96 protein-coding genes (2 of these 96 only partly in view) are annotated in these 115343 nt (G+C 72.9%); 39 read left to right on the top strand and 57 right to left on the bottom strand.

Annotated elements, in window-relative coordinates; translation table 11 throughout:
• A protein-coding gene (locus tag FLX08_RS02820) for a biotin--[acetyl-CoA-carboxylase] ligase (RefSeq protein ID WP_142616583.1) crosses the window boundary here: on the bottom strand, window positions 1–238 show its start. The gene continues 602 nt to the left of window position 1, outside the view; the window shows 238 of its 840 coding nt (coding positions 1–238); its start codon is at window positions 236–238; its stop codon lies off the left edge, out of view.
• 143 nt (window positions 239–381) lie between these two features.
• Between FLX08_RS02820 and fdhD the strand changes: the two genes are divergently transcribed.
• Window positions 382–1281, top strand: coding sequence for a formate dehydrogenase accessory sulfurtransferase FdhD (fdhD, locus tag FLX08_RS02815; protein ID WP_142616582.1), 900 nt, complete (start codon window positions 382–384; stop codon window positions 1279–1281).
• 63 nt (window positions 1282–1344) lie between these two features.
• Here fdhD and FLX08_RS02810 read toward each other — a convergent pair whose 3' ends face one another.
• From FLX08_RS02810 to FLX08_RS02795, 4 genes are all read right to left on the bottom strand, one after another.
• Window positions 1345–3981, bottom strand: a complete 2637-nt coding sequence (locus FLX08_RS02810; RefSeq protein WP_142616581.1) for a phosphoenolpyruvate carboxylase — start codon at window positions 3979–3981, stop codon at window positions 1345–1347.
• Between the two features lie 78 nt (window positions 3982–4059).
• Window positions 4060–4533, bottom strand: a complete 474-nt coding sequence (locus FLX08_RS02805; RefSeq protein ID WP_142616580.1) for a hypothetical protein — start codon at window positions 4531–4533, stop codon at window positions 4060–4062.
• A gap of 91 nt (window positions 4534–4624) precedes the next feature.
• Window positions 4625–6208 (bottom strand): hypothetical protein, encoded by a 1584-nt coding sequence (locus FLX08_RS02800; protein WP_208761230.1) that lies wholly within the window; start codon window positions 6206–6208, stop codon window positions 4625–4627.
• The gene (locus tag FLX08_RS02795; protein ID WP_142616579.1) at window positions 6187–6948 is read right to left on the bottom strand and encodes an ABC transporter ATP-binding protein; all 762 of its coding nucleotides are present in this window, start codon (window positions 6946–6948) and stop codon (window positions 6187–6189) included. Before FLX08_RS02795 ends, FLX08_RS02800 begins: the two co-directional genes overlap by 22 nt.
• A 222-nt stretch (window positions 6949–7170) precedes the next feature.
• On the opposite strand from FLX08_RS02795, the gene FLX08_RS02790 reads away from it, so the two are divergent.
• The 5 genes from FLX08_RS02790 to FLX08_RS02770 all read left to right on the top strand — a co-directional run bounded on the left by FLX08_RS02790 (window position 7171) and on the right by FLX08_RS02770 (window position 12240).
• A complete protein-coding gene (locus tag FLX08_RS02790) occupies window positions 7171–8760 on the top strand; it encodes an acyl-CoA carboxylase subunit beta (protein WP_142616578.1) in 1590 nt (529 codons plus the stop codon).
• Window positions 8757–8993 (top strand): acyl-CoA carboxylase epsilon subunit, encoded by a 237-nt coding sequence (locus FLX08_RS02785; protein ID WP_142616577.1) that lies wholly within the window; start codon window positions 8757–8759, stop codon window positions 8991–8993. Before FLX08_RS02790 ends, FLX08_RS02785 begins: the two co-directional genes overlap by 4 nt.
• Before the next feature lie 143 nt (window positions 8994–9136).
• Window positions 9137–10075, top strand: a complete 939-nt coding sequence (locus FLX08_RS02780) for an NYN domain-containing protein (protein WP_142616576.1) — start codon at window positions 9137–9139, stop codon at window positions 10073–10075.
• Window positions 10076–10246: 171 nt separating this feature from the next.
• Window positions 10247–11734 (top strand): DNA-3-methyladenine glycosylase 2 family protein, encoded by a 1488-nt coding sequence (locus tag FLX08_RS02775; protein ID WP_142616575.1) that lies wholly within the window; start codon window positions 10247–10249, stop codon window positions 11732–11734.
• Between the two features lie 11 nt (window positions 11735–11745).
• Complete coding sequence (locus FLX08_RS02770) at window positions 11746–12240, top strand: methylated-DNA--[protein]-cysteine S-methyltransferase (protein ID WP_142616574.1); 495 nt, start codon at window positions 11746–11748, stop codon at window positions 12238–12240.
• 162 nt (window positions 12241–12402) lie between these two features.
• On the opposite strand, the gene FLX08_RS02765 is transcribed toward FLX08_RS02770, so the two are convergent.
• From FLX08_RS02765 to FLX08_RS02690, 12 genes are all read right to left on the bottom strand, one after another.
• Window positions 12403–13368 (bottom strand): hypothetical protein, encoded by a 966-nt coding sequence (locus FLX08_RS02765; protein ID WP_142616573.1) that lies wholly within the window; start codon window positions 13366–13368, stop codon window positions 12403–12405.
• Window positions 13365–14147 (bottom strand): hypothetical protein, encoded by a 783-nt coding sequence (locus FLX08_RS02760; RefSeq protein ID WP_142616572.1) that lies wholly within the window; start codon window positions 14145–14147, stop codon window positions 13365–13367. Before FLX08_RS02760 ends, FLX08_RS02765 begins: the two co-directional genes overlap by 4 nt.
• Before the next feature lie 144 nt (window positions 14148–14291).
• Entirely contained in the window at window positions 14292–17870 is a 3579-nt protein-coding gene (locus tag FLX08_RS41185; RefSeq protein WP_208761229.1) for a hypothetical protein, read from the bottom strand.
• Window positions 17867–18268 (bottom strand): pilus assembly protein TadG-related protein, encoded by a 402-nt coding sequence (locus tag FLX08_RS02735; RefSeq protein ID WP_142616571.1) that lies wholly within the window; start codon window positions 18266–18268, stop codon window positions 17867–17869. The genes FLX08_RS41185 and FLX08_RS02735 overlap by 4 nt, the downstream gene beginning before the upstream one ends.
• An 83-nt stretch (window positions 18269–18351) precedes the next feature.
• A complete protein-coding gene (locus tag FLX08_RS02730; protein WP_167530251.1) occupies window positions 18352–18717 on the bottom strand; it encodes a TadE/TadG family type IV pilus assembly protein in 366 nt (121 codons plus the stop codon).
• A gap of 20 nt (window positions 18718–18737) precedes the next feature.
• Complete coding sequence (locus FLX08_RS02725) at window positions 18738–19325, bottom strand: TadE/TadG family type IV pilus assembly protein (protein WP_244312273.1); 588 nt, start codon at window positions 19323–19325, stop codon at window positions 18738–18740.
• Between the two features lie 11 nt (window positions 19326–19336).
• Entirely contained in the window at window positions 19337–19567 is a 231-nt protein-coding gene (locus tag FLX08_RS02720) for a hypothetical protein (RefSeq protein ID WP_142616569.1), read from the bottom strand.
• Window positions 19567–20625: a type II secretion system protein gene (locus FLX08_RS41865; protein WP_244312271.1), complete on the bottom strand. Its 1059-nt coding sequence runs from the start codon at window positions 20623–20625 to the stop codon at window positions 19567–19569. The genes FLX08_RS02720 and FLX08_RS41865 overlap by 1 nt, the downstream gene beginning before the upstream one ends.
• Window positions 20622–21554 (bottom strand): type II secretion system F family protein, encoded by a 933-nt coding sequence (locus tag FLX08_RS02705; RefSeq protein ID WP_142616568.1) that lies wholly within the window; start codon window positions 21552–21554, stop codon window positions 20622–20624. The genes FLX08_RS41865 and FLX08_RS02705 overlap by 4 nt, the downstream gene beginning before the upstream one ends.
• Window positions 21551–22870: a TadA family conjugal transfer-associated ATPase gene (locus FLX08_RS02700; protein ID WP_142616567.1), complete on the bottom strand. Its 1320-nt coding sequence runs from the start codon at window positions 22868–22870 to the stop codon at window positions 21551–21553. The genes FLX08_RS02705 and FLX08_RS02700 overlap by 4 nt, the downstream gene beginning before the upstream one ends.
• Entirely contained in the window at window positions 22867–23667 is an 801-nt protein-coding gene (locus FLX08_RS02695; protein ID WP_244312269.1) for a MinD/ParA family ATP-binding protein, read from the bottom strand. The genes FLX08_RS02700 and FLX08_RS02695 overlap by 4 nt, the downstream gene beginning before the upstream one ends.
• 1 nt (window position 23668) lies before the next feature.
• Entirely contained in the window at window positions 23669–24352 is a 684-nt protein-coding gene (locus FLX08_RS02690; RefSeq protein WP_142616566.1) for a hypothetical protein, read from the bottom strand.
• Between the two features lie 476 nt (window positions 24353–24828).
• Here FLX08_RS02690 and FLX08_RS02685 point away from each other — a divergent pair, with 476 nt between their 5' ends.
• A complete protein-coding gene (locus FLX08_RS02685) occupies window positions 24829–29649 on the top strand; it encodes an FtsK/SpoIIIE domain-containing protein (RefSeq protein WP_142616565.1) in 4821 nt (1606 codons plus the stop codon).
• A 74-nt stretch (window positions 29650–29723) separates the two neighbouring features.
• Complete coding sequence (locus tag FLX08_RS02680) at window positions 29724–30344, top strand: GNAT family N-acetyltransferase (RefSeq protein WP_142616564.1); 621 nt, start codon at window positions 29724–29726, stop codon at window positions 30342–30344.
• Window positions 30345–30436: 92 nt separating this feature from the next.
• Here FLX08_RS02680 and FLX08_RS02675 read toward each other — a convergent pair whose 3' ends face one another.
• The gene (locus tag FLX08_RS02675) at window positions 30437–30709 is read right to left on the bottom strand and encodes a WXG100 family type VII secretion target (RefSeq protein ID WP_030508536.1); all 273 of its coding nucleotides are present in this window, start codon (window positions 30707–30709) and stop codon (window positions 30437–30439) included.
• Window positions 30710–31136: 427 nt separating this feature from the next.
• Here FLX08_RS02675 and eccB point away from each other — a divergent pair, with 427 nt between their 5' ends.
• Window positions 31137–32552 carry a type VII secretion protein EccB gene (gene eccB, locus FLX08_RS02670; RefSeq protein WP_142616563.1) on the top strand — a complete coding sequence of 472 codons (1416 nt, stop codon included), beginning with the start codon at window positions 31137–31139 and terminating at the stop codon, window positions 32550–32552.
• Window position 32553: 1 nt separating this feature from the next.
• Here eccB and FLX08_RS02665 read toward each other — a convergent pair whose 3' ends face one another.
• From FLX08_RS02665 to FLX08_RS02640, 6 genes are all read right to left on the bottom strand, one after another.
• Entirely contained in the window at window positions 32554–33093 is a 540-nt protein-coding gene (locus tag FLX08_RS02665) for a hypothetical protein (RefSeq protein ID WP_142616562.1), read from the bottom strand.
• 10 nt (window positions 33094–33103) lie between these two features.
• Window positions 33104–33616: a hypothetical protein gene (locus tag FLX08_RS02660; protein ID WP_142616561.1), complete on the bottom strand. Its 513-nt coding sequence runs from the start codon at window positions 33614–33616 to the stop codon at window positions 33104–33106.
• Window positions 33616–43842, bottom strand: a complete 10227-nt coding sequence (locus FLX08_RS02655) for a WXG100-like domain-containing protein (protein WP_142616560.1) — start codon at window positions 43840–43842, stop codon at window positions 33616–33618. The genes FLX08_RS02660 and FLX08_RS02655 overlap by 1 nt, the downstream gene beginning before the upstream one ends.
• 2 nt (window positions 43843–43844) lie before the next feature.
• A complete protein-coding gene (locus FLX08_RS02650) occupies window positions 43845–44195 on the bottom strand; it encodes a hypothetical protein (protein ID WP_142616559.1) in 351 nt (116 codons plus the stop codon).
• Window positions 44192–44614 (bottom strand): YbaB/EbfC family nucleoid-associated protein, encoded by a 423-nt coding sequence (locus FLX08_RS02645; RefSeq protein WP_142616558.1) that lies wholly within the window; start codon window positions 44612–44614, stop codon window positions 44192–44194. Before FLX08_RS02645 ends, FLX08_RS02650 begins: the two co-directional genes overlap by 4 nt.
• A 79-nt stretch (window positions 44615–44693) precedes the next feature.
• Window positions 44694–45548: a helix-turn-helix transcriptional regulator gene (locus FLX08_RS02640; RefSeq protein WP_142616557.1), complete on the bottom strand. Its 855-nt coding sequence runs from the start codon at window positions 45546–45548 to the stop codon at window positions 44694–44696.
• 101 nt (window positions 45549–45649) lie between these two features.
• Between FLX08_RS02640 and FLX08_RS02635 the strand changes: the two genes are divergently transcribed.
• Window positions 45650–46030 carry a cupin domain-containing protein gene (locus FLX08_RS02635; protein ID WP_142616556.1) on the top strand — a complete coding sequence of 127 codons (381 nt, stop codon included), beginning with the start codon at window positions 45650–45652 and terminating at the stop codon, window positions 46028–46030.
• Window positions 46031–46130: 100 nt separating this feature from the next.
• Here FLX08_RS02635 and FLX08_RS02630 read toward each other — a convergent pair whose 3' ends face one another.
• Genes FLX08_RS02630 through FLX08_RS02610 form a run of 4 tightly spaced genes read right to left on the bottom strand, consistent with a single transcriptional unit; the run spans window position 46131 to window position 49796 of the window.
• The gene (locus FLX08_RS02630) at window positions 46131–46493 is read right to left on the bottom strand and encodes a hypothetical protein (protein ID WP_244312267.1); all 363 of its coding nucleotides are present in this window, start codon (window positions 46491–46493) and stop codon (window positions 46131–46133) included.
• 22 nt (window positions 46494–46515) lie between these two features.
• Window positions 46516–47880, bottom strand: coding sequence for an SseB family protein (locus FLX08_RS41860; protein WP_244312265.1), 1365 nt, complete (start codon window positions 47878–47880; stop codon window positions 46516–46518).
• Window positions 47880–48662 carry a WXG100 family type VII secretion target gene (locus FLX08_RS02615; protein WP_142616555.1) on the bottom strand — a complete coding sequence of 261 codons (783 nt, stop codon included), beginning with the start codon at window positions 48660–48662 and terminating at the stop codon, window positions 47880–47882. The genes FLX08_RS41860 and FLX08_RS02615 overlap by 1 nt, the downstream gene beginning before the upstream one ends.
• Window positions 48663–48665: 3 nt before the next feature.
• A complete protein-coding gene (locus tag FLX08_RS02610; protein ID WP_142616554.1) occupies window positions 48666–49796 on the bottom strand; it encodes a hypothetical protein in 1131 nt (376 codons plus the stop codon).
• 269 nt (window positions 49797–50065) lie between these two features.
• Here FLX08_RS02610 and FLX08_RS02605 point away from each other — a divergent pair, with 269 nt between their 5' ends.
• The 6 genes from FLX08_RS02605 (at window position 50066) to FLX08_RS42845 (ending at window position 54518) form a co-directional block, all read left to right on the top strand.
• Window positions 50066–50386, top strand: coding sequence for a WXG100 family type VII secretion target (locus FLX08_RS02605; protein WP_167530250.1), 321 nt, complete (start codon window positions 50066–50068; stop codon window positions 50384–50386).
• A 40-nt stretch (window positions 50387–50426) separates the two neighbouring features.
• The gene (locus FLX08_RS02600; protein WP_079320191.1) at window positions 50427–50726 is read left to right on the top strand and encodes a WXG100 family type VII secretion target; all 300 of its coding nucleotides are present in this window, start codon (window positions 50427–50429) and stop codon (window positions 50724–50726) included.
• Between the two features lie 92 nt (window positions 50727–50818).
• Window positions 50819–51175 carry a hypothetical protein gene (locus FLX08_RS02595; protein ID WP_142616552.1) on the top strand — a complete coding sequence of 119 codons (357 nt, stop codon included), beginning with the start codon at window positions 50819–50821 and terminating at the stop codon, window positions 51173–51175.
• Between the two features lie 30 nt (window positions 51176–51205).
• A complete protein-coding gene (locus FLX08_RS02590) occupies window positions 51206–52642 on the top strand; it encodes a WXG100 family type VII secretion target (protein ID WP_142616551.1) in 1437 nt (478 codons plus the stop codon).
• Window positions 52643–52657: 15 nt separating this feature from the next.
• Window positions 52658–53071 (top strand): hypothetical protein, encoded by a 414-nt coding sequence (locus tag FLX08_RS02585; protein ID WP_142616550.1) that lies wholly within the window; start codon window positions 52658–52660, stop codon window positions 53069–53071.
• A 28-nt stretch (window positions 53072–53099) separates the two neighbouring features.
• Window positions 53100–54518, top strand: a complete 1419-nt coding sequence (locus FLX08_RS42845) for a WXG100 family type VII secretion target (protein ID WP_142616549.1) — start codon at window positions 53100–53102, stop codon at window positions 54516–54518.
• Between the two features lie 63 nt (window positions 54519–54581).
• Here the strand turns inward: FLX08_RS42845 and FLX08_RS02575 are convergent, their stop codons facing one another.
• Window positions 54582–55022, bottom strand: coding sequence for a YbaB/EbfC family nucleoid-associated protein (locus tag FLX08_RS02575; RefSeq protein WP_142616548.1), 441 nt, complete (start codon window positions 55020–55022; stop codon window positions 54582–54584).
• Between the two features lie 303 nt (window positions 55023–55325).
• Here FLX08_RS02575 and FLX08_RS02570 point away from each other — a divergent pair, with 303 nt between their 5' ends.
• Genes FLX08_RS02570 through FLX08_RS02545 form a run of 6 tightly spaced genes read left to right on the top strand, consistent with a single transcriptional unit; the run spans window position 55326 to window position 59054 of the window.
• Entirely contained in the window at window positions 55326–55835 is a 510-nt protein-coding gene (locus FLX08_RS02570; RefSeq protein ID WP_142616547.1) for a hypothetical protein, read from the top strand.
• Window positions 55836–55845: 10 nt separating this feature from the next.
• Window positions 55846–56727 carry a hypothetical protein gene (locus FLX08_RS02565; protein ID WP_142616546.1) on the top strand — a complete coding sequence of 294 codons (882 nt, stop codon included), beginning with the start codon at window positions 55846–55848 and terminating at the stop codon, window positions 56725–56727.
• Window positions 56724–57137 carry a YbaB/EbfC family nucleoid-associated protein gene (locus tag FLX08_RS02560; RefSeq protein WP_142616545.1) on the top strand — a complete coding sequence of 138 codons (414 nt, stop codon included), beginning with the start codon at window positions 56724–56726 and terminating at the stop codon, window positions 57135–57137. Before FLX08_RS02565 ends, FLX08_RS02560 begins: the two co-directional genes overlap by 4 nt.
• 11 nt (window positions 57138–57148) lie before the next feature.
• Window positions 57149–57568, top strand: a complete 420-nt coding sequence (locus FLX08_RS02555) for a YbaB/EbfC family nucleoid-associated protein (RefSeq protein ID WP_244312288.1) — start codon at window positions 57149–57151, stop codon at window positions 57566–57568.
• A 57-nt stretch (window positions 57569–57625) separates the two neighbouring features.
• On the top strand, window positions 57626–58288 hold the full coding sequence (locus tag FLX08_RS02550; RefSeq protein ID WP_142616543.1) for a PadR family transcriptional regulator: 663 nt from the start codon (window positions 57626–57628) through the stop codon (window positions 58286–58288).
• Window positions 58275–59054, top strand: coding sequence for an SGNH/GDSL hydrolase family protein (locus tag FLX08_RS02545; RefSeq protein ID WP_142616542.1), 780 nt, complete (start codon window positions 58275–58277; stop codon window positions 59052–59054). Before FLX08_RS02550 ends, FLX08_RS02545 begins: the two co-directional genes overlap by 14 nt.
• 38 nt (window positions 59055–59092) lie before the next feature.
• On the opposite strand, the gene eccD is transcribed toward FLX08_RS02545, so the two are convergent.
• Window positions 59093–60586, bottom strand: a complete 1494-nt coding sequence (gene eccD / locus FLX08_RS02540; protein WP_244312255.1) for a type VII secretion integral membrane protein EccD — start codon at window positions 60584–60586, stop codon at window positions 59093–59095.
• Window positions 60587–60659: 73 nt separating this feature from the next.
• On the opposite strand from eccD, the gene eccCa reads away from it, so the two are divergent.
• The 3 genes from eccCa to FLX08_RS02525 are packed head-to-tail and all read left to right on the top strand — an operon-like array spanning window position 60660 to window position 66084.
• Window positions 60660–64640, top strand: coding sequence for a type VII secretion protein EccCa (gene eccCa, locus FLX08_RS02535; RefSeq protein WP_142616541.1), 3981 nt, complete (start codon window positions 60660–60662; stop codon window positions 64638–64640).
• Between the two features lie 20 nt (window positions 64641–64660).
• The gene (locus tag FLX08_RS02530) at window positions 64661–64966 is read left to right on the top strand and encodes a hypothetical protein (RefSeq protein ID WP_142616540.1); all 306 of its coding nucleotides are present in this window, start codon (window positions 64661–64663) and stop codon (window positions 64964–64966) included.
• Window positions 64963–66084: a WXG100 family type VII secretion target gene (locus FLX08_RS02525; RefSeq protein WP_142616539.1), complete on the top strand. Its 1122-nt coding sequence runs from the start codon at window positions 64963–64965 to the stop codon at window positions 66082–66084. Before FLX08_RS02530 ends, FLX08_RS02525 begins: the two co-directional genes overlap by 4 nt.
• 4 nt (window positions 66085–66088) lie before the next feature.
• Here the strand turns inward: FLX08_RS02525 and FLX08_RS02520 are convergent, their stop codons facing one another.
• Complete coding sequence (locus FLX08_RS02520; RefSeq protein WP_142616538.1) at window positions 66089–66949, bottom strand: SDR family NAD(P)-dependent oxidoreductase; 861 nt, start codon at window positions 66947–66949, stop codon at window positions 66089–66091.
• 204 nt (window positions 66950–67153) lie between these two features.
• Between FLX08_RS02520 and FLX08_RS02515 the strand changes: the two genes are divergently transcribed.
• Window positions 67154–68059: a helix-turn-helix transcriptional regulator gene (locus FLX08_RS02515; RefSeq protein ID WP_142616537.1), complete on the top strand. Its 906-nt coding sequence runs from the start codon at window positions 67154–67156 to the stop codon at window positions 68057–68059.
• 2 nt (window positions 68060–68061) lie between these two features.
• Here the strand turns inward: FLX08_RS02515 and FLX08_RS02510 are convergent, their stop codons facing one another.
• Window positions 68062–68655 carry an MFS transporter gene (locus FLX08_RS02510; RefSeq protein WP_167530249.1) on the bottom strand — a complete coding sequence of 198 codons (594 nt, stop codon included), beginning with the start codon at window positions 68653–68655 and terminating at the stop codon, window positions 68062–68064.
• Between FLX08_RS02510 and FLX08_RS40350 the strand changes: the two genes are divergently transcribed.
• Window positions 68632–68826: a hypothetical protein gene (locus FLX08_RS40350; RefSeq protein WP_167530248.1), complete on the top strand. Its 195-nt coding sequence runs from the start codon at window positions 68632–68634 to the stop codon at window positions 68824–68826. The genes FLX08_RS02510 and FLX08_RS40350 overlap by 24 nt on opposite strands.
• 330 nt (window positions 68827–69156) lie before the next feature.
• On the opposite strand, the gene FLX08_RS02505 is transcribed toward FLX08_RS40350, so the two are convergent.
• Both FLX08_RS02505 and mycP read right to left on the bottom strand, forming a co-directional pair.
• Window positions 69157–71502 (bottom strand): serine/threonine protein kinase, encoded by a 2346-nt coding sequence (locus FLX08_RS02505; RefSeq protein WP_167530247.1) that lies wholly within the window; start codon window positions 71500–71502, stop codon window positions 69157–69159.
• A 116-nt stretch (window positions 71503–71618) separates the two neighbouring features.
• The gene (mycP, locus tag FLX08_RS02500; protein WP_142616534.1) at window positions 71619–72773 is read right to left on the bottom strand and encodes a type VII secretion-associated serine protease mycosin; all 1155 of its coding nucleotides are present in this window, start codon (window positions 72771–72773) and stop codon (window positions 71619–71621) included.
• A gap of 210 nt (window positions 72774–72983) precedes the next feature.
• Between mycP and FLX08_RS02495 the strand changes: the two genes are divergently transcribed.
• From FLX08_RS02495 to FLX08_RS02480, 3 genes are all read left to right on the top strand, one after another.
• Entirely contained in the window at window positions 72984–74768 is a 1785-nt protein-coding gene (locus FLX08_RS02495) for an acetyl/propionyl/methylcrotonyl-CoA carboxylase subunit alpha (RefSeq protein ID WP_142616533.1), read from the top strand.
• Between the two features lie 186 nt (window positions 74769–74954).
• Window positions 74955–76367: a hypothetical protein gene (locus FLX08_RS40345; protein WP_244312286.1), complete on the top strand. Its 1413-nt coding sequence runs from the start codon at window positions 74955–74957 to the stop codon at window positions 76365–76367.
• Window positions 76368–76620: 253 nt separating this feature from the next.
• Entirely contained in the window at window positions 76621–77847 is a 1227-nt protein-coding gene (locus FLX08_RS02480; protein ID WP_208761228.1) for a pentapeptide repeat-containing protein, read from the top strand.
• Between the two features lie 75 nt (window positions 77848–77922).
• On the opposite strand, the gene FLX08_RS02475 is transcribed toward FLX08_RS02480, so the two are convergent.
• Window positions 77923–78951, bottom strand: a complete 1029-nt coding sequence (locus tag FLX08_RS02475; RefSeq protein WP_142616530.1) for an ROK family transcriptional regulator — start codon at window positions 78949–78951, stop codon at window positions 77923–77925.
• Window positions 78952–78997: 46 nt separating this feature from the next.
• Here FLX08_RS02475 and FLX08_RS02470 point away from each other — a divergent pair, with 46 nt between their 5' ends.
• A complete protein-coding gene (locus FLX08_RS02470; RefSeq protein ID WP_142616529.1) occupies window positions 78998–80167 on the top strand; it encodes an MFS transporter in 1170 nt (389 codons plus the stop codon).
• 52 nt (window positions 80168–80219) lie between these two features.
• Here the strand turns inward: FLX08_RS02470 and FLX08_RS02465 are convergent, their stop codons facing one another.
• Complete coding sequence (locus FLX08_RS02465) at window positions 80220–81611, bottom strand: NAD(P)H-quinone dehydrogenase (protein ID WP_142616528.1); 1392 nt, start codon at window positions 81609–81611, stop codon at window positions 80220–80222.
• A 138-nt stretch (window positions 81612–81749) separates the two neighbouring features.
• Between FLX08_RS02465 and FLX08_RS02460 the strand changes: the two genes are divergently transcribed.
• The 3 genes from FLX08_RS02460 to FLX08_RS02450 are packed head-to-tail and all read left to right on the top strand — an operon-like array spanning window position 81750 to window position 84698.
• A complete protein-coding gene (locus FLX08_RS02460; protein ID WP_142616527.1) occupies window positions 81750–82202 on the top strand; it encodes a gamma-glutamylcyclotransferase family protein in 453 nt (150 codons plus the stop codon).
• Window positions 82203–82255: 53 nt separating this feature from the next.
• A complete protein-coding gene (locus tag FLX08_RS02455; protein ID WP_425280607.1) occupies window positions 82256–83053 on the top strand; it encodes a purine-nucleoside phosphorylase in 798 nt (265 codons plus the stop codon).
• 10 nt (window positions 83054–83063) lie between these two features.
• A complete protein-coding gene (locus FLX08_RS02450; protein ID WP_142616525.1) occupies window positions 83064–84698 on the top strand; it encodes a phospho-sugar mutase in 1635 nt (544 codons plus the stop codon).
• A 6-nt stretch (window positions 84699–84704) separates the two neighbouring features.
• On the opposite strand, the gene FLX08_RS02445 is transcribed toward FLX08_RS02450, so the two are convergent.
• Genes FLX08_RS02445 through FLX08_RS02435 form a run of 3 tightly spaced genes read right to left on the bottom strand, consistent with a single transcriptional unit; the run spans window position 84705 to window position 89338 of the window.
• The gene (locus FLX08_RS02445; RefSeq protein ID WP_142616524.1) at window positions 84705–86165 is read right to left on the bottom strand and encodes an alpha/beta hydrolase; all 1461 of its coding nucleotides are present in this window, start codon (window positions 86163–86165) and stop codon (window positions 84705–84707) included.
• A 42-nt stretch (window positions 86166–86207) separates the two neighbouring features.
• Complete coding sequence (locus FLX08_RS02440; protein WP_142616523.1) at window positions 86208–88607, bottom strand: ABC transporter permease; 2400 nt, start codon at window positions 88605–88607, stop codon at window positions 86208–86210.
• The gene (locus FLX08_RS02435; RefSeq protein WP_142616522.1) at window positions 88604–89338 is read right to left on the bottom strand and encodes an ABC transporter ATP-binding protein; all 735 of its coding nucleotides are present in this window, start codon (window positions 89336–89338) and stop codon (window positions 88604–88606) included. The genes FLX08_RS02440 and FLX08_RS02435 overlap by 4 nt, the downstream gene beginning before the upstream one ends.
• Before the next feature lie 98 nt (window positions 89339–89436).
• Between FLX08_RS02435 and FLX08_RS02430 the strand changes: the two genes are divergently transcribed.
• Entirely contained in the window at window positions 89437–90045 is a 609-nt protein-coding gene (locus FLX08_RS02430; RefSeq protein WP_142616521.1) for a response regulator transcription factor, read from the top strand.
• 71 nt (window positions 90046–90116) lie between these two features.
• Here FLX08_RS02430 and FLX08_RS02425 read toward each other — a convergent pair whose 3' ends face one another.
• The 4 genes from FLX08_RS02425 to FLX08_RS02410 form a co-directional block, all read right to left on the bottom strand.
• Window positions 90117–92318 (bottom strand): sensor histidine kinase, encoded by a 2202-nt coding sequence (locus FLX08_RS02425; protein ID WP_208761227.1) that lies wholly within the window; start codon window positions 92316–92318, stop codon window positions 90117–90119.
• A gap of 74 nt (window positions 92319–92392) precedes the next feature.
• Entirely contained in the window at window positions 92393–92974 is a 582-nt protein-coding gene (locus FLX08_RS02420) for a PH domain-containing protein (RefSeq protein ID WP_142616520.1), read from the bottom strand.
• Complete coding sequence (locus tag FLX08_RS02415; protein WP_142616519.1) at window positions 92971–94059, bottom strand: adenosine deaminase; 1089 nt, start codon at window positions 94057–94059, stop codon at window positions 92971–92973. The genes FLX08_RS02420 and FLX08_RS02415 overlap by 4 nt, the downstream gene beginning before the upstream one ends.
• A 124-nt stretch (window positions 94060–94183) precedes the next feature.
• On the bottom strand, window positions 94184–94537 hold the full coding sequence (locus FLX08_RS02410) for a cupin domain-containing protein (protein ID WP_142616518.1): 354 nt from the start codon (window positions 94535–94537) through the stop codon (window positions 94184–94186).
• Between the two features lie 133 nt (window positions 94538–94670).
• Here FLX08_RS02410 and FLX08_RS02405 point away from each other — a divergent pair, with 133 nt between their 5' ends.
• Complete coding sequence (locus tag FLX08_RS02405) at window positions 94671–96794, top strand: SigE family RNA polymerase sigma factor (RefSeq protein WP_142616517.1); 2124 nt, start codon at window positions 94671–94673, stop codon at window positions 96792–96794.
• Between the two features lie 101 nt (window positions 96795–96895).
• Here the strand turns inward: FLX08_RS02405 and FLX08_RS02400 are convergent, their stop codons facing one another.
• Window positions 96896–98314: an MFS transporter gene (locus FLX08_RS02400; protein WP_244312250.1), complete on the bottom strand. Its 1419-nt coding sequence runs from the start codon at window positions 98312–98314 to the stop codon at window positions 96896–96898.
• Between the two features lie 103 nt (window positions 98315–98417).
• Between FLX08_RS02400 and FLX08_RS02395 the strand changes: the two genes are divergently transcribed.
• Entirely contained in the window at window positions 98418–98882 is a 465-nt protein-coding gene (locus tag FLX08_RS02395) for a MarR family winged helix-turn-helix transcriptional regulator (RefSeq protein WP_142616515.1), read from the top strand.
• 65 nt (window positions 98883–98947) lie between these two features.
• Here the strand turns inward: FLX08_RS02395 and FLX08_RS02390 are convergent, their stop codons facing one another.
• Window positions 98948–99766: a VOC family protein gene (locus tag FLX08_RS02390; RefSeq protein WP_142616514.1), complete on the bottom strand. Its 819-nt coding sequence runs from the start codon at window positions 99764–99766 to the stop codon at window positions 98948–98950.
• 11 nt (window positions 99767–99777) lie between these two features.
• A complete protein-coding gene (locus tag FLX08_RS02385; protein ID WP_208761226.1) occupies window positions 99778–101022 on the bottom strand; it encodes an MFS transporter in 1245 nt (414 codons plus the stop codon).
• Window positions 101023–101080: 58 nt separating this feature from the next.
• Here FLX08_RS02385 and FLX08_RS02380 point away from each other — a divergent pair, with 58 nt between their 5' ends.
• A complete protein-coding gene (locus FLX08_RS02380) occupies window positions 101081–102094 on the top strand; it encodes an ArsR/SmtB family transcription factor (protein ID WP_142616513.1) in 1014 nt (337 codons plus the stop codon).
• Window positions 102095–102097: 3 nt separating this feature from the next.
• Here the strand turns inward: FLX08_RS02380 and FLX08_RS02375 are convergent, their stop codons facing one another.
• From FLX08_RS02375 to FLX08_RS02325, 11 genes are all read right to left on the bottom strand, one after another.
• Window positions 102098–103384, bottom strand: coding sequence for a thymidine phosphorylase (locus FLX08_RS02375; RefSeq protein WP_142616512.1), 1287 nt, complete (start codon window positions 103382–103384; stop codon window positions 102098–102100).
• Between the two features lie 9 nt (window positions 103385–103393).
• Window positions 103394–103783, bottom strand: coding sequence for a cytidine deaminase (locus tag FLX08_RS02370; RefSeq protein WP_142616511.1), 390 nt, complete (start codon window positions 103781–103783; stop codon window positions 103394–103396).
• On the bottom strand, window positions 103780–105051 hold the full coding sequence (locus FLX08_RS02365) for an ABC transporter permease (protein ID WP_142616510.1): 1272 nt from the start codon (window positions 105049–105051) through the stop codon (window positions 103780–103782). Before FLX08_RS02365 ends, FLX08_RS02370 begins: the two co-directional genes overlap by 4 nt.
• Before the next feature lie 31 nt (window positions 105052–105082).
• Window positions 105083–106213, bottom strand: coding sequence for an ABC transporter permease (locus FLX08_RS02360; RefSeq protein ID WP_142616509.1), 1131 nt, complete (start codon window positions 106211–106213; stop codon window positions 105083–105085).
• Window positions 106210–107748, bottom strand: coding sequence for an ABC transporter ATP-binding protein (locus FLX08_RS02355; RefSeq protein WP_142616508.1), 1539 nt, complete (start codon window positions 107746–107748; stop codon window positions 106210–106212). Before FLX08_RS02355 ends, FLX08_RS02360 begins: the two co-directional genes overlap by 4 nt.
• A 101-nt stretch (window positions 107749–107849) precedes the next feature.
• Window positions 107850–108878, bottom strand: a complete 1029-nt coding sequence (locus FLX08_RS02350) for a BMP family lipoprotein (protein WP_341874305.1) — start codon at window positions 108876–108878, stop codon at window positions 107850–107852.
• A 206-nt stretch (window positions 108879–109084) separates the two neighbouring features.
• Window positions 109085–110125, bottom strand: coding sequence for a BMP family lipoprotein (locus FLX08_RS02345; RefSeq protein ID WP_142616507.1), 1041 nt, complete (start codon window positions 110123–110125; stop codon window positions 109085–109087).
• Window positions 110126–110213: 88 nt separating this feature from the next.
• A complete protein-coding gene (locus FLX08_RS02340; protein ID WP_142616506.1) occupies window positions 110214–111767 on the bottom strand; it encodes a serine/threonine-protein kinase in 1554 nt (517 codons plus the stop codon).
• 45 nt (window positions 111768–111812) lie between these two features.
• Window positions 111813–113054: an amidohydrolase gene (locus FLX08_RS02335; RefSeq protein ID WP_208761224.1), complete on the bottom strand. Its 1242-nt coding sequence runs from the start codon at window positions 113052–113054 to the stop codon at window positions 111813–111815.
• A 239-nt stretch (window positions 113055–113293) separates the two neighbouring features.
• A complete protein-coding gene (locus tag FLX08_RS02330; RefSeq protein WP_142616505.1) occupies window positions 113294–114466 on the bottom strand; it encodes a glutamate--cysteine ligase in 1173 nt (390 codons plus the stop codon).
• A gap of 71 nt (window positions 114467–114537) precedes the next feature.
• Entirely contained in the window at window positions 114538–114738 is a 201-nt protein-coding gene (locus tag FLX08_RS02325) for an SCO4848 family membrane protein (RefSeq protein WP_244312248.1), read from the bottom strand.
• Window positions 114739–114832: 94 nt separating this feature from the next.
• Between FLX08_RS02325 and FLX08_RS02320 the strand changes: the two genes are divergently transcribed.
• Window positions 114833–115343, top strand: the 5' end (the start) of a protein-coding gene (locus FLX08_RS02320) for a D-alanyl-D-alanine carboxypeptidase family protein (protein WP_244312246.1). It continues 830 nt past the right edge of the window; only the first 511 of its 1341 coding nucleotides appear in the window; it begins with the start codon at window positions 114833–114835; its stop codon lies beyond the right edge, outside the window.

Raw genomic sequence — 115343 nt, 5'->3', positions numbered from 1 at the left:
GCGGCGCGGTCCACGGGCGGCCGAGCCTGCCCCGGCCGGCGGACTGTACTTCCGCGACCAGCACGGCGCCTTCGACCGGGTTGTCGCGCACGGTCCTGGCCAGATCGGCGTTGGTGGAGCCGGTCCGCTCGACGACGCGTATGGACGACCACAGCGAGCCCGGGCGCACCAGCGCCCTGGTCAGCGCGGTCTCGGACAGCGGAGGCCGGTCGAGATCGGCGTACGGCGAGTCGGGCACGCCCCCAGGCTATCGGCCTGCGGACCCGCCCCCGCCGCGCCGTTCACGAGAACCGGGCGCCACCCGGCGGGCGACGACCGACCGGCGGCGTGGCAGGCTGCGTACGGAATGGATCGGCAGCCATGCCGGCAAGGAGGAGACAGATGGAATCGGACGGCGCGGCGCGGCCGACTGCTCGTCTGGGGCCCGTCACGCGGTCACGCGTCCGGAGGGTGTCCGGATCGGCCGTACGCGACCGGCGTGACGACCTCGCCACGGAGGAACCGCTGGAGATCCGGCTCCTGGCCGGAGGCGAGAGCCGTACGGTGGCGATCACGATGCGGACGCCGGGCGCGGACTTCGAGCTCGCGGCGGGTTTCCTGCACGGCGAGGGCATCGCCGGCCCCGGCGACATCGCCGCCATCGGCTACTGCACCGACGAGGACCTGGACCCCGAGGCGCGCTACAACACGGTGACGGTGCGGCTCGCCGCCTCCCGGCTCCCCGACCTCGGCGCGGCGGCGCGGAACTTCCTGACGTCGAGCGCGTGCGGCGTCTGCGGCACGGCGAGCCTCGACGCCCTGCGCGACCGCTGCGCCGTGCCGGCCGCGCGCGCGCCGGTCGCCGTGTCCGCCACGACCCTGTACGGCCTGCCCGACCGGCTGCGGGAGGCCCAGGGGGTGTTCGGCAGGACGGGCGGGCTGCACGCCGCCGGGCTGTTCACGCCCGACGGCACGCCGCTGGCCGTGCGGGAGGACGTGGGACGGCACAACGCCGTCGACAAGCTGGTCGGCTGGGCGCTGCTCGGCGGCCGGACCCCCCTCGACCGGCACGTCCTGCTGGTCAGCGGCCGGGTCGGCTACGAGATCATGCAGAAGGCGGCGAGCGCGGGGATCCAGATCGTGTGCGCCGTGTCCGCGCCGTCCTCGCTCGCCGTCGACCTGGCGCGCGAGTTCGGCGTCACGCTCGTGGGGTTCCTGCGCGAGGAGCGCTTCAACATCTACGCCTGCCCGGATCGGATTGAGGTCGGGCGGATCGAGGTCGAGCAGGCCGAGACCGCCTGAGCCGCGTGAGCCGCGTGAGCCGGTGGTGCGGGCGTCGCCGCACCACCGGCTCGGGCGGGCCGGTCAGCCGGTGTTCTGCAGACCGGCCGCGACACCGTTCACGCTGAGCAGCAGCAGCGTGGACAGGCGCTCGCGCTCCTCGTCCGACAGGTCGCCCGGCGCCCGCAGCGCCGACAGCGCACGGAGCTGGAGGTGGCTGAGCGCGTCCACGTAGGGGTCGCGGAGCTGCACGGCCCGCGACAGCACGCGCCGGTTCTCCAGGAGGCGGGCGTGGCCGGTCACCTCCAGCACCAGCCGCCTCGTCAGGTCGTACTCCTCCAGGACCTGCCCGGCGAAGTCGCTCCGGCCGCCCAGGGCCAGGTAGCGGGACGCGATCGAGCGGTCGGTCTTGGCCAGCGACATCTCCGCGTTGTCCAGCATCGCGGCGAACAGCGGCCACTCCTTGTAGGCCGAGCGCAGTTCGGCCATGCCGCCGTCGGTGACCACGGCGGCCAGGCCGCTGCCCAGGCCGTACCAGCCGGGGAGGTTGACCCGCGTCTGGGCCCAGGCGAACACCCACGGGATGGCCCGCAGGTCGTCCAGCGAGCGGGGCGCGCCGAGGCCGCGCCGCGCGGGACGGGAGCCGAGCCGCAGCGAGCCGATCTCCTCAAGCGGGCTGACCAGCGCGAACCACTCGGGGAAGCCCGGCGCCTCGGTCAGCGCCCGGTAGGCCCGCTCGGAGGCGCCGGCCACAGTGTCGGCCATCCGGCGGAACTTCGCCGCCGCGGCGGCCGTGCTCGACTCCACCGCGGAGGTGGACGCGAGCAGCACGGCGTTGGTGACCTGCTCGATGTGCCGCTTGGCGATCGCCGAGTGGCCGTAGCGCGCGAAGATGACCTCGCCCTGCTCGGTGACCTTGAACCGGCCGGCGACCGATCCCGGAGCCTGGGCGAGCACCGCCCGGTTGGCCGGGCCGCCGCCCCGGCCGAGCGCGCCGCCCCGGCCGTGGAAGAGCGTGAGCCTGACGTCGTTGGCCGCGGCCCAGGCGGTCAGCGCCGCCTGCGCGTCGTACAGGCGCAGGGTGGCCGCGGCCGGGCCGAGCTCCTTGGCCGAGTCGGAGTAGCCGAGCATGACCTCCATGCGCCGCCCGTTCTCGGCGAGCCGCCGGCGTACGGGCTCCAGCTTGACCATGCCCTCCAGCACGGCGGTGGAGTTGTCGAGGTCCTCGCCCGACTCGAACAGGGGGACCACGTCGAGCACCGGGGCGCGGTCGCCCAGGGCGTGCCGGGCCAGCTCGTAGACGGCCGCGACGTCGTCGGCGGAGCGGGTGAACGAGACGACGTAGCGGGAGCAGGCGGCCACGCCGAAGCGCTCCTGGATCCACCCGATCACCCGGATCGTGGCCAGAACCTCCTCGGTGCGCTCCGACAGCGTGCCCGAGGCGATCTCCTTGAGCGCCGCCGCGTGCACCGCCGAGTGCTGGCGCACCTCCAGCTCGGCCAGGTGGAAGCCGAACGTCTCGACCTGCCAGATCAGGTGCTGCAGCTCGCCGTACGCCTGCCGCACGGCGCCGGCGCCGCGCAGGGAGTCCTGCGCGATCCGCAGGTCGGCCAGCAGCTCGGCCGGCGCGCGATAGGCGAGGTCGAGGTCGCGGCGGCGGGTCGCGGCGATCCTGGCCGCCACGAACATGAGCCACTGGCGGTGCGGCTCGCGCGGCGACCGGGTGGCCATCTCCGACACCAGGTCGGGGTGGTCGTCCTCGGCCTGCGCGAGCGCGGCCCGCAGCTCGGCGGACGGCGGTGTGAAGACGCCGGCGAGGGTGAGCGACCTGCCGATCCTGGTAGTGGCGTTCTCCAGCGCGATCAGCACGTGCTCGGCCTGGATCTGGATGGCCTCCCTGGTCACCTTGGCGGTGACGTTGGGGTTGCCGTCGCGGTCGCCGCCGATCCAGCTTCCGTAGCGGATGTACGCCTTGGCCAGCGGCTCCCGCGTCCCGGTGCCGGGGCCGAGCGCCGCGTCGAGCGAGCGGTAGATCTGCGGCACGGTGCGGAACAGCGTCTCGTCGAACGCCGCCATCGCCGTACGGACCTCGTCGAGCGGGTCGAGCTTGGTGTGGCGGAGCTGGGCGGTCCTCCACAGGATGTCGATCTCCTCGAGCAGCCGCCGGTGGGCCTCCTCCCGCTCGGCGGCGCCCCGTCCGGGGGCGTTGTAGGCGTCGAGCTGGGCGCTGATCCGCTGGATGGCGGTGACGATCGCCCGCCGCCGCGCCTCCGTGGGGTGGGCCGTCAGCACGGGCCGGAACTCCAGCCCGTCGATCAGGTCCTGCAGCCGGTCGTCCCCGCGCAGCCGCTGCACGGCCTCCGCGAGGGACTCGCGCAGCGGCACGTCGTCCCTGTCGCGCTGCCGCAGGATGCGGATGCGGTAGTGCTCCTCGGCGAGGTTGGCGAGATGGAAGTAGCAGGTGAAGGCGCGGGCGATCTGCACGGCGCGGTCGACGGGCCATTCGGCCACCATGGCCGCGACCTCGTCCGCCGTCGTCTCCCGGCGGCGGGCCGCGATCACGGCCTTCCTGAGCCGTTCCACGTCGGCGAGGAGCTCCGGACCGCCGTGTTCGGCGATCACCTGCCCCAATAATCCACCCAATAGGCGCACGTCAGCGCGGAGTTCGTCCGGCATCTCCGCTACGGCGTTGTGTCGTTCGGCAGGAGCGATGGCGGCCATGCTTCGAAGGCTAGCGAATCGCGCTCGGCAGCCCGAGGGCGGTCTCACCAATTGGACTAGACCACCTGAACGCGCAGGTCAGACCGGGCGCGCGTCCGGGGCGCCGAGCGCCTCGGACGGGGCCTGCGAGAGCGCCCTGAAACGGCGGGTGAGGTGCTGGGCGAGCCGCCCGTGCGCCACGACGATCGCGGCGAACGCGACGACCAGCATCGTGATCGGCGTCAGCTGATCGTCGTCGGCCAGGACGATGATCTTGGCGTCGGCGAGCCCCGTCCTCGCGGCCATCAGTCCCGTGAGCGCCGCGGTCACCCAGCGACCGGCATGCATGATCGCCGGACGCGCGGCCGCGGTCACCGCGGCAGGCAGGGCCAGCACGGCGAACGCGACGAGGATCGCGGCCGTGCCCGCCAGGGACATGCCGGTCAGCCCGCCGACGGCCAGCGCGATGCCCCGCATCAGGAGGCGCGCCAGCCCCCCGATCACCAGCCCGCTCAGTGCCGCCGCGGCCACCGGCGCCCAGATCACACGGCCCAGCGGACTGCCATCGCGCATTGCTTTCCCCCTTAGAACGGTCCAAACGGTTATAGAGGCGGGCCGTATCGCACGCAAGACCGCAAGGACTTCGCGATCGCTCCGTTATTTCTCAGGTGGGGCGGGAGACGGCGGCGAGGAGTTCGGGGAGGCGGGCGAAGCCGACGCCGGCGGCGATCCTGCGGCCCGCCCAGGAGGCCGCCACGCCGTACGGCACGGCGAGCACGGCCCACCAGGTCAGGCCGAACACGACCGGCAGCACGATCGGCAGTATGAGCACGCCGGTGACGACCATCGTGGCGAAGGAGGCCGCGAACGCCTGCCCGCCCTGCCCCGGAGCGGCGCCGGTGAAGGCGTTCAGACGGTCGGGGTAGGTGTAGGGCGCGGTCACGCTGGTGATCGCGCCGACGCCCATGGCGACGCCGAGCACGCCCCAGGCGACAGGAGCGGCGGCGAGGGCCAAGGCGGCGTGGCCCGTCACCAGGCCGGCGAACAGCGACACCACGACCAGCAGCGGCACCCCGATGACCGCCATGGCCAGGTGCCGCCCGGCCAGGTCGGTACGCAGGTCGCGCGGTGTGGAGAACGCCACGGCGTTCATCCACAGCGACCTGCCGTCGATGCCGAAGGAGTTGCCCGCCTGCAACCCGATCATGACGGCCGCCAGGCAGGCGGGCCCGATCACCGAACCCGGGCCGGCCGCGCCGTCCCCTCCGCGCAGGGAGAGCGTGATGATCACGGTGATGAACAGCGCCATGATCCAGTTCACCCGGCCGCGGGGCTCCCTCGCGGCGTACTTCAGCTCCTTCGCGACGACGGCGCCGAGCATGCCGCCGGGCAGGAACCGGCCGATCGAGATCCGGCCCGACCGCCGGACGGAGCCGCCGCCCTGGCTGGAGGCGTCGGGCCGCACCAGCGCGTGCCGCAGCGCGGCGATCCACAGCCATCCCAGCACGACGACCGACATCGCGACGACGATCAGCTCGGCGACGCCGATGAGGCCGCCGTCCGCGATCGCGTGCGCGGCCAGCCCCGGCGGCGTCCAGCGCAGGACCTCGCCCACCGACGCCAGCATCCGCGTGGGGTCGCCCGGCAGGCCGCGGTTGACCAGCAGGTTCGGCACCTGGGCGAGGAGCACCACGAAGATGGCCGCGACCGCCAGCAGGTCGCGTCCCCTGCGGGTGCGCAGCAGGCCGGACAGCCCGGTGGTCACCAGGCGGGACGCGGTGAGGCAGAAGGCGAACACGAGGACGACCGCGGGCACCCCGAGCAGCACCCCGCCCGGCCCGTGGGCGAGCGCGACCACGCCGCCGGACAGCGCGACCAGCGAGGCGATCGGCCACGGCCCGGTCGCCGAAGCGGCCAGCATGCCGGTCGCGAGCTGCCGGGTGGTCAGCGGGAACAGGGCCAGCCTGGCCGGGTCGAGCGTCTCGTCCAGGCCGAAGGCCGTCAGCGGCACGACGACCCACCCGACGGCGAAGATCGCGAATGCCACCGCGACGAGGTCGAGGGCGATGTCGGGGGGCGCGAACCGGATGAGGGACACCAGCGCGAACCCCGCGAGGCCGGCGAGAAGGGCGGCGACCATCGAGAAGGCGAAGCCGGCCTGCCTGCCGGCGTCGCCGCGCAGGCCCCCGCGCACCAGGCTGAGCTTGAGCCGGACGAACAGCCAGGTCATGCCGGCGAGCCCAGCCACGACAGGCCCTCCTCCCCGTTGCCGCGCACGCCGACGAGGTCGAGGAACGCCTCGTTGAGCGTGCGGCCCTGCCGTACGTCGTCGAGCGGGCCCTGGGCGACGACGAACCCGCGGTTCATCACCGACACCCAGTCGCACAGCCGCTCGACCAGGTCCATCACGTGGCTGGAGAAGACGACGGTGGAGCCCGAGGCGACATATCTGCGCAGCACCTCGGTCAGTGTGTTGGCGGAGACGGGATCGACGCCCTCGAACGGCTCGTCGAGGAACAGCACGCCCGGGTTGTGCAGCAGCGCCGCCGCGAGGCCGATCTTCTTGCGCATTCCGGTGGAGTAGTCGACCACCAGCTTGTCCTGCGCCTCGGCCAGGTCCATGACCTTGAGCAGCTCGTCGGCGCGGCGGCCGACCTCGTCTATGGGGATGCCGCGCAACTGGCCGCAGTATGTCAGCAGTTCGCGGCCGGACAGCCGTTCGAACAGCCGCAGGCCCTCGGGCAGCACGCCGATGCGCGCCTTGACGCTGACCGGGTCGGCCCACACGTCGCGGCCGTCGATCTCGATCCGCCCGCCGTCCGGACGCAGCAGCCCGGTGACCATGCCCAGGGTGGTCGTCTTGCCCGCGCCGTTGGGACCGACCAGCCCGGCGAAGCTGCCCCTCGGCACGACCAGATCGACGCCGCCGACCGCGACCTGCTGCCCGAAGCGCTTGAACAATCCCTGCGTCCGTACGGCATCCGCCATGGCGCCCCCAGTCGTATAAAGCCGTCGTAAAGCCGAACGAACGGCGCACGGGTCACGTTCCTGCGGGAGCGCCCGGCGGGCCGGCCGCGATCCCGGCGGGCGCGACCCGGAGCGACCGCGCGATGCCGTTCTGGTTAACCTGTCGGCCATGGATTCGATGCGACCCGGAGCGGCGTTCTGGACCCGAGGGCCGCTGAGCACACGAGGAACGGTGAGCGGGCGATGAGCGCCGAACGCGCCCCCGAGATCGACATCCACACCACCGCCGGCAAGATCGCCGACCTGGAGCGCCGCCGGAGCGAGGCGGCCCACGCGGGCTCCGAGCGGGCGGTGGAGAAACAGCACGCCAAGGGCAAGATGACGGCCCGCGAGCGGCTGACGGCCTTCCTCGACGAGGGCTCCTTCGTGGAGTTCGACGAGCTGGCCAGGCACCGGGCGACCGCGTTCGGCCTCGACCGCGAGCGCCCGTACGGCGACGGGGTCGTGACCGGCTACGGCACGGTGGACGGCCGGCCGGTCGCGGTGTTCGCGCAGGACTTCACCGTGTTCGGCGGCTCGCTGGGCGAGGTCTTCGGCGAGAAGATCGTCAAGGTCATGGACCACGCGCTCAAGACGGGCTGCCCGGTGATCGGCATCAACGACTCGGGCGGGGCGCGCATCCAGGAGGGCGTGGTCTCCCTCGGCCTCTACGCCGAGATCTTCAAGCGCAACGTGCACGCCTCCGGCGTGGTCCCGCAGATCTCGCTGATCATGGGCCCGTGCGCGGGCGGCGCCGTGTATTCCCCCGCGCTGACCGACTTCGTCCTGATGGTGCAGGAGAAGTCGCACATGTTCATCACCGGGCCCGACGTCATCAAGACCGTCACCGGCGAGGAGGTGACGTTCGAGGAGCTGGGCGGCGCGCACACGCACAACTCGCGCTCCGGCGTCGCCCACTACGAGGCGTCCGACGAGCAGGACTGCCTCGACTTCGCCAAAGCGCTGCTGTCCTATCTGCCGTCCAACAACATGGACGACCCGCCCGCCTTCGACGTCGAGGCGGACCTGGAGACGACCGACGAGGACCGCGAGCTCGACACGCTGATCCCCGACTCGGCCAACCAGCCGTACGACATGCACACGGTCATCGAGCACGTGCTCGACGACGGCGAGTTCCTGGAGATCCACGCGGGCTTCGCGCCGAACATCGTCGTCGGCTTCGGCCGGGTCGAGGGGCGGTCGGTGGGCGTCGTCGCCAACCAGCCGATGAGCTTCGCCGGCACGCTCGACATCGCCGCCTCCGAGAAGGCCGCCCGGTTCGTGCGCACCTGCGACGCCTTCAACATCCCGGTGCTGACCTTCGTCGACGTGCCGGGCTTCCTGCCCGGCACCGACCAGGAGTGGAACGGCATCATCCGGCGCGGCGCCAAGCTGCTCTACGCCTACGCCGAGGCGACCGTCCCGCTGGTCACCGTCATCACCCGCAAGGCGTACGGCGGGGCGTACGACGTCATGGGGTCCAAGCACCTCGGCGCGGACATCAACCTGGCCTGGCCCACCGCCCAGATCGCCGTGATGGGAGCGCAGGGCGCGGTCAACATCCTCTATCGGCGCGAGCTGGCCGCCGCCGACGACCCGGACGCGGCGCGGGCCCGTTTCATCAGCGAATATGAGGACACGCTGGCCAATCCGTATCTCGCGGCCGAGCGCGGCTATGTGGACGCGGTCATCCGGCCTTCGGAAACCCGGGTCCACGTCGTCCGCGCACTGCCCGCCCTCCGCAACAAGCGGGCCTCGCTGCCCCCGAAGAAGCACGGGAACATTCCGCTGTGAGCAGCCGCGAGCCCTACCTGAGCATCGTCCGGGGGGATGCCACCCCCGAGGAGATCGCCGCTCTCGTCGCCGCGCTGGCGGCCCAGACCGCTGCACGGGCGGCGGCGGACGCCGCCCGGTCGGCGACACCGCGAACAAGCCTGCGAAACTGGAGGAATCCGGCGCATCGGCTGCGGGTGGGACTCCCGCGCGGGCCGGGAGCCTGGCGCCGGGCCTTCTTCCCCGGCGGGTGAGACGTCGGCCTGCGCGATCGGCGACGACTACGGACCGATTACATCGCCGGAACAGGGTGTCAACTGCCTCAAGACTTGGGACTATCTAGAAAGCGGGGGAATATAGTCAGCCGATCAACTAGTGACGAGTCCAGGAGGACACCATGGCCATCCCGGACTTCAGCGCACACGGCATTGCCGCAAAGTATGCCGTTCTCGTGGACGTCGGTTACCTTTACGCGGCCGCCGGTGAAGTTCTCTTAGGCGCCAAGGAGCGTAAGGAGTACCGCGTCGCCGCGGACGAGCTGATCCAGGCGCTCCAGAAGCATGCGCTCGAACGCATCCCGGGTGAGCTGCTGCGTGTCTACTGGTACGACGCCGCCCGTGACCGCGTGCCCACGGTGGACCAGCGTGTGATCGCCCAGCTGCCCTGGGTCAAGGTCAGATTGGGCAACCTGAACGCCCGTGGCCAGCAGAAAGGGGTGGACGCCCAGATCCGCAGCGATCTGGAGGCTCTCGCCCGTCACCATGCCGTGAGCGACACGGTGCTGATCGCCGGGGACGAGGACATGGTGCCCGCCGTGGAGGCCGCGCAGGCGTACGGCGTGCGCATCCACCTGTGGGGGGTCGAGCCGCCGTTCGGGACGAACCAGGCCGAGCGGCTCGTCTGGGAGTCGGACACTGTCGAGATATTGAGCGCCGATTTCCTGCGTCCGTTCTTCACCCGCGCGCCGGTGCCCGTGCCCGTGCCGCCCACGCCGTCGCCCGCCCAGGTCTTCGCGGGCCGTACGGTCAAGCCGATGCCGCCGAAGACGCCCGTCGGCCAGGTCGCCAAGCTGGGCCCGGGCCGGCCCCGCGTGGAGGAGGTCGGCGAACATGTGGCGCAGAAATGGATACTGACCCGCGGCCGGGACAACATACGCGATCTGCTGCCGGGTCCGTTGCTGCCCACGGTGATCGACACCGAGCTGCTCATCGAGGCCGAGAAGGAGCTCGGCCACTCCCTGCGGCCCTATCCGGAGGCGCGCGTGTGGCTGCGCGACGGTTTCTGGGCCCGGGTCTACCGCGAGTTCGACCTCGGGGTCGGCATCTCCAGCAAGTGACGTCGGGCGTACCGGCCCGGCGTCCGAGCTCGCGCGGGAGCACTCCCGGCACAGGATGATCTTTCGTGCCCGGTCTCGCGCGAGTGCCCCCTCCGCACTGCCGCGCTGTTCGGACGGTCGCGTCCGATTTCCGCCAGCCCGCATCGGTGGCCAGCGCATAACGTCGTCTTCGTGACCACACGACGGCTCGACTTCGACGCGTGCTACCTCGCCGTCTCCGCGCGGGACTCCCGCTTCGACGGGCGTTTCTACACGGCTGTCACCACCACCGGCATCTACTGCCGCCCGATCTGCCCCGCCCGCACCCCCGCCCGGGGCAACGTCCGCTTCTATCGCCACGCCGCCGCGGCCGAGGCCGCCGGTTTCCGGCCCTGCCGCCGCTGCCGCCCGGAGCTCAGCCCCGGCGACCCCGGCTGGGACGTCCGCGCCGATCTGGTCGGACGCGCGCTGCGGCTGATCGACGACGGGGTGGCCGACGAGAACGGCGTCGCCGGGCTGGCCCGCCGCCTGCACGTTACCGAACGGCACCTGCACCGCCTGTTCGCCGCCGCGCTCGGCACCGGGCCGCTCGCCGTCGCCCGCACCCGGCGGCTGCTGCTCGCCAAGCAACTGCTCACCGAGACCACCCTGCCGATGGCCGATGTCGCGTTCGCCGCCGGGTTCGGCAGCGTGCGCCAGTTCAACGCGGCCATGAAGGAGTCGTACGGCTTCGCGCCGGGAGAGCTGCGCAAGACCAACGGACCGATGCACGAGAAGGGGAGCCCGGTCGCCCTCACGACCGGGCTGACCCTGCGGCTCGGCCACCGGGAGCCCTACCACGCGCAGTCGGTGCTGCGGTTCCTGGCCGCCCGCGCGATTCCCTCGGTGGAGGCGGTCTGCCGGTCGGGCGACGACGTGACGGCCTACACGAGGGCCGTGCCGGGCGGCTCGATCACGCTGCGGCCCGCCGCCGGTCACGTCCGGCTGACCGTGCGGACCACCGAGACACACCGGCTCTCCCGGCTGGTGGCCCGCTGCCGCCGCCTGCTCGACCTCGACGCCGACCCCGGCGCGGTGCGGGAGATCCTCGGCGGGACGTCGCTCGGGCCGCTGGTGGCGGCCCGTCCCGGGCTGCGCGTTCCGGGCGCGTACGACGGGTTCGAGGTGGCGGTGCGGGCGGTCGTCGGGCAGCAGATCTCGGTGGCCGGGGCCCGCACCCTGCTGGGCCGCATCGCCGCCCGGGCCGGGCTGCCCGCCGTTCCCGATGAGGACCCCGACCCCGCGACCGGTCAGGTGCCGTTGCTCTTCCCCACGGCCGACCGGCTCGCCGCCGCCGACCTGGACGGCCTCGGGCTCACCACCCGCAGGGTCGCCACGATCAGGGCGCTCGCCGAGGCGGTGGCCTCCGGCGTGATCGACCTCGACGGCGCGGACGACCCCGCCGACACCGTCGCCAGGCTGCTGGAGATCCCGGGCATCGGCCCGTGGACGGCCTCGTACATCGCGCTGCGCGCGCTGCGTGACCCGGACGCGTGGCCCGAGGGCGACCTCGTGCTGCGCAAGACGATGGAACGGCTCGGCATCGCCGCGGACGAGGCCGAGCGATGGCGGCCCTGGCGCGCGTACGCCGCGCTCCACCTGTGGAGCCATGCCTCCGACATTTCCGACACCAGATCATGAGGACGCGAGAGATGATCATCACGCAGACCGTGCCCACCCCGGTGGGCCCCCTCGCTCTGCTCGCCCACGACGGCGTGCTCGTCGCGGCCGGTTTCACCGCCGACCCACAGGAGATGTTCACCCGGCTCTCGCCGTCCCTGCGGGCACTGTCGTTGCGGGAGGGCGATCTCGGCGACGCGGCCGAGGCCGTGCGGGAATACCTCGCCGGGCGGATCGACGCGCTCGACCGGATCCCGGTCGAGCAGCCCGGCACCCCCAGGAGGCAGCGCCTGTATGAGGCGCTGCGGGCCGTGCCCGCGGGGACCACCGTGTCGTACGCGCAGCTCGCGGAGAAGGCGGGGCTGCCCAGGACGGCCGCGCGGGCCGCGGGGTCGGCCTGCGCGCAGAACCTGATCGCGCCGTTCGTGCCGTGCCACCGCGTGCTGCCCTCGACGGGTGGTTATGGCGGCTACTACTACGGCACGCCCGTCAAGGAGTGGCTCCTCGCCCATGAGTCCCGCGCCTGAGCTGTGCCGATCTGTGCCGATCTGTGCTGAGCTGTGCTGTGCTGATATGGCCTGGCCTGGGGTGAGCACGACGGGCGTGCACGACGGCGCCGGTTTCCGCCTCGCCCCGGCGGTGGGGCGGGGCGGCTGCTCGCCGGCCTGCCGGGGGGCGGGCCGGGCGGCTCACTCCTTGACGATGCTCTGGACCTCGCCGACGGGCACGTCCCTGGTCGCCGAGACCTCGATCGGGTCGTACGCGAACGGGACGGCCTGGCCGCCCTGGTTGCCGTTGCCCTGCACGTTCCAGACGCTCGTCACGGTGAATGTGTAGACCTTGTTCGGCAGGTCGACGGAGGAGTGCCGGTAAATCACGCCGCACTCCGGTTTCTTCGTCCCGTCCTCGTCGGCGCCCTTCACGTACGGCTTGCCGGTGGCGCCGCATCCCGCGGTGATCACCTCGGCGCGCTTGTCGTCCTTGGTGCCGGCGTCGATTTCGAGGCGGCCCGGCGTCGCCGTGACGGTGGCGGACATGACCCCGGGCAGCGTGGCGGTGACGGACCGGGGCTCGGTCTCGGCTCCGTCCAGCCACACCCAGGTGCCCAGGTTGACGTAGCTCTTGGCGTCCGGGCTCAGCTTGATCTTCGGCTCCGGCACGGTCAGCGCGGCCCGGGCGATCTGCATGAGCTGCTCCAGCGTGATCCCTCCGGCGGGCACGGTCCCCTCGGGCACCCAGACGTACGGCTCACGCTGGGCGGCGCACGCCTGTCCCGCCGGATCGCCCGCGTTGTAGGCGACGCCCCACCACTGCCCCTTCTCGCCGATCTTGTCGCCGAACTCGTCCATCTCCACGTCGTAGTCGATCCCCGCGTCCACCGCCTGCTTCTTCTGCTGCGCCTGGAGATTGCGCATGTCGTCGGCCGACGCGTTCGGCTCATACCAGCAGGGCTGGGGGATGCGATAGCCGTCGCTCTTGCCGCCGAGCCCGTTGCCGGACAGGCCGATTCTGGAGTTGGTCAGCTTGACGCCGGCCGTGTTGCCCTTCTGGAACGCCTCGCCGCGCGGCCCGTCGTCCGGGCCCGCGGCGGCGGGCTGCGCACACATCGCGATCAGGGCCCCCGCCAGCAGGGGCGCCGCGGCAATGGCCCTCATCTGACGCACTCCTTCGCACGCTCGTCCGGATAGGCCGCGTGACGGTAGAGCCGGATCCGCCAGGCGCCGTCGTCGCCCTGCCCCAGACCGGCGGTCTGCAGGAAGACCGCCCGCGGACGTTTGAGCCAGGCGGGCTGCCGGGCCAGCGGGGTGCCCTCCTGGTCGGTCAGCCGCACGCCGGTCAGGTCGACGCAGCCGTCGGCCTCCGCCCCGCGTCCCATCACGGCGGGCACCCGCAGGGCGTAGAGCTTGGCCACACCCCGGGCCGACTGCCTGTCCTTGAGGAACCCCTGCACCCAGGTGAGGGCGTCCATGTAGGCGGACGACCTGGCGTCGATCCCCTTCGCGTACGAGCGGTCGCGGCCGGAGGTGCCGACGGCCCGCCACTGGGCCGTGAAGTCGTCGGCGAACGCCTTGATCACCGCCGACCGCTTGGGGTCGGGCTCGTCCGGCCATTCGATCTCGATCGTCAGTCCCGGCGCCGCCGTGACCGTCTCGGTGCCCGGCTGCGGACCCGGCGTCTCCGGGGCGGCCACCGCGGCCGGCTCCATGCCGCCGCCCGGAGTGAAGCCGCGGTCGGCGTCCGGCGCGGCGCACGCCGAAACGAGCAGCGCGCAGGCCGCAAGGAGCAGCACACGGGCCGGCAGGAGCGGCGTGCGGGCCGGCAGCACGCGGCCCGGCAGGGGCAGCATGCGTGTCGGCAGCATGCGGGCCGGCAGGAGCGGCGTGCGGGCCGAGGCGAGCGGCGCCGCCGTCGCCGGGGCGAGTGCTGGACGCATCACCGGGATCCTCCGCAGTACGCGATCCCCCGCCGCCGTGACCCCCGTCGCTGTCAACCTTGGAACGGCGGTCGGGGACAAGCCAGCGCTATGCGTGGATCGGCATGATTCGGAGGAGGGAATCCCTGGCATTGGGGGCTCCGATCAGGCGAGACGTGAGGTTCTGAGGTCCGCCGGGCTTCCGGGGTCCGGGTTTCCGAGGGCAGGGTTTCCGAGGGCAGGACTCCTGAGGGCAGGCTTCCTGAGGTCCGGGGAGACCGTGCGGCGCCAGTCGGGCAGCAACTCGTCGATGAGCGCCTCCGTCTCCGGCGCCATCCCGCCGCCGTACGGGTGGGAGGTGGCGCGGCGCAGCAGGCCGTCGACGACCGCCCGCAGCCGCACCGGCTCCCCGGTGGCGTGCGCCGCCCGGAGCAGGTCGCGCCACAGCCCCTCGTCGTCGGCGGCGAGCAGCAGCCCGGCCCGGGCCGCCGCCACCGCGCCGTGCGGGTCGTGGCGGGCCAGCCGGATCTCGCACAGCGCGTGGGCGGCGTCCGCCACCCAGGCCGTGACGTCATACTCCAGGGGGTCGGCCGCCAGCCAGGCGTACCGGTCGGGCGGCCTGCCGTTCAGCAGCGGGCCGCGCACCAGCGCCAGCGCGCGCTCCAGCAGGTCGGCCTCCATGCCGCCGGACTTCCCGCCGGATGCCCCACCGGATGCCCCGCCGGATGCGCCGCCGGATGCGCCGCCGGATGTGGCACCGGTGGGGTCGGCGGCGTCGGCCCATTCGCCGGCCTGCCGTACGAGGTCCTGGAACAGCCGCCAGTCCGTACGGACCTCCGGGCCGAGCCGCAGGCGCCCGGACCGGTCGAGGAACAGATGGGGACGTCCCTCGGAGTCGCGCCCGAGCCACTCGGCGACCCTGGCGATCGTGGCGTCGCGCACCGCGAGCTGCACGCCGCGCGGCCACAGCACGCCGGTCAGCACGGCCGGATGCACGCCGTCCGGATGGGTGGCCAGGTAGACGACGAGCTCGTGGGCGAGCGCCGCCCGGCCCTCTTCGAGCGGGTTCACCGGGCTGATCTCGATCGGGCCGAGGATACGCACCTCGATGGAGGGCGGCTCCTCGCTCAGCCGCTCCATCACCGGGGTGAGCGGCTCGCCCTCCTGCTGCCGGGCCGTACGGAACAGACTGATCACGGCGTCGTAGTGCCGGCGCGGCAGTAGGTGGGCCTCGATGTCCAGGCCCAGGGCGTCCACACGGGCCCGGCCGTCGTCGGTGACCTCCCATGTCCAGGTGGCGTGCGGCACCTCGCCCGCGATCACGAAGCCGCTCGCCGTACGCCTGCCCTTGCCGAGCAACGCCAGGCGGCGTGCCTCGTCCTCGTCGGGGCGGATGGCCGACAGGAGGTAGTGCGGGCTGTACGCCGGGTCGGCCACGCGGCTGTGCACCCGGCCGGTCAGCACGTCGCCGTCGTGGCGGGCCCGTTCCTCGAACTCCGGCAGCACCTCGGCCAGGCTGCCCGCCGTCCTGATCCGATCGGGCGCGAGCAGGGTCAGCTCCTCGCCGAAGCCGACGAGCGTGATGCGCATCCGGTCGGACCACCGGTTGGTGGCCAGTTCGACGGCGAGCGCCGACAGCGCGGCGACGGTGTGCGCCCCGGTGATCGCGATCACGCCGTGGGCGGCCTCCAGGTCGACCAGGACCCGGCCGCCCTGCCCGGTGCCGAGCGAGACCAGCCCGGGGTAGGGCGCGGGCACTCCGGCGAGGACCTGCTCGTCGATGCGGCGCCCCTCGTGGGCCGGAAGGCGCCACACCTGCCCGCCGTCGCAGGTCTCCCACGGCTCCGGCGCGTCCTGTTCGGCCGGGTGGATCCACAGGTCGAGGCCCCGGTTGGACAGGTGCACGGCGTAGATCGTCGGCGGGCGCCGGTCGGCGTCGGCCAGCAGGCGGCCGAGCAGGCGCAGGCCGATGTCGAGCATGCGGCTGCCGGGGGCGTCGGCGCCGAGGCGGATGGCGACCTCGGCCTCGGCGGCGTCGCCGCGCGGACGGGCGATGCGCCGTCCGAAGGCCCGGCGCCACAGTTGCTCCCGCCGCCTGCGGCCGAGCAGGGCCAGCAGCCCGGCCGCCGCCAGCGACGAGGCCGCCAGGTAGTCCGCGAGGACCGGCCCGCCCTGCCGCTCCTCCTCCGCGGGCGCGATCGCCGGCTTGACGGTGGTGGTGATGATCGGGCGCGAGGTGGGCGTCGGGCGGGCGGTCGCGGGCGTGTCCTTCGCATCGCCGGTGCGGCCCTTCGGCTCGGACGGCTTGTCCTGCGGCATCGCGGGCGGCGGCAGCACGATGCCCGGCTTGCTCGGCTCGGGCGTCGCCCTGCCCCCGTCGTGGCCGGGCCTCTGGTCGTCGTGGTCGCCTGCACCGTCGGGCCGGGTGGTGTCCCGCTCGCCTTCCGCCGCGCCTCCGGTGTCGGAGCCGGTGTCGGAGCCGGTGTCGGAGCCGGTGTCGGAGCCGGTGTGGGAACCGGCGGTGGGGCGCGGGCCGGGCGTCGTGTGCCTGCCCTCCGTCGCGCGCCGGTCCTCCGTCGTACGCGGGTCGGCGTGGACGTCGCCGCCGGCCGTGTCTCCCCCGGCATACCGGGTGTCGCCGTCGAGCTCTGCGGGCGCCTGGCGGTGCTCCTTCAGGATCTCCGGCCGATCGTCGTCCACCGGCACGATGTGGACGTTCCTCGCGTCGTCCGGCATGTCGAGCACCCAGCCCGGACGGATGAGATCGGCCATGTGCAGCCGGCTGCCGTCGGGCTGCTCCTTGTGCTGGTTGAGCCGGTAGATCTCCGGATAGCGGCGCCCGTCCCCCAGGCACTTCTCCGCGATCTCCCACAGGCTCTCGTGGTGGCGCCCGTGCGGAGGCTGGACCACGTAGACCTTCTTGACCTCCCTGGCGTGCAGGGCCGGTCGCTCCGCCTCGGCCTGCGGCACCGGCGCAGACAGTGCCGCGACGTGGGGCCGGATCGCGGCGGGGGCGCCCGCGCGGGCGATGGGCACCGCCACGGCGGTCGCGGTGAACAGCAGCAGCACGGCGGAGACCAGGCGGTTCGCGAGCGCCTGCGTGCCGCCCGACAGCGGCACCCGGGCCGGCATGCCGACCCGCCGCAACGCCGCGTAGACCTCGACGACCACGCACAGGAACAACTGCAGCCAGGCCAGCCACACCAGGAGGATCAGGATCGCGGTGATCGTCTCGGGGCCGACCTGGCTCGTGAACAGATCCGCGTTCAGCAGGCCGCCGGTGATCGGCGGACCGGCCAGCCGGAGCAGCGCGTACGGCACGCCGCCCACCAGGCCCACCAGCGCGAGCAACGCCCCGAGGCCGGCGAGGACGTCCCCGGCCGTCCGCCGGGCCCGCAGTTGTGCGGGCCGTCGCCGGTCGTCGTGCCAGTGCTCGGGCGCCTGCTGCGGCCCCAGCACCGACGGCATGCCATCCGGCCGCGGTCGCGGGCCCCGGCCGGGCGCGCCGCCGGCGGCCTCGGGATCGGCCCACAGACTTCCGCCGAGCGTGCCGCCGCCTGCGGCCTCGCGATCGGCTCGCAGACCCCGGCCGGGCGCGCCTCCTCGGGCGGCCTCGCGATCGGCCTGTGCGTCCCGGCCGGATGTGCCCGCCGGAATGCCGCGCGCGAACCCCCGCCCGGACCCTCGCCGGCCCTCGCGGTCGAACTCCTCCCACCGGCCGCCGGGCGGCCGTGTCCCGGTCACGCCTCCCCCGCATCAGGAGCGGCCGTGGCCTCGGCCTCCATGTCGGAGCCGGCGAAGCCCAGCGCGGACAGGAAGAAGGCGTCCCAGTGGACCGACACCCCCACCGTGACGTCCGCCTGGCCGCCGCCCACCGTGCACTCGGTCATGCGTACGCCGTCGGCTCCCTGGTCGGCCGTGATCTTCTCGGCCTCGCCGCACACCGCGCCCTCGTCGGCGAGCAGCCGCACCTCGCCGGTGGCCCGCAGGGTCTCGACGTCGATCTGGTCGGCGGCGGCGCGGGCGGCCTGCTCGGCGATGTCGGCGGCCTTGAGGCGGGCGTTCATGGCGGCCCCGCCGTCCACCAGCAAACCGGCCAGCAGGAACACCACCCCCGAGAAGAGGACCACGAACACCGACATGGAGCCCCGCTCCCGCCCGGCGGGTAACGACACCCTTACGAGGGCGCGCGAACCACACCACCGATGACACGGACGCGGCGGGGTCACTCCACCCTCCGATACCGTTCGAGCGGCACGACCGAGGTGCCCGACATCTGCTTGGCCGCGCCGAACCCGAGGAAGTCGAGGTTCAGCTCGCAGGTCACGGTCACCCGGACGGTGCCGTCCATCGTCCAATCGCTGCCGGACATGTCCACCTGGGGCGAGCAGTCTCCGGAGAGCGCGGCCTCAGCGGCCTCCTTCGCGGCCGACTCGGCCTCCGCCTCGGTGCGCTGTACGGAGGCGGCCCGGGCGGCGTCGCGCGCGGCCCCGTTGACCTCACCCTGGGCCTCCACGATCCGGCCGGCGCCGACGAGGAACAGCAGGAAAAGCAGGAACAGCGGGGCCAGCATCACGGTCTCGGCCGTCATCGATCCACGCTCGGGCCGGGTCATTCGCAGCCGTCCGAGCCGTCGTCGGGGCGGAAGCACTCGATGGGCCCGCCGAACCGCGACGTGATCGTGAAGGTCATCTCGGGCAGCAGCGGCACCACCTGGACGGCACGGCCGGTCACCTCGACGCCGCGCTGGTCGCCCTGCTCCCACGCCTGCGCCTGGGCGTTCTTCAGCAACTGCGGCCCGATCGCCTGCACGATCTGCCGCGCCTTGCCCTCGGCCGCCGCCTGCCAGCCGTCGGAGCCGCCCGCACGGGCGATCCGCGCGCCCTCCCGCGCGGCGGCGTCGGCGACCTGGCGGCCGTGGAACCAGAGCGTGACCTGGACGATCAGCAGCACGACGGCGAGCACGATCGGCATGAGCATGGCGAGCTCGATCACCGTCGCGCCCCGCTCACGGCGCTGCATTCGCCGAGCCCACCGGCCGCGCTCGACCCGCCCGCCCCGCTTGACCTGCCCACCGCGCTCGCGGTGCTCGGCCCACAGAGCCTGCTCGCGGTGCTCGGGCCGTCCGCCCCGCTTGCTCGGCTCGACCCGCCCGACGCGCTCGCGGCGTGCGGTGGCCGGGGCGCGGGGGCCGGTCACGCCCTGCACGGTCACTCTCCGTTACCCCCGCCCCCGCCGCCGCCCCCGCTGAAGCTGTTCTGGATGTCCGACTGCTTCTGCTCGACCAGTTGCTTGATCAGCGTGGCCAGGCCGAGCGCGACTCCGGCGATGATGGCGGTGATGATCACCCATTCGACCGCGGAGGCCCCCCTGGACGGGGCGTTCCTGGCGCGGTCCAGCCGCACGTGGAGCACGGCGATCAAATAGTGGAACCAGAGCATCAGGCCCCCAACATCTTCATGGCTGCGGGAAAACTGAGAAAGATCACGAAGCCCGCGCACAGCAGGAGCTGGGCGACGAGCATCGACTGGGACCGCTCACCCGCCTTGCCCTCGACCTCCGCGAGTTCGCGGCGGCGGAGGGTGGCGGCACGGGCCGTGAGGGAGGCGCGGACCTTGGCGCCGTCGTCGGCCACGAGGCCGAGCGCGGCCGACAGGTCCCGCAGCTCGTCCACGTTGATCTCGTCGCCGAGCTGGCCGAGGGCCTGCCAGGGGGTGATGCCGACGATCCGGGCGTTGGCCAGCGCCTCGCGGATGCGTTCCATCGCCCAGTTGGAGCCGGGGGCGGGACCCGCCCCGTTGACAGCGCCGCCCGCCGCGCCGTTCGCGGAAGAACCGTTCGCAGGGCCGCTCACAGGGCTGCTCACAGGGCCGCTCACAGGGCCACCGGTGCCGCTCAGCGCCCCGGGCGTGGTGACGGGACTGCCCACGGCGACCGCCATCATCAGCGCCTCGGGCACGCCCCTGCCGCCCGCGAGGTTCATCGACACGAGGTCGAGGAAGGCGCCCACGGCGTGCCGGAAGTCCCGGCGGCGTACGGCGGCGTCCCGCCGGATCTGGGCGTCCGGCAGCAGGAAGAAGATCACGCAGACGACGAGGGCCGACCAGAGCGGCACCTGCACCGAGACGCCCCATCCCATCAGCGCGAGCCAGCCGACGAGGATCGGGAACGCCAGCAGGCCCGAGACCCCGAGCAGCAGCTTGGTCGCGAGGAATCCCTCGAACGACTTGCCGAGCAGCGCGAGGTCGGCCTTGGTCGAGCGCGCCTCCCATCCCCGCGCCGCGTAGAACCGGGCCAGCCGCAGGCCGAGCATGCGGCGAAACTCGCTGACGTCCTCCTCGGGCGCGATCAGCGGCGCCCGCGGCACGCCCTTGCCGTCGCGGGCCTGGTCGAGCGCGGCGAGCCTGGCGGTCAGGCCGGGCCGGGGCGGGAACAGCGCCCGCACCAGCAGGAAGAGCCCGAGGCCGAGCACGGCTCCGCAGAGCACCGTCGTGATCACCTGGTCACCTCCGCCGGCGGCTGCGCCTGCGCGGCCACCGCGGACCGCGGGCGGTGGTAGGGGGCGAGGATCCTGGCCGGCTTGTCGAAGCGGGCGAGCCGCCGCATCCAGGCGAACCCCGCGCCGAACAGGCCCGCCACCACGACGAGTACGGCCTGGCCGAGCACGGAGTTGTACTCCTCGACGTACGAGCGGTTGAAGACGACCAGCGCGGCGGCGAAGGCGAGGGCGGTGCCGACCACGATCTGCACGCTCTTGCGCGTCGATCTGCGCTCGGCCTCCACGCGCCGGCGCATGTCCAGCTCCTCGCGGGCCGAGACCGCCAGGGCCGAGAGCACGTCGCGCAGGCCCGGCCCGCGCAGCCGCGAGTTGAGGATCAGCGCCGCCACGACGAGGTCGGCCGAGGGGTCGTCGAGCTCGTCGGCGAACATCCGCAGCGCGTCGGCGAGCGGCATCCGGGTGTGGAGCCGGTCGACCAGGGCGCGCAGGTGCGGCTGCAGCATCGGGGCCGCGGCCCGGATCGAGGAGGGGATGGCCTGTTCGAGGCCGGCCGCGCCCGCGATCGTGTCGCGCAGCGACTCCGTCCACGCCGCCAGGCCCTCCAGGCGCCGCATGGCGGCCCGCTCCTCCCCCGCGCCGCCGGTGAAGCCCCGCCAGGCGAGGACCAGCAGCACGGCGCCCGCCGCGATGACCGGCCAGCCGGTCACGACGAGCACCACGACACCCGTCACCGCCGCGATCGCCGACCTCGTGGACAGCGTGCGCAGCAGGCGCATCCGCTCGGCCCGGCCGTCCGGCGTGGCGGGGCGGGGGCGCAGGCCGTACACGGCCAGGGCGAGCAGGAAGAGCCCGCCGCCCGCCGCGGCCCCGGCCAGCAGCACCACGGGATCGAGGACGCCGGGAGGCAGCGCCGGCAGCAGGCCGTTCATCGCCATGCTCCCCGCGCCGGGTCGTATCCGTGGGCGGCCAGCTCGTCGGCGCAGGAGATCGGGGCGTGCGGCACCAGGTAGTCGCCCGCCATGGCGAACACCTCCGACGACAGCACGCGCCCGTCGCAGCCGGTGACCTCCCGCACGCTGGACGCGTAGCGCCGCAGGGTGCCGCCCCGGTGGTAGTCGTTGCGCTTCTCGATGAAGACCACGAAGTCGATGGCCCCGGCGATGAGCATGTGGGTGGCCTCGATCGGCAGCCGCTCCTCGGCCTGCAGGGCGTAGGTCGCGATGCGGTTGAACACCTCCATGCTGGAGTTGGCGTGGATCGTCGACAGCGACCCGTCGTTGCCCTGGGTCATCGCGTTGAGCATCGTGACGATCTCGTCGCCGAGCACCTCGCCGACGATCACCCGCGAGGGGTTCATGCGCAGCGACCGCCGCACCAGCTCGGCCATGGTGATCTCGCCCTGCCCCTCGGCGTTGGGCAGGCGGTGCTCGAAGGCCACCGCGTTGGGGTGCAGCTCGGGGAACTGGTCGAGCCCGAGCTCCAGCGCCCGCTCCACCGTGATCAGCCGCTCGTGTGGCGGGATCTCGTTGGCCAGCGCCCGCAGCAGAGTGGTCTTCCCGGCGTTCGTGGACCCCGCGATCATGATGTTCTTCCGCGCGGCCACGGCGGCGGTGAGGAAGCGGCCGAGCTCGGGGGTGAGCGTGCCGTTCCCGACGAGGTCGCTGAGGAACACCTTGCCGAGGCGGGCGCGGCGGATCGACAGGGCCGGCCGTACGGTGACGTCCATGACGGCCGACAGCCGGGAGCCGTCCGGCAGGCGCAGGTCGAGCTGCGGGTTGGCGGTGTCGAACGGCCGCGACGACAGGCCCGAGTAGGCCGCGAGGATCTGGATCAGCTCGATGAGCTCCTCGTCGGAGTCCGCGACGGGGTCGTGCATGATCTCCTGGCCGTCGGCGTAGCCGACGAAGACCCGGTCGCAGCCGTTGATGTCGATGTTCTCGACGTCGGGATCGTCGAGCAGCGGCTGAAGGCGGCCCACGCCGAACAGCGCGGCGTGGATGCCGGCCGCCAGCGCCTCCTCCTCCTCGGCGGTGGGCGGGGTGCGCCCGACGCCGATCTCGCTGCGCGCGTGCTCCTCAAGCACCTGCGCGATCAGCGCCCGGGCGAACTGCCGCTCGTCCTCCCCCGACATCGGCGGCACGCCGCTCGCCTGGTCGAGCCGCCGCTGGTGCGCCAGCCGGTCGCCGACCTCCTGCCGGAAGCGCTTGACCAGGCTGTGGTCGACCGGCCGCCGCTGGGAGTTCACGACCGCACCTCCGGCCGCCTCTTCGCCCGCCCGGCGGCGGGCGGCGCCGCCGTCTCGCCACCCTCGCCGCCCTCGGCGAGCTGTGCGGCCAGGCGCGTGGCCAGCTCCCTGGCCGTACGGATGAGGAGGCTGCGGTCGAGCCGCCCGCCCCACCGGCCGCGCAGCAGTTCGGCGCCCTTCGGGTCGTAGGCGAGACCGCCGACGAAGGCGACGTCCCATCCGGAGACGATGCGGCGGATCTCCTCAAGCGACGACCGGTATGACCGGGGGTCGGCGATGACCACGATCCCGACCTTGCGCCCGATCAGCGACAGCCGTTCGCGCAGGTGGGCGACGTGGTCGAGGCTGGCCCTGGTGAACAGCACCACCTGGTCGGCCTCGGCCACCAGGTCGCCGATCTGGGGGTGCAGCCCGAGCCTGCCGCAGTCGGCGAGCACGTCGGCCTGCGGCAGGGCGGCGAACGCCCGGCCGAGCGGGCCCCACAGCCAGGTGAGGCCGGCCGCCTGCTCGCCGTTGGTCAGGCCGGCCAGCACGTCGAGGCCGCCGACGAGCCGCTGCGTGTGCTCGTAGATCAGCTCGGCGTGGAGCCCGCGCCGTGCGACCGCGCCGAGGCTGAGCAGGCCGCGCCCGGGGTTCAGCACACTCCCGTCGTCGGCCGGCAGGCGGTAGGCGAGGTCGCCGCCGGAGGGGTCGCACTCGGCCAGCAGCACCGCCCGGGGCCACACGGCGCCGAGGGCGGTCGCCGCGGTGGTCACGCCGGGCGCCCCCTTGTCGGCGGCGAGCACGATCAGCGCCACGTCACTTGACCCCCGGGAGCGTGACGATGGCGATCTCCCCGCTGGAGGCGTACTGAGCGATAGTGGGCGCGATCGACGTGTCGACGACGATCGTGACCAGCCCGCCCCCGGACCGTCCGGTGGACATGCTCTCGACGCGGGCGGCGGTCGCCAGCACCTTCTGCTGGGCGGTGCCCGACCCCTTGCCGGCCGACGGCACGTAGATCACCTGGACGATGTCGCTCCACTTGAGGTCGGCGGGCATCTGGCCGGCCTTGAGCGACAGGCCCACCTTCGCCTTGCCCGGCCCGACCTGGTCGGTCGTCCTGGCGGTCATCGGCTCGGTGAGCAGCGTGCCCGGCAGCAGCGTCACCCGGGCGTACGTCTTGGCCACCTGGTCCCTGAACCGCCAGGGGACGTATTGGACCCCGGTGTCGGCGATCTGCACCTCCTGCATCGCGGACAGCGGGATGAGCTGCCCGGCCCCCACCTGCTGGGTGATCTGCACGGCCGAGACGCGGTCGCCGCTGCGCATGACCAGCAGCGTGGTGGCGAGCGCGCCGCCCAGGATGAGGAGGACGGCGAGCGCGGCGAGCGCGGGCTTGCGCTCCCTCGGCGGGACGGGCAGCCTGCGCGCGGCCGGCCCGGACAGGCCCGGCCGTGCGGGTGCCCGGCCGTCCTGCGACGTCTTCTCGCTGATCCTCATGGGTGGGGGACTCCCAGGGATGAGGGCGCCCTTCTGTTTTCGGGCCGCACGAATGTGTTTATGGTCTTGCCGTTTGTTGCTAATTCACTCCATTATGGCCAGCTTGCGCCGCCATAAGTGGCCGGATGCGGCGACCCATGCTTATCCGTTAGGAATACGCCTGTCAACGGGAGTGGATCTATCGCCATATCGACACACGGCTTTACTGGCCCGATATTTCGTGATAGTACGTTTGCACTTGTTTCCCATCTGTCACACCATTCACACTCTTCGTACCGCCGCACAAAGCGACCGGAGGGGCGCGATGACAGGCGCCTTTACCCATTCCGGGGAAACGCCCGGATGAGCGGAGGTGACACGGCTACCGTGGCCCCGCGGGCCGCGCCGCCCGCGCGCCAGGAGATCTTCACGGGGACGCCCCGGGATGAAACGCTTTCCGCGAGGCCGCCGCACAACCGCCTTCTGGGAGTTCGCGCATGCGGATAACGCTCACCGTGGTCGGCGAGGACGGCCGCCGCGACGTGCTGGTCGAGGGCGACGAGAGCGCCACGGTCGCCGCCCTCGCCACCGCGCTCGACGGCGGGGCCGCCCGCCCGGCCAACGTCGTACGGCTTCCGCACGCCCGCGCGCCGTACGACCTGGACCGGGGGGACCGGCAGGCCCGGCCGTCCGGCGAGGTGAGGCTGTGGGTCGACGGCCGGCCCGTCGGCCCGGACGCGCCCGTCTTCGGCCTGCTCAGGGATGGCGACGTGGTGGCCCTGGACGGCCACGCCGCGGTGGCGACGGTGACCGAGGAGCCCGGCGGGCCGGCGGAGCTGCGCGTCGTGGGCGGCCCCGGGGCGGGGGTCGTTCACCGGATCGGCCTCGGCGCCCACACGATCGGCGCCGACCCCGCCTGCGCGATCTCCGTGCCCGACCCGAGGATGCCGCCGGTCGCGCTGGTGGTGCGGCTGGCCCCGGGAACGGCCACTGTCGATGCCACGGTGGAGCCCGCCGTCTCCGGGGGCGACCCAGTGGCCCGGCTTGAGGGTGAGCCGCTCACGGAGGCGGTGGCGTGGCCGCCGGGGGGCATGCTCGCCTGTGGCGGCTCGGTGTTCGCCCTGGGGCCGGTCGTGCCGCCGGACGCCCACCTCGACGCGCTGCCGGACGGCGGGCTCGCCTACAACCGCCCTCCGCGCCTCCAGCGGCCGGAGCGGCAGCGGCGCTTCACCGTGCCCGCCGAGCCCAAGCGGGGCGAGGGCATGCGGCTGCAGTTGCTGGCCGCGCTGCTGCCCGCCGTGCTCGGCGTGGTCATGGCCGTCGTCACCGGCACGTGGTACTACCTGCTGATCGCGTTCATGACGCCGCTGATCATGATCGGCCAATGGGTGAGCGATCGCAGGCACGGCAGGAAGAAGCACCGCCGGGCGGTCAAGGCCTACCGCGAGCGGATGGCCGCCTTCGAGGAGGAGGTGGCCCGCGCGGTGCGGCAGGACGAGGAGGCCAGGCGCGGCGGCGCCCCCGACCCGGCCGAGGTGCTGCTCACCGCGACCGGCCCGCGCCGCCGGCTGTGGGAGCGCCGCGTGCACGACCCCGACGCGCTGCGGCTGCGCCTGGGGCTGGCCGACCTGCCCGCCGACCTGGAGTTCGAGCCCGAGAGCGGCACGCCCCAGGACGCGCCCCGCCGGGAGCCGCCCACCTGCCACGACGTCCCCGTCGCGCTGGTCATGCGGCGGCTCGGCGTGGCCGGGCTCACCGGCCCAAGAGACGTGGCGCTCGGCTGCGCCCGCTGGCTCGTCGGCCAGGCCGCCGCCCTGCACAGCCCGCGCGACCTGGCCATCGTGGTGCTGTCGGCCAACGCCGACGGCGCCGGGCAGTGGGGCTGGGTGCGCTGGCTGCCGCACTGCGCGCCCGACGCCGCCGCCCGCGGCGGCGCGCTGTCGTCCGACTGCGCCGCGCTCGTCGGCGCCGACCCCGAGGCCGCCGCCCGCCGGGTCGCCGAGCTCGCCGCCCTGGTGACCGAACGGCTCGACGCCGAGAACGGCTCGGGGCCCTACCCGGGGGTGCCGCGCGGCGCCCGCCTGTCCGGCGGCCCCGCCGGCTGGGACGACCTGGGTCGCGCGAGCGGCAACCGGCCCGCCGAGCCCGCGTTCGCGACCTACGACGAGCGGCCGTTCGACGTGCTCGTCGTGCTCGACGGCGCGCAGGTGCTGCGCGGCCTGCCCGGCATGCCGCAGGTGCTGCGGCAGGGCCCGCGCGCCGGGGTCTACACGATCGCCATCGACGATGACGAGCGGCTGCTGCCCGAGGAGTGCGCCACGGTCGTGTCCTGCGACCGCGGGGGCGGGGTGCGCCTCCACGGCGGCGGGCTCGACCCGATCACCGGCATCCGCGCCGACCTGGTCTCGCCGTCCTGGGCCGAACGCCTGGCCCGCGCGCTGGCCCCGCTGCGCGACGTGAGCCGCGACGACCCCTCGGCCGCCCTCCCCGACGCGGTCCGCCTGCTCGATCTGCTGGAGGTGTCGCTCGACCCCGCCGCGCTCGCCGAGCGGCAGGGCCGTACGACCCGGGCCCTGATCGGTGTGGGACCGGAGGGCCCGTTCGAGGTCGACCTGAGCAGGGACGGGCCGCACGCCCTGGTCGCGGGCACGACCGGCGCGGGCAAGTCGGAGCTGCTCCAGACGCTGATCTGCTCGCTCGCGGTGGCCAACCGGCCCGACGAGATGACGTTCGTGCTCATCGACTACAAGGGCGGCGCGGCCTTCAAGGAGTGCGTACGGCTCCCGCACACGGTCGGCATGGTGAGCGACCTCGACGGCCACCTCACCCAGCGGGCCCTGTCGTCGCTGGCCGCCGAGATCCGGCGCAGGGAACGGCTGCTGCTGGACGCGGGGGCCAAGGACATCGAGGACTATCAGCGGGCGCGGGGCGCCACCTGGGTGCTCGGCGCGGGCGGCGTGCGGCGGGCACGCGGCGGCGGCATCTTCGCCGCCCCGGTGCCGGAGACCGCGGGAAGCAGGAGGGACCTGCCGCCGCTGCCCCGGCTCGTGCTGATCATCGACGAGTTCGCCGCCCTGGTCGCGGAGCTGCCCGACTTCGTCGAGGGACTGGTCGACATCGCGCGCAGGGGCCGCTCGCTCGGCATCCACCTGATCCTCGCCACCCAGCGGCCCGGCGGCGTGGTGACCGCCGACATCCAGGCCAACACCTCGCTCAGGATCGCGCTGCGGGTCACCGACGCCGCCGAGTCCGCCGACGTCATCGACGTGCCCGACGCCGCCCACATCTCGCGGACGACGCCCGGCCGCTGCTATGTGCGGGCGGGCTCCGGAGCCCCCGTGGCGGTGCAGACGGCCAGGATCGGCGGCCGCACCCCGCATCCGCGCGGTGCGGGGGCGGCCGACGCGGGGGACGATCTGCGGGTGCTCGACCTGCCCTGGCAGGCGCTCGGCCACCCGCTGCCCGCCCCGCCCGCCACCCAGGCGGCGAGCGGCACCGACCTGGCCCTGCTCGTCGGCGCGCTGCGCGAGGCCGGGAGCGAGCTGCCCCGGCAGCCGAGCCCGTGGCTGCCGCCGCTGGCCGACCAGGTCGTCCTCGACGTCGGGGCCGGGGGCTCCTCCGGCGGCCTGCTCGCGGGGGCCGTGCCGTACCGGCCGGGGGCCGAGGAGGTGCCGCCGCTGCCGTTCGGCATGACCGACCTGCCGTGGGAGCAGGGCCGCCGCCCGCTCACGCTGGACATGCGGCACGGCGGCCACCTGCTGATCGCGGGCGGCGCGCGCAGCGGACGGTCGAGCGCGCTGCGGACCATCGCGGGCTCGATCGCGGCCGGCGCCTCCCCCGAGGACGTGCACGTCCACGCCGTCGACTGCGGGTCGGGCGCGCTGCTGCCGCTGGTCGCGCTGCCGCACTGCGGGGCGGTCGTCACCCGCGACCAGCTCGACCGGGTGGAGCGCCTGCTGACCCGCCTGCGCGCGGAGGTCGGACGCCGCCAGCAGCTGCTGGCCGAGGCCGGCTACGCCTCGCTGGCCGAGGCGCGCTCCGCCGCCAGGTCCCAGGCCGCCAGGTCCCAGGCCGCCAGGTCCCGGGCCGCCGGGTCCCGGGCCGCCCGCGACCGTTCGGGCGTGGGCGCGCTGCCCTGGCTGGTGCTGCTCGTGGACCGCTGGGAGGGGTACGTCGCCGCGTTCGAGAACTACGACTACGGACGGCTGGTCGACGCCCTGCTGCAGCTGCTGCGGGAGGGCCCGGCCGTGGGGCTGCGGGCCGTCGTCACCGCCGACCGGTCGGGCCTGCTCGGGCAGATCTCCACCGTCTTCGAGGACCGGCTCGTGCTGCGGCTCGCCGACCCCGCCGACTATGGGCTCGCCGGGCTGCCGGTGCGCGACCTGCCGAGCGCCATGCCCCCGGGCCGGGCCCTGGCCGTCGGCGAGCACGGCCTGGTGGAGAGCCAGATCGCGCTGCTGTGCGACGACCCCTCCGGCCCCGCGCAGGTGGCCGTCGTGCAGGAGCTCGCCCGTACGGCGGCGGCGCGGTTCGGCGGCTCGGACACCCCCGGAAAGTGGGCCTGGCCGTCGGAGCCGCCGCTGCGGGTGGACGCGCTGCCCATGCGGATCACCGCGAGCCAGGCGCTCGACCTGGCGCCGGCGCACGAGCCGCCGTCGGCCCTGTGGGCGCTGCTCGGCGCGGGCGGCGACGCCCTCGTCCCGATGGGCGTGGACCTGCAGGGCCAGGGACCGGCCGCCGTGATCGCCGGGCCGCCGCGCTCGGGACGGTCGTCCGCGCTGGTCACGGCGGCGCGCTCGCTCCTCGACCGGGGAACTCCGGTGCTCGTCGTGACCCCGCGCCGCAGCCCGCTGCGCGACCTCGCCGGGACGCCGGGGGTGCTGGCCGTGCTGGACGGCAACGCCAGGAGCGTGACCGGAGGCGGCGCGGACGACTTCGGCGGCCTGCCGGGGGCGCTCGACCCGCTCGCCCTGGTCGCCGGGCACGAGCGCTACGTGGTGGCCGTGGACGACGCGGAGCTCATCTCCCCCGACTCCCCGCTCGGCCTGGCCCTGGACGAGATGCTGCGCACCGGCCGGGACGGCGAGCACGGCCTGCTCGTCGCGGGGGCGACCGGCGACCTGGCGACGGCCTACCGGGGGTTCGCTGCCGAGGCCCGCAAGGGCAGGACCGGCCTGCTGCTCAACGTGCAGAGCCCCGCCGACGGCGACCTGTTCGCCGTACGGCTGCCGCGCGGCGCCGTCGGCGGGCCTCCCGGGCGGGGCCTGCTGGTCGTCTCGGGCGTCGCGACCCCGATCCAGGCCGCGGTGCCGGACTGAACTCTCCCCCGCGACTCTCGTACTTTCCCCGCGAGGCTTGTTGGGAGCGCTCCCACCCTGCCAGCCTGCTCCGCATGACCGTGCGCATCAGGCCCTACCAGGACACCGACAGGGACGCTCTCTATGACATCTGCGTCCGCACCGCCGACGCGGGCGAGGACTCCCGCCACCTTTACCCCGACCTCGACCTGATGCCGAGCATCTTCGCCGCGCCGTACGTCCGGCTGGAGCCGGACCTGGCCTTCGTCGCGGACGACGGCGAACGGGCCGTCGGCTACATCGTCGGCACCGCCGACACCCCCGCCTTCGTCAAGGCGTACCGCGACGAGTGGCTGCCGATGCTGGCCGGCCGCTATCCCGCGCCGCGGCGCCCGCCGGCCTCGCCCACGGAGGAGATGATCGCCCTGATGCACGACCCCGAGCGGATGGTGCTCCCCGAGCTGGCCGGCTATCCCGCCCACCTGCACATCGACCTGCTCCCCGGCCACCAGCGCGCCGGGCACGGCCGCGCCCTGATGACGGCCTTCCTGCACGCCCTCGCGGCGAAGGGCGTGCCCGCCGTGCACCTGAGCATGCTCACCGTCAACACCCGCGCCCGCGCCTTCTACGACCGGCTGGGCTTCCACGAGATCCCGGTGCCCGACCCCGGCCCCGTCACCTATCTCGGCCGATCGACCGAGCCGCCGGACGCATGAGCCGCCGGACGCATGAGCCGCCGGACGCATGAGAAGGCCGCCGGACCACCGCGGGGTTCCACGGCGGTCCGGCGGCCGGCGGTCTGCGGTGGTCAGCGAGTCGCGGACTCGATGTTGCCGCGGTAGGTCGTGATGACCCGGGAGGCTTCGTTGAGCTCTTCCGCCATGCGCTGGAACGCCGCCCGGTAGCTCTGCCAGGCGTCGTGGAAGCGCTGCGCGCCGGGGCCGGTCCAGGCGGTGCCGACCTTGGCCGCCTCGCGGTCGAGGTTGGCCATCGTGGTGCGAACCTGGTCCGCCTGCTGGCTGAACTGCGCGGCCATGCTCTGCATCTCCGCGGGGTCGCCGCCGAGCAAGCTGTTACTCATCCAGTCACTCCTTCATCGACAAAGGGGCCGCCCTCACCGTAAATCGTTTGTCAATCTTGTGAACCCCTTATGCCGAGCGGCTATATCGACGACCGGGAAAATTTCGCTTTTTCCACCACTCCATTCCCTTTTTTTCGTACGCCCGGAAAGTTCTCCACAGGATGGCGCGCCGCCCCGGCGCGTACCGCGCCATGGGCGGCCCGCTTTTCCCTCCGGAGGATCGGAGCCCGGACTCGGCGGCCGGCAACTCCGCTCCCCTGTCGCCGGTGAGCACCACGCGGGCCTGGGCGCCGGGGGCAACCGTGTTCGCCCCCGCTCTCCGGTCGGCCGCACGGGTCTCTGGCGAACCTCCTCCGACCCGTAGATCACAAGGACGCCGCCGGATCAATATGCTGACGGTCATGCCCTCTGACAGGGAGAGGTGACCGTGCAGACCCGGAAGGACCTCTACCAGGCGTACCGGCTGATGCAGCAGCGTCTGGGCCAGGCCCTGCTGCAGGGCGAGCCGGACGTCGCGGAGTCGCCGATGCGGCGGCACACCATCGCGACGTTCTGCGGGATCCTGCTGTCGGTGCTCCTGCTCGCCGTCTTCGGCATCTGGGGTTTGATCAAACCGGGCGGCGCGACCAAGCTCACCGAGCCCGGCCAGCTCCTCGTCGAGCAGGACACCGGCGCGACCTACGTCTACAGCCGGCAGGAGCGCGTGCTGCTGCCCACGGCCAACTACGTATCCGCCCGGCTGCTGCTCGACACCGCCGATGTGACGGTGCGCGACGTCTCCGCCGCCTCGCTGGCCGAGCTGCCGCGCGGGCCGCTCGTGGGCATCCCCGGCGCGCCCGACTCGCTGCCGCCCAAGGACAAACTGGTCCACGGGCCGTGGTCGGTGTGCGTGGTGGACGGCCCGGACGCCTCCGGGACGCCCCGGCCGTACGTCACGCTGGTCGGCGGCCTGGACGTCGGCGGCAGGCCCCTCGGCGGCGGCGCCATGGTCGTGGACGACGGCCGGCAGAAGTGGGTCGTCTGGGGCGACCGGCGGATGCGGGCGAGCACCAGCGCGGTGAACGCCCTGAGCGCCCAGCCCAGGAAGGTGCCCGCGACCTGGCTCAACGCCCTGCCCGAAGGCCCCGCGTTCAGCGGGCCGAAGGTGCCGAATCTGGGCAGGAAGGTCCGGGGGCCCGACGGCAAGGTGACGGCGGCGGTCGGGCAGGTCTTCACGGTGCCCGGCATCGGGGGCGCCCCCGCCCGCTGGTACGTCCTGCTGTCCGACGGCCTCGCGCCGATCTCCCTCACCCAGGCCACGCTCCTGCTGTCGGACCCGGCCACCAAGGCGGCGTACGGCAGGCGCCCGCTGCAGCCGATCCGGATCGACGCGGCCACGGCCGGCGCCGCGCTGTCCAGGCAGCCGAGCATGCTGGGCGGCGGGATGCCCGAGACGATGCCCACGGTCGTCTCCCCCGCCTCCACCACGCCGCTGTGCGCGGTCTTCGCGGGCACCGGCAGCGGCTCGACCCGGGCGACCCTGACCGTCGGCGCCTCGATCGCGATCCCCACCCCCCGGACTCCGGGCACCCAGGACACCTTCGACCAGGTGCTGCTCCCGCCGGGGTCCGCGGCGGTCGCGGGGCTGCTGCCTGGCGAGGGACAGCTCGGGTCGATCACGAACTACTTCCTGGTGACCGACCAGGGCCGCAGGTTCGCCATCGCCTCCGCCGGCCTGCTGCCGAAGCTCGGCTACGGCGCCGCCGACACCACGCCGGTGCCCGCGCAGCTGCTGCACCTCATCCCGGAGGGCCCGGCGCTCGACCCGGCCGCCGCCCGCGTGCCGGTGCCGCTCGGCAAGTAGGTCAGCCGTTGAGGCGGCGGAAGTCGTCCAGGTTCTGCTGGTAGAACGCGATGTCCTCGGCCAGCCGGTCGCGCAGGAAGCAGTCGGGCTCCGCCTCGCGGGCGGCCAGCCCCGCCTCGGTCCAGAACGCCTCGGCGGGCACCTCGTCCTCGCCGGGCGGGATGAACTTGAGCGCCTCCCCGAGCGCGTCCCTGGCCGTCTCCCAGCCGCTCACCACCCGCTGGAAGAGCCGCTCGTCCCCCGGCTCCTCGGTGTATTCGAGGTCGTCGGCGAGCGCGCGGCGCGCGTACCCGGCTCCGGCGAGCCGCCACTGACCGGGGTCGATCAGCTCGGACAGGCCGACGCCGAACCGCTCGCCCTCGTCCCTGGCCTCCGCCTCGCTCGCGTACGGCACGAGCACCTCGACACCGCCGGACCGGACCGTCCACGCCTCGGGCCCCTCGACCGGCGGCTCCTCCGGCGTAGCCTCCTCCACGGTCAGCGCGAGATACAGCCGGGCCTCCGCGAGCGTCCGCGCGTAGGGGGTGGGCACCTGTTCCATGCCGGCAACCCTATGCTCCGGCGAGCTCCCGGTAGGTGTCGCGTACGACGAGCAGCCGGTCGAGACGGAACCGCCCCGGCTCGGCGGCCCGCACGGCGCGTCCCCGCTCCGACCAGAACGCGTCGCCGGGCACCTCGTCCTGCCCGGGCGGGACGAATTTGATCACCTCTTCGACCGCGGCCCGCGCGATCGACAGCGCCTGCCGCCGATTGCCTTCCATCGGGGCGTTGCCCGCCGTCAGGTCGGCCACCCACAGCCACTCGCCGGGGTCGAGCAGCTCGGACGGCTCCGCACCGCCGAACGTGGGGAAGCCGGTGGGCGTCACCTCCCGCTCCGGGAGCCCGAACAGATACTCCCGCTCGGCGCCGCACGCCGCGCACCGCCCCTCGTAAGAGGTGACCAGCTCCCCTTCGACGCTCGCCAGGCCGCTGTCCCAGTCGGTGTCCACCGAGCCGCAGGCGCAGGGGTGCAGGTCGAGATAGAGCTGCGCCTCGTCCCTGCTTCTGGCTGTCGAGTAGGCCATCACACGTTCCTCACACGAGGCTGTCCGGGGAGCCCTCCGGCGTCCTCCGGCAGCAGGGGGCCGGACTTGTCATCGTCGTCGTCCTCGTCGTCGGGCGGCTCCCAGCCGGAGGTGTTGCTGAGCCTGCGCATCCGCTCCCACAGGTCGAGGACCGGCGCCTGGGGCGGCACGGTGACCCACGGCGGCGGAGGCGCCGTCTGGCCCCGCGCGCCGAGGTCGCGGACGACCCCCTCGATCTCGTGCCGCAGCCGCGCCCGCTCCTCCGCCGAGGTCGCCGCCAGCCACTTGCGGGACAGGTAGGCGTGCTCGTTGCGGCGCGCGGTGGCACAGGCGTCGTAGCCGGGATCGACGGCGTTCAGGAACCGGCGCACCACACCCTGCTCCAGCGCGGCCCGCTTCTGCAGGGTGTCGCTGATCTCGTGCAGCAGCACCCGGCCCACCACGTCGGGGGCCAGCCTCGGCGACAGCCGGATCACGTTCGGGTCCGTGCCCGTCCCGAGGACCGTACGGGCGGGGCGCCGGCCGCCGGGGTTCTCGGGCCGCACGAGGAAGCGCTGGGTGCCGAATCTGGCGGTCTCGACGGTGACGACCGCGCCGTCCGGCGTCACGGTCACCGCCTGGACGCCCCGGCCGAAGTCCGCCGGGCGCAGGCCGGCGACGGCCGGGGGGATCTCGGCGCTCGACAGGTCGGGCAGGTGCGGGGCCCGGCCGTCGGCCACGAACGCGGTCCTCCGGATGGGCCGGGCCGTCACTGAGCCGGGCGAGGTGATGGAGGGGTTGCCGCCCCAGGTGCCGTCCGCGGCCGTCTCCGGCACCGGCCATCCCGGGTCGGCCTGCGCGGGCCGGGCGACGCCGAGGGCGTCGAGCCGTTCGGCGATCCGGTCGGCGAACCCGCCGGGCCGCCCGCCGTACAGGTCGCGCAGGTCGAGGCCGTGCCGCTCGGCCAGCGCCGCCAGGTCGGGCGGCACCGCGCCGAGCGCCTCGGCGAAGGGATTGCCGGACAGCCCGCCCACGGGCGTGGCGCGGTAGTGCTCGACGGTGCCGTCGGGCAGCGTGAGATGGAGGTGGACGTCGACGCCGAGGTCGCGGGCGAGCAGCCTGGCCTCCTCCACCAGAGCCGTCGAACCCGTCTGGCCGGCGTCGGCGACGATGCCCACGGGCAGCGTCCCGGTCCGCCCTCGGAGCACCTCGGCCATCGCCTTGGTGAGCGTGGCGGGCGCCGCCGGGTCGTACGACGGATGTCTCGCGGCCACCTCGCGCACGCTGTCGTGGGTGAAGAAGACGCCGGGCGCCGCGGCGCGCCGCCGGCTGAAGTCCCACACCGGCCGGTCGGCACCGGCGTCGCGGCGCGCCAGCATGTCCTCCAGAGCGTGCTGGAACATGATCAGGTGGGCCGTGCCGGTCGCGCCGTGCGGGACGTCCACGGTGTGCAGCACCGTCTCCCCGCCGTCGCGCGCCACCTGGCGCACCTCGAACCTGAGGTCGAAGTCGACCCGGAACCTCGCCTTGGCCGCGGTGCTCTTCCCGAAGACGCTGGTCTCGTCGCGGTTGCCGCCGCTGCCCGAGCTCGACTGCGCGGTCTGGTCTCCGGCGCCGAGGTCGCCGCCGACGCCCACCGCGCTCCCCCCGCTGTACGTGCGGCCGGCCGGGCTCATCTGCCCCCGGTCGGTGGCCGTGCCGGCCGTGTTCTGCTCGCGGTCCACCTGCCCCAGCTCGGTGCCCTGCAGGCCCAGCGCCACCGGGTCGGGCTCGGAGAGGTCGGCGTGGATCCGCACGTCCACCATCCGGCCCGGACGGCCCGGCATGGGCAGCCGGAGGAGCCGGTGCCCGTCGGGGCCGGTCATCCGCTCCAGCCGGGTCGTGAGCCCGTTCCCGGTGAGCGTCTTGGCCAGCGCGGCGTAGTGCTCCATGGCGGCGGCCCGGCCGAGCAGGTCCTTCCGGGAGAGCCGGTCGAACACGGCGCGCAGCAGCCCGTCGGCCCTGAGCCGCTCGGTCACGAAGACCTCGGGCGGCGCGACCCGCCGCACGTCGGGCGAGGCGGGCGGCCGCGCGGCGACCGTGCCCTTCTTGGCCACCATGCCGTCCGGCAGCACCCGCTCCATCGTGCCCTTCAGCGTGACCTTGCTGGTCCGGGGGACGCGTGTGGTCCTGGCCACGGCGCCGCGCAGGGGGCCCGACCTGCGTTCGACCTCGATAATGATGGTCACCCCGTGCTCGATGAGCTGCCCGCCACGGAACGCCGCCGCGCGCTGGATGCGGGTGCGCTGGGTGCCGGTGGAGGCCGTGCCGGTGTGCGAGCGGTCGGTGGCGGCCCCGCGGCCTCCGCTGCCGGCGGCCGGGCCCGCCCCGGCGTTCGCATTGCCGCCGATCGTCTTGCCCGACGACTCGCTGCGGTCCTCCTGCTCGTACGTGTAGTCCTGGAGGATCTGGCCGAAGTTGTGGACGTTTCCGCCGTAGCTCGCCTCGTCGCCGTGGAGCACGGCCTTGATCCTGACCGTGACCGTCTCGGTGAGGTGGGGGCCGATCTTGAGCGGATAGGTCTTGACGAAGCCCTCCTCACCGGTCATGTCGTCGATCTTGCCCCACCAGCGTTTGCCGGCGAAGTCGCCGAACAGGCTGCGCAGCAGGACGGGGTCACGCTTCAGCGCGCGGGGCGCGACCTTGCCGATCTGGTCGAGCACCTGGTCGAGCACGTGGGTCGGCGTGCCGTCCGGGGCCTTGAGGTCGACCTTCTTCACGGTGCTCTCGCCGAGGGAGTCCTGATAGAGGTCGGGGACGTCCACGGCGCTGGCGAGGTCCGGCAGCCTGTCGTGCATCCGCTTGAGCCGGTTGCCCTCGGCGGCCACGTTCATCGGGAAGTCCTTGGCGAGCCGTTCGGCGAGTATGCCGCGGGGGTGCCTCTGCTCCAGGTCGGTCCGCGGATGGCCCTCCCTGCGCGCCAGCGCCCGGTCGGCCAGATATCTGCGGACCATCGGCACGGCCGCGCGCGGGTCGAGCTCCAGGTTGCCGTCGAGCAGGCGCGTCACCGCGTCGGCCACCTGGTCGAGGGGCAGCTTGACCTCGCCCCTGCCGTAGAGGTCGAGCGCGTCACGCTCGGGCAGGGAGTAGACGACCGTCCTGTCCCGCAGCGGCTCGGCGTCGGCCCGCCGGTTGCCCGCCTCGTCGCCGGAGACCGTGATGTCCGCCTTCATCGCGAACACGTAGTGCTTGCCGGTGTCGATGGCCAGCCGTTCCCTGCCCCAGATCGCCGTGTCGGAGATCGAGGACGACGTGCTCCCCGCCGCGGACGCGCCGGCCCCCGCCCTGCCGCCGAGTGCCCGGGCCAGGGCCCCGCTCACGCCGGTCGAGGCGTCAACGGACCGTCCGCCGCGTGCCTCCGTCCGCGCGGTGTAGGCGCCCATCGTGAAGTTGATGTCGCCGATCACCAGGTCGGCCGCGGTCACGAACTCCGACTCGCCCGGGCGGGCCGTGACCCACGCCGACGCCCGGTGCGTACGCGGGGGGCGGGGGCGCACGGCCACGGCGGTGCCGTACGTCGTGGCGGGCCGGGCGGGGTCGGCGAGCAGCCACTCCGGGTGGGAGATGAGGTTGCGGGTGTTGAACGCCTCCGCGAGATGGTGGAACGACACCGAACCCGGCCGCATCGCCTTCGGCAGCACCGATCGGAGGGCGTCGAGCACGCCGGTCCCGTCCACGTGCAGCAGGGTGGCCAGGCTCAGCGCCTCGCGGGACGTCGGGTGGCGGGGCGAGAGCCCGGTGCGGTCCTCGGGCAGGAGGTCGGCGGGCAGCAGCACCCGCATCCAGACGTCGTCGCTCTGGGCCAGCGGCGTGACCTTCCCGTTCTCGATGAGGTCCACGGTGAGCGTGTGCGGAACCTCGAAGACCGCCGCCGGAGAGGTGCCCTCTATCAGCGTGACCAGGTTGGCCGTGTCGTTGAGGGTCAGGCCGGCCGCGCTGCCCTTGTTCCAGTGGACGCCCACGTCCGCGCCGGTCAAGCCGGCCCCGCCCGGCTTCGCCTCCAGCCCGAGGGAGGGGCCGACGTCCAGGGACCGGCCGCTCGACCGGCCGACCGTGCGGCCGGAGGTCTCCGACGAGATGTCGAGGTCGGCCGCGACGTCGGCGGCGCTGGTGCCGACGAAATCCTCCCGGCCCGACTGTTCCAACCGGATCCGCACCGTGAAATGCCGGCTGGCCCGGCCGATGCCCTGGCTCACCAGGTCGAGGATGATGCCGTCCTGCATGGCCTGGTCGTAGCCGGTCTGCAGCCGGGCCGGGGAGAACTGCTCGGCCACCTCGATCATGTTGGCGATCTGGCTCGCCCGCGTCAGCGGGTCGCGGGACAGCCGGCCGTCCTCGCCCGGCAGCAGGCCGCGCGCACGCAGTTGCGCCACGACCTTCGCCTGCACCTCGTTGAAGTTCTCGACGCTTTCGGGGCGGTCGCTCGCCTGGACGAGCCCCGGCCCGGCCCCGGTCCCGCGGGTCCAGCCGGGCAGCCGGGGCAGGCGGCCCTTCGGCACGCCGGGCTTCGGGTCGTCCCTGAGCCTGCCGTCCTTCAGCACGGCCGCCCGGTCGACGGGCAGGCCGTAACGGTACGCGTGCGGCTCCGGCATGCGGAACAGGCCGGTGCTCTCGCCGTGCACGGCGGGAAGCGGCGTCTCGTCGGTGTTGAGCTGCACGGTCACCGTGTGCTTCAGCTCCAGCGCGTACGCCTGGGTGTGGCCCGCCCAGCGCTGCACGCTCGGCCGGATGGCGGTCCCGCCCGCGCTCATCGACCGCGACCGCGACCAGGAGCGGCCGAACCCCCCGGTGAGCCGCGGTGTGGCGGTCTTGAACCTGCCAAGGCCGACAAGGCGGAGCAGACGCGGGCTGCCGATGGGAAGCTGGGCGCCCGCGGTGCCCTTGACGTCGAGCGACCGGCCGGCCGAGCGCGAGCCCGACGCGCCGGAGAAGCCCACGCGCAGCCGTTCCAGGCGGTGCTTGATGCTCGGCGTGCCGACCGGCCGCGCCGAGTCCATCACGACCTCGGTCTTGATCCGCGCATAGCCGACCACCCGCCCGTTGACGGTGATCGGACGGTGCAGCCCCTCGGGGTTGTTGATCGCCTCGCCGAGCCGGGCGGGCAGCTCCTTCGTCATGATCGTGACGATCTGGTCGCGGGTCATCCTGCCGATCTCGGGGCGGCCGATCCGCTCGGCGGTGCGTTCGGCGAGGTCCTGCAGCCCGGTCAGCCCGGTGACCCCGTGCTCGGGGAACGGCGTCTGCTGCCGCTTTTCCTCGGGAAGCTGCGTGACCCTGGCCGGCCCCCGCTGCGCGTGCGTGTGCGGCAGATACATCTGCAGGCTCGGGGCGTCGCCGGGGGTGCCGCTGTCCACACGCGCCCGCTCGGTGCCGTTCGCGGTGCGCAGCTCCACCTCGGCCGAGGCGAGCCCGTCGAGCACCAGCCCCTCGCCCGCGTTGTCCTGCACCGCGCCGGCGAGCGCGAACTCGGAGGCGTTGCCGTTGAACGACTCGCTCCCGCCGAAGGCGACGCCGATCTTGAACACGCCGAACTTCATCAGCCTCCCGAGCCAGTGCACGTACTGCAACGGCTTGCTCAGGGCGTTCAGGTCGAAACTCGGCGCCAGGCGCAGCGAACGGTTGGCGGTGACGGAGGCCGAGCGGCCGCCCTGCGGCAAGTGGCCGAGCATCGACTGCGAGTGCCGCACCGGATGGCCGAAGACCTCGACCAGGTCCGTGACCTTCAGCCGCAGCCGCAGCTCGCCCCGCGTGCCGCGGCCCACCCGCAGCAGCGCCCCGTCCGGCGACACCAGCCATCTGAAGTTCGACCGCAACACGTGCGACAGCTCGTCGGGCGCGTAGCGGTGGTCGACCCCGGCGCGTTCGAGCATGTCGTTGACGACCTGCGTGAGCCGTTCGAGGTGGGGCAGCCGGCCCGCGGGAGTCGCCTCCGACAGGACCTCGGGCGACGGCAGGGCGTGCGCGTACGCCTCCTTGTACGCGGTGTGGGCCTCCTCCGCCTCGCGGGCCAGCCGGGCGATGTCCGCCGGCAGCGGGCCCGTCCGGTTCGCGGGGAGGGCGTCGAGGGCGCTCTCCAGCTCCGCGTACTTCTTGCGCGCCTCGAGCGCCCGCCGCATCGCCCGCGCGTACGCCTCCATGCTCTGGCGGGCGCGATCGGCGTCCGCCCGGTGGACGCCGCGATCCGCCAGCGCCTTGCGACGGCGTTCCTCGGCGCCGAGGTCCTCTTCTCGCGACGCCTTCTCTGCGGCCTCCTCGGCCTTCTTCGCGTCGGCCGTGGCCTCCTTGATGCTGTCGATCTTCCCCTTGACCGCCGCGAGCAGTTCCCGGGTGGCATCCGTCAGCGTCTCGTGCTGCGTGCGGGCCAGCCCGAGCAGCTCCGCCACCGGATCCTGTGTGGTCTGTGTGGCAGGGCTCTGCGCGGGGGCGGTTTGTGCGGTGGTGGTCTGTGCGGTGGTGGTCTGTGCGGTGGTGGTCTGTGCGGTGGTCTGTGCGGTGGTGGTCTGTGACCAGGGAGGCGCGGGGGCGACCTGCCCGAGCCGCACGATCTCCCGCCCGAGCTGCTCGATCTCGTGCGCGATGGCGGGACGCTCCGGCGCCGGGGCCGCCTGCCACTGCCTGGCCAGGAGCGCGTGCTCGCGATAGCGGGCGGTCACGCAGGCCGCGGCGTCCCGCTCGGCCGTACGGTTCAGGAAGGAGCGGATCATGCCTTGCCGGGGGCCGGACATCCGCTGGAAGACGTCGTTGATCTCGTGCAGCCACACCCGGGGCAGGATGTCGTTCGCCAGGCGCGGCGACAGCCGTACGACGTGGGGTCGCGCGGCCGTGCCCGACCTGACCCTGGTCCTGGCGAGACGGCCGCCGCGTACGTGGCCGATCTCGTACCGGAAGTGCTGCGCGCCGAACCGGCCCGTGTCCACGACGACCGTCCGCCCGCCGGCCGGGCTCAGCGCCGTCACGTCCGGCCCCACGTCGGACGGGTGGAGCGCCCGGAAGCCCTGCTCCGCCTCACTCGACGACAGGTCGGCCAGATGCGGCGCCCTGCCGTCGGCGACGAACAGGCTCCGCGCGACCGGCTGGGCGTTCACCTGGCCGTTCCCTCGGGTCGTACGCGGTCCGGGCCGCGTCTGGCCCGAGGGGTTGGCCGTCTGATCGGGGTTCGTCGCCGGAGCGGTCCCCGTGGCCGAGGGCGGCGTGGTCGAGGGCGCGGTGGTGGCAGCGGGCGCGGTATTGGAGGAGGTGGTGGCGGCGGAGCCGGTGGTGGGGGCGGGCGCGGTGGTCGAGGCGGACGTGGTGGTGGCGGCGGGGGCGGCGGCGGTCTGGCCTCCGCTCGCCGGGTTGGCCGCCCCGCTCGTGCCCGCCGTGGACGGGATCCCGGCGAGGACCTCGGCGCGGCGGACGATGTCCGCGGCGGTGTCGGAGGAGCGGCCGACGCGGAGGGCGTGCCCGAGCCCGTACGGCGCGACCGTCGCCTCCTCCACGAGCACGGCCCCCGAGTCGCTCAGCCGGCCGGGCCGCCAGCCGCGCGGGTTGTCCTCCAGCACCTCGCCCGCCACCTCGACGGCGGCGGCACGGTTGTCCGGCGTCACGTCGGCGAGCCGGGCGAGCGCCTCGAGAGCCCCCTCGGCCGGGAAGCCCAGGCTCTCCTCGGTGATCCTCGCCCCCAGCAGGGCGGCCGCCTCCGCGTGGAGCCGAGGCGTGTCCACGCCCTCGGCGGCACGCGCCGCCAGCCGATCGGTGATGGCCTTGATGTCCTCGCCCGGCAGCTCGATCGGCCTGCCGTCGGGGCCGGTCAGCCTCGCGCCCTGGCCGTCGGGCAGCAAGACCGTGTCGGGCGCGATCGTGGACAGCACATCGGAGACCGCCGTCCGAGCCGACGCCTGCGCCGCGGTGGTGCTCCCCGAAGCACTGCCGCCACTCGTTCCCGAGGTCGCCGCCTGGGCCGGGACAGCCGGTGATGCCGCAGCGGATGACGTGCTGGATGACGTGGTGCCACCGGATGGAGCAGCGGACGGCGGCGTCACCGCGGCGGGTGCCGCTGGTGTGGCGGGCGTCGCGTGTGTGGCGGGCGTGGCCGCGGCGGGCGTGGCCGCGGCGGGCGTGCTCACAGAGCCGCCCGCAGCGGGGGCAGCAGAGGCAGCCGCCGCCGAGCCGCTCGCGCCGGGCGCGTTGGTCGCGCTCGACGCGCTCGGCGGGGCACCCGGCGCCTGCCCCGGATTCGCGGCGGTCGCACCCGCCGCGCTCGTCGCGCTCGCATTGCCCGCGCCCGTCGTGTTGGCCGCGCTGGCCGGGCCGGAGGTGCTGCTCGCGCCGGACGCGTTGGCCGCATTGGTCGCGGTGGCCGGACCACCGGCATTGGCCGTGTTGGCCGGGCCGGGCGTGTTGCCGGCGCTTGCCGGGTTCGCTGCGGTGGCCGGATTGCTTGAACCGGCCGCACCGGTGGTGCCCCCCGCACCCGGGGCAGAACTGGCGGTGGTCTGCTGGCCGGACGCGCTCGGCGAAGCGCCCGGAGCCTGACCCGGATTCGCGGCGGTCGCACCCGCCGCGTTCGCGTTGCCCGCGTTCGTGGCGCTGCCCGCGCTCGTCGTGTTGGCCGCGTTCGTGTTGGCCGCGTTCGTGTTGGCCGCGTTCGCGCCGGAGCCCGACGTAGCGGGGGTAGCTCCGCCCGCGTTGGCGGTGGTGGCGGGCTGGCCGGTGGTGGCGGGCTGGTTCGAGCCGCTGGAGGGTGTGGCCGTCACCTGGCCGGACGGCGCGGTGCTGGACGCCTGGGCGGACCCGCTCGGCGTCGCGGCCGCCTGGCCGCCGCCGGACGGGGTGGCCGGGCCGCCGGAGGGGTGCCCTGCGACGGACGCGGTGGTCGTGCCGCCCGATCCCGCGGTTCCGCCGCCGGTCGCGGCCTGGCCGCCGCCCGCCGTGTTCGTGTTCGCCGCACCGGGATCGCCGCCCGCAGGCTGTCCGGCTGTGGGATCCGGAGACGGAGTGGAGAAGGCGCGGATCAGATCGGTGCGGAGGCTGGTGTCGTACGCCGAGGCCAGGGCCGTACGCGGGCCGGCGACCGCCTCGATCACGTCCGGGCTGAACGGGCTGATCGTGTTCGTACGGCCGGCGCCGGCCATGGCCGCTCCGAGCAGCGACTCCCCGTCGGGCAGCTCCCACTGGCCGTACACGAGCCCGTTGGCCAGCGTGCTTCCGGCCGGGGAGGCGATCACATTGGTCAGGCCGGTCGTCAGCGCCCTGCCGGGGAAGCGCTTGAACGCGTTGCCGAAGCCGGGGGCGTCGGTGTTCAGCCTTCTGAGCAGGGGCACGCGGTTGACCAGGCCGCTGATCGGGCGGGCGGCCCCCATGCCGACGCCCGCGCCGCCGGCCGCGCCCAGGGCGGTGGCGCTCGTCCTCTTCCAGTCCCAGCCGTCGCGGGTGCCCGACTTCCGCTGCTGGTTCTGGGCGAGGGCGTCGCCGGCGACCTCCTCGCCGATCTCCTCGACCAGCTCCCTGCCCAGGGGGCTGGCGAGGATGCGGCCGAGCAGGCCGGCCCGGACCGAGGCCAGCAGGGTTCCTCTGGCGATGGCCTGGGCCCCGGCGGGGCGGCCGGCCATGAGGGCGAGCCGTTCGAGGATCTTCTCCGTCTCGGCCCTGGCCCGGGCGGCGATCGGCCCGATGAACCGGGTGGAGGTCCCCGCTGAGTAGAAGGCGGCGACGAGCGCGATGAACGTGGCGATCAGCGCGATCCAGAACACCACGTTGACCGACAGCTTCGAATACTGCGTCTCACGGGCGAAGTTGTCGGCCTGCGCGCCGTAGGCGAAGTGGTTGTTCGCCACCTTGAGCAGGCCGCTGTCCTCCGAGTAGTGGTCACCGAGCCGGTTTAGGAACGCGTGCATCGACGGGCCCTGCATCCCCGTGAGCACGGCGGCGGCGGCTGCTCCCACGGGATCGATGGACTGCACGACGTTCACGGTCGCGGACCGGTGGGCCCGGGCGAGCTGCCACAGCCGGCTCTCGCTCGCCTCCGGCCAGGTCTGGCCCGCCGTGAGCAGGGCGATGAGGTCGTCGGCCCAGGCGGGCAGCGACTCGCCCCAGGCGGGGGTGACGTCGATGACCGAGCCGCCGCCGTCGGCGAACGCGGGCAGCCCGTCGCCGTCCGAGGTGACGTCGCCGTTGGTCGTGGACGGCTTGGCGCCGGAGCCCGTGCCGGTGGTGGAGGAGTGCGTCATCGTCAGACCCGCTTCAGGATCTCGCGCACCTCTCTGGCCCGTTCTCCGTCCATGCCGCGGGCGTTCTCGGCGCTTCGCCGTACGGTCGGGCCGAGCTCGACCACCTTCGCGGCGAGTTCCTCGCCCTTCTTCATCAGCGTGTCGGGCCCGCCGCCCTCCATGTACGCGGAGCGGAAGGCGGCGCCGGCCGTGTCGTGTCCCCACGGCTCGGCGGCGTTGAGCCGCTGGATCTCCCGCAGGGCGGCGGCGTAGCCGCTCTCCACGTCGGTCGCCGTGACGTGCCACTGCGACAGGCCCTTCGCGAGCTGCTGCGGGCGGATGTCGACGTAGTTCACCTCGAACAGCTCGCTCATGGGCTCTCCGGTGTCCGCTTCGGCATCTGCCTCGACATCTGTTCGAGCACCGCGTCGAGGTCACCCTCGATGTGCGCCCTCATCTGCTCGGGGGGAACGAGTGGCGCGAAGATCTCGACGACCCGGTCCTGGGCCTTGGCCACGGCGGCGTGGATGGTCCGCGTGATGGTGTCGGCCAGGCCGCGCGCGTCCTGCCGCCGATAGATGCGCGGGTCGAGGTCGAGCCTGATCAGGTCGCCGTTCGCCCCGACGGTGGCCGCCACGAGCCCGTCACGCGACTTCTCCGTCACCTGTACGGCGCGCGCCTTCTCGTGCAGCGCGGGCGCCTCCTCCTGCAGGCGCATGAACGTGGCCCGAAGTTCCTCGGCGTACGCCCGCATTCCGGCGGCATCCGGCGTATGTCCCCCGGCCGTGTTCATCACCCCGATCGCCCGCGTTCACCGCAATGTTGATCAACGTCCAATATCCGGGATTATCACACCTTCGTTTGACGTCCGGCTAGTGACGATTCCCTCGGGACGCCTGACAGGCACGCCTTTGTGACACGTGCTCACCGGCGGCATAGCGCGCGGGTGTGATGCCGACGTGCCGGGTGAAATGCCGGTTCAGGTGCGCCTGGTCGTGGAATCCCACGCTCGTCGCCACGTCGGCCGGCCGCTGGCCGCTCAGCAGGAGCCTGCGCGCCAGGTCTATGCGCTTGCCCGTGAGATAGGTGTGCGGCGGCAGGCCGTACGTCCGCGTGAAGCAGCGGATCAGGTGCGTGGGGTGAGAGTGGAGGACGGCGGCCGCCTCCCGCAGCGACAGACCCACCCGGACCCGGGCGTCCAGCAGTTCGCGCAGCGCGACGGCCAGCCGGTGCGCCTCCCGGCCGGGTGTCCGATGCCGGAACGCCTCAAGGTGGAAGCGCAGCCTCTCCGCGACGAAGAACAGGCGTGATTCGGCCTCGACCGCCTCTCCCGGATGACCGAGAGCGGCATGCAGGCGGTGGATCCGGTCACGCAGGAGTGGGTCGGCGAGGATCGGGGCGTCCACCGCCTTGCCGATGAGGCGTTCCGGCAGCACGGTGGTGTCCAGGTAGAGCACGCGCTTGCGGAAGCCCGCGGCGGTGACGGTCCTGCCGTCATGCCGGACACCGGGAGGCAGGAGCAGTACGGCGGAGAGATCGGCGGCGGCGTGCCGGTGGCGGTCCAGTCCGAAGTCGACCGCGCCGTCATCGAGGAGCATCAGGTCCCACGTGTCGTGGGTGTGAGCCGGGTAGGCGTGATCGGTGAAGTGCGCGTGGAAGACCTCGGCGATGCCGGGCACCGGTGGCCGCCAGGCAGTGACCGTGTGCGGACGATGGTGAGCCGTCACGCTAGAAACGTACAAGACGGGCGGCAGAGGGCCGGGCCACGCTCATCACATGCGCCATCGCCCTCTCCGGGCGGTGCACCCGAAGTGAGAGGTACGACACCATGTCCGTTTCCCTCGACCCCGTCAACATCGCCGGCAAGCTCTCCCTGATCGACGAGTTGTGGACGCAGAAGAAGATCGCCGGGCTCAACGACTACGAGATCAAGCTCGCCAAGCTGAAGGGGGAGTTCGTCTGGCACACCCACCCGGAGACCGACGAGCTGTTCGTGGTCGTCAGCGGCCGGCTCACCATCCGGCTGCGCGAGGGGGATCGCGAGGGGGATGTCGTCCTCGGACCCGGCGAGCTCTACGTGGTGCCCCGCGGCGTCGAGCACTGCCCCGTGGCCGAGGAGGAGACGGCCGTCATGCTGGTGGAGCCGGTCGGCACGCTCAACACCGGTGACGCGGGAGGTCCGATGACCAGGGCCGCCGAACCCCTGTAGGAGTTCGAGCAGATCGAGCAGTGGGCGCTCCCCTCGTCCCCGGGGCGAGGTCGGGGAAACCGCTGGGGCAACGGCGGGGTGCGGAGTCTCCCGGCGTGCTTCAGGGATCGGCCCGGCCGGGTCGTCCGCCGGCGAACCTCTGCGCGACGTCCCTGGCCCATTGCGCGGCCTTGGCCGCCTGGTCGCCCGCGAGGGGCGCCCCGGGCATGCGGCTCAGGCGCTCCACCTGCTCGGCATAGCGCAGGTGCTCCCGGTGGGCGTGCTCCCGGCAGGCGAGGCAGGTGACGCTCTCCGGGCGGGTCGAGGTCATCGCGTAGGGCACCTGGAGTCCGCAACCGGTGGTGACGACCTCGGGCGCGTCGGGCGCGCGGCCCAGCGTCGACGCGATCAGATTGCGATAGGCGGCGCCCGCCTGCATCACCTTCTGCTCGACGTGGATGTGCGGATCGGTCTCGCTCGTCAACGTCCACCCCCTTCGTCCGAGCCTAGGTGTGCCGGCCACGGACGTTGGTGACGTCGGTGGTCGGCACACCTAGGTCGAGCGGCTCGGCGTGCTCGCGTAGCCCGCTCACCTCGGCTTGGCCCACCCACCGCCGGTGGACGCCCCGCTCGATCCGCTCCATGCCGAGTGCCCGCGCGACCGGCAGCCGCCCACCGGTGTATTCCAGCAGCAGCTCGCCCGCGCGCTCGTCGCGTACGAGGCAGGAGGCGCCGCGCCACTCGCACACCCGTGTGACGTGGAAGACCGCCTCGCACTCCTCGGCGGGCACCGGCCGGACGAAGCGGCCCGGGGCCCGCTCCTCGAACCCGTCGGCCGGTCCGTCGCTCAGCAGCCGGATCAGCAGCCCGTCGTGTCCCGCGTCCGGATTGGCCGCGAACTCGGCTCCCCGCCAGCGCGCGCGATAGGAGCTCGCCGAGGCCGAGGCCGAGGCCTCTTCCGTGGTCTGTTCCGTGGTCTGTTCCGTGCTCTGTTCTGTGCTCTGTTCTGTGCTCTGTTCCGGGCCGGGCAGCCAGCGGGCGAGGTCGCCGTCGTAGACCGCGCGTACGACCTCGGTGCCGGCCAGGGTCAGCTCGACGATCTCCGAGGCGTGCGGCAGCCGTACGGCGTCCACCTTGTATTCGCGGACCAGGGAGTCCACGTTGGGCGCGAGGCCCATGCCGGCGAACGGCGGCTCCTCGATGACCCACCCGGCGACCGCCGCCATGCCCGCCTCGTCGGTCCCGCCGTACGGCGTGCGGTAGAGGTTCAGCCCCACCGTGCGCCACCGCAGCAGGAACAGCGAGCCCTCACTGCTGAGCAGACCGTCGTCGTCGCCCCGGCCGAGGGTGTCGGCGAGCACGGCCGGCGTCGCCAGGTGTGCGACGTCGAGGGCGTGGTGGCAGTAGCCGGAGACGCGCGACTCCCCCTCACCGAGGTAAGACCGCAGGTCGTGGGGCGTGAGCGGCTTCTGCACGACCGGCAGCGCGGGCTCGGGCTCCGCCCTGTGGTCCTGCGCGAGGGTGGGGACCGCGAGCCTGGCCACGGTCCCCGGTTCGAGCAGGAAGCGCACCGGCAGGCCGGGGTTGACGGCCAGGCCCCACCGGAGGTCGGGCCAGCCCGCGGCCAGCTCGACCAGCGAGGTGATCCTGACCCGTGACAGCCCGGTGGCCGCCCGCATCGCCTCGACCGAGGTGTACGCGGGCAGCCACACCCGGTCGGGCGCGGTGATCGTCGGCCAGGCGGCCTCTCCCTCCGGGGGTGCGGGCAGCGCCAGCTCGGTGTCCCTCAGCATGCTCAGGCAGACCACCAGGTCCCCCGCGTCGTACGCCGCCCCGAGCCGCCGCTCGAACGCGCTGGCCGCCCACTCCATCAGAGGCTGAACGGAGGCATGAAGGACGGCGCCTTCGGCATGTCGTCGGGGTTGGGAAGGGGCTCGGTGAGGCCTCCGGTGGCCGGGTCGAAGGCCACCTTGGCCTTGGTGAAGTCGGGCGCCTCCATGGTGACGGCCTGCATGCCGGGGAACTTCTGCTGGACGCCGGCGGTGAGGTAGGCGACTCCCGTGAAGATCGCGGCGATCCTCCAGCTCACCTTCCCCAGGATCGCGAACACCCGCTGCGCGATCCTCGACAGGGAGGCGATCACCGCTATCACGATGGGCTCGACCGTGACCAGCATGGCCGGGTTGCCCTTGGCGGCGGAGCTGGCGTACGCCAGCGTCATCGCCGCCCCGCCGAGCGACAGCGAGATGTAACTGGCCGCGGTGTAGATCTGGGCCGCGGAGTCGAGGCTGTCGCCGACGCCCTTCATCCCCTTGTCCAGCGTGTCGAGCTGCGTGTCCAGCTCGGCGAACTTCTGCTTCATCGTGGCCAGCATCTGCCCCTTCAGATGCTGGTTCGACTCGAGCGCGGTGATCTGCGCGTTGAGATCCGTGCGCAGCTGCCCGATGTCGGGAGACTTCTCGTCGTCGCCTCCCTCGTTGCGCCACGCGCGCGCGCCCCGCGACATCGCGTCGGGGTCGGCGATCATCGCGAGCAGCACCGCCGCCAGCGGGCGGGCGGTCGGCTCCAGGATGGAAGCCGTGCCGGCCAGCCCGGCGCCGGTGATGAAGTTGCTGTGCGCGTTCCAGATCTCGACGTTGCCGATGCTCACCATGGCCTAGACGTCCTCCTGCATCCCGAGGACGGGAGGCGCCACGTCCTCGTCGCCGAACCAGGTGCTCTCGTCCTCCGGCACCGCCGGGCCCCGCGTGCGTTCCTTGCCGTCGTCGTTGCTTCCCGCGCCCGCGCCCATCGGGGCGTACGGCATGGCGGGGATCCCCCCGGCGCCGGCCCGCCCGGCGCCGGAGCCCAGCCCTCCGCCCGAGCCGTTCGCTCCGGAGCCGTACGACGCGCCGGAGCCGTAGCCGCCCGAGCCGTAACCGCCGCTCCCCGGCCGGTTCCCGGAGTAGTCACCCGGCCCGTAGCCGGTCGTGCCGAGGTCGGGGACCGGCGGCCGAGTCGGCACCTGCAACGGGTTCGGGGTGTACGACGAGAGGGAGGTGTCGCCCGGGTTGTTCAGCTTGGGCGTCTCCAGCGTGTTCGCGCCGTTCTGGCCGAGCCCCTCAAGGCCCGTACGGCCGAGGCCGTCCTGACCGAGGCCGTTGCCGTTCGGGTCGAGGCCGTTGCCGTTCGGGTCACCGGGGCCGGGCAGGCCGTCGCCGGGACCGGGCAGCGAGCTCCCGTCCGGCAGGTCCGGGCGCGGCAGGCTGTCGTCGAGGTCGGTGCCCAGCTTGTCCTTCGGCAGCGTGAGGTCCTTCCCGAGGCCGGCATCGGGGCCGGTCTTCGGCAGCCCGCCACCGCCGAGCCCGAGCTTCTTGGGGTCGAACCCGGGGGCCTTCGGGCCGCCCGGCAGGCCGGGCTGACCGCCCTTCCCGGGGCCGCCGGAGCTCTGCTTCTCGGCTTCCTTGGCGTTCTTGACCGCCTGGTCGATGGCCGGCCTGTAGGACTCCAGGACCTCCTTGCCCTTCGCCACGGCCTCGGCGGTCCGATCCCGCACCTGACTGTGCACGCCGTTCAGGCTGCCGCCGATCACGCCGAAGGTCAGCATCGGAAGCTCGATTTTCTTGATCCGCCCGCTCGTGTCCCCCAGGGCCTGTCCCCGGCCGGCCACGTCGCTGCCGAACTTCGTGACCTCGGGGTAGTTCATCTTGAACTCGGGGTCGATCAGGCGGGGGTCCACCGCGCCGCCCGTGTTCATCGTGTTCGCCAGGCCGGCGAAAGGATTCCCGCCGCCGCTCGTATCGGTCACAGCACCCTCCAGCCGATTGCCGGCAGATTGCGTTTTCAACTACTTACGGCCGAGTCACCACAAAGCTCGCAAATCGTACAAAACTGCTAACCGGCCGTCTGACAAAAGCGCAAGAGACGTGACAAAATCTTAATCTCGGACAGTCCCGGCAAGCCCCCTTCTGATCCATTACTGTGACTTTTGGGTCATCACCCGACCCTCCTGGTCGGGGGAATTCGACAGGATCAGTGGAGGTGACCATGTCGCACTCTGGCGCAAGCCAGACCCAAGTGAGCCGGCACGACCTGGATGAGGCGATCACCTGGATCGGCGACGCGGCCGAGAACATCCGCGGCATCCAGCGTTACCTGGACAGCGCCGGCGAGAACCTCAAGGTCCACTGGCAGGGCGAGTCGCACCACGCGTTCGACAAGGTGCACCTGCTGTGGCACGAGCGTATGGACGTCATCCTGGGCAGCCTGCAGACTCTCGCGGAGAGCATCCGGGCGAACAACAAGAACTACGCCGAGTTCAACGCGCAGGCGACCGCCGAGATCAACAAGATCGAGTCGCTCATCAACCAGGCCCCGCCCGCCTCGTACAGCCGCTGAGCCCCGAGACGACCACCAGCAACGGACGGAGAGCGCGACGGTGGACTTCGACATCACAAAGGTCAACTTCAGCGGTCTCGACACGGGCGAGACCGAGTTCCAGAACGCCTTCAACAGGCTGGTCACGGAGCTGGAGAACCTGGAGAACAAGCTCAACACCAAGACCGCGATCTGGCAGGGCAGCGCCAAGGACGCCTACGACCAGACCCGGCGGATCTGGCAGCAGGAGGCCAAGGGCCTGGCGGACATCGTGTCCCTGCTCGCCAAGAACATCAACATCACGAACATGAACATGCAGGACGTCGAGCGCATCAACGCCGCCATGTTCGACGGCAAGTAGGACAACAGGCAGAGCAACGTCCGACGGTACGGCCGGCGGCACCGGCGATCCCTCGTCGGCGCCGTCTTCGGCCGTGAACGGGAGGGTGACGCATGTCCCGAGGCGTGGAGGTCAGCCGTACGGCCCTCAGGAACGCCCGCAAGGACTTCGAGGAGGCGCTCGAACTGCTGGCGCCCGGGGCGTCCAAGCGCGAGGTGACTCCGGTCGCCTTCGCCGAGGGTGGCCCGGTGAAGAAGCTGATCGCGCAACGTGACGCCATCGGCGGGTACTGGCCCGCGGCCATGGGTTTCCACGGGAGCGTGACCAGCGCGGAAAGCGCGGTCACCGCCATCTACGCGGAGATCGCCGTGACCCTGGGCATCGCCGCAGAACGTCTGGAGCTGGCGATCAGGAACCTCGACGCCGGCGAGCATGCGGGCGTGCAGCAGGCGGGCACGGCGCAGGTATAGCCGTACACGGGGAACGGTTAAGGAGGCGTCTTGGCCGAGAGGAAGATGCCGATCAGGGCGGCGTTGGACGCGTCCGACCCGGGCGTCGTCATGCTCGACACCCTGCGCGACGCGCTAGGGAAGACCGACCCCGAGCTGATCAGGGCGGCGTCGGGCGAGTTCAAGGGTGTGCACGACAAGCTGAAGACCGTCGTCGACACCCTCGACAGGCACCTGGACGCGCTCGACAAGCACTGGACCACGGGCGACGACGCCAAGCAGGTGAAGGAGCAGCTCCACCGGCTCAGGACCTCCACGCTCGCGGTGATGAACGCGATCGTGGAGACCTCCCTCCCCGGCGGCCGCTCCGGACCGCCCTCCACGCCGCACGGCGTGGTCCCCGCGCTGGATGTGTACGCCAGCTCGCTCAACCAGTTCCGGGGCGAGAACGTCCCGGAGCCCACGGAGAGCGACATCGACTGGTACGACGCGGCCGTGGAGGCGGGAGCGGTCGGCGCGGCCGGCGGCTTCATCGCCGGCTCTCCCTTCGCGGGCATCGGAGCCATCCCCGGCGCGGTGATCGGCGGCGTGGGCGGGTTCATCGTCGGCGGCCTGGCCGGTGCTATCGGCTCGGCCTTCGGCGACGGTCCCTTCCTCAACCTCTTCGGGGAGTCGAAGGAGGAGAAGGACATGAAGGTGGCCGAGGAGCACCTCAAGAAGCTCACGCAGGCGACGCAGGCGGCCAACGCCCTCTTCCCCGCCTCACTCGACACCGACGTGCCGAAGTTCGACATGACGCCCCCCACGTTCAAACCGTTCACCGGGCCCGGCGGGACCCTCCCCAGCGGGAACGTCCCCACGAACGTGAACGGCCTGGGCGATCTCGGATCGCTCGGCGACCTCGGGAAAAGCCCTTACGGCGACGGGATCGGCCTCGACACCGGCTACCCGCCGTACGGGCTCGGGCCTGGATCGGGCGGCGACGGACAGTTCGGGAACGGGCTCGACGGCGGCGGACCGAACGGGACGGGCCTCGACGGGCTCGACGGCTCGGGGCTGAACGGCGCCGGACTGAACGGTGCAGGGTTGAACGGGAGCGGGCTCGACGGCACGGGCCCGGGTGGCAACGGCGCCGGCACCGGACCGAACGGCGCGGGTCAGGGCACCAGCCTGGCCGGCCACACGCCGGGGCTCGACGCGTTCGGCGCGTCGGGCGGCGGCGCGGGCACGGGCACGGGCTTCGGCGGCAGCGGCTACGGCGGAGCCGGAGCGGGCGGCGGCGCGGGCGCTGGGGCCGGCGGCGTCACCGGCGTGAACGCGGCGGGTCTGCGATCCTCCGCCGGAGGCTCGATGCTCCCGATCGCGCCGCACGGCGCGGGCAAGGGCGAGGAGTGTGAGGAACGCGAGCGGACCACCTGGTTGCTGGAGGACGAGGACTTCTTCATGAGCGACCAGCCGACCACGTCCGCGCGCATCGACAAGGCATAAGGCGAGGGAGGCGAAATGAGCTACGCGCCCGACGGCGGATCTCCGCCGCCGAAACTGAGGATGCCGGAGAGCTGGCCGGGTCTCGGCGACGCCCCGGCCGATGTGTACATCGACCACACGCGGGTCCGGCAGATCCTCAAGGGGCTGCGGGACGAGCTCGGCACGCTGCGCGGCCGCGCCCCCGCCACCATGAGCGCCACCTGGAGCGGCCCGGGGACCGCGGGCGAGGTCCAGGGACTGACCAACGTCGGCCCCGCGGAGACCGGCCCGTGGGAGGCGGCGAAGTATTTCGGGTTGAACGCCGAGCAGGCCCACGAGGTGCTCAGCGGCAAGTATCAGCTGCTCATCGACCGCATCGAGGCGATGGTGAGCGCGGTGGAGCAAGCCGTCGTGAACTACGAGAAGGGCCACACGAGCAGCAGCGCGTGAGCCGCCGAGGGCAAGGGGAAAGATCGCGATGGGGGCCGAAGCCGGCTGGGAGCCGATCAAGGTATACGCGAGCCTCGACGGGCTCGACCCGGACAACCTCTCCCGGGAGCAGATCAAGCAGAAGCTGGACGCCGCGAGTCCCGACGCGGTCCGCCGGGCCGGTCGGGCGTTCATCGACGCCGCCGACCTGGTGGGCGGGAAGGTCGGCGGCAACGGGCCGTCCGAGACGGGCATCCAGGCGGCCCTGAGCAGGACCGCCAAGGAACTGGCCTCCGTCTGGCGAGGTCCCGCCGCCGAGCAGGTGCAGTCCGCCCTGCGCGCGCTCTACGCCACGGCGGGCGCGCTCGGCGACGCCATGACCGCGAGCGGGGCGGCGATGTCCTGGTACGCGGACGTGGTCAGCGACGCGAAGAGGAACTTCCCTGCCGCCCCGGGCGGTTCGGACCAGGGCGCGGGCGGCGGCACGAGCGGGACCCCTGCACCTACCCCTTCCCCTTCGGCTTCCTCCTCCGCCTCGCCCCGGAGTCTCCCCACACCCGCCCCCTCTCCCGGCCCCACGCCCTACCCCAGCAAGGACGAGGCGGCGAGGGCCCACTTCCGCAGGCTCAACCAGCAGATCCAGGAGGCGAACAACGCCTTCGCCGAGGGGCTGGCCTTCGAGCTGCCCGCCGTCGAGCCGCTGCACATCGACCTCGTGGACTCCCCACGCATCCGGGTGGGCGGGACGGGCGCGCCCACCACGACATCCGACGGCGTGTGGCACGGCGGCTCGTACGGTGACGGCACGTCTGGTACGGGCGCCTCGGGGTCCGGGTCGAGCGGTTCGGGCTCCGGCGGGGGCGGCGGCACGGGGGGCACCGGCTCCGACGGCACCGGTTCGGGCGGCAGCGGCACGGACGGGCCGGGCGGCACGGGCGACCCCGGCTCGTCAGACCCCGGACAGAACGGCCCAGGACAGGACGGCACAGGACAGGACGGTGCCGGGCAGAACGCGGGGCAGCCTGGCGGCTCCGGCGACGGGTCGGGCACGGCTCCACCCGTGATCGGCGGCTCCGACAGAACCGACCTGGCGAACGCCCATCCCCTGCCCACCGGCACGAACCCCGCCGGTACCATCCCCAACGGGCTCACCGGCTATCCGGACGCGCACCTCCCCGTCACGACGACCGGCCCCACCGGCACGCTGCCGCCCGGCGGGGTGATCGGCACGTACGGCGGGCAGCGCGGCGGGTTCGGGACCAGCTTCGGCGTCGGCGGCGTCCAGGCGGGCGAAGCCGTCCTCGGCGGCCTGCGACCGGGCCAGGGCGGCGGCTCCTCCTTCATGCCCTACGGCCCGGCAGGCGCGGCCGGATCGGAGGGCCGGGAGGAGCGCCAGCGGGAGATCTACGACCCCGAGCCGGACGTCTGGCGCGTGACGGGCACCACCAGCCCCGACTGCATCGGCTGACGGCACCGCGACCGCGTCAGCCGCCGAAGGCCGGGGCCCGCCCGTTGCGAAGCGGGCGGCGGGTCACAGGCCCAGCCTGCGGCTGATGCGGTCGAGCTCGCCCAGCACGTCCTCAGCGGTCCGGTCGAAGGCCGCCTCCGCCTCCTTGACCTGGGCGAGCACGGCCTCCGGGTCGTCCAGGAACCTCGACTGGTCGCCCTCCTCCCCGAGCGCGTCGGCCATGGCCCGGTTCATCTGCCGATACAGGTCGTCGGACGCGGCGCGCATCGTCTCCTTGATCCGCTCGGCCAGCTCGCCCGAGCTCAGCCGCATGGCCTTGGGATGCAGCTCCAGCTCGCTCAGCCCCCGGGCGGAGACCTCCACGCTGACCAGGCCGTCCTCGTCCCGGGCCCGGCCGACCAGCGAGGACAGGGTGGCCTGGAGCCGTTCGACGGCCGTGATCCTGACGTCCACCCGCTCCTGGAACCGCTCCACGTCGAAGTCGTCGAACCCGCCGCCGGCCATCTGAGCCCCTTTTCCCCGCGATATTCGGAACATCGGCAAGTTAACGCATTCAAACCGGGGCGTACGGGTTTTATCGGCTCACCCGTTACACATCAGTGAACATTTGCCGAATTTCCGCTTTCTACCTGCGGAAACGTCTCCCCGGCGCATGGCACGGACCCGGAACCCGGTGATAGGGAAGATCACGTGTCCTACGGTGCACCCTCGCCACGCCGGTCACCGGTCCCCCCGACGGCGTCGCCCACCGGCTCGGTGAGCGCGACGCCGAGACCGCCGGCTTCCCCCGCTCCGTCCGTGCCCTCGATGGTCAGTCCGTGCCCGCACACCCCGCCCTGCCCACCGCCCGGCCCCTGCCTGCCCGACTCCCTGCGCGTACGGCAGGCCGGAACGCGGCAGGCCCCACAGCAGGTCCCACAGCAGGCCCCACAGCAGGCCCAGCAGCCGACGGCGACCCCGGCCACGCCCCCCGGCGGCCGGAACGCCGACGCGGGCGCCGTGCCCGGCTACGAGGTGGCCGCGAGCTTCATCAGGAAGTTCGCCGGCACGGTGAGCGGCTCCGCCGACGGCGTCCGGCGGCTCGGGGACGCCACACCCCGATTCCAGGGCTGGAACCTCGCCCCGCTCGCCGGGGTGCCCATCGTCGGGCTCACCGCCGTCCACCGGTTCAACACCGTCTCCGACACCTGGTCGAGCGCCGCGGGCATCCTCGGCGACGCCCTGCGCACGGACGGCGAGACGCTGGTCAGGGCGGCCGACAACTACGTCGCGGCGGAGAAGGCGAGCACGGCCGCCATCCAGCAGACGCGCCCCTGAGAGGACCCGCATGCCGACCCCGCCCACTGAGCCGGGCACGCTGTTCGTTCCCGGCGGGCCCGCGCCGGGCCCCAAGGAGCTCTACATCACCGATTCGAGCGGCAACGTCCAGCGGGCCGTCTCCGTGGCACCGGCCGGCTCCGCCGACACGGCCGCCGCCTCCGCCGCCACCCGCAGCGATCCCGGCTTCTTCAGGAGCCTGGTCAAGGCGTTGAACCCGCTGCGGCAGCAGACGCGTGCGGCGTCGGCCATGTCCGGACTGGGAATCGCGGCCCTCGCCCTGGACGTGGCCGCCACGCTGAACCTCGGCAACCCCTTCCTCTTCTACGACCGGCGGGAGGTCTGGAAGGAGATGGGAGGCCGGCTGGAGAGCGGCAGGTCCGACATCTGGTTCTCCTACTTCCAGGACGTCAGCCCCAACTGGAAGGGCCAGGCGGCGGACCTGCTCGGGCGGCGGGTCCGCTTCAACACCACGGTCCTGTACGAGAAGCTCCACGGGGTCACCGGCGAGATGAGCGGTGCGATGCACAGCCAGTTCAAGGAGGTCCTGGAGTATGACCTGTCGGTCTTCGGGCTCTACGCGACCTCGGCGCCGGTCCTCCGTTCGCTGGCGGCGATGAGCGCGCACCCGGTCGGGCGGGTCGCGCTGATCTCGCAGGCCGGTGCGTTCGTCAGCGCGCTGGGCAACCTCGTCAAGCAGTTCGCCGACATCTACATGGCGTACGAGAGCGACCTCAACAAGATGGAGCAGAAGCTCAACGACGTGCGGGCCGCCTTCTACGACCAGGGCGACCCGGCGCGGGGCCGCCGTGACCTCACGCTCACCCCCGCGGTGGCGGACCGGGCGAACATCCACGACTACTGGCAGCCGGCAAGCAAGGACCCGCGATGAGGAACACGGCCGCGTTCGACGAGGGCAGGGAGGGCGACGTCGCCGGCCTGGTGCGCGAGGTGCAGGGCCGCGTCGGCGCGCTCGCCGACCTGCTCCGCACCCTGAGTGAGGAGGTGGTCGAGGGCGCCGACGCCACGGGCGCCGTGACGGCCCGGGTCACCGGCGCGGGTCGCCTGCTCGGGCTGAGCATCGGCCCGCGGGCGATGCGCGACCTCGACCACGTCGCGATGTCCGCCGCGATCCAGGACGCGATCGGCGCCGCGCGCGGCGCGACCGGCGACCGGCTGGCCACGGCCATGCGGGACTTCACCGGCGACTCCACGGCGGACTTCACGGCGGACTTCGGTGACGCGCCCCCGCCCGGCGACCCGCTCGCGCCCTACGTCCAGGCCCTGCTTCGCGAGGAGTGACCGTGGACGAGATGCGCGAGCTCCGGGCGCGCATGGAGCGGCTGACGGCCGCGGCCGCCCTGATGGACGAGCGCGTGGCCGAGTGGAGCACGCGGGAGCACACCGGCAGGGCCGACGAGGGCAGGATCACCGCGACCGTCGACGCCGTGGGCACGCTGCGCGCTCTCGACATCCACCCGCTCAGCATGCGCAGGCTCGACGGCCGCGCGCTCGCCGAGGCCGTCCTGACGGCCGTACGGCGGGCCGAGGCGTCCGCGGAGGCGGCGAAGGAGGAGATGCTGCGCGGCGGGCTGGAGGCGGCGGGCCTGCCCCATGTGGCCGATCTGCTCGGCGACGCCCGCCGCGCCTTCGACGAGCGGGCGTCACCCCGCGACCAGCCGAAGCCGCCCGCCGCTGGACCCCCTCCGCCCAGGGCTCCCTGGACCTTCTGATAGTCATATCGTTGAATAGTCATATCCTTGACTAGGGGAGAGTGAAGGGAGCGGGTCATGGCCTTGCGGCACGCCGTCCTCGCGGCGTTGCTCGACGGGGAGCTCAGCGGTTATCAGCTGGCCAAGGCGTTCGACGTCGGCGTGGCGAACTTCTGGCACGCCCTGCCCCAGCAGCTGTACGCCGAGCTGGCCAGGCTGGAGAAGGAAGGGCTGGTCGCGGGGCGGCGGGTGGTCCAGGAGACCCGGCCCGCCAAGCGCCTCTTCCACGTCACCGACGCCGGCCTCACCGAGCTGCAGCGGTTCGCAGCCGACGCGTCGAAGCCGTCGTTCATCCGCGACGACCTGCTCGTCAAGGTGCAGGCGGCCGACCACGTCGACGCCGGGGCGCTGATCCGGCAGGTCGAGGAGCGGGCCGCCATGGCGGAGGCCAAGATCGACCTGTTCCGGCGGATCCTGCGGAAGATGCGCGGCGACCTGGGCGAGGAGGAGTTCATTCGCGCGGGCCGCCGCGTGGGGCCATACCTGACCTGCCTGCGCGGTCTGGCCTTCGAGGAGGGAAACCGCGACTGGTGCCGGCGAACCGCCGCGATCCTGCGGGACAGGAACGCGGCCGTCGCAGGCGGGAACGCGGCCGTCGCGGGCGAAGGAACCCCGGCCGTGCCCGGTGAATCGACCGCACCCGCTGCTCGCCCCCCGGAGGTGGCCCGTGCCGGCCGATGAGCGCCTGCGTTACGTCGCCCTCGGCGACAGCCAGACCGAAGGGCTCGGCGACGGCGACCCCGCCCACCCGCGGGGCTGGGCCGACCGGCTCGCCGAGCGGCTCACGGCCGTCGACCCGGAGGTCGCCTACGCCAATCTCGCGGTGCGCGGGCGGCTCGCCGGGGAGGTGCGGGCGGAGCAGCTCGCTCCGGCCCTGGCCCTGCGCCCCCATCTGGTCACCGTCGTCGCGGGCGTCAACGACCTGATCAGGCCCCGCTTCGACGCCGCCGAGGTGGCCGGGCACCTGGAGGCGATGTTCGCCGCTCTCACGACGGCGGGCGCGCGCGTCGCGACCCTCACGTTCCCGGACGTCGGGAAGATCGCACCGATCGCCCGGCCGCTCCGGTCACGGGTGTTCGACCTCAACGACGGCATCCGGATGGCGGCGGCGCGACACGGGGTCGTGGTCGCCGAAACGGCGGACCATGCGGTCTCCACCGACCCCCGGCTCTGGAGCGCCGACCGGCTCCACGCGAGTCCGATCGGCCACGAGCGCATCGCCGCGGCCGTGGCCCACGCCCTCGGCCTGCCCGGCAGCGACGACGGCTGGACGCTGCCGCTGCATCCCCCGATCGACCCGGCCGGCTGGCGGGCCGTGGGCGCCGAGTTGCGCTGGGCGGGCACGTTCCTCGGCCCGTGGCTGGCGCGGCGTCTCCTCGGCAGGTCGTCCGGCGACGGCAGGACGGCCAAGCGCCCCGCTCTGCTGCCCGTACGACCGGCCGTGTGACTCCCGCGCCCCCGCGAGACGGCCCACGACCGAGACGGTCAGCCCGACAGGCCGCGCACCCAGGCGTACAGGTCGAGCACGCCCAGGGTGAGCGGCACCAGCGCGACGATGAGCAGCGCGTCGAGGATGTCCGCCGCCCGCCCCCAGAAGGGCGAGGGCCTGCCCGCGGGCAGCCAGAGGCCGAGGCCGAGCGCGAGCAGGGCCGTCCACAGCACCCCGATCGTCACGGCCACCTCGCCGACGGCGTCGGCGCCGGTGCCCACCGCGAACGCCAGGGTGGCGGCGCCGGCCGCCGCGGTGAGGACCATCCACAGCCGCTGGGCGACCCCCGCGAAGACCCGCGCCCGCATGGCCAGCGCCAGCGCCAGCGTCGCCGCCGTGGCGTTGGCGACCCAGCCGCCGTGCTGTACGAGCAGCAGTTCCGCCGCGACACCGGCGAGCGCGATGGCGATGACCATGCCGGTGGCGTACCGGTGGGCCTGCGCGGTGCGCTGGAGCACCAGCGGGCCGTCGATCCGCTGGTTGTCGCTGCGCAGTTCCTCGGCGCTGGTGGGCAGGGGCGGCAGCGGCACCCTGGCCATCCGGAACGACAGCGTGGGGATGAGCGGGCTCAGCGCCAGCAGGGCCGTCGCGACCACGGCCGCCGCCCCGGCGCCCGGTCCCCCGAACACCATCACGCACGCGGCGCCCACGGCGCCGGCGACGGACGCGACCGCGACGCCGAGGAAGCCGGCCACGCCGTCGGCGATCAGCACGCCGCCGACCGTCGCCACCAGCGCGGTGTACGCGAGCCCGGCCAGCAGGTTCGGCGCCCCGAGGATCAGCACGGCGCCCGAGGCGCCGGGCGTGAACAGGCCGGCGAGGAAGGCGTGCGGCAGGGCCGCGTAGCCGACGAGCGCGCCGGCGGTCGGCTGGCCGACGGCCCTCGACACCACGGCCCCGGCGGCGACGAGGAGCACCGCCACGGCTCCGGCCACCCCCGCGGTGAGCCGCGGCGGGGCCGCCGCGAGGGCGAGGACGACGGCGCCGAGCGCGAGCAGCCCGGCGGCCACGCCCATGCCGAGCAGCCGCGTGTGCCGCGGCTCCCACCGGCCGCCGCCCTCCTTGGTCCCGGTGGCGACGACGTCGGCCACGTCGTCGAACACCGCGGGCGGCATGACCGCGTCGCGCGGGCGCAGGTAGAGGACCTCGCCGTCGAGGACGCCCAGCGCCCCCAGGCTCTGGCCGAGGTCGAGCGGCGGCCCGCCGAGACGCTGGAGCACCCAGCCGGGGGCCGCGGCGGCCTCGCCCCCGACCTCGCCGACCGCCCGGAGCAGTCCGGGCATGACGTGCGGCAGCGGAATGTCCGACGGCAGCGCGAGATCCGCCTTCTTGCGCGGAGCGACCACGGTGACATGGGACAGGGGCGGCAACGGCACGGTCGCCTGTGGCAACGCGCCCTGCTGGGCCGGGCCGCGCGGGCCCGGGCCGGGCTGAACCATGCCCTGCTGGACGACACCCTGCTGGACGTGAAGGGGGACCGGCGATGACACAGCGGGAATCCTCTCCCGAAGATCTCTCTGACAGCCCGAAAATATCGGCAAACCTGGTAGAAAAGTCAGTCAGATGAGCATTGTCGTGGTCTCGCGTCCCGAGCGCCGCCCGGGCCCCAAGCCGCCCCGAGGCGAGATCCTCCTGGAATCCCCGCCGGAGATTCCCGAGGTCCAGCCGCAGGGTCTGATGTCCGTGCTCACGTACATGCCGATGCTGGCCGGCGGCGCCGCGATGGCGCTGATGTTCACGGCGGGCGGCAACGGCAACCCCCTCATGTACGTGGCCAGCGGGCTGTTCGCCGTCTCCATGGTCGGCATGAGCGTGGGCCAGCTCGGACGCAACGCCGGTGAGCGCAGGAACCGGCTCAACGGGCTGCGCCGCGACTACTTCCGCTATCTGTCGCAGATCCGCAGGAAGGTCCGCAGGGCCGCCGTGCAGCAGCGGGAGGCGCTGGAGTGGAGCGGGCCGCCGCCCGACTCGCTGTGGTGGCTCGCGATGGGGCCCCGCCTGTGGGAGCGCAGGCCGCGCGACGACGACTTCGCGACCGTGCGGCTCGGCACCGGCGTGCAGAAGCTGGCCATCCAGCTCGTCCCGCCGGACACCAAACCGGTGGAGGACCTCGACGCCCTGTCGGCCGGGGCGTTGCGCCGGTTCGTCCGGGCGCACGCCACGGTGTCGGGGCTGCCCGTCGCGGTCGCGCTGCACTCCTTCGCCCGCATCCACCTCACCGGCGACCCCACCGCGATGCGCGAGCTGGTGCGTGGGATGATCGCGCAGCTCGTCGTCTTCCACTCCCCCGACGACATGCGGATCATGATCTGCGCGAGCAAGGAGTGGATGCCCCACTGGGAGTGGGTGAAGTGGCTGCCGCACGCCCTGCACCCGGAGCAGAACGACGCCGCGGGCCAGGTCAGGCTCATGGCGGAGAACCTCGGCCACCTCGACACGCTGGTCGGGGAGGAGCTCAGGGAGCGGGCCAGGTTCCGTCCCGGCGCCTCCGCTGAGGCCCTGCCGTACCACGTGGTGATCGTGGACGGCGGGCACGTGCCGCACGACAGCCAGCTCGGCTCCGACGCCATCCAGGGCGTGACGGTGATCGACCTGTCCGCGATGACCGGGCCGGTGCCCGAGGCGATCACGCTCCGGCTGGACGTCCAGCCCGACGGCTTCCACATGGTCAAGATCGACCACACGGGACGGCGGTCGAGCACCCGGCTCGGCGACCCCGACCGGCTCGGCTATCCCCAGGCCGAGGGCCTGGCCCGGCAGCTCGCGCCGCTGCGCGCCTCCGCGGGCGCCCAGGGCGAGGCGCAGGACGTGCTCGGCGTCAACACCTCGCTCACCGACCTGCTCGGCGTGGGCGACCCCGTACGGCTCGATCCCGCGGTGATCTGGCAGCCCCGCGCGGGGCGCAACCGGCTGCGGGTGCCGATCGGCCTGGGCGCCGACGGGCGGATCGTCGAGCTCGACATCAAGGAGTCGGCGCAGGGCGGCATGGGGCCGCACGGCCTGGTCATCGGGGCGACCGGCTCCGGCAAGAGCGAGCTGCTGCGCACGCTCGTGCTCGGCCTGGCCATCACGCACTCCTCCGAGATCCTCAACTTCGTGCTGGTCGACTTCAAGGGCGGCGCGACGTTCCTCGGCCTGGACTCCCTCTCGCACGTGTCGGCGGTCATCACCAACCTGGAGGACGAGCTGCCGCTCGTCGACCGCATGCACGACGCGCTGCACGGCGAGATGGTGCGCCGCCAGGAGCTGCTGCGGGCCGCGGGCAACTACGCCTCGCTGCGCGACTACGAGCGGGCCAGGGAGCAGGGCGCCGACCTCAAGCCGATGCCGACCCTGTTCGTCGTGATCGACGAGTTCAGCGAGCTGCTCGCCGCCAAGCCGGAGTTCATCGACCTGTTCGTGATGATCGGACGGCTCGGCCGCTCGCTCGGCGTGCACCTCCTGCTGGCCTCCCAGCGCCTGGAGGAGGGCCGGCTGCGCGGGCTCGACACCCACCTGTCCTACCGGATCGGCCTGCGCACGTTCTCGGCCATGGAGAGCCGGGTCGTGCTCGGCGTCGCCGACGCGTACGAGCTTCCGCCCGCGCCGGGCAACGGCTACCTGAAGTACGACACCACGGGCATGACCCGCTTCAAGGCCGCCTACGTGTCCGGGCCCCACCACGCCGATCCCGGGCGGGCCGCGCCCGGCGAGGCCGGCCGTCCGATGCACGACGTGGTCGAGTACGGCACCGCCTTCGCGCCGGTTGAGGTGACCGAGACGCCCAAGGAGCTGGCGCCCGCCGAGGAGCAGGCGGGCCCGCGGCACAGCCTGCTCGACGTCGTGGTCGGCCGCCTCACCGGCCACGGCCCGCCGGCGCACCGGATCTGGCTGCCCCCGCTGGCCGAGCCGCCGACGCTGGCCCACCTGCTGCCGCCGCTGTCCGTCACCCCGCAACACGGCCTGACCACCGCGACCTGGGGCGGCCGGGGGATGCTCCACGCGGTCGTCGGCATCGTCGACCGGCCGTTCGAGCAGCGCCGCGACCCCTACTGGCTCGACCTGTCGGGAGGCGCGGGCCACGTCGCCGTCGCGGGCGGCACGCAGAGCGGCAAGAGCACGGTGCTGCGGACGCTGATCACGAGCATGGCCCTGATGCACACGCCGCGCGAGGTGCAGTTCTACTGCCTGGACTTCGGCGGCGGCTCCCTGGCCTCGCTGGAGGCGCTGCCCCACGTGGGCGGCGTCGCGAGCCGTCTCGACGCCGACCGCGTGCGCCGTACGGTCGCCGAGATCTCCACGATCCTGGAGCGGCGTGAGGCGGACTTCGCCGAGCACGGCATCGAGTCGATCGCGGCCTACCGGCGGATGCGGGCCGAGTCCGGCCGCGACGGCGACGGCTGGGGCGACGTGTTCCTGGTCGTGGACGGCTGGCTGACGCTCAGGCAGGAGTTCGAGTCGCTCGAACCGGTCATCACCGACATCGCCGCGCGGGGCCTCGGATACGGCGTCCACGTGGTGGCGGCCACCAACAAGTGGTCGGAGTTCCGGGCGAGCATCCGCGACCTGTTCGGCACCAGGGTCGAGCTCAAGCTCGGCGACGCGTACGAGTCCGAGGTGAACAGGAAGGCGTCGCTGGCGGTCCCCGAAGGCGTGCCGGGACGCGGCCTCACCAAGGAGGGGCTGCACTTCCTGTCCGCGCTGCCGCGGATCGACGGCGTGCAGAGCTCCGAGGACCTCGCCGCGGGCGTCCGCGGTCTGGTGCACGCGGTCAGGGAGGCGTGGCAGGGGCCGCCCGCGCCGGCGATCCGGCTGCTGCCGCCGGTGCTGCCCGCGACCGCGCTGCCCGCTCCCGAGGAGACCGGCCCGAAGATCCCCATCGGCATCGACGAGGCGACGCTCTCGCCCGTGCTGCTCGACTTCGACGCCGACCCGCACTTCGTCGTCCTGGGCGACACCGAGAGCGGCAAGTCGAACCTGCTGCGGCTGATCGCGGAAGGACTGGTGGCCAGGCGGGAGCCGCACGAGGCGATGATGATCGTCGTCGACTACCGCAGGTCGCTGCTCGACTCGGCCGCGACCGCCCACCGCATCGGCTACGCGGCGTCGAGCACGGCCGCGCAGGAGCTGGTCAACGACGTGCGCGGCGCCCTGCTCAAGCGGCTGCCTCCGGCCGACCTCACGCCGGAGCAGCTCCGGACGAGGAGCTGGTGGCAGGGCTCGGACGTCTACATCGTGGTGGACGACTACGACCTGGTCGCCACCTCGTCCAACCCGCTGCTGCCTCTGGTCGACCTGCTGCCCCAGGCGCGGGACATCGGTCTCCACCTGGTGCTCTCGCGCCAGATGGGCGGCGCCGGCCGGGCCATGTACGACCCGGTCATCCAGAAGCTGAAGGACATGGCGAGCCCCGCCGTCATCCTCTCCGGCAACAAGGACGAGGGCTACCTGTTCGGCAACGTCCGGGCGCATCCGCTGCCACCCGGCCGGGGCTACCACGTCGACAGGAGGTTCGGCGCGCGGCTCGCCCAGACCGCGTTCCTGCCTCCTCCGGACGGTGAGTGACGGACGGAAAGGAGCAGAACGTGACCGGTTTCGACATCCACTTCCAGGCGCTCGAAAGCTGCCGTACGGCGGTGCGCAAGGCCTGGGGCCAGTACGAGAGCCTGCACGGCGGCCTGCCCGAGACGCCCGGCACCCGCGCGGCCGACTTCGGGCACGTGGACGGCGCGGCGGCGCTGGCCGCGGCCGTCGACACGGCCTACTCCGCGCTCACCGCCGAGGCGGCCGACGCGAGGACCAAGCTGAAGGGCGTCGAGCAGGCGCTGGAGAGCGTGCAGGACAACGTCCGGACGGCCAACAAGGCCACGTCCACCTCGATGCGGGCATGAGTGGCGTCGCGGACCTTCCGGGCGGCGCGGAACTGGCCGCCATGCTGCGGAAGGTGAGCGGCGACCCCGGCGCGATCCGCGACATCGCCGCGAAGTGGCGCGGCGCGGCCGGCGACGCGCAGGACTACGCGGGCGGGGTGAGCCGCGCCGTACGCACCGTGGACGCCGCGTGGCAGGGCCGCTCCGCCGACGCCTTCGTCACGTATATGAACAGGTATGGCAAGGCGGCCGACGGCCTCCACGACGCTCTCGACGCGTGCGCGGGCGCGCTGGAGAAGGTCGCCAGCGCGCTGGAGAGCGCCAAGTCGAAGATCGGCGGCATCTGCGGTGACGTGGTCGCCGAGGCGGCCACCTACCGCAGCCGGCACCAGGACGCCACGGACGAGGAGCTGGAAAGCGGGCTGCGGGCCATCGTCTCCCGGGGTGTCGAGGACGCCCGGCCCCATCTGGAGCAGGTGAACACGGCCGTCGGCGACGCCACGAAGACGCTGGGCGACCGCCTGGGCGGCGACTACCGCGACGGCGCGCTCACCTTCGCCAAGATCCCCGACCCGGGCAAGCAGGAGTTCGTGCCCCGGCACGGGCACACCGTCGACTGGCAGCGCACCCCCGGCTACACGGGCGCCCCCGGTGACCCGGCGCACCCGACGTTCGCCTCGTACAACCCGACGAGCCTGAGCGGCGCGAACGGCACGGGCGGCGGCTTCGGCGGCTACGGCCCCAGCGGCCCGCCGCCGGCCGGCGGCGGGCCCGCGCCCACGGGGCAGGTCAAGGACTGGATCGAGCAGGCCATCGCGATCCTCAGAGCCCAGGGCTACCCCGCCGACAAGATGAACCGGGAAGACATCTGGATGATCATCCGGCACGAGTCGGGCGGCAACCCTCACGCGATCAACAACTGGGACTCGAACGCGGCCGCCGGAACGCCGTCGAAGGGCCTGATGCAGACCATCGACCCGACGTTCAGCCGCTGGTCGCTGCCCGGGCACAAGGACATCTGGAACCCGGTGGACAACATCATCGCGGGCGTCCGCTACGCCGTCGCGCGCTACGGCTCGGTCTCGGCCGTACCCGGCGTGGTGGGCATGAAGACCGGCACCGGATATCGCGGATACTGATCGTTCAGGCGGCCGGGAAGTCCGTGGCGGGCGCGGTGAGCGCGGCGGGCTCGACGTTCGCCCGCAGGGCCTCGACCTTGGCCGTGGCGTAGGAGTGGGCGTCCGAGCCGAGCAGCAGCCGCAGCGGGCCCTCTCCGGTCACGACCCGGTCGATGATCGCACGGGCGCCCTTGACCGGGTCGCCGAGCTGGCTGCCCTGGAGCTTGAGGTGGTCGCGGACCATCTCGCGGATGCCCGGGTAGTGCGCGGTCGTCTCGGCGGGCAGGGCGAGCGAGTCCTCGGTGAGGAACTCGGTGCGGAAGTAGCCGGGCTCCACGATGGTGACCCCGACGCCGAAGTCCGCCACCTCGGCGGCGAGGGCCTCGCTCAGCCCCTCCAGCGCGAACTTCCCCGCGCAGTAGAGCGCCCAGCCCGGGACGGCGGTCAGGCCCAGGATCGAGGACACGTTGACGATGTGGCCGCCGCGCTGCTCCCGGAGGACGGGCAGGGCGGCGCGCAGCACGTTCCACACGCCCACGACCTGGACGTCGAGCATGTCGCGGACCTCGCGGTCGCCGGTCTCCTCCACCGCGGCCAGGAAGCCGTAGCCCGCGTTGTTGACGACGACGTCCAGGCCCCCCAAGCGCTCGGTGGTCTCCTGGACGGCCCACTTCACCTCCGCCTCGTCGGGCAGGTCGACGGTGAGCGCGAGAAGACGCGAGGCGTCGGTCTCGTCGCCGAGCGCGGCGAGCAGCCGCTCGGGCGACCGGGTCGTCGCGGCGACGCGGTCGCCGCGATCGAGCAGTTGCTTGACCAGTTCGAGGCCCAGGCCGCGGGAGGCGCCGGTCACGAACCATACGGCCGGTCGATCTGTCGGGAAGCTCATGATCATCACCTGCGTGTCGAAGACGGTGCTTGCCTGACGCGGCGGTTGCGCCGGCCGGGAGGTCCCGAAGACCGGCACAGCACCAGCATCTTTCGCCGCAAGCCACCACAGACGCCCATATCGCGCCCTATGCGACCGAGCACCGGCCAACCTAGGAGGAACAGGACCAGTCAGGATCGGACGGCGAGAGAGACACTGAGGTATATGAGCGAGACCAACCGCGAACTCGCCGATTTCCTGCGACGCGCCCGGAGCCAGGTCGACCCGTCACGGGCCGGCCTGCCCCCCGACGGCCGCGTCCGACGGGTCCCCGGCCTGCGCCGCGAGGAGGTCGCCTTCCTGGCCGGAGTCTCGGCCGACTACTACGCCCGCCTCGAACAGGGCCGGCGCATCACCCCCTCGCCGTCGGTCGTCGAGGCCATCGGCCGTGCCCTCGGGCTCGACGACGCGGGACGCGCGCATCTGCACGACCTCATCGGCCTGACCGCGGCGCCCGTACGGCGGCGCGCCCGCGGCGTCCAGCGCGTGCGCCCCGGGCTCTACCAGCTCCTCGACGCCCTCGACGGCGAGCCCGCCCTCGTCCTCGGCCGCCGCACCGACGTGCTCGCGGCCAACCGGATGGCGAAGGCGTTGTTCGCCGACTTCGACCGGATGCCGCCCCGGCAGCGCAACTACGCGCGGTGGATGTTCCACGACGACGCCGCCCGATCGCTGTTCGCCGACTGGGAGGTCCAGGCACGGGCCGCGGTCGAGAGCCTGCGGCTCGACGCCGGCCGCGACCCGGACGACCGGGCCACCGCCGCCCTCATCGCCGGGCTGCGCGAGCACAGCCGCGAGTTCGCCCACTGGTGGGAGCAGCACCGCGTCCACCAGCGCACCCACGGCTCCAAGCGGCTGCGCCACCCCCTCGTCGGTGAGCTGACCGTCGAGTACGAGACGCTCTGCCTGCCCGGAGACCCCGACGTGACGCTCTTCGTCTACACCGCGGAAGCCGGCTCGTCCTCGAAACGCGCCCTGGACCTTCTCGCGAGCTGGACCCTCTCCGGCCAGGGCGGCGACCCCGCCTCCCCGCACGACCGGCGTACCGGCACCGACGAACGTGCCCGCTGATGTCATTTCCGGTGGGCCGCGGTCTTCTCGGCGACGAGGACGAACGTCAGGACGGCGGCGAGCACGAGGGCGCACACCGTAACGATCAACCACCCGGGCCGCAGGGAATCGGTGAAGGCGCCCGCGACACCGCGTGCGATCGTGGCGGCAATCGCCCCGGCGCCCGCCGGCGCGTGACCGCCGTGCGCGGCCGCGCTCTCGACCTGGGCGGCGACGCCGGACGGCACTCCGGCCCCGGCCAGTCGCTCGGGGAGCATCGCCGAGAAGTGCGCCGTCAGGATGGTGCCCAGCACGCCGGCGCCCAGCACGTTTCCGAGCTGGCGGAACATGTTCACGGATGCGCCGGCCATGCCGGCCACTTCGTGGGGGACCCGGGAGATGGAGGCGGCGGTGGCCGGTGCCAGCACGAAGCCGGCGCCGAGCCCGAACAGCACCATTCCGGGCCATACCCAGGTGTAGGAGTCGTCCGGCGGCGACGCCATGAGCAGCGCCGTCCCGGCCGCCGCGATGACGAGCCAGGCCGTGAGCGCCTCACGGACAAGGGCCGTGACCTGTGGCCGGTGGTCACCGCCATGAGGCAGTGGGGGGATCGGCACGCCGCCCCCGACGGGCCGCCGACCCGGATGGTGCACAAGGGCTGCGGGGAGACGGTCGAGGCGATCATGACCTGCTCCCACTGCGGAGAGTCCCTCGCGGCAGAGAACGTGTGGCCCGTCGCCGGACCCGGGGACTTCGACAACCTGCTGCAGATCAACGGCTCAGCGTGACGAGCGAGCCGCGCGAGCTCGTCCCCGAGCGCGTCCCGGGCGCAGCGATCCAGGCACGGTGATCCAGGCACGGTGATCCAGGCACGGTGATCCAGGCATGGCGGCACGGGCGCGGTGATCCGGGCATGGCGGCACGGTCCCGAGCCGGCCGGAGGCGCGGCCTGATCCCGGCCTGAGATCGAGCCGGGATCGCCTCCCCAGAGTGCCACCGGCAGAGCCGCGCAGACGGGCCGCGCAGACGGAAGGCCGGGCGGATGTCCGCCCGGCCTTCGTGTGAACTGGTCAGCCGGCAGTGTCAATCACAGTGCGGCTGCGGTATCGGTCGCGGTGTCAGCCGCAGTTGTCCCAGTCGCCGCCGGCGCTGGACGCGCCGACGCTGCCGGAATACCTCACGCACTTGCCCTTGGCCTGCAGCTTCGCCGGGCCGGCGTAGTACTTGTAGTTACCGCTGTCGGTCCTGGAGCCGCCGCCCTGGACCTCCAGCGTCGCGGAGACCGGCGTCTCCTTGCCGACGTCGGCCGTCTTGATCGTGATGACGCAGTTCTCCCCCGTGCCGGGGTTGTACAGCTGATAGACGGTGCCACCCGCCAGGGCACTGCTGCGCTGGACGGAGAAGCCCGGCCCGCAGACCTGGACCGGACCGAAGGGGTTCCGGACCGGCGCCGCGGTCGTCGGCCTCGGACTCGGGGTGATGGGCTTGGGCGCAACCGTCGTGGGCTTCGCCGTCGGAGTGGGCTTGGGCGCGGCCGTGGTCGGCTTCGCCGTCGGAGTGGGCTTGGGCGCCACCGTGGTCGGCTTCGGGGTCGGCTTCGGGGCCGGGGTGCTCGGCTGCGCGGACGCCGTCGGCTCCTCGGTGGGCTTCCGGGCGTGCCTCCGGGCGGGCCTCTCGGTCGGCACCCAGGAGGGAACCCAGCTGGGCCTCTCGACGGGCTTCTCGGTGGGCTTCCCGGTCGGCTCCCCGGTGGGCCCATCGGTCGGCCCCTCCGTCGGCGCGGTGGGCTGCGGGCTCGGCACCTGCTCCTGCCGCTCCGTGGGCAGCGGGCTCGGCGACTGCGTGGGCGGAGGCTCGGGAGTCGGCTGCGTCGGCACCGGGCTGGGGATCGCGGTGACCGTGGCGGTGGTCGTCACCCGGGCCGTCGGCTGCGTCGTCTGCCCGGGCGGCTGCGCCGGCGGCGGAACCACCGGCTGGGTCGGCACCGGCACGATCGGGCCGGGGGTCGGCACCGACGTGAGCTCCGGCGTCACCGGAGAGTCCGTCGGCCACTCGCTCGGCAGCACCAGCGGCTGCACCGGCGAGTCGGGATCGTCGGACGACAGCGCCCACGGCACCGTCACCTGCGGCGCCGCCGTCGGGGCCTGCCCGCCGCCTCCGGCTCCGCCTCCCGTGGTCCCGCCACCCGTGGTCCCGCCGCCCGTGGTCCCGCCGCCCGTGTCTCCGCCGTCCGCGTTTCCGCCGTCCGCGAGCGCACGTCCACCGTTCCCGTGCCCGCCCGCGGCACGCTCAGCGGCGGCCGGCGACAACTGGACCTTGGAGTAGTGACCGGCGCCCCACAGACCCACTCCGGAGAGCAGGACCACGGCGCCGACCGCCGCCGCGAGCCCGACGGGGAACGGCCTGCGCTTCGCCGTCTCGACCTGGCCCTGGGTGGTCGGCGGCCCCCACGTCTGCTGCTGGGGCTGCTCCTGCAGGATGGCGGGCGGCTGCCACGAGGCGGTGGACGCCTGCTGGGGGACGGGCGGCGGGCCCCATGTCTGCTGAGAGACCGGAGCCTGCTGAGAAACCGGCCCCTGCTGCGGAACCGGAGCCTGCTGGGGGCCCGGCGTCTGCTGCGGCGCCGGCGGAACGGGGACTCCCCCGACCGGCGGCTGCGCCGGCTGCGGGGGCAGCACGACCGTCGCGCCGGGGGCCGGCACCGGTTGTGCCCCTGCGGCGCCGCCGCCGAGCAGTTGCAGCATCGCGGTGTACGCGGTGGGCCGCTGCCCCGGCTCCTTCGCGAGCGCGGGCAGCACGACCTGGCGCAGCCGCTCGTCCAGGCCGCCGAGGTCGGGCTGCGCGGTGAGCACGGCCTGCGGCTCCTGTGGGAACGGCGGACGTCCGGTCGCGGCGAAGACCACCGTGGCGGCCCAGGCGAACATGTCCGCGTACGCGTCGTACCGCTCGCCCCTGATCTGCTCCGGAGCCCGGTAGGCGAGCTCGCCCACCGGCGGGCCGACCGCGACGTCGGTCAGCTTGACGCCGTCGTCCGCGACGACGACGTTGTGCGGGGTGAGCGAACCGTGCGCGAGGTCGGCGAGGTGCACGGCGGTCAGCGCGGTGAGCACGCCCACCGCGACCCGTTCGAGCGCCTCCCCCGAGAGCGGGCCCTCGGCCGCCACGACGGCGGCCAGGCTGCGTCCCTCGACGTGTTCCCTGACGAGGTAGGGTCGGTCCCCGAGTAGGCCCGCCGTGATCGTGCGGGCCACATATGAGCTGGACACACGCGTGGCCACAGTGAGCCGGTCGAGGACGGCCTGCCCCGAACCCGGCTCCGCGGCCAAGAGCTTGATCACCCGCACAGGGGCGTCGTCGCCGGTCTCCTTGCCGACATAGACGTCGCCGCGGGGCCCCTCGTCCAGCCGTCCCTGGATGGCGTACTCGCCTATCTGCTCGGGATCACCCGGCCGTAAAGGGTGCATCTCAGTCCTTTCTGGAAGTGACCTGATAAGGATCATTCAACCAAGAGGACACGGAGCAAAGCATCACTTTCCGGCAGGCCAAAACATTTAATCGTCAATTACCCAAAGCCGAAGAGTCAACCTTCACGGCCGGGGCGCCACCGCCTCCGTCTGCCCATCGGCACGAACACCCGTACGGCCACGATCAGCGCCACCGCGCACAGCGCCGCCGCCGCGATCGTCAGCGCCAGGTCGATCGCCTCCCGGTCCACCGGAGCCGGCTTGCTCACCGCGTCCTGCGACAGCGGGGCTGGCGCCGGCGGCGCGATGACCGGGGCGTCGACGGCCTCCATCGGCAGGATCGCGGTGACGGCGAGCATCGGGTTGACCATCCCCGCGCCCGTGCCCGTCCCCAGGCCGCCGTCCGCCGTGGCGGTGATGCGCCAGCGCACCCGCTCCTGGTTCAGCTCGGGGTGGCGGGCACGCACCAGCGCCGCCACCCCCGCGACGTACGGCGTGGCGAAACTGGTGCCTTCGAGCCCGCTCATGTACGACCGCCCGGGCCAGGTGGAGGTGATGTCCTGACCCGGCCCCAGGACGGAGACGGGAGTGACGGTGTTGGAGAAGTCGGCGCGCCCGCCGCCCGGGGTGGCCGACCCTACGGCGAGCACATCCGGGTACGCGGCGGGATAGGAGGCCTCCGGCGTGCCGTCCTCCGCGGTCGTGTTGCCGGCCGCCGCCACGATCACCGCGTCCTTGCTGATCGCGTACGCGACGGCCTGCCTGAGCTTCGGGTCGTCGCGGGCGTCGATCGACACGTTGATCACGTCGGCGCCGAAGTCGGCCGCGTCCACGATGGCCCTGGCCAGGGTGTCCGGGTCGCCGCGCTCCTCGTTCGTCTGCTTGAGCGAGATCAGCCGCACGCCGGGCGCGACCCCGTGGAAGGGGACGCCCTTCAGATACTGGGCGGCGATGATCCCGGCGACCGCCGTGCCGTGCCCGACGCAGTCACGGTGGCCCGTGCCGGTGTAGTCCACCTCTTTGGCCACCCGGATCTGCGGGTGCGTCAGGTCCACGCCGCTGTCGATGATCGCGACCGTGACTCCATCGCCCCTGCTGAGCGGCCACACCCGCCTAGGGTCGAGCCTGCGCTGCGCCCACGGCTCGGCCACCTGCATGCTGCCCTTGCGCGGCGCGCACCGCGCCGGCGCGGCGTGCGCCTGGGCGGGCGGCGCGGGCGGTGCCACGAGAAGCAGAGCCAGCACGGTCGCCAGAAGGCCGGGTCTCCGCATAAGCGATCAGCCTAACGAACCCGACCGGTGATGCCACTTCACAACATGCCGGTTCAACCCGGACATACCAGCGATGGGGCCGGGAGGTGCCGGGTACAAGGCAGAACGGCGGTCCCGCTCAGTAAGGGGCCGGACGCCGTCCAGAGCCGGCAGGTGCATAAAATCCACCACAGCTCATAACCCAGGGGGCCCGAGGGAAGGATGCACGCGGTGCACAAGGTCCTGATCGCCAATCGCGGTGAGATCGCCGTACGGATCGCCCGGGCCTGCGCGGACGCCGGGCTGTCCAGCGTCGCGGTCTATGCGGACCAGGATCTGGACGCGTTGCACGTGCGGGTGGCCGACGAGGCGCACGCACTCGGCGGGCAGAGCCCGGCCGAGACCTACCTCGACATCGACAAGCTCCTTTCGATCGCCAGGAAGACCGGCGCGGACGCCGTCCACCCCGGATACGGCTTCCTCGCCGAGAACGCCGGCTTCGCCCAGGCCGTGCTCGACGCCGGCCTGATCTGGATCGGCCCGCCGCCTGCGGCGATCACCGCGCTGGGCGACAAGGTCCAGGCCCGGCACATCGCGCAGCGCGTGGGCGCCCCGCTCGTGGCCGGAACCCCCGACCCCGTCTCCGGCGTGGACGAGGTCGTCGCCTTCGCGCGGCAGCACGGCCTGCCGATCGCGATCAAGGCGGCGTTCGGCGGCGGCGGGCGCGGGCTCAAGGTGGCCCGCACCATGGAGGAGATCCCCGACCTGTACGAGTCCGCCGTACGCGAGGCCGTCACCGCCTTCGGGCGCGGCGAGTGCTTCGTCGAGCGCTACCTCGACAGGCCCCGGCACGTCGAGACCCAGTGCCTGGCCGACGCCCACGGCAACGTCGTCGTGGTCTCCACCCGCGACTGCTCCCTCCAGCGCCGCCATCAGAAGCTCGTGGAGGAGGCCCCGGCCCCGTTCCTGACCGACGAGCAGCTCGAACTCCTCTACTCCTCGTCCAAGGCGATACTGCGCGAGGCGGGCTACGCCGGCGCGGGCACGTGCGAGTTCCTCGTCGGCCAGGACGGCACGATCTCCTTCCTCGAGGTCAACACCCGCCTGCAGGTCGAGCACCCGGTCAGCGAGGAGGTCGCGGGCGTCGACCTGGTGCGCGAGATGTTCCGCATCGCCGACGGCGAGGCCCTGGGCTACGACGACCCGGTGCTGCGCGGCCACTCCATCGAGTTCCGGATCAACGCCGAGGACGCGGGCCGGGGCTTCCTGCCCGCGCCGGGGACGATCATCTCGATGCGCGTCCCGTCCGGTCCCGGCGTACGGCTGGACGCGGGCTACGAGGCCGGGATGAGCGTGCCGCAGGCGTTCGACTCGCTCGTGGCCAAGCTGATCGTCACCGGCGCGACGCGGAAGCACGCGCTGGAGCGGTCGCGCCGGGCTCTGGCCGAGTTCGAGATCGGCGGCATGCCGACCGTGGTGCCGTTCCACCGGGCCGTGGTGAACGACCCCGCCTTCACCGGCGAGCCGTTCTCCGTGCACACCCGGTGGATCGAGACCGAGTTCGACAACACGATCGCGCCGTACGAGGGGGTCGTGGAGGCGGCCGAGCCCGCCGAGCGTGAGCGGATCACGGTCGAGGTCGGCGGCAAGCGCCTGGAGGTCGTCCTGCCCGCCGGGCTGGGCCCCTCGGGATTGGGCTCGCCGGGATCGGGCTCCTCGGGCGCGACCGGTTCCGGCCCGGCCAGGAAGGCCGCGCCCCGGCGGTCCGGCGGCGGCGCCAAGAAGGCCGCGGCGAGCGGCGACTCCCTCGTCAGCCCCATGCAGGGCACGATCGTGAAGGTCGTCGTCGCCGACGGCGACACCGTCGAGCCCGGCGACACGATCGTCGTCCTGGAAGCCATGAAGATGGAGCAGCCGCTCACCGCCCACAAGGGCGGCACGATCACCGGCCTCGCGGCCGCCGTCGGCCAGACGGTCACCGCCGGGGCCGTCCTCTGCGAGATCAAGGACGCCTGAGCCGCCACGCCCCGCCGTGGAGGCCCGCGCTCTCCCGTGGCGGGGGTCTCACCGCCCGGCGCCGCGGTCATTCACCGGCAAGAAGACGCATGCCGGCGTCCAGGTGCGGAACGATAGGTTTTCGTGGAGGAACCATCGCGCCCTGCCGTTCGTCCTGTAGGGCGAAGGAGGCTTGAAGCCGTGACCATGAAGACACCGCTCGGCCGGGTGGGGGCCGCCCTGGCGGCGCTGCTCGCCGGACTCATCACTCTGCTCGCCCTCGCGCCATCCGCCATGGCGGCGGCTCCCCCGGACCCGGCCACGGTCCTGTCGTCCTGGAAGAATTCCAAAGACCCGCTGTTCGTGCAGAGCGGCGCCCCGCTGACGTCCGACCAGCAGTCGGGCATGCGCGACGCGCTCGAGAACGCGAACACCAAGATCTATGCGGTCGCGCTGCCGGACGGCACGATCACCTCGTCGCAGCAGGCCGGCGCGTACATCACGCAGCTCGGCACCGCGCTCGCCAAGGAGGGCAGGACCGCGGCGACCGTGGCCGTGATCGACGGCACGAACCTGTTCGCCGGGTCCAGCGCGCTCGGCAGGAACTCCCAGGGCGCCGCCGGCCAGATCGCGAACCTGGCCGCCGCCAACAACAAGGGCGACCCGGTCGCGGTGATGGAGGACTTCGTCCACCGGATCGACCAGTTCGCGGGCGGCAACCGCAAGGACCCTCTCACCCCGGACAGCAAGACCGGCGGCGGCGGTTCTGGCGTGCTCGTCGGCATTCTGGGCATCGCGGTCGTGGGAGGTGCCGGTTTGTGGATCATCGGACGCCGCAACAAGCGCAAGCGCGAGGAGCGCGAGGCCGCCGAGCTCGCCGCCGTCAAGCAGACGGTCGAGGAGGACGTCACGAAGTTCGGCGAGGAGATCACCGCGCTCGACATGGACGTCAGGATGCTCCCGCAGAGCGAGACGACGACCGACTGGCAGCGGGCCCTCGACTCCTACGAGCGGGCCAAGACCGAACTCGCCGCGATCAAGCACCCGGAGGACCTGCGCACGGTGACCTCCACGCTGGAGGACGGCCGCTACGCGCTCGCCTGCGTCAAGGCGCGGGTGAACAACCAGCCGCTGCCCGAGCGGCTGCCCCCGTGCTTCTTCAACCCGCAGCACGGCCCCTCGGTGCGCAACGTCCGGTGGGCGCCCCCCGGCGGCGCGGTGCGCGACGTCCCCGCCTGCGCGGCGGACGCCGAGGCGGTGGAACGCGGCTTCGACCCGCAGATGCGCGAGGTCATGGTGAACGGCCAGCGCAGGCCCTACTGGGACGCCGGTCCCGCCTACCAGCCCTACGCGTACGGCTACTACGGCGGCTTCGGCGGCGGTGACCTGCTGACCGGCATGCTCGTCGGCACCATGCTCGGCGGCGCGTTCGGCGGCTGGGGTCACGGCGGATACGGCGCCGGATACGACTCCGGTTACGCCGCGGGCGTGGAGAGCGGCGGCGGCGACTGGGGCGGCGGCGGTGACTTCGGTGGCGGAGGCGGCGACTGGGGTGGTGGCGGCGGCGATTGGGGCGGCGGCGACTTCGGCGGAGGGGACTTCGGCGGCGGCGACTGGTAACGCCTGAACGCTTCCAACACGGCGCAGTAGAAACGAGGGGCGGACCTGGAGGTCCGCCCCTTTGTCGTATGCGGGCTCGGCCGGGTCGTCCGCCATCCCGGAAATGCCGGAATGCGTGCCGGTCAGCGGATTGCAAGTGCGATTAAAGACCACGTGCGAGACTCGGAGCGTTCCCCCCAGGAGGCTCCCCGTGCGTCGCTTCACCCCCCTGTCCGTCGCTGCGCCGTCCTTGTCACGGTTCGTGTCACGGTTCGTGTCGCGGTCTCTGTCGCGGCTCCTGTCGCTCGTGTTGCTCGCGTTCGTGTCACTCGCGTTCCTGACACTCCCCGCGACCGCCGCGCACGCGGCCTCCGCTCCCTGCAAGCCGGGCAGCGGCGTCAAGCTGCGCGGCAAGGACCTCACCAGCGCCACGCTTCCCTACAGCATGCGGTGCGCCGATCTCACCGGCGCCAAGCTCGACGGGGTGGACCTCACGGCCAAGGACCTCACCGGGGCCGTCCTGCGCAAAGCCTCGCTGAAGGAGGCCGACCTCGGCCAGGCGCGTCTCGACTACGCCGACCTGCGCGGCGCCGACTTCAGCGACGCCGACCTCGGCCAGATGCAGGCCAAGCAGGCGAACCTGCGCGGGGCGATCCTCGCCGACGCGGACGCCGTGCAGGCCGAGTTTCCGCACTCCGACCTGACCGGCGCGGTCCTCACCCGGGCCGTGCTCACCCAGGCCAACCTCACCGACGCGAAACTCGTGGACGCCGACCTGAAGGACGCCACGCTCGGGCAGATCAAGGGCCGCACGGCCGACTTCACCCGGGCCAAGCTCGGGGAGGCCAAGCTCGGCCAGGCCCACCTGGAGCACGCCGTGCTGCGGGACGCCGACCTGTCCGAGGCCGAGTTCACCCAGGCCGACCTCGACGGCGCGGACTTCCACGGGGCGAACGTCGACAAGGCCTCCTTCATCCAGGCCGACGACGTGGACCTGACCGGGGCCACGGGCACGCCGAAGGACCTGCCGGACGACGCCGTCGCGCCCGGTGCCGTCGCCGAGGAGGAACCGGCCGGAGACAGAACGACCACCTGGGGGCAGGACCTGCCGGGCCGCCCGAAGGGCCCGTCGCCCGCGCTCGTCCTCGTCATCGTGTCCGGTCTCGGCCTGAGCCTGACGCTGATCCTGTGGGGCGTCGCCCACCGGCGCAGGGAGCGTTTCGTGGCCGAGATGGCGGTGGCCAGGCACGCCGCCGAGGAGGACGTGACCCGCTTCGGCGAGGAGATCGACGCCCTCGACTTCGAGATGAAGATCAACCAGGTCAGCGGGCCGGCACACGAGTGGCGCGCGGCGCTCGACGCGTACGAGGCGGCCAAGCAGGCGCTGCACGTCGCCCAGACGCCCTACGACCTGCAGGCGGCGGCCGTGGCCGTCGGGCGGGGACGGCAGGCCCTGCACGTGGTCAGGTCACGGCTGTCCGCCACCGGCGGCACCCACTGACCTCGGCAACGTCACGGACGGCACCCCACTGATCTCGGCAACGTCATGGACGGCACCCCACTGATCTCGGCAACGTCATGGACGGCCCTGGCCGAAGACGGCGTCGCGGGCGATCGAGAGGGCTGTGGAGACCGCGCCCCTCAGCACGGGATTGTCCGGGATGCCGCTCACGCGGACGTGCACGGGCACGGGCGAGACCTCCGCCAGGCGCTCGGTGACCAGGGCCGCCAGCGGCTCGCCGCCCGCCATGCTGGTGGCGCCGCCGAGGACGACGAGGCCGGGGTCGACCACGGCCACGAGCGTGAACGCGGCCGTCGTGACCCTGTCCGCCAGGGCCGGGAGCTCCAGCCCGCGTACGGCATCCGTGCCCAGCAGGGCGCACACCTTGATGTCGAGCCGGCCGAGGAAGCCGATCTCCCCGGCGCCGCCGGAGGCGCCCCGGCGGAGCCTGCCGTCCAGCACGACGGCCGCGCCGACGCCGTCGTCCAGCCAGAGCAGGACGAAGTCGTCCCGCCCGGCGGCCGCCCCGGTGGCGTGCTCGGCGACGGCTGCCAGGTTGACCTCGTTCTCCACGGTGACCGGCGCGTCGACCAGCGTGCGCAGGGCCGGCAGGAGCCCGGGCCGCCACGCGGGCTCGACGTTCCCGGCCGCGAGGTCCCCGGTCTGCGGATCGACCATGCCGGGCGCGCCGATCACGACGGCGTGCAGCGGACGTGAGCCGGCCGCCTCGGTGAGCGCCTCCGCGACCAGCCCGGGAAGGTTCTCTCCCACCGGCCGCGTCGCCGTGCCCACGGTGGCGCCGGTGATGTCGGCGACCGTGACGTGGACCACGTCGCGCCGCACGTCCACCCCACCCACGAAGGCCCGGTCGGCGACGATGCCGTAGAGGCGGGCGTTGGGGCCGCGCCGGTCGCCGCCGCTCTCCCCGGTGACCCGGATCAGCCCGTTGACCTGCAGGCGTTCGATCAGGTCCGACACGGTCGGGCGGGACAGGCCGGTGAGCGCGCGAAGCTGGGGCGCCGTCAGCGGGCCCCGTTCCAGGAGCAGATCGAGCGCGAGCCGGTCGTTGATGGCCCGCGCGAGCTGGGGTGTCGCGGTCTTCACGGAAAAACCTCTTTTTATCAGGAACCCTGCCTGTTAATTTAGCCGCATGCGAGACAGACATCAACGGGCCACCGCCCTCGTCTTCGCCGTTCACGGCGCGGTGGCGGGCACCCTCGCCACCCGCATGCCCTGGCTCCAGGACCACTTCGGCCTGGGCACGGCCGCCCTCGGGCTCGTCCTGCTCTGCCCGCCGATCGGCTCGTTCCTCACGATGCCGGTGACGGCCCGGCTGGCCTACCGGTTCGGGCCCAGGGCGACGACCCGGGTCCTGCTCGCCCTGTGGTGCGCCTCCCTGGCCCTTCCCGTGCTGGCGCCGGGCCCCCTGTGGCTGGTCCCCGTGTTCCTCACGTCCGGCGCCGCCGCCGGGATGTGCGACCTGGCCATGAACGCCCAGGGCGTGCTCGTCGAACGGCGGCTGGGCCGATCGGTCATGTCCGGCCTGCACGGCATGTGGAGTGTCGGCAACCTGGCCGGCGCCGGCATCGGGGCCGTGGCGGCGCAGGCGGGCCTGGACGCGCGGGCGCACCTCGCCCTCATGGCGGCGGTGCTGGTCGCCGTGGGCGCCGTGGGCAGCCGCGCGCTCCTCGACGACAAGCCCGCGCCGGACGAGAAGCCGCCGAAGCGATTCGCGCTGCCGCCGAGGGCCGTCCTGCTGATCGGCCTGATCGGCTTCTTCGGCACCTTCGCGGAGCGGGCCAGCGGCCAGTGGGCGGCGATCTACCTCACGAACGTCGCGGGAGCGGGCCCGGGCCTCGCCGCGACCGGCTACGCCGTGTTCACCGCGTGCATGGTCACCGTACGGCTCGGCGGAGACTTCGTGGTGCGCAGGCTCGGGCCGGTCGTGACCGTGCGCGCCGGGGCGGTCACCGCCGTGCTCGGCGGGGTGATCGTCGTCGCGTTCCGCACGCCCGCGCCGGTGATCGTGGGGTTCGCGTTGTTCGGCGCCGGGCTCGCCGTCGTCGTCCCGCTGGTGTTCGCGGCGGCGGGCCAGGTCGCCCGTACGCCTGCCGAGGGCGTCGCGGGGGTCGCCACGATCACCTGGCTGTCGGGGCTCGTGGCGCCTTCCGTCATCGGCTGGCTGGCGGGCACGTTCGCCTTCCCGTTCGCCTTCGCCCTGGTGACGTGCATGGTCGGGGCGATGATCCGGCCGGCGCGCGCGCTGAGTCCCCGCCCCGCCGCCACCCGCGTCCCCGTGGAGGCGGCATGCGCGGACTGATCCAGCCTCACCCCGACCCAGCCTCACCCCGACCCGGCCGCGGCGGGGCCGGTCAGATGCCGGCGGTCAGCGGGGACATGAGACGGCGGGCCGCCTCGGTGATCGAGCCCGACAGCGACGGATAGACGGCGAAGGTGTGGGCGAGCTGGTCCACGGTCAGGCGGTGCTGCACGGCCACCGACACGGCCAGGATCAGCTCCGACGCCCGCGGCGCGACCAGCACGCCGCCGAGCACGATGCCGGTGTTCGGACGGCAGAACAGCTTCACGAAACCGTCGCTGAATCCCTGCATCTTTGCCCGGGCGTTGGTGGCCAGCGGCAGCTTGACGACGTTCGCCTCGATCTCGCCCGACTCGATCTGCCGCTGCGACACGCCCACGGCGGCGATCTCCGGGTCGGTGAAGATGTTGGCGGCGACGGTGGCCAGCCGGATCGGCTGCACGGCCTCGCCGAGCGCGTGCCAGACCGCGATCCTGCCCTGCATGGCGGCGACGGAGGCCAGCATCAGGACGCCGGTGCAGTCTCCCGCGGCGTACACGCCGGGCGCGGAGGTCCGCGACACCTTGTCGACCTCGATGAAGCCGTTGCGGTCGAGCCGCACGCCGTTGTCCTCAAGCCCGAGCCCCGAGGTGTTGGGCACCATGCCGACGGTCATGAGGCAGTGGCTGCCCTCGGCGGTGCGGCCGTCCTCCAAGGTCACGACGACGCCGTGCTCCGTGCGCTTGACCGAGGCGGCGCGCGAGCGGCCCATGACGTTCATGCCGCGGCGCCGGTAGACCCCCTCGAGCACCTCGGCCGCGTCGGCGTCCTCGTTGGGCATCATCCGGTCGCGCGAGGAGACCAGCGTGACCTCCGAGCCGAGCGACCGGTAGGCGCCGGCGAACTCGGCGCCGGTGACGCCGGAGCCGACCACGATCAGGTGCTCGGGCAGCTCCTCCAGGTCGTACAGCTGGCGCCAGCTGAGGATGCGCTCGCCGTCGGGCTCCGCTCCGGGCAGCACCCGTGGGTGGGCGCCGGTCGCCACGATGACCACGTCGGCCCGGATCGTCCGGTCCCCCGCGCGCACCACCTGGGGATCGACCAGCCGGCCCCGGGCATGGATGACCTCGACGCCCTCGGCGGCCAGCCGGGCGGCGATGTCGTTCGACTGCGCGAGCGCGAGCTCCTTGACGCGCTTGTTCACCTCGATCATGTCCACGTGGACGCAGCCGGGCTCGTGGTCGGAGCCGCCGTCGAAGCGGACCCCCAGCGACGGCGCGTCGAGGAGCGCCTGCTTGCGGACGGAGGAGGCGATCAGGGTCTTGGACGGCACGCAGTCGGTGAGCACGCACGCCCCGCCGGGGCCTTCCTCCTCCACGACGGTGACCTGGGCGCCCAGTTGCGCGGCGACCAGGGCCGCCTCGTATCCGCCGGGGCCGCCACCGATGATCACGATCCTTGTCACATGCTCCATTGTCCCGCATCCTGGTTGCGTATTCCCGGCGAGGTACGCGTAACGGGCCAACTACGCGGAATTTCTCGCCGCGTCCCCCTGCGCGCGTACCCGTCCAACTTTCGGGATCTTGGTTTAGGCTTGTGAGCCGTGCCTGTTTACGCGGCCTACGGCAGCAACATGGACCCCAAGCAGATGGCGGAGTGGGCTCCCCACTCGCCCATGCGAGGAACGGGCTGGCTCCCGGGCTGGCGGCTCACCTTCGGCGGCGAGGACGTCGGCTGGGAGGGCGCTCTCGCCACGATAGTCGAGGACGCCGACGAGCAGGTATTCGTCGTCCTGTACGACGTGCCGGAGTGGGACGAGGCGTCCCTCGACCGCTGGATGGGCACCGACCTCGGCCTCTACCGCAAGCTCCGGCTCCGGGTCGCGACCCTGGAGGGCGACGTGCTCGCCTGGTCGTACGTGCTGGACTCCTACGAGGGCGGGCTGCCGTCGGCGCGATACATCGGCATCCTGGCCGACTCCGCCGAGAAGGCGGGCGCACCCGACGACTACGTCGCGTGGCTGCGCACCCGCCCCTGCAAGAAGCTCGGCGACTGACACGGGCCCGGCACTTATCCGCCGGGTTCATGCACTTCTGTACCCTCAGCAAAGTGACCCCATATGACCTGGCGGCCGAGGCCGCGACCACGTTGAGGAACCTGACCGGCATCCCTTCCTTCGACGTCGCCCTCGTCATGGGCTCGGGCTGGGTCCCGGCCGCGGACGCGATCGGCGAGACCGTCACCGAGCTCGCGGTGACGAAACTGCCGGGGTTCTCGCCTCCCGCGGTCGCCGGTCACGCGGGAACGGTCCGCGCGGTGCGCACCGCCGCCGGGCTCAACGCCCTGATCTTCCTTGGCCGCACGCACCTCTACGAGGGCCGCGGGGTGGAGCCGGTGGTCCACGGGGTGCGCACGGCCGTCGCGGCCGGGGTGCGCACGGTGGTGCTGACCAACGCGGCGGGCGGGCTGCGGCCGGAGACCCAGAATGTCGGCGACCCGGTCCTGATCAGCGACCACATCAACCTCACCGGCAGCAACCCGATCACGGGTGCGACGTTCATCGACCTCACCGAGGTCTACTCCAGGCGCCTGCGCGACCTCGCCCGCGTGGTCGACCCCACGCTGTCCGAGGGCGTGTACGTCGCCTTCCGCGGCCCGACGTACGAGACGCCCGCGGAGATCCGCATGCTGCGCACGCTCGGCGGCGACCTGGTGGGCATGTCCACCGTGCTGGAGGCGATCGCCGCCCGGGAGGCCGGGGCCGAGGTGCTCGGGATCTCCCTGGTCACCAACCCCGGCGCGGGCCTGGTGGGCGAGCCGCTCAACCACGAGGAGGTCCTGCAGGTCGGCCGGGCCACGGCCGCCCGCATGGGCGTCCTGCTCGCCCAGGTCGTCGACAAGCTGTAGGGGGGTATCCATGACCGATCTCGTACGGCTCGCCGAAGAGTGGCGCGACCAGGACCCCGACCCCGAGACGCGAGCCGAGCTCGACGCGATCCTGGAACGTGACGATCGGGCCGAGCTGGAGGCCCGCTTCGGCGCGAAGCTGGAGTTCGGCACGGCGGGCCTGCGCGGCGCGCTGGGCGCCGGGCCCAACCGGATGAACCGGGTCACCGTGATGCGGGCGGCCGCCGGCCTGGCCCGGGTCCTCGGGCCGGGACGCCACGTGGTGATCGGCTACGACGCTCGGCACAAGTCCGACGTGTTCGCCGCCGACACGGCCCGCGTGCTGACCGGGGCGGGCCTGCGCGCCTCGGTCATGGCCGGCAAGTGGCCCACCCCCGTGCTGGCGTTCGCCGTACGCCACCTGGGCGCGGACGCGGGCGTCATGGTCACCGCCTCGCACAACCCGCCCCAGGACAACGGCTACAAGGTCTACTGGGACGACGGCGCGCAGATCGTGCCGCCGATCGACAGGGAGATCTCCGCCGCCATCGACGCGGTCGGCCGGGTGGACGCGCTGCCGCTGGGCGACGACTGGCAGACCCTCGGCCACGACGACATCGTCGTGCCCTACCTGCGGGCCCTCACCACGCTCCCGATCGGCGACGCCCGCGAGATCTCGGTCGCGTACACGCCGCTGCACGGCGTCGGCGGCGCGACCGTGTCCGAGGCGTTCCGCGCGGCGGGCTTCGAGGTGCCGGTCATCGTGAGCCGGCAGGCGATGCCCGACCCCGATTTCCCCACCGTGGCATTCCCCAACCCGGAGGAACCGGGCGCTATGGACCTCGCGCTCGAACTCGCCGCCGCGACCCACGCGGACCTCGTGATCGCCAACGACCCCGACGCGGACCGCTGCGCCGTGGGCACGCCGCTGCCGGACGGCGGTTATCGCATGCTGACCGGCGACGAGGTGGGCGGCCTGCTGGCCGAGCACGTGCTGCGGCACACCTCGCGCGCCGACCGGCTGGTCGCCACCTCGATCGTGTCGTCGTCGCTGCTCGCCAAGATCGCCGCCGCCCACGGCGTGCGGCACGCCGAGACGCTGACCGGCTTCAAGTGGATCATGAAGTCGGGCCCGGGGCTGGTCTTCGGCTACGAGGAGGCGCTGGGCTACAGCGTGGGATCGGACGCCGGGCTGCCGGTCCACGACAAGGACGGCGTGGGGGCCGCCCTCACCGTGGCCGGGATGGCCGCCATGGCCAAGCGCGACGGCAGGTCGCTGCTCGACCTGCTGGACGACCAGGCCCGCCGCTACGGCCTGCACGCGACCGCCCAGCTGTCCGTCCGGGTCGAGGACCTGTCGCTGATCGCCAAGGCCATCGAGCGCCTGCGTACGCACCCGCCGGTGCGGCTGGCGGGCCGGACGGTGGAGTCGGCCGAGGACCTGTCCCAGGGGGTGGCGGGGCTGCCGCCGACCGAGGGCCTGCGCTACCGGCTGTCGGGCCACGCCCGGATCGTCGTACGGCCCAGCGGCACCGAGCCCAAGCTCAAGTGCTACCTGGAGGTCGTCGTGCCGGTCGAGGGCGACGACGTCGCATCCGCCCGGGCACGGGCCGCGCAGGACCTGGAGGACCTGAAGAAGGACCTCGCCCTCGCCCTCGGCCTGTGAGCGTGCCTACCGGCAGATCGTGTCGCGGGCCGGCCGCTTGCCGGTGACCAGGAACGCGGTGACGGTCCTGTCACCACAGGCGTTGCCGTTGACCAGGTAGGACCCGTGCCCGCCCGAGTCGACGGCGACCATGCGCGCCCGGCCCCCGAAGGCCTCGCGCATCCGCAGGGCGCCGCTGTACGGCGTCGCCGGGTCGCGCAGGTTCTGCACGAGCAGCACGTTGGACGGCCCCTGCGACGTGACCCGCACCGGCGCCTCCGCCGGCCGGTAGGGCCAGTAGGCGCAGGGGCCGATGTTCACCGGCATGCCGCCGGTGAGCGGGTGGGCCGCCCGGTCGCGGGCCACCCGCCGCCGGTGCAGGTCGGCCGAGCTCGGCCACTCGACGTCGTTGCAGATCGTCGCGGCCACCGAGGCCGCGGCGTTCTGCAGCGCCGCGTCCGGCGCGCTGGAGGGCTCGGGGAGGGGACCCGAGCCGAGCCCCGCCCGCATGAGCCCGGCCAGGCCGGGGAACCCGGCGTCGGAGTACAGCGCGTTCAGCATGGTCTCGCGCAGGACCGCGCCGTCGAGCCGCGGCGGATTGGCGCCCGGCCACGGGATCGGCGCACGGTCCAGGCGCTCGGCGAGGTCCAGGAAGGTGCGGCGGACCGCCGCGGCGTCCGTCCCCAGACCGTACTCGTCGTCGCGGGCGGCGGCCCAGGCCGCGAAGTCGGGGAAGCGGTCCTCGACGCCCACGGAGTAGTTGGCCAGCCAGACCCGGGCGACCTTGTCCGGATCGGGATCGTCGTTGCTGTCGAGGACGACCCTGTCGGTCCTGCCGGGGAACATCGTGGCGTAGACGGCTCCGGCGTAGGTGCCGTAGGAGACGCCCCAGTAGGACAGGCGGTCCTCCCCGAGGGCCCGGCGGATGGCGTCGATGTCCCTGGCCTCGTTGCGCGTGCTGATGCTGCGCAGCACGGGGCCGCCGTTGCGGGCGCAGGCCTCGCTGAACCTGCGGGCGTACGCGACGTTCTCGCCGATGTCACCTCCGGCCGAGGGGTAGGGCTTGAGCCGGGAGGGCGCCAAATCCTCGTGCGACAGCCCACAGGAGACGGGCGAGCTCTGGCCGACCCCCCGCGGGTCGAAGCCGATCAGGTCGTAACGGTCGAGCACGGCGCTCGGCAGGCGCTTCACCATCGTGCTCGGTCTGCTCAGGCCCGGGCTGCCCGGCCCTCCGGGGATGAGCAGCAGCACCCCCCTGCGCAGTCCCGGCCGCGCCGTACGGATCCGGGAGACGGCCAGGGAGACCATGCCGCCGCCGGGCTTGCCGTACGTGAGAGGGACTTGGAGCGTCGTGCACTCCTGGCGGGGGTCCAGCCCGGCGGCGGTGCCGCAGGAGGTCCAGGCCGGGGCGGCCTGGGCGGCCGACGGGGCCGCGACCAGGGCGGTGGACAGGGAGATCAGGGCGGCTGCGGATGCGATGCGGTTCATGGTTCTCGGCTTTCGTTTCGTGTGGGGGTCGGCGGCGGCCGGCTACTGGCGGGCGCCGACGGCCTCGGCCGGGCGGGCGCGCAGGGCGAGCCGCGCGGGGAGGCTCGTGGCGACCAGGGCGAGCGCGGCCACCGCGGCGACCACCAGCGCGTAGCCGGCCGGGGGGACGTACGGCACGGCCGACCCGGTCATTCCCCTGCCGAAGGCCGACAGCGTGATCAGCGCGATGCCGGTCCCGGCGAACACGGAGACGATCAGCGTGGTCAGGGTCTCCAGGCGGAGCATGCGCAGCACCTGCCGCCGGGTCGCGCCGACCAGGCGGAGCAGGGCGAGCTCCCGCGACCGGTCCGTGGTGGACATCGCCAGCGTGTTGACCACGGCGATCGCGCTGAACGCGATGATCAGGCCCATGGCAACGTAATCGACCTCGGCGTTCGGGGTCTCCCCCCCGGCCCCTGCCATCGGCGACACGACCGGCGCCACGGCGGCCAGGGCCGCACGCGAGACCGCGGGGGCTTCGACCAGCAGCGTGCCCGACGGATCGTCGACATGCCCCGCGACCAGCGCGTACGGCAGGGTCAGGTCGCCGAAACCGAGGCCGCGGGAGTAGACCGCGACGACCTTCAGCTCCGCAGGGGTCCCGTCGCCCAGGGTGAGCGTGAGCGGCTCGCCGACCGGCAGCCCGAGCCCGGAGGCCGCCGACTCGCTCAGCGCGGCCGACCCGGCACCGAATCGGTCGAGCGAGCCGGACACGACCCCGAGGTCCACGGCCTGCCCGATCGGCCGCTCGCCGCCGTCGACGCCCTGCGCGCCGTACTTGTCCAGCCCCACGCGCACGGAGGTGCGCACCACCGACGTGACGGCCTTCACGCCCGGCACCCGGCGCACGGCCTCGGCGGCGTCCGCCGTCGCGCCGCTCACCACGTAGTCGGCGTGGGTGCCCGCGGCGGCCTGCGCGGCCGACGCGTGCCCCATCGTCGTCTGGCTGAACAGGATGGTGCAGGTCATGGCCACCAGAAGGGTCAGCGGCGCCATCACGGACGCCATCCGTCCCGGGCCCGCCCGCAGGTTGCGCGCCGCCAGATAGCCGGCGTGTGAGGCGCGCAGCGCGACACCGAGCAGGGCGGCCGCGACGCGGGCGAGCACCGGCCCGAGCAGGGTGACGGCCACCGTCCAGACGAGCGCGGTCAGCATCGTCACCGGACTCGACGCCGCCTCTGTGTCGAGCCCCGACAGCACCAGTGTCAGCGTGATCCCACCGGCGACGCACAGGACGCCCGCGATCGACCGGCCGAGGGGCAGGCGGTCTCCGCCCATGGCGGCCTCGCCGAGCGCCTCGACGGGGCGGATCCGCGCGGTGCGGCGGACCGAGAGGCGGGTCGCGGCCCAGGCCGCCGCCACGGCGGCCAGCAGGGCGGCCACCGCCGGGAAGGGGCTGACCACAAGGCGCAGGTTCGGCGGCATGGCGCCCAGGTCGACGAACCGGCCGCGCAGCCAGAACCCGAGGCCGACACCGGCCGCCGATCCGATGACGCCGGCCGCCAGGCCGACCAGCAGCGCCTCGCCGCCCAGCAGCCTGCGCACCTGCCCGGGTGTGGCGGCGACCGCGCGGAGGAGGGCGATCTCGCGCCGCCGCTGCTGGACCGCCAGGGCGGAGGTGCCCGTCACGACGAGGATCGCCACCAGCAGCGACGTGCCGCCCAGCGCGCCGCCCAGGCTGATCAGCCGCACCCGCGCCCGCTCCGCGTCGAGGAACTCCACCGTGCCGCGCTCGTCGCCGGTGTAGGTCACGAGACGACCGGTCAGCGCCGGCGAGACGTCCACTCGGGGGAACACGCCGATCGCGGTCACCAGCCCCGGGCGCCCGGCCAGCCGGCGGGCCTCGTCCGTCGAGAAGAACACCGTGTCCTGGCTCGGCAGCGCCTGCGCGGTGACCCCCACGACCCGGTGTGCCGTCCCCCGGACGTCGAGAGCGGCGCCCACGGACAGGCCCGAGCGGGCGTCCACGACCACCTCGCCGTCCGCACGGGGCGGGCGTCCCCTCGCGATCGTGAACGGCGTGAGCCCGGCCGACTCCCACCCGTGCCCGAGAGCGCGCCCGTTCACGGGGAACGTCACCTCGGTCAGCACCTTCGAGACGCCCGGCAGGCCGCGCAGCTTCGCGGCCGTCGCCTCGGGGATCCAGACCCGCTCCGAGAGCGGCTTGGCCTTCGTCTTGACCTTCCCGGAGGACTTGGTCACGGTCTCGTGGACGTTCTGGTCGCCGGCGACGATCAGCGGCGCCCCCGCGTAGCGCTCCGGCGCGACCCCGCCCCGCAGGCCGGTCTCCAGCAGCATCAGGCACGCGCAGACCAGCGCGGCTGCGCACACCAGCGCCACGAACGCCCCCGCGAACGCCGCCCTGCGGTGCCGCAGGGTCTTCAGCGCCAGTCCCGTGATCATGTCGCGTACGCTCCCATCCTGGTCATCCGCTCGGCGACCTGCTCCGAGCTCGGCGCGGCCATCGCGTCCACGATCCGGCCGTCGGCGAGGAACAGGACGGTGTCGGCGTAGGACGCGGCCACCGGGTCGTGCGTGACCATCACCACGGTCTGGCCGAGGCCGTCCACCACCTCCCGCAGCAGCCGGAGCACGTCACGGGCGGTCATCGTGTCGAGAGCACCGGTCGGCTCGTCGCCGAAGACCACCTGCGGCCGGGTCACCAGCGCCCTGGCGATGGCCACCCGCTGCTGCTGCCCGCCGGACAGCTGGGCGGGGCGGTGCCCGGTGCGGCCCGCCAGCCCCACCCGCCCGACGATTTCACCGAGCCACGCCCGGTCGGCCCGCGCCCCGGCCAGCCGCATCGGCAGCGTGATGTTCTCCAGCACGGTCAGGGACGAGACCAGGTTGAACGCCTGGAACACGAACCCGACCCGCTGCCTGCGCAGCTCCGTCAACCGGGTCTCGTCCATGCCGGACAGCTCCGTGCCGCCCAGCCGCACCGACCCGGAGGAGGGCGTGTCCAGCCCCGCCGCACAGTGCAGGAACGTGCTCTTGCCCGAGCCCGACGGCCCCATCACGGCGGTGAAGCTCCCGCCGGGGATGGTCACCGAGACCTCACGCAGGGCGGCCACCGCGCCCTGTCCCTTGCCGTACACCTTGCTCACCGCGTCAAGGCGAAGCACCTCTGTCATGTGCTCAAGCCTGCCGATCGGCGATCATGCGGCCCAGAGACGGCGTCATCTCCTGACCATGACCTCGTCATGATCCGGACACTGGTAGACATGTGGGCGTGATTCGCGTACTCCTTGCCGAGGACCAGCACGTGATCAGGAGCGCCCTCGCCGCCCTGCTCGGGCTGGAGGAGGACCTGGAGGTCGTCGCGACCGCGGAGTCCGGAGAGGCCTCCCTGGCCGCGGCGCTGGTCCACCGCCCCGACGTCGCCGTCCTCGACATCGACATGCCCGGCAGGCTGGACGGTCTGGCCGCCGCGGCCGAGCTCCGTACGCGCCTGCCCGCCTGCCGTGCGCTGATGCTGACCGCGTACGGCAAGCCGGGGCACCTGCGCCGCGCCCTCGGCGCCGGTGTCGCCGGATTCGTGCTCAAGACGGCGCCGCCGGACGAGCTCGTGACCGCCATCCGCAGAGTCGCGGCCGGTGAACGGGTGCTCGATCCCTCGCTCGCGGTCACCGCCTGGGACCTGGCGGACAACCCGCTCACCCCGCGCGAGGCGGACGTGCTCCGCCTCGCCGCCTCCGGCGCGGACGCCGCGGACATCGCCGCGCGGCTCCACCTGGCGACGGGCACCGTGCGCAACTACCTCACCGTGATCGTCACCAAGCTCGACGCCCGCAACCGGACCGACGCCGTGCGCATCGCCACCGAGGCCGGCTGGATCTAGGGGCCGGCTGGATCCGGGGGCCGGCTGGATCCAGGGGCCGCCTGGTTCCGGGGGCCGGCTGGATCCAGAAGTCATCGGATCCGGGCGGGCACCGGCGCGCGGTGCGGCACGCAGGCGTCGAGCGTGAACCGGTCGCCGTCGACGTGCGCGGTCAGCCGGCCGTCCAGAGCGGCGAGGCGGCTGGTCAGGTTGCCGATGCCGGACGACCCCCGCCGCCTCTCCCCCGGCCGGACGCCGTCGTTGCGCACCCGCAGTCGCAGCCCGCTCTCGCCGGCACGCATCGTGATCACGCACTGGCGGGCCTCGCTGTGCCTGAGCACGTTGGTCACGGCCTCCCTGAGCACGGCGCCCAGCACGGTCTCGACCTCGGCGGGCACGTCGAGCTCGGCCGGCTCCACGGTCACCCGGATCCCGGCGGCCGACAGCACCGTCCGCGCCGACTCCACCTCGGCCGCCAGGGACAGCTCCCGCTGCTCGCCCGACACCGAGCGCAGGTCGGCCCGCGCGCCCTCCGCCATCGCGACGATCTCCTCGATCCGCTCCGGCGGGCACTTCAGGCGGCGGGCCAGCTCACAGGTGAGAAGGATCGCGGCCAGCGAATGTCCGAGCAGGTCGTGCAGGTCGCGGGCGGCGCGCAGGCGTTCCTCGACGACCGCGGAGCGGGCCAGGCTCTCCCTCGCGGCCTGGAGCTCCTTCACGATCTGGGCCAGGCGGAGCAGGGCGTAGACCACCAGCCCGGTGACGAGCGTGCTGACCGTGCTGTTGGCGAGGACGGGGGCCGGCAGGCCGAACAGCATCCCGGCCACGGCGACACCTCCCACGATCGCCGCCGTCATCGGCCACGCGGCCCGCCAGGGGAACGCGAGCAGGACCGGCCCGGCGAGGAAGCCCGCCACTCCCAGCCAGACGGGCCCGAAGACCGGGACGGGCGCGTACGTGAGCACCGCCATCACCCCCAGCGCCACCATGTGACGCCCGTTGACGGAGCGGAGCTGCATGACGACGATCACGGCGAGGCACGCCGTGGCCGGGATCACGAGGGCGCCGGGGAGCTGGAGCAGCGCCTTGACGCTGAGGCCCACGAGGACGGCCGCGAGCACCGCCACCGACACCGCGTACGACGCGTCGTGCGTGAGCCTCGGCAGGAGCCGTCGCCGCGTCCCGCCCGCCGTGGGTTCCGGAGCACCGAGGTCGCCCGTGCCCGTCCCACCGGGCACCGCCGCCGGGGAAGGGCCACGGGGAACGGTCGCCTCCACCACGAAGCGTCCGTCGGGGGACAGACCGGCGACGAGGGTGCCGCCCGCCTCCTCCAGCCGGAGGCCCGCGAAGTCGGGGCTCTCGGCGGTGCGGTGGCCGTCGTCGACGACGCGCAGCCGCTCGGTGTCCCCTGGCCTGTCGTTCCCTGGCCTGTCTCGCTGCTCGCTCGACTCCGTGGGTCCCCGCTCGTCTCCCTGCTCGCTCGTCTCGATGACGCACAGCCGGGCGCTGCCCCGCCGTACGACGTCGATGACGGCCTCGCGCAGCACGCTCGCCAGCAGCGCCCCGCCGGGACCGAGGGGCTCGGTGTGGCCGCCGCGCACTTCGACGGCGATCCCCGCGGCGTCGAGCATCGCCCGGGCCGTGACCAGCTCGGGCGCGAGGGATGTGGCGCGGTAGTTCGCGGAGGCGGCGCGGGCGTCGGTCAGCGCCGCACGCGCGGTGGCGGTCACCGAGGCCAGCACCTCGGCCGCGCCGTCCGGCTCCGCCAGTGCGCGGCGGCCGCCCTCGACGATCACTTCAAGGCTCCGCCCGAGGCCGTCGTTCAGCTCGGCCGCGAGACGCAGCCGCTCGGCCGCCACGGCCGCGGCGGCCAGCGAGAGCCGGGCGGCGTACATCTCGCCCGCGCGCTCCACGAGCCGGGTGAGGCCGAAGACGACCAGCGAGATCAGCACCACGGTGATCGTCGCGTCGGCCGTCGCCCCGCCCCGGGCGGCGTCGATCAGCGCCGCGCTCGCCACCACGAGCGGCGCGAGCACGCGCGCGGTATCGCGATGGGCAGGGGTCAGCAGCAGCGCACCGGCCAGGAAGCCGAGGATCCCGGTGGAGACCCCGCCCGCGACGCTCGCCGTGTAGACGAGGACGGCCTGCGCGGCGAGCAGCCACCACGTCCTGACCTTCAGCAGATAGAGGACCTGCACGCCGAACACCGCCAGCGCGATCGGGGCGCCGGCGACCACGTAGACGCTCGCGAGCGCGGCGAGCACAACGACGACGATCACTCGCGCCAGACGCACTCGGACCCCTCCGGCAGACGACTGCCACCTGGACGTCGCCCGGGCGCGGCGTTTGCCCCGGCCCGGCTGCGTGATCAGGAAGCGACGAAGGCGGCCACGACCAGGGCGATCGCGGCGGCGATGGCCGCCACGGCGGACGGCGACCAGGTGACGCGGGTCTCGCCGGAGGAGCTCTCGCGGCGGGACCGGCTCATCTCGGTGAGCTGGTCGGCCACCCAGTCGGCGTGGGTGCGGGCGCCGACGGCCTCGGCCGCCGCCCGCTCGGCCTTGTTCGCCGACTTGGCCGCCTTGGCGGCCCGCCCGGCGGCCTTGACCCGCTCACGGGCCGTCGCCTGGGGCGTCCAGCAGCGCACGGTGGTGTCGCCCGACTCGATCACGATCGCATTGGTCACGGACACGTCGTCCACGCCGCTCCAGGGGACGTAGGCGTTCCGCAGCACGTTGCGCACGCGGACGCCGCCCTCCTCGGCGACGACGGCGGGCCGCAGCGCCATCACGAAGACCAGCGCCGTGATGACGCCGAGCACCGCGCCCGCGATCAGCGCGCTCGGCATGTGGCCGTGGGCCGTCAGGTCCCACACGTTCCACGCGGCGAACAGCATCCAGAGCCAGCCGAAGAGCCAGGCCGCCTTCGACCGGAAGACCTGCGGCTTCACGCGTGCCACTTCATCTGCGCATAACCGGGCTTGATCACGCCGTTGATCAGCGCGAGCCGTTCGTCGAACGGGATGAAGGCCGACTTCATCGCGTTGACCGTGAACCACTGCAGGTCGTCCCAGTCGTAGCCGAAGGCGTCCACGAGCTTCGCGAACTCCTGCGACACGCTCGTCCCGCTCATCAGCCGGTTGTCGGTGTTGACCGTCACCCGGAAGTACAGGCGGCGCAGCAGGCCGATCGGATGCTCCGCGATCGACGGGGCGGCCCCGGTCTGCAGGTTCGACGTCGGGCACATCTCCAGCGGGATCCGCTTGTCGCGGACGTACGCCGCCAGCCTGCCGAGCTTGGCCTCGCCGTCGTCCGGCACCGTGATGTCGTCGATGATCCGCACGCCATGGCCGAGCCGGTCGGCGCCGCACCACTGGATGGCCTGCCAGATCGACGGCAGCCCGAAGCCCTCCCCCGCGTGGATCGTGAAGTGGGCGTTCTCGCGCTGGAGATACTCGAACGCGTCCAGATGCCGCGTGGGCGGATAGCCGGCCTCGGCCCCGGCGATGTCGAACCCGACCACACCGAGGTCCCGGTAGCGTACGGCCAGCTCGGCGATCTCCATCGAGCGGGCCTGGTGGCGCATGGCCGTCAGCAGGGTGCCCACCCGGATCCGCGGCTTGCCGTCGGGCCCGGCCGAGCCGAGCCGGAAGCCTTCGAGCACGGCCTCCACGACCTGGTCGAGCGACAGTCCCCGCGAGGTGTGCTGCTCCGGGGCATACCGGACCTCGGCGTACATCACGCCGTCGTCCGCCAGGTCCTCGGCGCACTCCGCGGCCACCCTGACCAGCGCCTCGCGGGTCTGCATCACGCCGACCGTGTGCGAGAACGTCTCCAGGTAGCGCTCCAGCGAACCGGAGTCGGCGGCGTCCCTGAACCAGACCGCCAGCTCGCCGGGGTCGTACGTCGGCAGGGTGTGGCCGCAGTCGCGGGCGAGGTCGATGATCGTCCCCGGACGCAGCCCGCCGTCGAGATGGTCGTGCAGGAGCACCTTGGGCGCCCTGCGAATCTCCTCCAGCGTGGGCAGCCTGGTCATGCCCCCTCCTCGCCGCCGTCGTTCTACCGGCAATCCTAGGTCGTGTCTGACAAATCATGGCCCTGCTACGCGTGGCCCGGCTCGCGACGGGCAGCATGTGTCAGACACTCCCCAAGCCGCGGTCCTACTCCTCGCGGTTGGCGGTGTCCGGGGAGAACGCGGGCAGGCAGACGGCGACGTACTCCGCGCCGGACGGCCCGGAGCTGTAGCGGATCTTCTCGCCGGGTTCGCCGACGAACGCCTGGCCCGCCTCGACCACGGTCGTGCCGCCCGCGTGCTCCACGATGACCGACCCCTTGAGCACGAGCGTGTACTCGGCGAACTCCGGGGTCTGAGCGGGCTCCTCCCAGCCGGGCGGGGCCACCATGTGCGCGATGGAGAGCCGCTCGTCGCCGCTGTTGACGCGGCCCACGTATTCGTCAATGACCTTGCCGCCCGGCACCGGGATGCGGGTGGGGCCCTCGATCCTCCTGACCATGCCGCCCAGTGTGTCAGTAGATCCGAAATAACGTCATATACGCCCATCCGCACTACGCTTGAGCGGCTGCAGGGGCGGAAGAGGCCGCCGGGCCGGGAGTGCGAACGTGAAGCCGTACGAGCGAGGAGCCGCGGTGAGAGATCTGCCGGGATTCGACGCCTTCGCCGCGGACCACGCCCAGCCGCTCGCCCGTACGGCCCTGTCGCTGACGGGTGACCCGGAGGCCGCCCGCGCCCTCGTGGTGACCGCGCTCTCGGTCGTGGCGGCCAAATGGCGCACCGTACGCTGGTCGTTCCCCACCCACGCCGCCCGTGAGGCGCTGTACGCGGCCTACCTGAAGCGCCCGCGTGCCCGGAGGTCCGCACACGGACCCGGCCGCCTCGCTCCCGGCGCGGACGCGGCGGCTCTCGCGGAGGCCCTCGCGGAGGCGCTGACCGCGCTGACCCCGCGGAGCCGCGCCCTCGTCGTGGCCTGCTTCCACGACGGGCACACGACCTGGCAGGCGGCGAGTCTGTTCCGCATGGACGCCCGGACGGCCAACACCGAGACCGTGCTCGCCGTCGCCGAGCTACGCGATCGCCTCCCCGCCTCCTTCGCGGAGGGAAGCCCGCCGGAGCCCGCGACAGAGGCGGAGACGAGGACAGAGGCGGCAGCGGAGACGGAGGCGGCGCCGGACGAGACGCCCCCGGAATCCGCCGTGAGCTCCCCGGCCGCGGAAGCGTCCGCGTCGGAAAGCCCCGCTGTGAAGGGGGCCACCCCCTCGTCCACCGCGTGGGCATCGCCCTCCCAGGCATCCGGCTTATCGACCACCTCGTGGGCGTCGCCCTCTCAGGCGTCCGGCTCCGCGTCCACCTCCTGGAGCTCGCCGTGGCTGCCGGACCACGCCGCGGGGCCGCCCGCCGGGCCCGTGTCCTACGGCGCGCTCCCGGAGGCCGGGCCCGGGGGGATCACGCCTTCCTCGGCGCCGTTCGCCCCGCCCGCCGTCCCCGCCGTACCGCCGGGGAGCAGTGGTCCCGGCGACCACGGCGAGGGGCCGTGGGAGGCGGCGCTGCGCAGGGAGCTGGCCGTCCTGTCCGCGGAGATGCCCGCGCTCGACCCCGGCCCGATCATCGCCGAGGCCGCGCGGACCGGCCGACGGCAGGGCACGCGGCGGCGCGCCCTGGTCACCACCATGAGCGTCACGCTCACCGCCCTGGTCGTCGTCCCCCTCGCCTTCGGCGCGGCCGGCCTGTTCGGACGTGCCGGGCAGAGCACGGGCGGCGCCTCCCCCGGTGTGCTCGACGAGAGCGGCGCGGCTCCCACGCTCCCGCCGTCCCTGCCCGCCCCCGTACGCTTCGCCTATCGGGGGTTCTGCACCGCCGACGACTGGGACGCGTTCGCCGAGGAGTTCGCGGACAACGGCTGTGCCCAATGGCGAGTGGTGGCGACCACGGGCGATCAGTGGCGCGTGGCGGACGTGTCCCCCGCCCTCAGCGACGGCTGGCAGCCCCTCCTCGCGATCAGCGGGGACGGCAACCGCCTGGTCTACTTCAGCGCGGCGTCGTCCGACTTCGTCATGATCGACCGGCGCGACACCACGACGAGGAGGACCGACCTGGTCCCGCTGAACGAGGAGGTCTCACCGGAGGACACCCACCTCGTCATCTCGCCCAGCGGACGGTGGATGGCCGCCGACTTCGGCCCGGCCGCGGAGGCGCTCCATCCACGGGTGCAGAACCTCACCGACTATCACGTCCGGGCCCTGCCCCGGCGGATGCGGGTCCTGGCCGTCTCGGACGACGGCACGGTGACGGGCACGGCCTCGTCGGACACCGACACGGTTCCCGGCCGGCTCACCACGACCGTCCTGCTGCGGATGCGGCCCGACGGGCGCATGCTGAGCCGTACGCCGATCGACTCCGCGCTGTTCAAATTCGGCGTCGCGGTCTCCCCGGGCGGACGCGCCGTCGCCGTGGCGGCCGAGCGCGCCCACCCGGCCGAGGGCGACCACGGCCTGCTGGTCACGCTCGACTCCGTCACCGGCAAGGTGCTCACCCGGCGCGAGGCGGCCCTCCCCGAGGACACGCACGTCTTCGCCGTACGCGGCTGGGCGGACGAGCACGAGGTGATCGTGGAGGCGGAGCGGGTCGGCGACGACGAGGAAGAGGCGGAATACGCGGTCTACGCCATCGACGTGCGCACCGGGGCCGCGCGGCCGCTCGAACTGGACGAGGCGGGCGGCGTGCCCGCCCTCTGGGTCCCCGGCACGATGCGCTGACCCGGACGCGCGGGCCCCGGACTGCGGGAAAGGGGCGCCCCGGCGACCGGGACGCCCCTTCCACTGGCGACGGCTGACGACGACGGAAACGGAAGGACGGGTCAGACCGTCTCCAGCACCGCCTCCTCCCGCGCCTCGGCCGGCTGCCGCCGGGACCGGAGCCCGGTGAGGGCGACGGCCAGGCCGACAAGGGCGAACCCGGCCGAGACCACGATCGCGGCGCGGAAGTGGCCGATCGGGTCGCCGCCGTCCGCCCCCGAGGTCAGGACGGCGGTGACGATCGCCAGCACCACGGCTCCGCCGACCTGGCCGGAGGTGTTCAGCAGGCCCGAGGCGAGTCCCTGCTCCTCGTCGTCGACCCCGGCGGTCGCCTGGATGTTGAGCGACGGGAACGACAGCGCGAACGCGATGCCCAGCAGGACCATGCCCGGCAGCACCATCGCGAGCAGGCTGGGGTGAAGGTCCACCCGCAGGAACACCGCGTACCCCGCGAGCAGCGCCACCGAGCCGACCACGATCAGCCGCGCGGTGCCGAAGCGGTCGGCGAACCCGCCCATCGTGGTGGAGGTGAGCGCGACCAGCAGTCCCGCCGGCAGGAACGCGAGGGCGGTCTGCAAGGCGCTCCAGCCCAGCAGGTTCTGGAAGTACTGCATCGCCACGAACTGGAAGCCGACGTACGACCCGAACAGGATGACCAGGCCGATGTTGGCCCGGACGAGCGGCGCGGAGCGCAGGATGCCGAGCCGGACCAGCGGGTGCCGCACCCGGCGCTCCAGCCAGACGAACAGCCCGATCAGGGCGGCGGCCCCGGCGAGGGACAGCACGGTGCGCACCGCGCTCACCTTGGGCGCCTCCACGACGGCGAAGACCAGGAGCAGCATGGCCGCCGTGATGGTCGCGGCGCCGAGGAGGTCGTGGCCGCCCTCGCCCCGCTCCTCGCTCCGCCGGAGCAGCCGCGTTCCGGCGATGAGGGCGATGATCGCGACGGGCACCGGCATGAAGAACGTCCAGCGCCATCCGATCTCGGTGAGCAGGCCGGACAGCACCAGTCCGAGCGAGAAGCCACTGGCGCCGCAGGCGGTGAAGATGCTCAGGGCCCGGTTGCGGGCGGGCCCTTCGGCGAAGGTCGTGGTGATGATGGACAACGCGGCGGGCGCGGTGAACGCGGCGCTGACGCCCTTCACGAAACGGGCCGCGATCAGCAGCGTCCCGTCGGTCATCAGCCCGCCGAGCAGCGAGGCGACGGCGAAGACGACCAGGGCCGTCAGGAACACCCGGCGGCGGCCGAGCAGGTCGGCGGTCCGGCCCCCGAGCAGCAGCAGACCGCCGTATCCCAGCACGTAACCGCTCACCACCCACTGCAGTGACGAGGTGGACATCCCGAGATCGGCCTGGATGGACGGGAGCGCCACCCCGACCATCGACACGTCAAGAGCATCGAGGAACACGACGGCGCAGAGAACGGTGAGGGCACCCCACAGGCGGGCCCCCCAGCGCTCGTCCTGAGTGGAGGAAGTCATGACAGAGGAACTTACATGCACATGCATTCAATGCACAAGCAAATAATGCGTTTGCATCTATTGTGCGTGCATGGTATGGTCGCGCCGAGAAAGGCGGTCTCGCATGAACGACATCGACACCGGCTTTGTGGTGATGGCCTGGCGCGAGCTGCTCGCCCGGCACGCGGAGGTGTCGTGTGCGCTGGAGCGGGAGCTGAGCGACAAGCACGGGCTCGGCGTGAGCGAGTTCGAGGTCCTTGAGCGCCTCGTGGAGGCCGGTCAGTCCTCTCTCTGCGACGGGCCGGATGCGGCCAAGTTCCGCGTGCAGGAGCTCGCCGGCCAGGTCCACCTGAGCCAGAGCGCGCTGTCACGCCTCATCGCCCGGCTGGAACGCGAGGGCCTGGTCGGCCGCGCGCTGTGCGAGGCGGACCGGCGCGGGGTGTTCGTACAGCTCACCGAGGAGGGACGGCGACGGCACGCGGAGGCGACCCCCACGCATCGGGCCGTCCTGGCCACGCACCTGTTCCCGCACCTCGTGAACGCCGGGTATGCGCCGCCCGCCGCGGACGAGGCGCCCCGCCCCGTCTGACGCCCGCCCGCTGAAGCGGCGCGGACCCGCTGAAGGGGCGCCGGACCGCGCGGGCAGGCCCGGACTCAGGCGATCAGGAGCGGCACGCCGTCCACGTCGACCAGCCCTCCGTTCCCTGCCACCCTCGCGCCCGCCTCGACGAGCCGGGAGGCCGCCTCCTCCGGGTCCTCCGCGGCGATGGCGACATGCCGGAAGCCGCGCCGGCACGGGCCGGGGGTCCACGGGCTCGCGGTTGTGGCAGCGGTGAACGTGAAGACCTCCAGGACCGCGTCCCCCGCCAGCAGATACGTGATCAGGAAGCCGCGCGGGTCCTGGTCCTGCGATATCTGGCCGATGACCTCATAACCGAGCCTGTCCCGATAGACGGCGAGCGCGGTGTCGAGGTCGGCGGACGTGACCGCCACGTGGTCGAAGACCGGCGGCGCCGTACGCGCCCTGCTCAGGGCGGCCAGCCGTTCCCGCTCGGCCAGTTCCGGCGAGGCGACCCGGTGATACCGGAGGTAGCTGGACGTGATCTCCAGATGGGTGCCGTCCGGGTCCTGGAAGAACGCGATCCGCACGCCGCCGACCGCGTCGAGCGGCGGCAGCGTGAAGGGCACCCCGGCATCGCGGACGCGCTCGGCCCGCAGATCGACGTCGCCGACCTTGAAGCCGATGTGCCGGATGCCGCGCTGCAGGTCGTCGTTCACCCAGCCGCCGAGATCGCCTTCCGCCGTCTCGACCAGTTTCAGCAGTACGGGCCCGGCCGGCAGCCACGCGACGCCCGGCCCCGCGGCCGGGCCCTCCGCCGGAGCGAGGTCCAGCAGGTCGCGGTAGAAGTCGAGCGAGCGGGCCAGATCGGCGACGCCGATCTCGACATGGCGGATGCCTTCGTGATCTGACACGGTTCTCCAACCTACCCCCGGCCCCTCCGCATGCCGAGCGGTCCCGTACGGCGAAGCCCGCCGGGGCCGGTGACCACACCGGAGCGCCTCTCGGCGGCCGGGCCGGCCCGCAGGCCGGGCACCAGTGCGAGGGTGACCACGACGGAGGCCACCGCCATCACGCCCATGGCGGCCGCGGCCGAGGTGACCTGCGCCACCGCCCCCGCGATCGCCGCGCCGACCCCCTGCATGGTGAGCACGCCCGACGACTGCAGCCCGAGCGCCTGCCCGCTCATCTCCTCCGGGGTGACGGACATGAGGCGTTCCTGGAGCAGCAGGCTGGCCGAATATCCGGCCGAGGCGAGCACGACGGCGGCGACCGCGACCGGCAGGGACGGGTGGAGGAGGAAGACGAGGTAGGGCACGGCGAGCAGCAGCCGCAGCGGCGCGCTGAGCCGCTCGCGCCATCGTTTGGGGACGAACCGCCCCATCAGCGTGTCGCCGGCGAGCATCCCGGCGGCGGCGCAGGCGAACAGCAGCCCGGCGTGCGGGGGATCGTAGGCGACGTACAGCGACTCGCAGCCCACGATGAGGCCGTTCGGCACCCACAGAGCGAGATAGAGGCGGCGGCGCAGCCCCGACGACCAGAGCGCGCCGTTGACCCGCCACGTCTCCGCAGGAGAGGGCCGTCCCTGCGCGCGGGGCGGGCGGGCGGTGAGCCCCCAGCGGGCGACGGCCGCCGCGACGAGGTACAAGCCCGCCCCGGCGAGCAGGGTGCCGCGCGCGGACAGCGCGGTCACGAGCACGCCCCCGGCGACGAAACCGACGATCTGCTGCACGCCGACCGACATGCTGAGCACCGAACGGCCGAGCAGATAGCCGTCCCTGGGCAGGATCTCGTTGAGCAGCCCGAACCGGACTCCGCCGCCGAGGGAGGCGGCGAGCCCCATGCCGAGAACGACGGCGAACACCGCCCACAGCGGCAGACCCGGCACGGCGAGCGCGGCCGTGCCGGCGCAGTGGACCAGCGCCAGCGCCGTCATCGCGGCACGCGGGGGCAGCCGATCGGCGGCCGACAGCAGCACCGTCGCGCCGAGCACCTGCGCGAAGGACGAGCCGAACATGCTCAGGGCCGACAGCAGCGGCGACCCCGTCGCCCCGTAGACGAGCGTGCCGAGCGCCAGGCCGCTCACGGTCGAGGCCGCCACCTGCGCGGACGCGACGGTGAACAGGGGCGTGAATTCGGGGACGCGAAACAGATCCCGATAGGTACGCATGACGGGAGCCTCGATCACCGCCGCGCTCCGCCGTTATTGTTTCGCGGGGAGGCGAAACATGGGCTGGTGGCTGGTCAATGCCGACACTCTCGCCGAGAGCAGATTTGTGATCTCCCCGCTGGCCGAGACCACCGCCTGCCTCTGGACGCTGGAGAGGGCGTCGGCGGCGCATCCGGGCGAGCGGGAGTGGCTCGACACCCATCTGCCCGCCTTCCGCTCCCGCCTGGCCGGCGACCCGATCACGGCGCTGCTGCTGAGGGCCGCGCGGGGACGCAACTGGACCGCCGACTTCCTCACGCCCGCTCCGACCGGCGAGGGCGAGCCCGTCTTCGAGGAGGAACTGGCCCTCGTCCGCGCGACACCGCCCGAGACCGCGCACGCCCACATCGAGGTGGCGCTGCGCGGCCCGTTGCCGGAGCCGTTGCGCCGTCCCGACCTGCCCGAACGCGCGGCCGGCCTGCTGGAGTGGGTGTGGACGCGCACGGTGCTGCCCGACTGGCCGCGCCGCCGGCGGATCATGGAGGCGGACGTCGTCGCCCGCGTGGGCGGTATCAGTCAGGGCGGCTGGGCGGCCGCGCTGAACGACATGCGCACGGGGATGCGCTGGCTCGGCGACAACCGGCTGCAGATCAACACCTACGACTACCCGCCGAGGCGGATCGGCGGGGCGCGGCTGATGTTCGTCCCGGTCACTCCCCGCCAGGCGTGGACCGCCTGGACGGCGGGCCGGCACTACGCCCTGGTCTACCCCTGCTCGGGAGCGCTGGCCGAGCCCGGCCGGGCGCCGGCGCCGCAGGCGCTCGGCAGGCTGCTCGGCCCGGCGCGGGCGCGGGTGCTCGTGCTGCTCGCCGCGCCGAAGAGCACGACGCACCTCGTGGCGCTGACCGGCCAGGGCCTGGGCTCGGTGGGCCGCCACCTCAAGGTGCTCCTCGACTCCGGCCTCGTACGGCGCCGCCGGGCCGGGCGGTCGGTGCTCTACTACCGCACGCCCCTCGGCGACGCCCTCGTGGCGGGTGACGCGGATGGGTCGTTCGAAGACAGCGACGCTCAGGCAGCGACCCTGAAGAGCTGACGCTCAGGCGGTGATGCGGTCGATCACGAGCGGCAGCGGGTCCGCGCCGCCGTCCTCGCCGATCTCGTACGCGCCCTCGAGCGCCTGGAGAGCCCGGTCGAACCTGGCGGCCTCGTCGGCGTACAGGGTCATCAGCGGGGCCCCGGCGCGGACCGTCTCGCCGGGCTTGGCGTGCAGGACGATGCCCGCACCGGCAGAGACCGGATCCTCCTTGCGGGCCCGTCCGGCCCCGAGCCGCCAGGCCGCCACGCCGACCTTTAGCGCGTCGAGCGTGCGCAGCGTGCCCGAGGCGGGCGCGGTGACCACGGCCGACTCGGCGGCCACCGGCAGCGGCGCGTCCGGGTCGCCGCCCTGAGCGACGATCATGCGCCGCCAGGCGTCCATCGCCGAGCCGTCCTTGAGCGCCTCCTCCGGGTCCCTGGCGCCCGGGACGGCGGCGGCCTCCAGCATCTCCCTGGCCAGCCGTACGGTGAGCTCGACCACGTCGGCGGGGCCGCCGCCGGCGAGCACCTCGACGGACTCCTCGACCTCCAGCGCGTTGCCCACCTTCAGGCCCAGCGGGCGGTCCATCGCGGTGAGCAGGGCGACCGTGCGCACCCCGGCGTCGGTGCCCAGCTCGACCATCGTCCGCGCCAGCTCCCGGGCGTCGTCCACGTTCTTCATGAACGCGCCCGAGCCGGCCTTCACGTCGAGCACGAGCGATCCCGTGCCCTCGGCGATCTTCTTGGACATGATCGAGGACGCGATCAGCGGGATCGACTCGACCGTGCCGGTGACGTCGCGCAGCGCGTAGAGCTTCTTGTCGGCCGGCGCGAGGCCCGCGCCCGCCGCGCAGACGACCGCACCGGCCGAGCGGATCACGCCGAGCATCTCGTCGTTCGACAGCGACGCCCGCCAGCCGGGGATCGACTCCAGCTTGTCCAGCGTGCCGCCGGTGTGCCCGAGGCCCCGCCCCGACAACTGCGGCACGTACGCGCCGCAGGCGGCGACCAGCGGGGCCAGCGGCAGGGTGATCTTGTCACCGACCCCGCCCGTGGAGTGTTTGTCGGCCGTGGGCCGGTCGAGGGAGGACCAGTCCATCCGCTCCCCCGACCTGATCATGGCCTGGGTCCAGTCCGCGATCTCCCTGCGGTTCATGCCGTTGAGCAGGATCGCCATCAGAAGCGCCGACATCTGCTCGTCGGCCACCTCGCCCCGCGTGTACGCGTCGATCACCCAGTCGATCTGAGCGGTCGACAGCTCACCCCGGTCGCGCTTGACGGTGATGACCTCGATCGCGTCGAACCCCACGTTTCCCCCTTATCGCGACAAATCGTCCGGGCCGAAGGCGAACGGCAGGAAGCCGTCCATCCGCATCGGCCCGTCGGGCGTCTCCACCAGCAGGTCCCGCCCGCCGTGCTCGAACAGCAGCTGGCGGCAGCGGCCGCACGGCATCAGCAGCTCGCCGTGGCCGTCCACGCAGGTGAAGGCCACCAGCCTGCCGCCGCCGCTCGCGTGCAGCGCCGAGACGAGCCCGCACTCGGCGCACAGCCCCACGCCGTACGACGCGTTCTCGACGTTGCAGCCGGTGACGATCCGGCCGTCGTCGACGAGCGCCGCCGCCCCCACGGGAAACTTCGAATACGGCGCGTACGCGTGAGTCATGGCCTCGCGGGCCGCGACCCGCAGCGCCTCCCAGTCGATGCTCATTTCGCCTGCCCCCTTCGATATGGGACACCGTCTGCCGCCGGCATGCGCAGCCGTTGCGAGGCCAGCGACAGCACCAGCAGCGTGGTCAGGTGGGGGGTGAACGAGGTGAACTGCTCCGGCACGGTGTCGGTCACGGCGAACACCACGAACACCGCGATCGCCACGACCCCGGTGATCAGGGCCGCGCGCCCGCGCCGCTGCCGTACGAGCTGGTAGACCGCCACGGCGACGAGCAGCAGGGCGACGACGAGCAGCAGCGCGTGCACCGAGATGCCGCCCTGCCGGAGCTGGAGCGCGTCGGTGTAGCCGAACAGCGCCGCGCCGCCGGCGAGCCCGCCGGGACGCCAGTTGCCGAAGATCATGGCGGCGAGGCCGATGTAGCCGCGTCCGCCCGTCTGCCCGTCGCGGTAGATGCCCGCCGCCACCAGCGACAGGAACGCGCCGCCGAGCCCGGCGAGCACGCCGGAGACGAGCACGGCGGCCCACTTGTACAGGTAGACGTTGACGCCCAGCGACTCCGCCGCGACCGGCCGCTCGCCGCACGCCCGCAGGCGCAGGCCGAACGGCGTGCGCCACAGGATGTAGAACGACAGCGGCACCAGCAGGATCGCCAGGATCGTGAACCACGACACGTCCTGGGTGATGCCCCGCAGCACGCCCGCGAAGTCCGACAGCACGAACCAGTGCTTGGCCTCGACGGTCCGCAGCGGGTCGTTGAGGAAGCCCAGGCTCACCGTGCCCATCTTGGGCAGCGGCGGCGAGTTCTTCGTGCCGCCGCCCGGCATGCCGTCGAAGACGAGCTGGGACAGATACTGGGTGAAGCCGACGCCGACGATGTTGATCGCCACGCCGGAGATGATGTGGTCGACGCCGAAGGTCACGGTCGCGACGGCGTGGATGGCGGCGCCCAGCGCCCCGCCGACGGCGCCGGCGACCACGCCCGCCCAGGGGCTGTGGAACTGGAGGGCGCCCCAGGCGCCGAACCAGGTGCCCAGCACCATCATGCCTTCGAGGCCGATGTTGACCACGCCGGCCCGTTCCGACCACAGGCCGCCGAGACCGGCGAGCCCGATCGGCACGGCGAGGCCGAGCGCGGCGCTGACCGTGCCCGCCGAGGTGATGTCGTTCGCCCCGGTCACCAGCCGCGCGACCGACAGCAGCACCACGAGCCCGGCCAGGCCGAGCAGGAGCACCGGGCCCGACAGCCGGAAGCGCCGCGCCGGGGCCGCCTCGACCGGGCGTTCGACCGGGAGGTCCGTCGCCGTCATGCCGTCTCCTCGATTCCGTCCGGCCTCGTTGTCATGCCGCCGCCTCCGCCTTCGGCGCCTCCTGCGGCGCGGCGAGCTCGCGGCTGACCCTGCGCTGCTCCGCGACGATGCGGTAGCGGTGGACCAGCTCGTACGCGATGATCACGGAGAGCACGACCACGCCCTGCATGATCTGGACGATCTCCTTGGAGATGTCGAGCAGCTGGAGCTGGTTGGACGAGTTGTCCAGGAAGCTCCACAGCAGCGCGCCGACCGCCATGCCGACCGGGTTGTTGCGGCCGAGCAGGGCGATCGCGATGCCCGTGAAGCCGAGACCGGCCGGGAAGTTGTTGCTGTACTTGTAGGAGGCGCCGAGCAGCTCCGGCATGCCGATCAGACCGGCGACCGCCCCCGACATGACCATCGTGACGACGATCATCTTCTTCACGCTGACGCCGCTGGCCACCGCCGCGGACTCGGACTTGCCGGTCGCCCGCAGCTCGAAGCCGAACCGGGTGCGGTTGAGCACCACCCAGTAGGCGATGCCGAGCAGGACGGCGACGACGATGAACCCGTTGACCAGCACCGGCGTGCCCGCGATGAGTGGGATGCCCGGCATGTGCGCGTCGTCGGGGATGGGCCTGGTGCCGAGGTCGTTGCCGGTCAGCACGCCGAAGTGCTCGCTGACCAGCCACGAGCCGAGGCCGGTCGCGATCGCGTTCAGCATGATGGTCGAGATGACCTCGCTCACGCCCCGGTAGACCCGGAGCAGCCCGGCGATCGCGGCCCACAGGGCGCCGACGACCACCGCCACGACGATCACGAGGACGATGTTGAGCACGCCCGGCACCACGGCGGCGCCGCCGAGCCCGGCGGCGATCACGGCCGCGAGCCGATACTGCCCGTCCACGCCGATGTTGAAGAGGTTCATCCGGAAGCCGACGGCCACCGCGAGCGCGGAGATGTAGTACATGACCCCGGTGTTGAGGATCATGGCCATCGACCGCGGCTGGGTGCCGTAGTCCGCGAGGGTGGTGAACGCCAGCACCGGGTCCTTGCCCGCGGCGAGCAGGACCACCGAGGTGATCAGCACCGCGAAGACGACCGCGATGAGCGGCGCGACGACGGCGAGCCAGCCGCCCAGCTTCACCCGGCCGAGCACCCGGTCGAGGAACCCGTTCATACCGTCTCCTCCCCGGCGCCGGTCATCGCCGAGCCCAGTTGCTCGGGGGTCACGTTCGCGGGATCGACGTCGGCGACGATCCTGCCGCGCAGGATCACCTTGAGCGTGTCGGACAGCCCGATCAGCTCGTCGAGGTCCGCGGAGATCAGCAGTACGGCCAGCCCGGCGGCGCGCGCGGTGCGCAGGTGGTCCCAGATGGCGGCCTGCGCGCCGATGTCCACACCGCGCGTGGGGTGGCTGGCGATGAGCAGCACGGGATGGCCGCTCATCTCGCGCCCCACGATGAGCTTCTGCTGGTTGCCGCCGGACAGCGTGGCCGCGTCCACGTCGATGCCGGGGGTGCGCACGTCGTACTCCTCGACGATGCGCCGCGTGTCGGCCCGGGCGCCGGCGCGGTCGATCCACGGGCCCCTGATGTTGGGCCGGCGGGTCTGGTGGCCGAGGATGCGGTTCTCCCAGAGCGGGGATTCGAGCAGCAGGCCGTGGCGGTGGCGGTCCTCGGGGATGTAGCCGATGCCGCCCGCGCGCCGCTTCAGCGTGGACCACTGGGAGATGTCGGCGCCGGCGAGCGTGAGCGCGCCCGCCTCGCAGGGGCGCATGCCCATGATCGCCTCGACGAGTTCCGCCTGGCCGTTGCCCTCGACGCCCGCGATGCCGAGCACCTCGCCCTTGTGGATGTCGAAGCTCACGTTGTCGACCACCGGCCGCCCGTCGCCGGTGCGCACGGTCAGGTCGCGTACGGACAGGGCGACGACGTCGGTGACGGTCGACTCGCGGGTCTCGGGGCTGGGCAGCTCGCTGCCGACCATCAGCTCGGCGAGCTTGCGGGAGGTCACGTCCCTGGGGTTCACGGTCGCCACGGTGGTGCCGCGCCGGATGACGGTGATCTCGTCGGCCACCCGGAGGACCTCGTCCAGCTTGTGGGAGATGAACAGGATCGTCAGCCCCTCGCGGACCAGGCCGCGCAGGTTGTCGAACAGCTCGTCCACCTCGTGGGGCACGAGCACGGCGGTCGGCTCGTCCAGGATCAGGATGCGGGCGCCCCGATAGAGCACCTTCAGGATCTCCACCCGCTGACGGTCGCCGACCCCCAGGTCCTCGACCGGCACGTCGGGCCGTACGCCCAGGCCGTACGCGTCGGAGATCTCCTTGATCTTCTTGCGTGCGGCGGCGAAGTCCAGGGCGAGGCCGCCGCGGCGCGGCTCGCTGCCCAGGACCACGTTCTCCAGGACGGTCAGGTTGTCGGCCAGCATGAAGTGCTGGTGGACCATGCCGATGCCCGCGGCGATGGCGTCGGCGGGGGTGTGGAAGCCCACGGGCGCCCCGTTGACGCGGATCTCGCCCTCGTCTGGGCGCTGCATCCCGTACAGGATCTTCATCAGCGTGGACTTCCCCGCGCCGTTCTCGCCTACGAGGGCGTGGATGTGCCCCTTGGCGACGCGGAGGTGGATGTCGCTGTTGGCGACGACTCCCGGGAACCTCTTGGTGATCCCGGTGAGTTCTACTGCGGGTTCCGTGGCGGTCGCGGCGGTAATGTCGGCCTCCTCTTCGCGGAGTGCCCGGGTGCGGTCAAGTGATAGTGAGAGTAGAGCAAAGGGCCCGGGGCGGGTGCCTCCGGGCCCCTCGATTGCGCAGGTCAGGACGTCGGGACCGTGATCTCGCCGCTGATGATCTTCTGCTTGTACTCGTCGATCTTCGACTTGATGTCGTCGATCTTGCCGCCGGTCGTGGAGTAGTCCACGCCGCCCGCCTTGAGGTCGTAGACCGAGGGGCCGGACGTGACCGTGCCGTCGATGTACTTCTTGAGGAAGTCGAAGACGGCCACGTCGACCTTCTTGATCATCGAGGTGACGATCACATCCTTGAAGTCGGCGTACGCCGGGAGCGCCGCCTGGTCGGAGTCGACGCCGATCGCCATCGCGTTCGCGGCCTTGGCCGCCTCGAAGACGCCCGCACCCGAACCGCCGGCCGCCTGGTAGACCACGTCCGCGCCGGCGTCGTACATGCCCTCCGCGGCCGTCTTGCCCTTGGCCGGGTCACCGAAGCCGCCGAAGTCCGGGGGCTGGGTGAGGTACTTGGTCTGGATCTTGATGTCCGGCTTGACGGCCTTCGCGCCGGCCTCGTAGCCCGCCTCGAACTTGTGGATCAGCGGCACGTCGACGCCGCCCACGAAGCCGATGTTGCCCTTCTCGGACTTCAGCGCCGCCGCGGCGCCGACGAGGAACGACCCCTGCTCCTCGGCGAACATCAGGTTCGTGATGTTGTCGCCCTTGGCCGCGTCGTCGTCCACGATGGCGAACTTGACGTCGGGGAACTCCTTGGCGACCTTCGCCACGGAGCCGGAGTAGGCGAAGCCCACCGCGATGACCGGGTTGTAGCCCCCGGACGCGAGCAGGCGCAGCCGCTCCTCCTTCTGGGCGTCGGTCTCGCCCTGGGTGGCCTCCAGTTCCTTCTTCTCGACATGAAGCTCCGACTCGGCCTTGTCCAGACCGGCCGCGGCCGCGTCGTTGAAGGAACCGTCGCCACGGCCACCGATGTCGTACGCCAGGCCCACCTTGACCTGGGAGGCGGCAGGCGCGCTGGACGCGTCGGCCGAAGCTCCGGTCGTGGTGGTGTCGTCGCTACCCCCACACGCGGCGGCGGCCATGAGCAAGGCGCCGCTCACCGTGGCGGCGGCCAGTTTGCTAACTCGATTGCGGAGCAAGGTCGTGACTCCCCTTCCGTTCCCGCCCGTCTGACTCTCGTCGCACGCACGCAGGAACGCACGGCAACCCTGCACGGAAGATAGTTGTTTGACCTGCATAGACCAAACCCGCGCACGAGTCCGCAACATGTCCGTTATTGAGACCAGTCCACACCGTGACCGGGGCGTCAGCCTGGGGAAACCTTGACACGGCTGTGGATGATCTCCTGCTTGAGCTGCTCCAGACGCGGCTGGATGTCGTCGATGTGGCCGCCGGTGAGGCTGTAGTCGACGCCGCCGCGCCTCAGGTCGTACACGACAGGGCCGCTGGTGACGGTGCGGTCGGCGACACTGGCGAGGTAGTCGTAGACCGCGACGTCGATCCTTTTGATCATCGAGGTGAGGATCACGCCGCGCACGGCCGGGTCGGCGCTCTTGGCCTGGTCGTAGTCGACGCCGATGGCCCACGCCCCGGCGTCCTTCGCCGCGCGGAACACTCCGGCCCCCGAGGCCCCGGCGACCTGATAGACCACGTCGGCGCCGGCCCGGTACATGCGCCGCGCGGCCTTCTCCGCCTTGTCCGGCCGGTCGAAGCCGCTCAGGTCGTGCGGGCCTGTGAGATAGGCGATCCTGATCCGCACCCGCGGGTTCACGTGCTTCACGCCCTGGACGTAGCCGACCTCGAACTTCCTGACGAGTGGCGACGGGTTGCCTCCGACGAAGCCGACGTCGCCGGTGCGCGACTTCATCGCCGCCACCGCGCCCATCAGGAACGAGCCCTCCTCCGAGGCGAACAGCAGGTTCGTGATGTTGGGGCCCGACACCGTGGGCTCGTCGACGATCGCGAACCGGGTCTTGGGGAACCTCGGGGCGATCCGCGCCAGCGCCGGCGCGTACGAGTAGCCGACGGCGATGATCGGGTCGTATCCCGCCTGGGCGAGTGCCCGCACCCGCTCCACCTTGCGGGCGGCGGGCTCGCCCGGCGCGGCCTCGACCTCCCGCACCCGCATGCCCTTCAGGTTGCGCTTGGCCTCGTCGACTCCGGCGGCCGCGGCGTCGTTGTACGACTGGTCGCCCCGTCCGCCGATGTCGTACACGAGCCCGACCTGCAGCGGACGTGTGCGCGGGGTCGCCGTGCTCACCTCGCCGCCGCATCCCGCGGCGGCGGTCACGGCGACGGCGACGGCGCCCGCCATCACCGTCCGGAACGCCCGCAATCGGACCTCCATCCCCGGAATTGTCCCAACGTCGCGATACCCGCTGGACGTCCGGGAGAACGTGGGACACAAAGGCCCTGACAGATTTATCCCATTTGAGTCAATTCGTATGGGAAAGAGACCCTGAGTATCGGGCGTCCCGTTCCCCTTCGCGCGTCACCGTGAAGTCGGCCGCGGTCTCGCCCCGCCAGGTGATCGAAACGCTTCCGGGATAACAGGCGTCGCCCTTCACCTGGTCGAGGATCAGCACGAGCGCCTCACCCGATTCGCGCGCGGGGGTGAGACGGCCGGAGCAGTGCAGGTCGGCGCCCCACCTCATCCGCGCCGGGGCGGTCAGACGGATCTCGACCGGGAAGACACGGCCGGCCGAGGGATGGCGGGCGACGCCCGTCCACGTCCCGTCGAGGCGCCCGGTTCGGTGACCGGATTCGCGGCCGGATTCATCACCGGATTCATGACCGGATTCATGACCGGATTCATGACCGGATTCACGGCCGGATTCGCGGCTCGTCAGGACCCACGCGACGCCCGCCACGACGGCGACCGCGACGAGCAGGGCGAGCGAGGCGACCACCACACGCGCCCGCCCGCGACGGCGCCCCCGGGTCCCGGCGAGCTCCGCAGGCCGGTCCACCAGGACGCCCTCGGCTCCCGTGGACTCCGCACCGGTCTGATCCGCGCTGGCCGGTTCCACGCTGGTCGGTTCCGGGCTGGCCGGTTCCGGGCTGGCCGGTTCCGGGCTGGTCTGATCCGCGCTGGCCGGCTCGGTGTCGGGCTCGTCGCCATCGGTCTGGCCGGCGTCGGCCCACGCCCCGGGCAACGTGTTCACCGGCTGCCCGGGCCGGCCTGCGGAGGAGCGGTCGAGCAGGGCGCTCAGCACCTGTCCGGCGTCCGGCCGGTCGGCCGGCTCCGCGGCCAGGCACGCCACGACGAGGTCTTTCAGCAGGCCGGTGAGCGGCCCGAGGTCCGGCGTGCCGTACAGGATGCGGGCCATGACGGCCGCGTGCGTGTCACCGGTGTAGGCGTGCCGTCCGCTCGCCGCGTAGACGAGCGTGAGCGCCCAGCAGAAAACGTCCGCCGCCGGTCCGGCCGGCCGTCCTCCGAGCTGCTCCGGGGCCATGTAGGCCGGGGTGCCGACGAGATTCCCGGTCGTCGCGGTGGCGTCGGCGAGCCGCGAGGTGCCGAAGTCGACGACCCGCAGCCCGTCCGAGCCGAGGAGCACGTTGCCCGGCTTGAAGTCGCGGTGGACGACCCCCGCCCGGTGGATCGCGGCCAGCGCGGTCGCCGTCCCCACGGCGACCCGGTCGAGATCGCCGCCCGTCCGCGGGCCCGCCGCCGTCACGTGCTCGCGCAGCGACGGGCCGTCGACGTACTCGCTCACGATGTACGGCCGGTCGCCGTCGAGATCGGCGTCGAGGACCTGGGCGGTGCAGAACGGCGCGACCCGGCGCACCGCCTCGATCTCACGGGCGAAGGCGCGCCGGGCGGCGGTGCCGTCGAGCCGGGCGTGCAGGAGCTTCACCGCCACCGGCCCGCCCGACAGGACGGCGCCGCGGAAGACGACACCTTGGCCGCCCGCGCCGAGACGGCCGTCGAGACGGTAGTTCCCGAGGTGCCGGGGGTCCTCGGGACGCAGGGGGGAGACGTCGGGCACGGCGGTGTACGGCTCAGCGGGCTCGGCCGGCCGGGCGGGCGCGGCTCAGCGGGCGCCGCCCCACAGCGCGGTCAGCGCGGTGGCGGCCAGAACCTTGACGCCGATCCCGATCGCGCGCTCGTCCACGTCGAACAGCGGCCGGTGGATGTCGACCTCGTCGACGACACCCGGCGCCCGCGTGCCCAGCCGGGCGAGCGCGCCGGGCACCGACTCGAGATACCAGGAGAAGTCCTCGCCGCCGAGGCTCTGCGGCGTGGGCACGGCCGCCCCCTCGCCGATGATCTGGGTGACCGCGTCGTTCAGCATCTGGATGCTGGTGGCCTCGTTCACCGTGGGCGGCGTGCCGCGCCGATAGTCGATCTCGGCGTCCACGCCGTACGCGCCCGCGACCGAGTCGAGCAAGGCCTTGACCATGTCGGGAGCCTGGTGCCAGGCGTCCTCGTCGAGCGACCTGATCGTGCCCTGGGCCACCCCGAAATCCGGGATCGCGTTGGCCACGGAACCCGCGGAGATCTGGCCCCACACGAGGCTGAGGCTGGAGCGGGGGTCGACGCGGCGCGACAGCGCGGCCGGCAGCTCGGTGACGATCTTGCTGAGCGCGTAGACGAGGTCGACGGTCAGGTGCGGGCGGGCGGTGTGCCCGCCGGGGCCCGCCACACGGATCCGCACACTGTCACAGGACCCGGTGATCGGGCCGGTCCGCAGGCCGATGTGACCGACGTCCAGGCGCGGGTCGCAGTGCAGCGCGAAGATGCGGTCGACCTCGTTGAGGCCGCCGTCGCGCATGACCTCCAGCGCTCCGCCCGCGACCTCCTCGGCCGGCTGGAAGATCAGCCGCACCCGGCCGGGGAGCGCTCCCGCGTCGGCCTGCGACGCCAGGAACAGCCCCGCGCCGAGGACGATCGACGTGTGCACGTCGTGGCCGCAGGCGTGACACGCGTTGGGGTTCGTGGAGCGGTAGGGGACGTCCTTCTCGTCCTCCATCGGCAGCGCGTCGATATCGGCGCGCAGGGCGACCGTGGGGCCCTCGTCACGTCCGAGGTCCACCCACAGGCCGGTGCCGCGCGACAGCGGGTGCGGGATGAGCCCGGCGTCCGTCAGCCGCTCAGCGATCTTCTCTGTCGTGCGATGCTCGCTGAAGGCGATCTCCGGGTGCGCGTGTATGTCTCGCCGGAACTCGATCAGCTCATCGTTGTGCTCGCGAAGGAATTCCGCCAGTTGCCCGGCCAGGTCGCTACTTCCCGGCCCGGCCGCGTCCGGCGCTGCGAGCTTCGATGAGGTGGCCACGAGTCTTCCCTTCTCCGGCGAGCCGTCCCGCCACGGATCGCCGGATCGTCCAATATGATCATGAAAAGTCACGAAAAAGCCCAAAAGGGTCGAGCGGGCGTGTCTCGCCTCCACCGACCCTTCATTCACAATCCTTCCATGCCGCGACCCTCCGATACGGCGGATTGCCCAGTATTTACACCGGGCTCCGCACGTAGTCAGAACTAGGCACTGTTGCCGGACATATCAGGCCTACCCCGTCAGGTGCCCGATTGTCCGATCTCGCGGTTGGGGTTCGCGGTGACGAACCTGTCCTCGGCGAGCTCGATTACCGTGGCATCGACCACGTCCTGGAGGGTTCCGCCGTCGGCGAGGATCGCTCGCTGGCGCTCGGATGAGCTCCCCTGCTCCAGCACCTCGGTCACGACCGCCAGCTCGTCGGCACAGCCGAGCCGCTCGGCGACGGGTTCGAGTTCACGCTGAAGTTCATACAATACGTCGCGCATCGGCGCAGTGGAGCCATGGTCGTCGGTGATGACGTCCGCGTCGAGGCCGTAGCGCGTGGCGCGCCACTTGTTGTCGCGCACCACCCACGCCGCGGGATGCGGCAGCGTGTAGCCCCGGTCGAGCTGCTGGTCGAACTGCTGCACGAGGCACTGGGACAGCGCGGCCACCATGCCCACCTCGCGCGGCGTCGGGATGCCGTCGAACATCCGGATCTCGATCGTGCCGAAGTCGGGGTGCGGCCGGATGTCCCACCACACCTCCTTGATGCTGCGGATCGTGCCCGCCCGCACCAGCGTGTCCATGTACTCCTCGAACTCGGCCCAGTCGGCCAGCAGGTGCGGCGGCCCGGCCGTGGGCAGCGAGCCGAAGACGATGGCACGGCTGGACGCCAGCCCGGTGTCCTGCCCGCCCCAGAAAGGGCTGGAGGAGGTGAGCGCGAGGAAGTGCGGCAGGTACGCCGCGAGGGCGTTGACGATCGGGATGACCTTGTCCCGCTCCTTGACGCCCACGTGGACGTGCACGCCGAACGTCTGGATCCGCCAGGCGAGCCACTGCAGGTCCTCGATCAGCTCCACGTAGCGCTGGCTCGGGGCGTAGACGGCGTCGCGCCAGTCGCTGATCGCGTGGGTCCCCGTGCAGGCCAGCCCGATGCCACGCGGCTCGACGGCCTCGGCCAGCCGGCCGACGCTCTTCTTCAGGTCCTGCACCGCCTCGGCCACCGTGTGGCAGACGTCGGTGACGATCTCGACCTGCGACTGCATGAGCTCGTGCATGGCCTTGGGCCGTTGCCCCTCACTGAGGTCGGGAACCGCCGCGAGCACCTCCTTGGCGTCCTGGCGGAGATGACGCGTCAGCCGGTCGACGAGCTGAAGCTCCCATTCCACGCCGAGCGTCGCGCCACGTGAGGGGTTGAAGTCGATCGCCAAAGCTTGCCTCCATCACGTTCGGTCCCTGCCGACCCTCAGGTCAGGTCACAGCGGACAAGGTCGTTCCAGGCTCAGGCCCTACCCTTCATCCATCCCCGCACGCCGACCGCCCCGAGCGCCAGCCCCAGGATGATGTTCACCGCGATGAGCACGCCGTGGACGACGTAGAAGGACGTCTCGTGCCCGTCGGCGAGGTTGAAGCCGAGGTTGATCCATTCGAAGATCGTCAAAACGGCGAGTGCCACAAGAAAGATCGATACACGTCTCGTCATGTCCACAGTATCGGGCCGCCCCCAGCGTGGCCCTGTGGCATTTGGGGCATATGTCGCTTCATGCGAAGGCAGTCAAGGCTAGGCTGAGCGACCTATGGGGACGAACCTGCGGGCCCTCGCCGCGACCGTGACGACGGCGGGGGTGCTGACGACGGCGCTGCTCGGCGCCCCTCCCGCCGCGAACGCGCGGGCCGTACCCGACCTGGCGCCGCGGCAGACCGGCATGGCCGCGACCGGCACCACAGTCACCGGAACCGCAGCGGCCCGCACCGCTGTCGCCGGAACCACCGTCTCCGGAACCACCGTCTCCGAAGCGGGCAAGAGGAACGGCGCCATCGGCGGAGACCGGCTCGCCGGCCGCGGGATCATCCGGCCCGCCGGGATCACGCCCCCGCCCAAGACCGAGGCCAGCGCGTACGTCATCGCCGACGCCGACACCGGCGCGGTGCTCGCGGCCAAGGACCCGCACGGGCACTACCTGCCCGCGAGCACGCTCAAGACGCTGACGGCCGTGACGCTGATCCCCAGGCTCGACAAGAACCGCAAGGTCAAGCCGAGCGAGGAGGCCTGCAACGTGGAGGGCAGCGCCGTCGGCATCGTCCCCG

This window comes from Microbispora hainanensis (genome assembly GCF_006874475.1).
Classification (GTDB): domain Bacteria; phylum Actinomycetota; class Actinomycetes; order Streptosporangiales; family Streptosporangiaceae; genus Microbispora; species Microbispora hainanensis.
The sequence above is the reverse complement of the archived record's forward strand: the minus strand, read 5'-3'. Positions and strand labels throughout refer to the sequence as shown.

Excerpts from the sequence above, each read along its gene's own strand:
- fdhD (WP_142616582.1), top strand. The coding sequence starts at position 382 with ATGGAATCGGACGGCGCGGCGCGGCCGACTGCTCGTCTGGGGCCCGTC.
- FLX08_RS02810 (WP_142616581.1), bottom strand. The coding sequence starts at position 3,981 with ATGGCCGCCATCGCTCCTGCCGAACGACACAACGCCGTAGCGGAGATG.
- FLX08_RS02805 (WP_142616580.1), bottom strand. The coding sequence starts at position 4,533 with ATGCGCGATGGCAGTCCGCTGGGCCGTGTGATCTGGGCGCCGGTGGCC.
- FLX08_RS02795 (WP_142616579.1), bottom strand. The coding sequence starts at position 6,948 with ATGGCGGATGCCGTACGGACGCAGGGATTGTTCAAGCGCTTCGGGCAG.
- FLX08_RS02790 (WP_142616578.1), top strand. The coding sequence starts at position 7,171 with ATGAGCGCCGAACGCGCCCCCGAGATCGACATCCACACCACCGCCGGC.
- FLX08_RS02780 (WP_142616576.1), top strand. The coding sequence starts at position 9,137 with ATGGCCATCCCGGACTTCAGCGCACACGGCATTGCCGCAAAGTATGCC.
- FLX08_RS02770 (WP_142616574.1), top strand. The coding sequence starts at position 11,746 with ATGATCATCACGCAGACCGTGCCCACCCCGGTGGGCCCCCTCGCTCTG.
- FLX08_RS02765 (WP_142616573.1), bottom strand. The coding sequence starts at position 13,368 with ATGAGGGCCATTGCCGCGGCGCCCCTGCTGGCGGGGGCCCTGATCGCG.
- FLX08_RS02760 (WP_142616572.1), bottom strand. The coding sequence starts at position 14,147 with ATGCGTCCAGCACTCGCCCCGGCGACGGCGGCGCCGCTCGCCTCGGCC.
- FLX08_RS02735 (WP_142616571.1), bottom strand. The coding sequence starts at position 18,268 with ATGTCGGTGTTCGTGGTCCTCTTCTCGGGGGTGGTGTTCCTGCTGGCC.
- FLX08_RS02730 (WP_167530251.1), bottom strand. The coding sequence starts at position 18,717 with ATGACGGCCGAGACCGTGATGCTGGCCCCGCTGTTCCTGCTTTTCCTG.
- FLX08_RS02720 (WP_142616569.1), bottom strand. The coding sequence starts at position 19,567 with ATGCTCTGGTTCCACTATTTGATCGCCGTGCTCCACGTGCGGCTGGAC.
- FLX08_RS02705 (WP_142616568.1), bottom strand. The coding sequence starts at position 21,554 with ATGAACGGCCTGCTGCCGGCGCTGCCTCCCGGCGTCCTCGATCCCGTG.
- FLX08_RS02690 (WP_142616566.1), bottom strand. The coding sequence starts at position 24,352 with ATGAGGATCAGCGAGAAGACGTCGCAGGACGGCCGGGCACCCGCACGG.
- FLX08_RS02685 (WP_142616565.1), top strand. The coding sequence starts at position 24,829 with ATGCGGATAACGCTCACCGTGGTCGGCGAGGACGGCCGCCGCGACGTG.
- FLX08_RS02680 (WP_142616564.1), top strand. The coding sequence starts at position 29,724 with ATGACCGTGCGCATCAGGCCCTACCAGGACACCGACAGGGACGCTCTC.
- FLX08_RS02675 (WP_030508536.1), bottom strand. The coding sequence starts at position 30,709 with ATGAGTAACAGCTTGCTCGGCGGCGACCCCGCGGAGATGCAGAGCATG.
- FLX08_RS02665 (WP_142616562.1), bottom strand. The coding sequence starts at position 33,093 with ATGGAACAGGTGCCCACCCCCTACGCGCGGACGCTCGCGGAGGCCCGG.
- FLX08_RS02660 (WP_142616561.1), bottom strand. The coding sequence starts at position 33,616 with ATGGCCTACTCGACAGCCAGAAGCAGGGACGAGGCGCAGCTCTATCTC.
- FLX08_RS02655 (WP_142616560.1), bottom strand. The coding sequence starts at position 43,842 with ATGACGCACTCCTCCACCACCGGCACGGGCTCCGGCGCCAAGCCGTCC.
- FLX08_RS02650 (WP_142616559.1), bottom strand. The coding sequence starts at position 44,195 with ATGAGCGAGCTGTTCGAGGTGAACTACGTCGACATCCGCCCGCAGCAG.
- FLX08_RS02645 (WP_142616558.1), bottom strand. The coding sequence starts at position 44,614 with ATGAACACGGCCGGGGGACATACGCCGGATGCCGCCGGAATGCGGGCG.
- FLX08_RS02635 (WP_142616556.1), top strand. The coding sequence starts at position 45,650 with ATGTCCGTTTCCCTCGACCCCGTCAACATCGCCGGCAAGCTCTCCCTG.
- FLX08_RS41860 (WP_244312265.1), bottom strand. The coding sequence starts at position 47,880 with ATGGAGTGGGCGGCCAGCGCGTTCGAGCGGCGGCTCGGGGCGGCGTAC.
- FLX08_RS02615 (WP_142616555.1), bottom strand. The coding sequence starts at position 48,662 with ATGGTGAGCATCGGCAACGTCGAGATCTGGAACGCGCACAGCAACTTC.
- FLX08_RS02595 (WP_142616552.1), top strand. The coding sequence starts at position 50,819 with ATGTCCCGAGGCGTGGAGGTCAGCCGTACGGCCCTCAGGAACGCCCGC.
- FLX08_RS02585 (WP_142616550.1), top strand. The coding sequence starts at position 52,658 with ATGAGCTACGCGCCCGACGGCGGATCTCCGCCGCCGAAACTGAGGATG.
- FLX08_RS42845 (WP_142616549.1), top strand. The coding sequence starts at position 53,100 with ATGGGGGCCGAAGCCGGCTGGGAGCCGATCAAGGTATACGCGAGCCTC.
- FLX08_RS02575 (WP_142616548.1), bottom strand. The coding sequence starts at position 55,022 with ATGGCCGGCGGCGGGTTCGACGACTTCGACGTGGAGCGGTTCCAGGAG.
- FLX08_RS02570 (WP_142616547.1), top strand. The coding sequence starts at position 55,326 with ATGGTCAGTCCGTGCCCGCACACCCCGCCCTGCCCACCGCCCGGCCCC.
- FLX08_RS02565 (WP_142616546.1), top strand. The coding sequence starts at position 55,846 with ATGCCGACCCCGCCCACTGAGCCGGGCACGCTGTTCGTTCCCGGCGGG.
- FLX08_RS02560 (WP_142616545.1), top strand. The coding sequence starts at position 56,724 with ATGAGGAACACGGCCGCGTTCGACGAGGGCAGGGAGGGCGACGTCGCC.
- FLX08_RS02555 (WP_244312288.1), top strand. The coding sequence starts at position 57,149 with ATGCGCGAGCTCCGGGCGCGCATGGAGCGGCTGACGGCCGCGGCCGCC.
- FLX08_RS02550 (WP_142616543.1), top strand. The coding sequence starts at position 57,626 with ATGGCCTTGCGGCACGCCGTCCTCGCGGCGTTGCTCGACGGGGAGCTC.
- eccCa (WP_142616541.1), top strand. The coding sequence starts at position 60,660 with ATGAGCATTGTCGTGGTCTCGCGTCCCGAGCGCCGCCCGGGCCCCAAG.
- FLX08_RS02525 (WP_142616539.1), top strand. The coding sequence starts at position 64,963 with ATGAGTGGCGTCGCGGACCTTCCGGGCGGCGCGGAACTGGCCGCCATG.
- FLX08_RS02520 (WP_142616538.1), bottom strand. The coding sequence starts at position 66,949 with ATGAGCTTCCCGACAGATCGACCGGCCGTATGGTTCGTGACCGGCGCC.
- FLX08_RS02515 (WP_142616537.1), top strand. The coding sequence starts at position 67,154 with ATGAGCGAGACCAACCGCGAACTCGCCGATTTCCTGCGACGCGCCCGG.
- FLX08_RS40350 (WP_167530248.1), top strand. The coding sequence starts at position 68,632 with ATGAGGCAGTGGGGGGATCGGCACGCCGCCCCCGACGGGCCGCCGACC.
- FLX08_RS02505 (WP_167530247.1), bottom strand. The coding sequence starts at position 71,502 with ATGCACCCTTTACGGCCGGGTGATCCCGAGCAGATAGGCGAGTACGCC.
- mycP (WP_142616534.1), bottom strand. The coding sequence starts at position 72,773 with ATGCGGAGACCCGGCCTTCTGGCGACCGTGCTGGCTCTGCTTCTCGTG.
- FLX08_RS40345 (WP_244312286.1), top strand. The coding sequence starts at position 74,955 with ATGAAGACACCGCTCGGCCGGGTGGGGGCCGCCCTGGCGGCGCTGCTC.
- FLX08_RS02470 (WP_142616529.1), top strand. The coding sequence starts at position 78,998 with ATGCGAGACAGACATCAACGGGCCACCGCCCTCGTCTTCGCCGTTCAC.
- FLX08_RS02450 (WP_142616525.1), top strand. The coding sequence starts at position 83,064 with ATGACCGATCTCGTACGGCTCGCCGAAGAGTGGCGCGACCAGGACCCC.
- FLX08_RS02445 (WP_142616524.1), bottom strand. The coding sequence starts at position 86,165 with ATGAACCGCATCGCATCCGCAGCCGCCCTGATCTCCCTGTCCACCGCC.
- FLX08_RS02440 (WP_142616523.1), bottom strand. The coding sequence starts at position 88,607 with ATGATCACGGGACTGGCGCTGAAGACCCTGCGGCACCGCAGGGCGGCG.
- FLX08_RS02435 (WP_142616522.1), bottom strand. The coding sequence starts at position 89,338 with ATGACAGAGGTGCTTCGCCTTGACGCGGTGAGCAAGGTGTACGGCAAG.
- FLX08_RS02415 (WP_142616519.1), bottom strand. The coding sequence starts at position 94,059 with ATGACCAGGCTGCCCACGCTGGAGGAGATTCGCAGGGCGCCCAAGGTG.
- FLX08_RS02410 (WP_142616518.1), bottom strand. The coding sequence starts at position 94,537 with ATGGTCAGGAGGATCGAGGGCCCCACCCGCATCCCGGTGCCGGGCGGC.
- FLX08_RS02400 (WP_244312250.1), bottom strand. The coding sequence starts at position 98,314 with ATGACTTCCTCCACTCAGGACGAGCGCTGGGGGGCCCGCCTGTGGGGT.
- FLX08_RS02395 (WP_142616515.1), top strand. The coding sequence starts at position 98,418 with ATGAACGACATCGACACCGGCTTTGTGGTGATGGCCTGGCGCGAGCTG.
- FLX08_RS02385 (WP_208761226.1), bottom strand. The coding sequence starts at position 101,022 with ATGCGTACCTATCGGGATCTGTTTCGCGTCCCCGAATTCACGCCCCTG.
- FLX08_RS02380 (WP_142616513.1), top strand. The coding sequence starts at position 101,081 with ATGGGCTGGTGGCTGGTCAATGCCGACACTCTCGCCGAGAGCAGATTT.
- FLX08_RS02370 (WP_142616511.1), bottom strand. The coding sequence starts at position 103,783 with ATGAGCATCGACTGGGAGGCGCTGCGGGTCGCGGCCCGCGAGGCCATG.
- FLX08_RS02365 (WP_142616510.1), bottom strand. The coding sequence starts at position 105,051 with ATGACGGCGACGGACCTCCCGGTCGAACGCCCGGTCGAGGCGGCCCCG.
- FLX08_RS02360 (WP_142616509.1), bottom strand. The coding sequence starts at position 106,213 with ATGAACGGGTTCCTCGACCGGGTGCTCGGCCGGGTGAAGCTGGGCGGC.
- FLX08_RS02345 (WP_142616507.1), bottom strand. The coding sequence starts at position 110,125 with ATGGAGGTCCGATTGCGGGCGTTCCGGACGGTGATGGCGGGCGCCGTC.
- FLX08_RS02325 (WP_244312248.1), bottom strand. The coding sequence starts at position 114,738 with ATGACGAGACGTGTATCGATCTTTCTTGTGGCACTCGCCGTTTTGACG.